General features: G+C 61.1%; 89 protein-coding genes, 2 tRNA genes and 1 riboswitch (2 of these 92 running past the window's edge). Of the genes, 64 read left to right on the top strand and 27 right to left on the bottom strand.

All coding sequences use genetic code 11. From position 1 onward, the window contains the following. Both JFU58_RS30565 and putA read right to left on the bottom strand, forming a co-directional pair. Window positions 1–573: the 5' portion of an acyl-CoA dehydrogenase gene (locus JFU58_RS30565; protein ID WP_177025885.1), read on the bottom strand. The gene continues 1,230 nt to the left of window position 1, outside the view; the window shows 573 of its 1,803 coding nt (coding positions 1–573); it begins with the start codon at window positions 571–573; its stop codon lies off the left edge, out of view. A 229-nt stretch (window positions 574–802) separates the two neighbouring features. Then, window positions 803–4,756, bottom strand: a complete 3,954-nt coding sequence (putA, locus tag JFU58_RS30560; RefSeq protein ID WP_201143025.1) for a trifunctional transcriptional regulator/proline dehydrogenase/L-glutamate gamma-semialdehyde dehydrogenase — start codon at window positions 4,754–4,756, stop codon at window positions 803–805. A gap of 29 nt (window positions 4,757–4,785) precedes the next feature. On the opposite strand from putA, the gene JFU58_RS30555 reads away from it, so the two are divergent. The 4 genes from JFU58_RS30555 (at window position 4,786) to JFU58_RS30540 (ending at window position 9,634) form a co-directional block, all read left to right on the top strand. Then, complete coding sequence (locus JFU58_RS30555; protein ID WP_177025886.1) at window positions 4,786–5,091, top strand: hypothetical protein; 306 nt, start codon at window positions 4,786–4,788, stop codon at window positions 5,089–5,091. A gap of 123 nt (window positions 5,092–5,214) precedes the next feature. Next, a complete protein-coding gene (putP, locus tag JFU58_RS30550) occupies window positions 5,215–6,699 on the top strand; it encodes a sodium/proline symporter PutP (protein ID WP_063033437.1) in 1,485 nt (494 codons plus the stop codon). A 203-nt stretch (window positions 6,700–6,902) separates the two neighbouring features. Next, complete coding sequence (locus JFU58_RS30545) at window positions 6,903–8,924, top strand: type VI secretion system Vgr family protein (RefSeq protein WP_201143024.1); 2,022 nt, start codon at window positions 6,903–6,905, stop codon at window positions 8,922–8,924. Continuing rightward, window positions 8,921–9,634 (top strand): DUF4123 domain-containing protein, encoded by a 714-nt coding sequence (locus JFU58_RS30540; RefSeq protein WP_201143023.1) that lies wholly within the window; start codon window positions 8,921–8,923, stop codon window positions 9,632–9,634. The genes JFU58_RS30545 and JFU58_RS30540 overlap by 4 nt, the downstream gene beginning before the upstream one ends. Here JFU58_RS30540 and JFU58_RS30535 read toward each other — a convergent pair. Then, window positions 9,620–10,897, bottom strand: coding sequence for an O-acetylhomoserine aminocarboxypropyltransferase/cysteine synthase family protein (locus JFU58_RS30535; protein ID WP_201143022.1), 1,278 nt, complete (start codon window positions 10,895–10,897; stop codon window positions 9,620–9,622). The genes JFU58_RS30540 and JFU58_RS30535 overlap by 15 nt on opposite strands. Before the next feature lie 174 nt (window positions 10,898–11,071). Here JFU58_RS30535 and JFU58_RS30530 point away from each other — a divergent pair, with 174 nt between their 5' ends. Beyond that, window positions 11,072–11,908, top strand: a complete 837-nt coding sequence (locus JFU58_RS30530) for a 23S rRNA (adenine(2030)-N(6))-methyltransferase RlmJ (protein WP_093202466.1) — start codon at window positions 11,072–11,074, stop codon at window positions 11,906–11,908. 123 nt (window positions 11,909–12,031) lie between these two features. Here the strand turns inward: JFU58_RS30530 and msrA are convergent, their stop codons facing one another. From msrA to aceE, 4 genes are all read right to left on the bottom strand, one after another. Then, on the bottom strand, window positions 12,032–12,679 hold the full coding sequence (msrA, locus tag JFU58_RS30525; protein ID WP_063033432.1) for a peptide-methionine (S)-S-oxide reductase MsrA: 648 nt from the start codon (window positions 12,677–12,679) through the stop codon (window positions 12,032–12,034). Between the two features lie 74 nt (window positions 12,680–12,753). After that, window positions 12,754–15,444 carry a putative bifunctional diguanylate cyclase/phosphodiesterase gene (locus tag JFU58_RS30520; protein WP_201143021.1) on the bottom strand — a complete coding sequence of 897 codons (2,691 nt, stop codon included), beginning with the start codon at window positions 15,442–15,444 and terminating at the stop codon, window positions 12,754–12,756. Between the two features lie 315 nt (window positions 15,445–15,759). Beyond that, window positions 15,760–17,409, bottom strand: coding sequence for a dihydrolipoyllysine-residue acetyltransferase (gene aceF / locus JFU58_RS30515; protein WP_063033430.1), 1,650 nt, complete (start codon window positions 17,407–17,409; stop codon window positions 15,760–15,762). An 11-nt stretch (window positions 17,410–17,420) separates the two neighbouring features. Further along, window positions 17,421–20,066, bottom strand: a complete 2,646-nt coding sequence (aceE, locus tag JFU58_RS30510) for a pyruvate dehydrogenase (acetyl-transferring), homodimeric type (protein ID WP_063033429.1) — start codon at window positions 20,064–20,066, stop codon at window positions 17,421–17,423. A 383-nt stretch (window positions 20,067–20,449) separates the two neighbouring features. Here aceE and glnE point away from each other — a divergent pair, with 383 nt between their 5' ends. The 8 genes from glnE to JFU58_RS30470 are packed head-to-tail and all read left to right on the top strand — an operon-like array spanning window position 20,450 to window position 30,389. Then, window positions 20,450–23,389, top strand: coding sequence for a bifunctional [glutamate--ammonia ligase]-adenylyl-L-tyrosine phosphorylase/[glutamate--ammonia-ligase] adenylyltransferase (gene glnE / locus JFU58_RS30505; protein WP_201143020.1), 2,940 nt, complete (start codon window positions 20,450–20,452; stop codon window positions 23,387–23,389). Window positions 23,390–23,442: 53 nt separating this feature from the next. After that, window positions 23,443–24,477 carry a lipopolysaccharide heptosyltransferase II gene (gene waaF / locus JFU58_RS30500; protein WP_093202457.1) on the top strand — a complete coding sequence of 345 codons (1,035 nt, stop codon included), beginning with the start codon at window positions 23,443–23,445 and terminating at the stop codon, window positions 24,475–24,477. 1 nt (window position 24,478) lies between these two features. Continuing rightward, complete coding sequence (gene waaC / locus JFU58_RS30495; protein WP_201143019.1) at window positions 24,479–25,537, top strand: lipopolysaccharide heptosyltransferase I; 1,059 nt, start codon at window positions 24,479–24,481, stop codon at window positions 25,535–25,537. Further along, the gene (locus JFU58_RS30490) at window positions 25,537–26,661 is read left to right on the top strand and encodes a glycosyltransferase family 4 protein (RefSeq protein WP_201143018.1); all 1,125 of its coding nucleotides are present in this window, start codon (window positions 25,537–25,539) and stop codon (window positions 26,659–26,661) included. Before waaC ends, JFU58_RS30490 begins: the two co-directional genes overlap by 1 nt. Then, window positions 26,658–27,464, top strand: coding sequence for a lipopolysaccharide core heptose(I) kinase RfaP (gene rfaP / locus JFU58_RS30485; protein WP_063033425.1), 807 nt, complete (start codon window positions 26,658–26,660; stop codon window positions 27,462–27,464). The genes JFU58_RS30490 and rfaP overlap by 4 nt, the downstream gene beginning before the upstream one ends. Further along, a complete protein-coding gene (locus JFU58_RS30480; protein WP_017478300.1) occupies window positions 27,464–28,198 on the top strand; it encodes a lipopolysaccharide kinase InaA family protein in 735 nt (244 codons plus the stop codon). The genes rfaP and JFU58_RS30480 overlap by 1 nt, the downstream gene beginning before the upstream one ends. Continuing rightward, the gene (locus JFU58_RS30475) at window positions 28,195–28,947 is read left to right on the top strand and encodes a lipopolysaccharide kinase InaA family protein (RefSeq protein WP_063033424.1); all 753 of its coding nucleotides are present in this window, start codon (window positions 28,195–28,197) and stop codon (window positions 28,945–28,947) included. The genes JFU58_RS30480 and JFU58_RS30475 overlap by 4 nt, the downstream gene beginning before the upstream one ends. Beyond that, window positions 28,947–30,389, top strand: a complete 1,443-nt coding sequence (locus tag JFU58_RS30470; protein ID WP_201143017.1) for a lipopolysaccharide kinase InaA family protein — start codon at window positions 28,947–28,949, stop codon at window positions 30,387–30,389. Before JFU58_RS30475 ends, JFU58_RS30470 begins: the two co-directional genes overlap by 1 nt. A 67-nt stretch (window positions 30,390–30,456) precedes the next feature. Here the strand turns inward: JFU58_RS30470 and JFU58_RS30465 are convergent, their stop codons facing one another. Further along, window positions 30,457–32,565: a TonB-dependent receptor family protein gene (locus JFU58_RS30465; protein WP_201143016.1), complete on the bottom strand. Its 2,109-nt coding sequence runs from the start codon at window positions 32,563–32,565 to the stop codon at window positions 30,457–30,459. A 157-nt stretch (window positions 32,566–32,722) separates the two neighbouring features. Here JFU58_RS30465 and JFU58_RS30460 point away from each other — a divergent pair, with 157 nt between their 5' ends. The 7 genes from JFU58_RS30460 to JFU58_RS30430 all read left to right on the top strand — a co-directional run bounded on the left by JFU58_RS30460 (window position 32,723) and on the right by JFU58_RS30430 (window position 39,790). Next, window positions 32,723–33,055 (top strand): YceK/YidQ family lipoprotein, encoded by a 333-nt coding sequence (locus JFU58_RS30460; RefSeq protein ID WP_201143015.1) that lies wholly within the window; start codon window positions 32,723–32,725, stop codon window positions 33,053–33,055. Between the two features lie 53 nt (window positions 33,056–33,108). Then, a complete protein-coding gene (locus JFU58_RS30455; RefSeq protein WP_063033421.1) occupies window positions 33,109–33,462 on the top strand; it encodes a YceK/YidQ family lipoprotein in 354 nt (117 codons plus the stop codon). A 154-nt stretch (window positions 33,463–33,616) separates the two neighbouring features. Then, window positions 33,617–35,374, top strand: coding sequence for a carbamoyltransferase C-terminal domain-containing protein (locus JFU58_RS30450; protein ID WP_201143014.1), 1,758 nt, complete (start codon window positions 33,617–33,619; stop codon window positions 35,372–35,374). Then, on the top strand, window positions 35,375–36,271 hold the full coding sequence (locus tag JFU58_RS30445; protein WP_201143013.1) for a GNAT family N-acetyltransferase: 897 nt from the start codon (window positions 35,375–35,377) through the stop codon (window positions 36,269–36,271). Then, window positions 36,268–37,674: a PIG-L deacetylase family protein gene (locus tag JFU58_RS30440; RefSeq protein ID WP_201143012.1), complete on the top strand. Its 1,407-nt coding sequence runs from the start codon at window positions 36,268–36,270 to the stop codon at window positions 37,672–37,674. The genes JFU58_RS30445 and JFU58_RS30440 overlap by 4 nt, the downstream gene beginning before the upstream one ends. 86 nt (window positions 37,675–37,760) lie before the next feature. Further along, window positions 37,761–38,909 carry a glycosyltransferase family 4 protein gene (locus JFU58_RS30435; protein ID WP_063033417.1) on the top strand — a complete coding sequence of 383 codons (1,149 nt, stop codon included), beginning with the start codon at window positions 37,761–37,763 and terminating at the stop codon, window positions 38,907–38,909. Continuing rightward, on the top strand, window positions 38,906–39,790 hold the full coding sequence (locus JFU58_RS30430; protein ID WP_201143011.1) for a glycosyltransferase: 885 nt from the start codon (window positions 38,906–38,908) through the stop codon (window positions 39,788–39,790). Before JFU58_RS30435 ends, JFU58_RS30430 begins: the two co-directional genes overlap by 4 nt. A gap of 66 nt (window positions 39,791–39,856) precedes the next feature. Here the strand turns inward: JFU58_RS30430 and JFU58_RS30425 are convergent, their stop codons facing one another. Then, on the bottom strand, window positions 39,857–41,734 hold the full coding sequence (locus tag JFU58_RS30425; RefSeq protein ID WP_201143010.1) for an O-antigen ligase family protein: 1,878 nt from the start codon (window positions 41,732–41,734) through the stop codon (window positions 39,857–39,859). A gap of 159 nt (window positions 41,735–41,893) precedes the next feature. Here JFU58_RS30425 and msbA point away from each other — a divergent pair, with 159 nt between their 5' ends. Then, on the top strand, window positions 41,894–43,699 hold the full coding sequence (gene msbA / locus JFU58_RS30420) for a lipid A export permease/ATP-binding protein MsbA (protein WP_201143009.1): 1,806 nt from the start codon (window positions 41,894–41,896) through the stop codon (window positions 43,697–43,699). A 129-nt stretch (window positions 43,700–43,828) separates the two neighbouring features. Next, window positions 43,829–45,250: a bifunctional D-glycero-beta-D-manno-heptose-7-phosphate kinase/D-glycero-beta-D-manno-heptose 1-phosphate adenylyltransferase HldE gene (gene hldE / locus JFU58_RS30415; protein ID WP_026078080.1), complete on the top strand. Its 1,422-nt coding sequence runs from the start codon at window positions 43,829–43,831 to the stop codon at window positions 45,248–45,250. 133 nt (window positions 45,251–45,383) lie between these two features. Here the strand turns inward: hldE and JFU58_RS30410 are convergent, their stop codons facing one another. The 4 genes from JFU58_RS30410 to JFU58_RS30395 all read right to left on the bottom strand — a co-directional run bounded on the left by JFU58_RS30410 (window position 45,384) and on the right by JFU58_RS30395 (window position 48,867). Next, window positions 45,384–46,352 carry a hypothetical protein gene (locus tag JFU58_RS30410; RefSeq protein WP_063033413.1) on the bottom strand — a complete coding sequence of 323 codons (969 nt, stop codon included), beginning with the start codon at window positions 46,350–46,352 and terminating at the stop codon, window positions 45,384–45,386. 41 nt (window positions 46,353–46,393) lie between these two features. Then, complete coding sequence (locus JFU58_RS30405; RefSeq protein WP_063033412.1) at window positions 46,394–47,206, bottom strand: aldo/keto reductase; 813 nt, start codon at window positions 47,204–47,206, stop codon at window positions 46,394–46,396. Then, entirely contained in the window at window positions 47,203–48,378 is a 1,176-nt protein-coding gene (locus tag JFU58_RS30400) for an NAD(P)/FAD-dependent oxidoreductase (protein WP_201143008.1), read from the bottom strand. The genes JFU58_RS30405 and JFU58_RS30400 overlap by 4 nt, the downstream gene beginning before the upstream one ends. Before the next feature lie 153 nt (window positions 48,379–48,531). Further along, the gene (locus tag JFU58_RS30395) at window positions 48,532–48,867 is read right to left on the bottom strand and encodes a DMT family transporter (protein WP_003209492.1); all 336 of its coding nucleotides are present in this window, start codon (window positions 48,865–48,867) and stop codon (window positions 48,532–48,534) included. Between the two features lie 102 nt (window positions 48,868–48,969). Between JFU58_RS30395 and JFU58_RS30390 the strand changes: the two genes are divergently transcribed. Together JFU58_RS30390 and waaA are read left to right on the top strand one after the other, a co-directional pair. Beyond that, the gene (locus JFU58_RS30390; RefSeq protein ID WP_201143007.1) at window positions 48,970–49,860 is read left to right on the top strand and encodes a LysR family transcriptional regulator; all 891 of its coding nucleotides are present in this window, start codon (window positions 48,970–48,972) and stop codon (window positions 49,858–49,860) included. Between the two features lie 23 nt (window positions 49,861–49,883). After that, window positions 49,884–51,161, top strand: a complete 1,278-nt coding sequence (gene waaA, locus JFU58_RS30385) for a lipid IV(A) 3-deoxy-D-manno-octulosonic acid transferase (RefSeq protein WP_201143006.1) — start codon at window positions 49,884–49,886, stop codon at window positions 51,159–51,161. Between the two features lie 119 nt (window positions 51,162–51,280). Here the strand turns inward: waaA and JFU58_RS30380 are convergent, their stop codons facing one another. Then, window positions 51,281–52,720: a TolC family outer membrane protein gene (locus JFU58_RS30380; protein WP_063033408.1), complete on the bottom strand. Its 1,440-nt coding sequence runs from the start codon at window positions 52,718–52,720 to the stop codon at window positions 51,281–51,283. Window positions 52,721–52,916: 196 nt separating this feature from the next. Beyond that, a riboswitch (TPP riboswitch) is annotated at window positions 52,917–53,022 on the top strand. A gap of 145 nt (window positions 53,023–53,167) precedes the next feature. On the opposite strand from JFU58_RS30380, the gene thiC reads away from it, so the two are divergent. Together thiC and cytX are read left to right on the top strand one after the other, a co-directional pair. Then, a complete protein-coding gene (thiC, locus tag JFU58_RS30375; protein WP_008439122.1) occupies window positions 53,168–55,072 on the top strand; it encodes a phosphomethylpyrimidine synthase ThiC in 1,905 nt (634 codons plus the stop codon). A gap of 136 nt (window positions 55,073–55,208) precedes the next feature. Further along, window positions 55,209–56,498 (top strand): putative hydroxymethylpyrimidine transporter CytX, encoded by a 1,290-nt coding sequence (gene cytX, locus JFU58_RS30370; protein WP_063033407.1) that lies wholly within the window; start codon window positions 55,209–55,211, stop codon window positions 56,496–56,498. Here cytX and JFU58_RS30365 read toward each other — a convergent pair. Next, window positions 56,467–57,213, bottom strand: coding sequence for an RsiV family protein (locus JFU58_RS30365; protein ID WP_063033406.1), 747 nt, complete (start codon window positions 57,211–57,213; stop codon window positions 56,467–56,469). The two genes, cytX and JFU58_RS30365, sit on opposite strands and share 32 nt — an antisense overlap. A 211-nt stretch (window positions 57,214–57,424) precedes the next feature. Here JFU58_RS30365 and JFU58_RS30360 point away from each other — a divergent pair, with 211 nt between their 5' ends. From JFU58_RS30360 to JFU58_RS30320, 9 genes are all read left to right on the top strand, one after another. Continuing rightward, window positions 57,425–58,042: an NUDIX domain-containing protein gene (locus tag JFU58_RS30360; protein WP_063033405.1), complete on the top strand. Its 618-nt coding sequence runs from the start codon at window positions 57,425–57,427 to the stop codon at window positions 58,040–58,042. Then, a complete protein-coding gene (locus JFU58_RS30355) occupies window positions 58,033–58,482 on the top strand; it encodes a DUF1249 domain-containing protein (protein WP_003209507.1) in 450 nt (149 codons plus the stop codon). Before JFU58_RS30360 ends, JFU58_RS30355 begins: the two co-directional genes overlap by 10 nt. Window positions 58,483–58,581: 99 nt before the next feature. Then, window positions 58,582–59,397 (top strand): 3',5'-cyclic-AMP phosphodiesterase, encoded by an 816-nt coding sequence (cpdA, locus tag JFU58_RS30350; protein ID WP_177025971.1) that lies wholly within the window; start codon window positions 58,582–58,584, stop codon window positions 59,395–59,397. Window positions 59,398–59,446: 49 nt separating this feature from the next. Continuing rightward, the gene (locus JFU58_RS30345) at window positions 59,447–60,055 is read left to right on the top strand and encodes a YqiA/YcfP family alpha/beta fold hydrolase (RefSeq protein ID WP_063033404.1); all 609 of its coding nucleotides are present in this window, start codon (window positions 59,447–59,449) and stop codon (window positions 60,053–60,055) included. A 44-nt stretch (window positions 60,056–60,099) separates the two neighbouring features. Beyond that, on the top strand, window positions 60,100–62,004 hold the full coding sequence (gene parE / locus JFU58_RS30340; protein WP_003209518.1) for a DNA topoisomerase IV subunit B: 1,905 nt from the start codon (window positions 60,100–60,102) through the stop codon (window positions 62,002–62,004). Further along, window positions 62,004–62,999 (top strand): esterase-like activity of phytase family protein, encoded by a 996-nt coding sequence (locus JFU58_RS30335; RefSeq protein WP_017478324.1) that lies wholly within the window; start codon window positions 62,004–62,006, stop codon window positions 62,997–62,999. The genes parE and JFU58_RS30335 overlap by 1 nt, the downstream gene beginning before the upstream one ends. After that, window positions 62,996–63,517, top strand: coding sequence for a retropepsin-like aspartic protease family protein (locus JFU58_RS30330; protein WP_063033402.1), 522 nt, complete (start codon window positions 62,996–62,998; stop codon window positions 63,515–63,517). Before JFU58_RS30335 ends, JFU58_RS30330 begins: the two co-directional genes overlap by 4 nt. 10 nt (window positions 63,518–63,527) lie before the next feature. Continuing rightward, window positions 63,528–65,792: a DNA topoisomerase IV subunit A gene (gene parC, locus JFU58_RS30325; protein ID WP_003217539.1), complete on the top strand. Its 2,265-nt coding sequence runs from the start codon at window positions 63,528–63,530 to the stop codon at window positions 65,790–65,792. Between the two features lie 177 nt (window positions 65,793–65,969). Continuing rightward, window positions 65,970–66,677: a PqiC family protein gene (locus JFU58_RS30320; protein ID WP_026078082.1), complete on the top strand. Its 708-nt coding sequence runs from the start codon at window positions 65,970–65,972 to the stop codon at window positions 66,675–66,677. Between the two features lie 47 nt (window positions 66,678–66,724). On the opposite strand, the gene JFU58_RS30315 is transcribed toward JFU58_RS30320, so the two are convergent. Both JFU58_RS30315 and JFU58_RS30310 read right to left on the bottom strand, forming a co-directional pair. Next, window positions 66,725–68,056, bottom strand: coding sequence for an IS4 family transposase (locus JFU58_RS30315; protein WP_201139679.1), 1,332 nt, complete (start codon window positions 68,054–68,056; stop codon window positions 66,725–66,727). 243 nt (window positions 68,057–68,299) lie between these two features. After that, window positions 68,300–69,832, bottom strand: coding sequence for an AhpA/YtjB family protein (locus JFU58_RS30310; RefSeq protein ID WP_063033400.1), 1,533 nt, complete (start codon window positions 69,830–69,832; stop codon window positions 68,300–68,302). A gap of 134 nt (window positions 69,833–69,966) precedes the next feature. Here JFU58_RS30310 and serB point away from each other — a divergent pair, with 134 nt between their 5' ends. After that, entirely contained in the window at window positions 69,967–71,181 is a 1,215-nt protein-coding gene (serB, locus tag JFU58_RS30305) for a phosphoserine phosphatase SerB (RefSeq protein WP_003217536.1), read from the top strand. A 144-nt stretch (window positions 71,182–71,325) separates the two neighbouring features. Here the strand turns inward: serB and asd are convergent, their stop codons facing one another. Genes asd through JFU58_RS30290 form a run of 3 tightly spaced genes read right to left on the bottom strand, consistent with a single transcriptional unit; the run spans window position 71,326 to window position 74,612 of the window. Continuing rightward, on the bottom strand, window positions 71,326–72,186 hold the full coding sequence (gene asd, locus JFU58_RS30300; protein WP_063033398.1) for an archaetidylserine decarboxylase: 861 nt from the start codon (window positions 72,184–72,186) through the stop codon (window positions 71,326–71,328). A gap of 16 nt (window positions 72,187–72,202) precedes the next feature. After that, entirely contained in the window at window positions 72,203–73,018 is an 816-nt protein-coding gene (gene rhdA, locus JFU58_RS30295; protein ID WP_093202375.1) for a thiosulfate sulfurtransferase, read from the bottom strand. Window positions 73,019–73,076: 58 nt separating this feature from the next. Then, window positions 73,077–74,612, bottom strand: a complete 1,536-nt coding sequence (locus JFU58_RS30290) for an HDOD domain-containing protein (protein WP_201143005.1) — start codon at window positions 74,610–74,612, stop codon at window positions 73,077–73,079. Window positions 74,613–74,778: 166 nt separating this feature from the next. Between JFU58_RS30290 and motA the strand changes: the two genes are divergently transcribed. Beyond that, on the top strand, window positions 74,779–75,630 hold the full coding sequence (motA, locus tag JFU58_RS30285) for a flagellar motor stator protein MotA (protein WP_003217532.1): 852 nt from the start codon (window positions 74,779–74,781) through the stop codon (window positions 75,628–75,630). Between the two features lie 3 nt (window positions 75,631–75,633). After that, entirely contained in the window at window positions 75,634–76,656 is a 1,023-nt protein-coding gene (gene motB, locus JFU58_RS30280; protein WP_063033395.1) for a flagellar motor protein MotB, read from the top strand. Window positions 76,657–76,716: 60 nt separating this feature from the next. Here the strand turns inward: motB and JFU58_RS30275 are convergent, their stop codons facing one another. Beyond that, window positions 76,717–77,112, bottom strand: a complete 396-nt coding sequence (locus JFU58_RS30275; protein WP_026078084.1) for a type II toxin-antitoxin system PemK/MazF family toxin — start codon at window positions 77,110–77,112, stop codon at window positions 76,717–76,719. 300 nt (window positions 77,113–77,412) lie between these two features. Next, on the bottom strand, window positions 77,413–78,444 hold the full coding sequence (gene rsgA / locus JFU58_RS30270; protein WP_093202366.1) for a small ribosomal subunit biogenesis GTPase RsgA: 1,032 nt from the start codon (window positions 78,442–78,444) through the stop codon (window positions 77,413–77,415). A gap of 106 nt (window positions 78,445–78,550) precedes the next feature. Here rsgA and orn point away from each other — a divergent pair, with 106 nt between their 5' ends. Both orn and JFU58_RS30260 read left to right on the top strand, forming a co-directional pair. Continuing rightward, window positions 78,551–79,093 (top strand): oligoribonuclease, encoded by a 543-nt coding sequence (gene orn, locus JFU58_RS30265; RefSeq protein WP_063033393.1) that lies wholly within the window; start codon window positions 78,551–78,553, stop codon window positions 79,091–79,093. Between the two features lie 206 nt (window positions 79,094–79,299). Beyond that, the gene (locus JFU58_RS30260) at window positions 79,300–79,917 is read left to right on the top strand and encodes a trimeric intracellular cation channel family protein (RefSeq protein WP_172834585.1); all 618 of its coding nucleotides are present in this window, start codon (window positions 79,300–79,302) and stop codon (window positions 79,915–79,917) included. Here the strand turns inward: JFU58_RS30260 and queG are convergent. Further along, entirely contained in the window at window positions 79,896–80,978 is a 1,083-nt protein-coding gene (queG, locus tag JFU58_RS30255; RefSeq protein ID WP_063033392.1) for a tRNA epoxyqueuosine(34) reductase QueG, read from the bottom strand. The two genes, JFU58_RS30260 and queG, sit on opposite strands and share 22 nt — an antisense overlap. A gap of 62 nt (window positions 80,979–81,040) precedes the next feature. On the opposite strand from queG, the gene JFU58_RS30250 reads away from it, so the two are divergent. The 12 genes from JFU58_RS30250 (at window position 81,041) to JFU58_RS30195 (ending at window position 95,400) form a co-directional block, all read left to right on the top strand. Continuing rightward, complete coding sequence (locus tag JFU58_RS30250) at window positions 81,041–81,901, top strand: NAD(P)H-hydrate dehydratase (RefSeq protein WP_017478336.1); 861 nt, start codon at window positions 81,041–81,043, stop codon at window positions 81,899–81,901. Beyond that, window positions 81,889–82,359, top strand: a complete 471-nt coding sequence (gene tsaE / locus JFU58_RS30245) for a tRNA (adenosine(37)-N6)-threonylcarbamoyltransferase complex ATPase subunit type 1 TsaE (protein WP_093202362.1) — start codon at window positions 81,889–81,891, stop codon at window positions 82,357–82,359. Before JFU58_RS30250 ends, tsaE begins: the two co-directional genes overlap by 13 nt. A gap of 3 nt (window positions 82,360–82,362) precedes the next feature. Further along, entirely contained in the window at window positions 82,363–83,796 is a 1,434-nt protein-coding gene (locus tag JFU58_RS30240) for an N-acetylmuramoyl-L-alanine amidase (protein WP_197680881.1), read from the top strand. Between the two features lie 14 nt (window positions 83,797–83,810). After that, complete coding sequence (mutL, locus tag JFU58_RS30235) at window positions 83,811–85,709, top strand: DNA mismatch repair endonuclease MutL (RefSeq protein WP_167410191.1); 1,899 nt, start codon at window positions 83,811–83,813, stop codon at window positions 85,707–85,709. After that, window positions 85,709–86,680 carry a tRNA (adenosine(37)-N6)-dimethylallyltransferase MiaA gene (miaA, locus tag JFU58_RS30230; RefSeq protein WP_093202357.1) on the top strand — a complete coding sequence of 324 codons (972 nt, stop codon included), beginning with the start codon at window positions 85,709–85,711 and terminating at the stop codon, window positions 86,678–86,680. The genes mutL and miaA overlap by 1 nt, the downstream gene beginning before the upstream one ends. A 94-nt stretch (window positions 86,681–86,774) precedes the next feature. Then, the gene (gene hfq, locus JFU58_RS30225; protein WP_003217515.1) at window positions 86,775–87,038 is read left to right on the top strand and encodes an RNA chaperone Hfq; all 264 of its coding nucleotides are present in this window, start codon (window positions 86,775–86,777) and stop codon (window positions 87,036–87,038) included. A gap of 12 nt (window positions 87,039–87,050) precedes the next feature. Next, window positions 87,051–88,352 carry a ribosome rescue GTPase HflX gene (gene hflX / locus JFU58_RS30220; protein ID WP_003217514.1) on the top strand — a complete coding sequence of 434 codons (1,302 nt, stop codon included), beginning with the start codon at window positions 87,051–87,053 and terminating at the stop codon, window positions 88,350–88,352. 96 nt (window positions 88,353–88,448) lie between these two features. After that, window positions 88,449–89,627: an FtsH protease activity modulator HflK gene (gene hflK, locus JFU58_RS30215; RefSeq protein ID WP_017478341.1), complete on the top strand. Its 1,179-nt coding sequence runs from the start codon at window positions 88,449–88,451 to the stop codon at window positions 89,625–89,627. Continuing rightward, complete coding sequence (gene hflC, locus JFU58_RS30210; RefSeq protein WP_017478342.1) at window positions 89,627–90,493, top strand: protease modulator HflC; 867 nt, start codon at window positions 89,627–89,629, stop codon at window positions 90,491–90,493. The genes hflK and hflC overlap by 1 nt, the downstream gene beginning before the upstream one ends. A 301-nt stretch (window positions 90,494–90,794) precedes the next feature. Further along, window positions 90,795–91,982 carry an ATP phosphoribosyltransferase regulatory subunit gene (locus tag JFU58_RS30205; protein WP_093202353.1) on the top strand — a complete coding sequence of 396 codons (1,188 nt, stop codon included), beginning with the start codon at window positions 90,795–90,797 and terminating at the stop codon, window positions 91,980–91,982. Window positions 91,983–92,036: 54 nt separating this feature from the next. Next, the gene (locus tag JFU58_RS30200; RefSeq protein ID WP_003217505.1) at window positions 92,037–93,326 is read left to right on the top strand and encodes an adenylosuccinate synthase; all 1,290 of its coding nucleotides are present in this window, start codon (window positions 92,037–92,039) and stop codon (window positions 93,324–93,326) included. Between the two features lie 139 nt (window positions 93,327–93,465). Then, window positions 93,466–95,400 (top strand): methyl-accepting chemotaxis protein, encoded by a 1,935-nt coding sequence (locus tag JFU58_RS30195; RefSeq protein WP_201143004.1) that lies wholly within the window; start codon window positions 93,466–93,468, stop codon window positions 95,398–95,400. Between the two features lie 108 nt (window positions 95,401–95,508). On the opposite strand, the gene JFU58_RS30190 is transcribed toward JFU58_RS30195, so the two are convergent. The 4 genes from JFU58_RS30190 to JFU58_RS30175 form a co-directional block, all read right to left on the bottom strand. After that, window positions 95,509–97,074, bottom strand: coding sequence for an ABC transporter permease (locus JFU58_RS30190; protein ID WP_177069970.1), 1,566 nt, complete (start codon window positions 97,072–97,074; stop codon window positions 95,509–95,511). Further along, window positions 97,074–98,099: an extracellular solute-binding protein gene (locus JFU58_RS30185; protein WP_063033383.1), complete on the bottom strand. Its 1,026-nt coding sequence runs from the start codon at window positions 98,097–98,099 to the stop codon at window positions 97,074–97,076. Before JFU58_RS30185 ends, JFU58_RS30190 begins: the two co-directional genes overlap by 1 nt. A gap of 170 nt (window positions 98,100–98,269) precedes the next feature. Continuing rightward, window positions 98,270–98,356, bottom strand: a tRNA-Leu gene (locus JFU58_RS30180). 178 nt (window positions 98,357–98,534) lie between these two features. Then, a tRNA-Leu gene (locus JFU58_RS30175) sits at window positions 98,535–98,621 on the bottom strand. A gap of 224 nt (window positions 98,622–98,845) precedes the next feature. On the opposite strand from JFU58_RS30175, the gene rnr reads away from it, so the two are divergent. From rnr to JFU58_RS30115, 12 genes are all read left to right on the top strand, one after another. After that, a complete protein-coding gene (gene rnr / locus JFU58_RS30170) occupies window positions 98,846–101,479 on the top strand; it encodes a ribonuclease R (RefSeq protein WP_093202344.1) in 2,634 nt (877 codons plus the stop codon). Beyond that, the gene (gene rlmB / locus JFU58_RS30165; RefSeq protein WP_003217493.1) at window positions 101,476–102,231 is read left to right on the top strand and encodes a 23S rRNA (guanosine(2251)-2'-O)-methyltransferase RlmB; all 756 of its coding nucleotides are present in this window, start codon (window positions 101,476–101,478) and stop codon (window positions 102,229–102,231) included. The genes rnr and rlmB overlap by 4 nt, the downstream gene beginning before the upstream one ends. A gap of 321 nt (window positions 102,232–102,552) precedes the next feature. Next, complete coding sequence (gene rpsF / locus JFU58_RS30160) at window positions 102,553–102,975, top strand: 30S ribosomal protein S6 (protein ID WP_003217491.1); 423 nt, start codon at window positions 102,553–102,555, stop codon at window positions 102,973–102,975. 28 nt (window positions 102,976–103,003) lie between these two features. After that, on the top strand, window positions 103,004–103,234 hold the full coding sequence (gene rpsR, locus JFU58_RS30155; RefSeq protein ID WP_002551829.1) for a 30S ribosomal protein S18: 231 nt from the start codon (window positions 103,004–103,006) through the stop codon (window positions 103,232–103,234). Window positions 103,235–103,270: 36 nt separating this feature from the next. Continuing rightward, window positions 103,271–104,158, top strand: a complete 888-nt coding sequence (locus tag JFU58_RS30150) for a hypothetical protein (RefSeq protein ID WP_063033381.1) — start codon at window positions 103,271–103,273, stop codon at window positions 104,156–104,158. Window positions 104,159–104,176: 18 nt separating this feature from the next. Beyond that, complete coding sequence (gene rplI / locus JFU58_RS30145) at window positions 104,177–104,623, top strand: 50S ribosomal protein L9 (RefSeq protein ID WP_003171376.1); 447 nt, start codon at window positions 104,177–104,179, stop codon at window positions 104,621–104,623. Window positions 104,624–104,758: 135 nt separating this feature from the next. Further along, the gene (gene dnaB, locus JFU58_RS30140; RefSeq protein ID WP_003217484.1) at window positions 104,759–106,153 is read left to right on the top strand and encodes a replicative DNA helicase; all 1,395 of its coding nucleotides are present in this window, start codon (window positions 104,759–104,761) and stop codon (window positions 106,151–106,153) included. A gap of 99 nt (window positions 106,154–106,252) precedes the next feature. Further along, window positions 106,253–108,556 carry a YgiQ family radical SAM protein gene (locus JFU58_RS30135; protein ID WP_201143003.1) on the top strand — a complete coding sequence of 768 codons (2,304 nt, stop codon included), beginning with the start codon at window positions 106,253–106,255 and terminating at the stop codon, window positions 108,554–108,556. Window positions 108,557–108,778: 222 nt separating this feature from the next. Next, window positions 108,779–109,711 carry an NAD synthetase gene (locus tag JFU58_RS30130; RefSeq protein ID WP_003217480.1) on the top strand — a complete coding sequence of 311 codons (933 nt, stop codon included), beginning with the start codon at window positions 108,779–108,781 and terminating at the stop codon, window positions 109,709–109,711. Beyond that, the gene (locus tag JFU58_RS30125; RefSeq protein WP_177069974.1) at window positions 109,708–110,157 is read left to right on the top strand and encodes a hypothetical protein; all 450 of its coding nucleotides are present in this window, start codon (window positions 109,708–109,710) and stop codon (window positions 110,155–110,157) included. Before JFU58_RS30130 ends, JFU58_RS30125 begins: the two co-directional genes overlap by 4 nt. A gap of 187 nt (window positions 110,158–110,344) precedes the next feature. Further along, a complete protein-coding gene (locus JFU58_RS30120) occupies window positions 110,345–113,638 on the top strand; it encodes a transglutaminase family protein (RefSeq protein ID WP_201143002.1) in 3,294 nt (1,097 codons plus the stop codon). Window positions 113,639–113,791: 153 nt separating this feature from the next. Further along, on the top strand, window positions 113,792–115,343 hold the 5' portion of the coding sequence (locus JFU58_RS30115; protein WP_063033378.1) for a circularly permuted type 2 ATP-grasp protein. It continues 935 nt past the right edge of the window; 1,552 of the gene's 2,487 nt are visible here — the first part of the coding sequence; the start codon lies at window positions 113,792–113,794; its stop codon lies beyond the right edge, outside the window.

Here is a 115,343-nt window from a genome sequence, read left to right as displayed (position 1 = left end):
CTTGAGGTGATAGCTGCCGTCAGCCGCCGGCTCTGCGCGAGTACGAATGTCCGACAGCGACGAACCGGCGTGGGGCTCGGTCAAGGCCATGGTGCCGAAGAAACGGCCTTCGATCATCGGTTGCAGGAAGCGTTGTTTCTGCTCCTCGGTGCCGAAGCTCTCGATCAGGTTGGCGGCGCCCATGGTCAGGAACGGGTAGGACGTGGAAGCGGCGTTGGCCGACTGGAAGTGTGCAAAACAGGCCTGGGACAGCAGGGTAGGCAATTGCATGCCGCCGGCTTCGAAGCTGCGGGCCGCATTGAGAAAGCCGGCTTCGAGGAAGGCATCCACCGCCGGTTTCACTTCAGGAATCAGAATCGCCTGACCGTTCTCGTAGCGCGGTTCGTTCTCGTCACCCTTGCGGTTGTGGGGGGCGAAGAACTTCTCGGCAATGCTGCGGGCGGTGCCGATGGCGGCGTCGAAGGTCTCGCGGTTATGTTCGGCAAACCGCTCGCGCTGGGTCAGGCCCTCGGCATCGAGGACTTCGTACAGCTCGAAAGCCAGATTGCGGGAACTGAGCAGCGTCTCGGACATGGCGGCTTACCTGTGTGGGAATGGGCCTGAGTCTAAGTGCGCAAATAGAGGCTGGATAGCAAGATTGATCTGGGTGATGGAGGGGCCAAACAACAGCGGTGAGTTGCAAACACGGTCAGTGTGGGAGCGGGCTTGCTCGCGAATGCGGTGGATCAGTCAGTACATCTGGCGACTGACACTCCGCATTCGCGAGCAAGCCCGCTCCCACATTTTGACCGCGTTCCGTCAGTTAGCCGATGGTCATCAGGCTGGCGTTACCACCCGCCGCAGCGGTGTTGACGCTCAACGCCCGCTCGATCACCAGGCGCTCCAGGGCAATCCCGGTTTCGCCCGAAGACAGCCCGTGAACCCCGACAATCGCCCCGCCACGCTTGGCCACTTGCTGGCAAACCCCACGCAGCTGGTCGGAGTCACCGTGATGCAACACGGCATCAAATACGGTTTCATCCTTGGTCCAGTCAGCCACCAGCTTGAACTTCGCCTGAAGCTCCTTCGGCAAACGTGCGAACACGGCCTTGGTCAATTCAGTCTCCGGCCATACCGCCGAGCTGCCGACTGCGAGTACCGCTGCCAGTTGCGTGAGCAGGTCGCCTTCCACTTCCGCCAGGCACAACACGTGCTCGCGGGGCAGGATGGCGTAGCTGTTGCGCTCGCCGGTCGGGCCGGCCAATTGGCGGGTGATACCGCTTTGGGATTGCGCGGCGAACTGCACGCACAGGGCGCTCAAGTCGCTGAGCTTGTTGCTGTCGGCCCAGGCTCGCAGGGCGGTCAGCGGCTTGCTCATGGCATCCCGCAGGCGAACATCCGGTGCTGTCACGGCATCACCGCGAACGAAGGATTGCTCGATGGCATCCGTAGGACGGGTCGACAGCAGACGGTACAGGTACAGCGGACCGCCGGCTTTAGGACCGGTACCCGACAAACCTTCGCCGCCGAACGGCTGCACGCCGACCACGGCACCCACGATGTTGCGGTTAACGTAGACGTTACCGGCATGGACGTTGTCGATCACCTTGGCGATGGTCTCGTCGATGCGGGTGTGCACGCCCAGGGTCAGGCCGTAGCCGGAGGCATTGATCTGGCCGATAAGCTGGTCGATCTCTTTGCGCTTGTAGCGCACCACGTGCAGCACCGGGCCGAAGATCTCCCGTTGCAGCTCGTCGAAGCTTTCCAGTTCGATCAGGGTTGGCATCACGAAGGTGCCGCGCTTGATCTCTTCGCTATCGGCAATGGCGACCTGGTAAACGTTGCGACCTTTGTCGCGCATGGCCTGGATGTGTTTCTCGATGCCGGCCTTGGCTTCGGCGTCGATCACCGGGCCAATGTCCACCGACAGGCGCTCCGGGTTGCCGAGGCGGCATTCAGCCATGGCACCTTTAAGCATTTCGATGACGCGATCAGCAGAATCTTCCTGCAAGCAGAGCACGCGCAGGGCCGAGCAACGTTGGCCGGCACTGTCGAAGGCCGAGGACACTACGTCGATCACCACTTGTTCGGTGAGTGCCGAGGAGTCGACGATCATCGCGTTCTGGCCACCGGTTTCGGCGATCAGCGGGATCGGACGACCCTGTGCATCCAGGCGGCCGGCGACGTTGCGTTGCAGCAAACGCGCGACTTCGGTGGAACCGGTGAACATCACGCCCTTGACGCGCTCATCACCCACCAGGCGGGCACCGACGGTTTCGCCCTGGCCCGGCAGCAGTTGCAGCACGCCTTCCGGAATTCCGGCTTCCAGCAGCAGGCGCACGGCTTGTGCGGCCACCAATGGTGTTTGCTCGGCAGGCTTGGCCAGCACCGGGTTACCGGCGGCCAGTGCAGCAGCGACCTGGCCACTGAAGATCGCCAGCGGGAAGTTCCACGGGCTGATGCACACCACTGGGCCCAGTGGGCGGTGGGCGTCGTTGGTGAAATCGTTACGGGCCTGCACCGCGTAGTAACGCAGGAAGTCCACGGCTTCACGCACTTCGGCGATGGCGTTGGCGAAGGTCTTGCCGGCTTCACGGGCCAGCAGGCCCATCAGTGGCTGGATCTCGCCTTCCATCAGGTCAGCGGCGCGTTCGAGAATCGCGGCGCGTTCGGCGGGCGGGGTGGCCTGCCAGATGGGCCCGGCTTTCAGGGCGCACTGGATGGCGTTGTCGACGTCTTCAACAGTCGCTTCCTGTACGTGGCCGACCACGTCACGCAGATCCGACGGGTTCAACACCGGCGCAGCGGCTTCATTGCTGGAGGTGCAACCGAGCATCGGCGCGGCTTTCCAGTTGTTGTGGGCGGTGGCCAGCAAGGCGCAGGACAGCGACGCCAAACGGTGTTCGTTGGCCAGGTCGATACCGGCGGAGTTGGCGCGCTCGGCACCATACAGGTCGCGGGGCAGCGGGATACGCGGGTGCGGCAGGCCGAAGCCGCCTTCCAGCGTCGCCATCTGCTCGATGCTGGCCACTGGATCGGCCACCAACTCCTGGATCGAGATGGATTGGTCGGCGATGCGGTTGACGAACGAAGTGTTGGCGCCGTTTTCCAGCAGGCGACGCACCAGGTAAGCCAGCAATGTCTCGTGAGTGCCGACCGGTGCGTACACGCGGCACGGACGGTTCAGCTTGCCTTCGGAGACCTTGCCTACAACCTGCTCGTACAGTGGTTCGCCCATGCCGTGCAGGCATTGGAACTCGTACTGGCCGGGGTAATAGTTCTGGCCGGCGATGTGGTAGATCGCCGACAAGGTATGGGCGTTGTGGGTGGCGAACTGCGGGTAGATAACTTCCGGGACCGAGAGCAGTTTGCGTGCACAGGCAATGTAGGAAACGTCGGTGTACACCTTGCGGGTGTAGACCGGATAGCCTTCCAGGCCTTCGACCTGGGCGCGCTTGATTTCGCTGTCCCAGTACGCGCCTTTCACCAGGCGGATCATCAGGCGATGGCGGCTGCGGCGTGCCAGGTCGATCACGTAGTCGATCACATACGGGCAACGCTTCTGGTAAGCCTGGATCACGAAGCCGATACCGTTCCAGCCCGTCAGTTGCGGCTCGAAGCACAGGCGTTCCAGCAGATCGAGGGACAGCTCCAGGCGATCGGCTTCTTCGGCGTCGATGTTCAAACCGATGTCGTATTGCTTGGCCAGCAGGGTCAGCGACAGCAGGCGCGGGTACAGCTCGTCCATCACACGCTCGTACTGCGCACGGCTGTATCGCGGGTGCAGGGCCGAGAGTTTGATGGAGATGCCCGGGCCTTCATAAATCCCACGGCCGTGGGACGCTTTGCCGATCGAGTGGATGGCTTGTTCGTACGAGGCCAGGTATTTCTGGGCGTCGTGTTCGGTGAGTGCGGCTTCACCGAGCATGTCGTAGGAATAGCGGAAACCCTTGGCTTCGAACTTGCTCGCGTTGGCCAGGGCTTCAGCGATGGTTTCGCCGGTGACGAACTGCTCGCCCATCAGGCGCATCGCCATGTCGACGCCCTTGCGGATCATCGGCTCGCCGCTTTTGCCGATGATGCGGCTCAGGGACGACGTCAGGCCGGCTTCGTTGTGGGTGGCGACCAGTTTGCCGGTCAGCAGCAGGCCCCAGGTGGCGGCGTTGACGAACAGCGACGGGCTGTTGCCCAGGTGTGGGTGCCAGTTGCCGGTGCTGATCTTGTCGCGGATCAGCGCGTCGCGGGTGCCCTTGTCCGGGATGCGCAGCAGCGCTTCGGCGAGGCACATCAGCGCTACGCCTTCCTGGGACGACAGGGAAAATTCCTGCAGCAAGCCCTGGACGATGCCTGCACGGCCGCCGGCGCTTTTCTGATTGCGCAGTTTCTCGGCGATCGAAGAGGCGAGCTTGTTGGTGGCTTCGGCCATTGCCGCAGGCAGACGCGCCTGCTCAATCAGCATCGGTACCACTTCCGGTTCCGGGCGACGGTAAGCGGCGGTGATCGACGCGCGCAGCACCGATTGCGGCAGGATGCTCTCGGCGAACTCCAGGAAGCACTGGTGGGCGTGGTCGGTCTGGACCTCGCCGGCTTCTTCTGCGTCCTTGCTGGCCAGGCCGTTGAGCTCGGCCAGGGTTGCACCACCCTCGAGTTTCTCCAGGTAATTGAAAATCGCCTGCTTGATCAGCCAGTGCGGCGTGCGATCAATGGAGGTCGCGGCCGCCTTCAGGCGCTCGCGGGTCGGGTCGTCAAGTTTGACCCCAAGGGTGGTCGTAGCCATCTTTTTATCCTCATGGGTGCCACTACTGCGTGGCATCAGCTGGCGGCAAGATTAGCTTTGCGCCGAGAGAGGTGCAACCGGGTGCAACCCTTTTTATCCATGAAATTTTTGATGTTGATCGGGAAAAAATATCGGCGCAGCCGAATCGGCTGCGCCTTGGTGCATTTACTTCTGACTTTGGCTGCGCTTGCTCCGAAAAGGAGCAAAAACACGGTGTTTTCCGTAAAACACATCAAGGTGCAACTTATTCTCAAGAAACTGGTTGCACCTTATTTGCTTTGTTGAATAGCATTCGCGCCCAAGGTGCAACCTCTTACGGACGGTTCATCGGCTGATGGCTTTCCTGGGGAAACGTCAGTCATAAATGCGCGGCGTCAGGCTTCGTCTATCCACTAGCCAAGTGGGTGGCCGTCCGGACAGACCGCCGCTACATAAAAACAAAGCCAGGGCGTAACTCAATGAGCGTAAGTAATCCTACCCTGATCACATTTGTGATCTATATCGCTGCCATGGTGCTGATCGGCTTCATGGCCTATCGCTCCACCAACAACCTTTCCGACTACATCCTCGGCGGTCGCAGCCTCGGCAGCGTGGTCACCGCGCTCTCGGCCGGCGCCTCGGACATGAGCGGCTGGTTGCTGATGGGCCTGCCCGGCGCGATCTACATGTCTGGCCTGTCGGAAAGCTGGATCGCCATTGGCCTGATCGTCGGCGCCTACCTGAACTGGCTGTTTGTAGCCGGCCGCCTGCGGGTGCAGACCGAGCACAACGGCGACGCCCTGACCCTGCCGGATTATTTCTCCAGCCGTTTCGAAGATAAAAGCGGCCTGCTGCGGATCATCTCTGCGGTGGTGATCCTGGTGTTCTTCACCATCTACTGCGCTTCCGGCATCGTTGCCGGCGCCCGCCTGTTTGAAAGCACCTTCGGCATGTCCTACGAGACCGCGCTGTGGGCCGGTGCTGCGGCGACCATTGCCTACACCTTCGTGGGTGGTTTCCTGGCGGTGAGCTGGACTGACACCGTACAAGCCACGCTGATGATCTTCGCCCTGTTGCTCACGCCGATCATCGTGCTGCTGGCCACCGGTGGCGTCGACACCACCTTCCTGGCGATCGAAGCGCAGAACCCTGACAACTTCAACATGCTGAAAAACACCACCTTCATCGGCATCATCTCGCTGATGGGCTGGGGCCTGGGTTACTTCGGCCAGCCGCACATCCTCGCGCGCTTCATGGCGGCGGATTCGGTGAAGTCGATTGCCAAGGCGCGTCGCATCTCCATGACCTGGATGATCCTGTGCCTGGGCGGTACCGTGGCCGTGGGCTTCTTCGGTATCGCCTACTTCTCGGCGCACCCGGAAGTCGCTGGTCCCGTGACCGAGAACCACGAGCGTGTGTTCATCGAGCTGGCCAAGTTGCTGTTCAACCCATGGATTGCCGGTGTGCTGCTGTCGGCCATCCTGGCTGCCGTGATGAGCACCCTGAGCTGCCAGTTGCTGGTGTGCTCCAGCGCCCTGACCGAAGACTTCTACAAAACCTTCCTGCGCAAAAACGCCTCCCAGGTTGAGTTGGTGTGGGTCGGTCGCGCCATGGTGCTGCTGGTGGCGCTGATCGCCATCGCCATGGCCGCCAACCCGGAAAACCGCGTACTGGGCCTGGTGAGCTACGCCTGGGCTGGTTTCGGTGCTGCGTTCGGTCCCGTGGTGCTGATCTCCGTACTGTGGAAAGGCATGACGCGTAATGGCGCACTGGCCGGCATCCTGGTGGGTGCGATCACTGTGATCGTGTGGAAGCACTTCAGCCTGTTTGGCCTGTACGAAATCATCCCGGGCTTCATCTTCGCGAGCCTGGCGATCTACTTTGTGAGCAAGCTGGGTGCTCCGACGACTGGCATGCTTCAGCGGTTTGACGCGGCCGAGGCGGATTACAACCTCAACAAGTAATCGGCGGGGGCTTGAATGCCCGCCCATAAAAAGCGGCCCGCATCCCATGGATGACGGGCCGTTTTTTATGGGCGGGATTCAAGGGGAACGGATAGGACCAGGGTGCTCACGGCGTAGGGATTTACTGATTTGCCTGCAGCACACTCAGCTCGGCAAACGGCTGGTGCAGAATCGGCCACCCACTACTCGCAGAGAAACACCGGATGTTCGCTCCTGCCAATCAAAGTGCTTTTACCCTGACCCTCGACGGCGTGCCCAGTGATCTCAAGGTTTTTGAGTTCAAGGGCAACGAAGCCATCAGCGAGCCTTATCGCTTTGACCTTGAACTGGTCAGCGACCGGCCGGACCTTGACCTTGAAAGCCTGCTGCACCGCCAGGCCTTCTTGAGCTTTGATGCCCAGGGGCATGGCATTCACGGCCAAATCTACCGCGTTGCCCAGGGCGATTCCGGCAGGCGCCTGACCCGCTACCAGATCAGCCTGGTACCACGCCTGGCGTACCTGCAACACAGCAGCCACCAGCGTATTTTCCAGCACCAGAGCGTGCCGCAGATCATCAAGCAGGTGCTGGAGGGGCAGGGCATCCACGGTGATGCTTTCGAATTCAGATTGGGTGGTGTGTATCCCGAGCGTGAGTACTGCGTGCAGTTTGGTGAGAGCGATTTGGGGTTTATCCAGCGGCTGTGTGCCGAGTTGGGGATTCACTACCATTTCCATCACAACCCCGACGGGCACCTGTTGGTGTTTGGTGATGACCAGGCGGTATTCGCTCAGGACGAGCACCCAACCGACTATGCGCCCGGCACCGGGATGGTCGCCGATACGCCCGTAATCAAGCGCTTTTCGGTCCGCCTGGAGGCCCGGACGACGGGTGTCAACTTGCGGGATTACGACTTCCGCAAGCCGCGACTGCAGCTGGAAAGTGAAGTACTCGGCGAGCAGCTTCCGTCCCTGGAAGACCAGGAATACCCCGGACACTTTACTGATAGGGCTCACGGCAAGCACTTGGCACAACGTGCTCTTGAGCGACGGCGCGGCGACTATCGCCAGGCCCACGGCAGTGGTGATCAACCGTCGTTGGTCAGTGGTCAGTTTTTCAGGCTGGCAGCGCACCCGCGCGAGGAGTGGAATGATCTGTGGCTGGTGACTCGGGTCGTTCACTTCGGTAGTCAGCCTCAAGTACTTGAGGAGTCTGTGGGTAATGGGGCGCTCCAGGGATACAGCAACACCTTCGTCGCCACGCCATGGGACACGGCGTTTCGGCCCACGCTGCCGCCGCTACGTACTCGCATTTCCGGTTACCAGAACGCGGTGGTTACCGGCCCCGTCGACAGTGAAATCCATTGTGATGAATACGGCCGGGTCAAGGTGCAACTGGCCTGGGATCGCGTCGGAGAAAACAATGAGCATTCCAGCTGCTGGTTGCGAGTGGCCAGTGGCTGGGCCCATGAGCATTACGGCGCGGTGTTGATCCCGCGGGTAGGCATGGAGGTGCTGGTGGGCTTTGTCGATGGCGACGCCGACACGCCGCTGGTGGTCGGCTGCCTGGCCAATGCGGCGACGCCAGTGCCGTTGGACCTGCCGGCGGACAAGACCCGCAGCATCTTCCGCAGCCAGACCAGCCCCGGCGGCGGAGGCTACAACGAGCTGCGCATCGAGGACCGCAAGGGTGCCGAGGAAATCTACCTGCGTGCCCAGCGCAACTGGACCCAGCATGTGCTGCACGACCAGCACGTGCAGGTCGACAACCAGCGCAACGTAATCGTCAAAGGCCTGGATCGTCACGAGCTTCAGGGCGAAGAACTGCGCACCACCCACGGCAACCGACTGACCGAACTCAAGCAGGACGATCACCTCATGATCGCCGGCTCCCAGCAGGTGCGTGCCGGGTTCACCGTTCACATCGGCGCCGGGCAACGCATTGTTATCGATGCAGGCGCCAGCGTGACCCTTCAGGCTGGCGGGCACTGGATTAATGTTTCAGCGGACGGGATTTTCAGCAGCACAGAGGTCCAGCTTGGCGGTTCACCGGCATCGGCCGGAGCGCTGCTGACGCCGGGGCTGCAGGAAAAGGTGCTGGCTGTCATAGCGGCACCGCTGAGTGCTGTGCAGGTGTCCAGCCTGAAACGCAGTGCGCCCTTTTGCGAAGAGTGTGAGCGCTGCAGGAATGGGGTGTGTGATACGCCTCTACATCGCAGCGCATCACTCGCCGGAGGTGCGCCATGATTGCCCCCGGGCAGTGGCTTGAGGCTGCACCCTTGCAGGAGGGCGAGCAGTTGTTTGCAGTGTTGGGCAATGCCAGCGACTGCAAGCCGCTTGAAGCCTGGCGTCGTACCAGTGGTGGCTCGCTCAGTCCAATCTGGGCGGGAAGCGAATATGCGGCATGGGATGAAGTCATGCCCTACGTTGCGGTGGTTGCCGTTGAAAGTGCTTTTCTGAAATGGGCCGGCGAATGCGAAGGTACTGACTGGGGATGGTTGGCTGTATCGTCCTGTCCTGTGCAAACCGTCGTCGAGCATCTGCGCAGCCTGACCAAGGTAATGTTGCCGGAAGGGCAGGCGTTGTTCTTTCGCTTCTGGGACGGCGCCTATGTACTGCCTGTTTTGCAGGCACTGGGGCCGCAGGCAAAGGCGTTGCTCCCGGTGTTCAGTCGCTACTGGATGAATGGTCACCAGCTTGAGGTAGCAGTCACAACGGTGGGAGCGGCAAAGCCAAGCCCGTGGTGGCAAGTGCCGCCGCAGGTTCTCCAGCACTTGAGTGAGCAATCGAGCGTCACGCTGATGGACAATCTGCTGCAATGGCTGGAAGAACAACGCCCGGACCTGCACGGTGCCTTTGCGCCGGCGACCTTGAAGCACAAGGTCGCTCACTTCGTGCACCGGCCGGATGTCAGTCATCAGGCGCTGGCTGCCTGGCTCGGCTCAGAGTTGGGTTGAAGCCAAAGACTGTTGCAAGTCTTCGATGAGATCCTCAATCGCCTCGATTCCGACAGACAGGCGAATCATCTCCGGCTTCACGCCGGCTTTCGCCTGCTCTTGTTCATTCATCTGACGGTGGGTGGTGGACGCCGGATGGCAGGCCAGGGACTTGGCATCGCCGATGTTCACCAGGCGCTTGAAGATTTGCAGTGAGTCATAGAAGCGTACGCCAGCCTCATAACCGCCCTTCAGGCCGAAAGACAGAATCGCCGACGGCTTGCCCTGCATGTATTTCTGCGCCAGATGGTGGTGTGGGTGATCCGACAGGCCGGCGTAGCTGACCCACTCCACCAACTCGTGGTCTTGCAGGAAGTGGGCAATCTTCAAGGCGTTTTCGGTGTGGCGCTCCATGCGCAGGGCCAGGGTTTCCAGGCCTTGCAGCAGCAGGAATGCATTCATCGGAGCCAAGGCTGCGCCGGTGTTGCGCAGGGGGACGGTGCGGGCGCGGGCGATGAACGCCGCTGGGCCGAATTTTTCGGTGTAGACCACGCCGTGATACGCCGGCTCGGGCTGGTTGAGGCCGGGGAATTTCTCCGGGTATTGAGTCCAGGGAAAGGTGCCGCTGTCGACGATCACGCCACCCAGCGAGTTGCCGTGACCGCCCACGTACTTGGTCACCGAATGCACGACGATGTCCGCGCCGAACTGGATCGGCTTGCACAGGATCGGCGTGGCCACGGTGTTGTCCACCATCAGCGGCACACCTCGGGCGTGGGCGACGTCGGCGAGGGCTTCGATGTCGATGATATTGCCTGCCGGGTTGCCGATGCTTTCGCAGTACACCAGCTTGGTGTTGTCATCGATCAGCTCGGCGACGGCTGCGGCAGAGTCGTCACGGGCGAAGCGCACGTCGACGCCGAAACTCGGCAGCAAATGGGCGAACAGGGTGTAGGTGCCACCGTACAGCTGCGGGGTGGTGACGATGTTGTCACCGGCACGGGTCAAGGTCTGGATTGCATAGTGAATCGCCGCGCTGCCGGCCGACACCGCCAGGGCCGCGATGCCGCCTTCGAGTGCTGCGATGCGTTGCTCCAGCACGTCGTTGGTGGGGTTCATGATGCGCGTGTAGATATTGCCGGGCACGTCGAGGTTGAACAGGTCGGCGCCGTGCTGGGCGTTATCGAATTCGAAAGCGACGTTCTGGTAGATCGGCACGGCGACGGCCTTGGTGGTCGGGTCCGACTTGAAGCCGTGGTGCAGGGCGATGGTGGCGTCTTTCATGAGTTGTTATGACCTCCATGGATAATTGCTCGCCACAATAAATCCGCTTTCGTACCGGCAATTAGACTATTTTCGGCGGCGCCCCTGTGTTTGCGGCATAAGCACCACCTGACGCGCAGCCCTGCACCTTTGCCTGCGTAAAAGGTAAACTTCGCCCCCTGCGCAGGAGCAACCATGAATTATCGTCACGCCTTTCACGCCGGCAACCACGCCGATGTCTTCAAACACCTGACCCTGACCCGCCTCATCGCCCTGATGTCGCGCAAGGAACAGCCGTTTGCCTATCTCGACACCCACGCCGGTATTGGTCTGTACGACCTGCAGGGCGACCAGGCGAACCGTACCGGTGAATACCTGGAAGGCATCGCCCGCCTGTGGGGCCAGACCGACCTGCCGCCGCTGACCGCCGACTACATGCGTGTGCTGCACGAGATGAACCCGGATGGCGAGTTGCGCTACTACCCGGGCTCACCGGAGCTGGCGCGACGTCTGACTCGCCCTCAGGATCGCGTGTTGCTCAATGAGAAGCACCCGGAAGACGGCCTGCTGCTCAAGGACAACATGAAGGGCGACCGTCGGGTGAAAGTGCACCTTGGCGAAGGCTGGCACGTGCCACGGGCATTGCTGCCGGTGCCGGAAAAGCGTGCACTGATGCTGATTGATCCGCCGTTTGAAAAGCTCGACGAGATGCAGCGCTGCGCCGCGTCCCTCAAGGAAGCCGTGAGCCGGATGCGCCAGACAGTGGCTGCGATCTGGTACCCGGTGAAGGACCAGCGCATGTTGCGTCGTTTCTACCAGGACCTGGCCGGTACCGGTGCACCGAAGTTGCTGCGGGTGGAATTGTTGGTGCATCCGCTGGACACGCCGAACACCCTGACCGGTTCGGGTCTGGCGATTGCCAATCCGCCGTGGGGCTTGGAGGAAGAGTTGCGTGAGCTGCTGCCGTGGTTGTCCAAGCAGCTTGGGCAAACCCAGGGTGGGTGGCAGATGGATTGGCTTATCGCCGAGTAACTGATCGTTCCCACGCTCTGCGTGGGAATGCATCCTGTGACGCTCTGCGTCACGAATTTCAGAGCAGACGCGGAGCGTCCAGAGCGGCATTCCCACGCAGAGCGTGGGAACGATCTTGTGCAATCAGATCGGGCAGGTCACGCCAGTGCCGCCAATCCCGCAATAGCCCTGCGGATTCTTCGCCAGGTACTGCTGGTGATACGCCTCGGCGAAATACACCGTCGGCGCTTCTTCGATTTCAGTGGTGATGGTGCCCAGGCCGGCCTTGGTCAGTTCATTCTGATAAGCCTGCGCGCTGGCCTTCGCCGCCTCCAGGTGCTCCGGCTTGACCGCATAGATCACCGACCGGTACTGGCTGCCGATGTCATTGCCCTGGCGCATGCCCTGGGTTGGGTTGTGCAGTTCCCAGAACATCTTCAGCAGTTCTTCGTAGCTGATCTTGTCCTGGTCAAACACCACCAGCACCACTTCGCTGTGGCCGGTCAGGCCCGAGCAGACTTCTTCATAGGTCGGGTTCGGCGTGTAGCCACCGGCATAACCCACTACGGTACTGACGATGCCTTCGCGCTGCCAGAAGCGGCGCTCTGCGCCCCAGAAGCAACCCAGGCCGAAGATCGCAAACTCTACGTTGTCGACAAACGGGCCGAGCAGCGGGTTGCCGTTGACGAAGTGAGTCTCGGGCAGGGACATCGGGGTTTCACGGCCAGGCAAAGCTTGTTCTTGAGTAGGAAGCACGTTTTTGTTCACCAGAATTTCCGAGCGCAAGACCATGATCAGTCCTCTCAGTCAGATTGAGTTACAGGTAAGAATTCAGACTGCCAGTTTGCCCGAGTGTTACCGCGCTGTCAGGCGATTGGCCCGCGAGGATAGCGTTTAAGCTTCTCGATCAACTCGGAACCCGGGATTGGCCGGTCGAACAGGTAGCCCTGGCCGACGTCGCAACGGTGACGGCGCAGGAACGCCAGCTGTTCGGCGGTCTCGATGCCTTCGGCCACCACCTTGAGCTTGAGGTTGTGAGCCATGGCGATCACCGCCGAGGTGATTTCCATGTCGTCCTGGTTGTCCGGGATTTCATGAATAAAGCTGCGATCGATCTTGATGATGTCGATCGGGAATTTTTTCAGGTAGCTAAGTGACGAGTAACCCGTGCCGAAGTCATCCATGGCCAGGGTCAGGCCAAAACTCTTCAGTTGGTCGAGTTGCAGGCGGGTGTCTTCGGTGGCTTCCAGCAGCAGGCCTTCGGTCAGCTCCAGTTCCAGCAGGTTGGCGGGCAGCTGTTCTTCCTTGAGGATCGTGGCAATCGAGGCCACCAGGTCCGGGTCGGAAAACTGCTTGGGCGACAGGTTGATTGCCACTTGCAGTTTGCCCAGGCCCGCAGCGGTCAGCTGTCGGCTCATGCGGCAGGCCTGACGGGCGATCCATTTGCCGATAGGGATGATCAGCCCGGTCTCCTCAGCCACGCTGATGAATTGGTCGGGGCGGATCATGCCCTTTTCCGGATGGTTCCAGCGCAACAACGCTTCCATCCCCAGCAGGCGACCGCTGCGCAGGCACAGCTTGGGTTGGTAGAACACGTCGAGTTCGTTCTGGGTCAGGGCGCGGCGCAGGTTGTTTTCCACGAACAGCTTGTAGCTGGCCTCGGCGTTCAGCGCCTCGGTAAATACCTGTACCTGGTGTTTGCCGTTGGCCTTGGCCTTGTGCAGCGCCAGGCCTGCGTTGCGCATCAGGGTTTGCGGGTCGCGGCCATGCAGCGGCGCGCAGGCGAGGCCCACGGAGCCGGTGACGCTGATCAACTGGTTGTCGACGAACATCGGCTTGTCGAGGGTGGCCAGCAACTGGCTGGCGACCTGCTGGCCGGTTTCAAGGTCGGTATCGTCCAGCAGTACGGCAAACTCGTTACTGGCAAACCGCGCCAGGCTACCGCTGGCCGTCAGGCTGTTGCGCAGGCGCCGGGCCAGGCTGATCAGCAGTTTGTCGCCGGTCTGGTGGCCGAGGCTGTCGTTGATCCGCTTGAAGTTGTCGATGTCCACCAGCAACAGGCTGATAGGGCTGTCGCTGTCCCGGGCAAAGCGTTCGTCCAGGTTACGGATGAACGCCGGACGGTTGCCCAGGTTGGTAAGGTTGTCGGTATAGGCCAAGCGCTCGATGCGCTGCTGGGCCAGCTTGGTCTGGGTGATGTCTTCGTAGATGCCGATGTAGTGCGTCAGCTCACGGTTGTCGCCATAGACCTTGGAGATCGACAGCTGGCCCCAGTAGGGTTCGAGGTTCTTGCGTCGGCTCTTGAACTCGCCTTGCCAGCTGTTGCTCTTGGCCAGGCTCGACGGCGCGTCGAACAGCAGCTCGCTGAGGTTCTCCAGCGCCGGCAGTTCCGACAGCTGGTGGCCGTGGACTTCTTCGGTGCTGTACTGGGTGATCGCGGTAAAACTGGGGTTGACGTATTCCACCACGCCGTCGCAATTGACCAGCAGGAACGCGTTGGCGCTTTGCTCCACGGCCCGCTGGAACAAGTGCAGCGCGCTGGTGGCGGTACGGCGGTTGTGGTTGTTGATCACCTGGGCGAACTGGTCGGCCAGCTCGCCGGCAAAGGCGATCTCGTCGGACTGCCAGACGCGGGTGCTGCCACTTTGCTCCAGGCACAACACCCCGACCACATTGCCATCGACCCGGATGCTGGCGTCGAGCATGGCGTGGATGTCACGCGGGCGCAGGCTCTCGACCATTTCCCGGGTGCGTGGGTCGCGAAGGGCGTTGTTGGCATCGATGGCGCGGCTGGTTTGCAGGGCTTCCAGGTAGTCCGGGAAGCCACTGGCATCGATAGGCTCGGGCAGGTGGTGCTGCTGATCGGCGCGGTGATAGGCGGAAATCGGCACCAGGTGCTGGTTCTCGAGGTTCCAGATGCTGGCGCAGTCGATTTGGTAGATATCGCAGGCACTGCGGGTGATCAGTTCGGCGGCTTCTTGCAGCGAGTTGTTGGTGCTGTAGCGCTGGCGGGCCAGCAGCAGGATCAGTTCCTGCTGGGCGCGCACTCGCTCAAGGTGTTGCAGCTGTTCCTGCTGGGCGCGCTGGTTGAGTTCCAGGGCGATCTGCAATCGGCTGTTCTGGCTTTCGAGATCCTCGGCAGGGGCCAGTGAAATATCACTGAACAGGCCATCAACCACCATCAGGTAGCCACGCAGCAGGTGACGGTTGTGTTGTTTGTAGGCCTCACCCAGCTCCAGCAGGCTCAACGGACCGTCATGGGTGTGCAGGGTGTAGCGCACCAGATAATGGGGGCTGATGGTCAGCTGTTCCTGGATCGCGTCATGCAGCTGATAACGCGCCTGGGGTTCCATCAGGCTGGCGTAGGGCGAGCCGACCAGGGCGCACAGTTCGACGGCGGGCAGGCCGAATTGGCGTTCGCAATTGGGGTCGAGGTACAGCAGGGCCCAGCTTGCCTCATTAAGCCGCTCGAAACGCAGCATACCGAGGCGCGAGGGCACCGGTAATTGCGTCACTACCTCGGCCGCCGTACGGGCGACATCGGGTTGGCTTTTCATGGGGAAACTCGCTTGGAAAAATGCGCTTCGCGCCGGGCTCACGCCCTCTTTACTGTTGCCTGCGGCAAGGTTGCATCATGCGGCACGGGCTGACAAGAGAGGATGAAGGCTAAGTGCTATAAGTGGGTTATCGGCCAGCGAACGGTTTTCTACAACCGGGGTGATGGGCGGTGTACAACCTCGATTTCCGTGTCCAGGTTTTGCCTGGAAAGCAGGCAAAAAAAGCCCCGCCAATTGGCGGGGTTGAGGTACGAGCGTGGCGCTCGGAAATCGGTGAAGCCAGGTCTCCTGCATGGGCAGAAGACCTGTTGTGGCTTAAAGCAGGATGGTGCGGATGTCGTTCAGCAACTGGCTCAGGCGCTGGGTGAAGCGTGCGGCAGCCGCGCCGTTGATCACACGGTGATCGTAGGACAGCGACAGTGGCAGCATCAGCTTCGGCTGGAACGCTTTACCGTCCCATACAGGCTGGATAGTGGCCTTGGAAACACCCAGGATCGCCACTTCCGGCGCGTTGACGATTGGCGTGAAGCCAGTACCGCCAATGTGGCCGAGGCTGGAGATGGTGAAGCACGCGCCCTGCATATCGTCCGGGGTGAGCTTCTTGTCGCGCGCCTTGGCAGCCAGTGCAGCGGCCTCAGCGGCAAGCTGCAGCAGGCTCTTCTGGTCGACGTTCTTGATGACCGGTACCAGCAGGCCATCCGGAGTGTCGACTGCAAAGCCGATGTGCACGTACTTCTTGCGAATGATCGCCTTGCCGCTAGGTGCCAGCGAACTGTTGAAGTCCGGCAGTTCCTTGAGCAGGTGTGCGCAAGCCTTGAGCAGCAGGGGCAGCACGGTCAGCTTCACGCCGGCCTTCTCGGCCACGGCTTTCTGCGCAACGCGGAAAGCTTCCAGGTCGGTGATGTCGGCCTGGTCGAACTGGGTCACGTGCGGGATGTTCAGCCAGCTGGCGTGCAGGCCTGCCGCGCCGATTTGCATCAGGCGGGTCATCGGCACTTCTTCGATTTCACCAAAGCGGCTGAAGTCGACGGTGCGGATCGGCGGAATGCCCGAACCACCGGTAGCGCCACCGGCTGCCGGAGCTTCCTTGGCCTTCTGCATCATGGATTTGACGTAAACCTGCACGTCTTCCTTCAGCACGCGACCGTGTGGGCCAGTGGCCGACACAGCGCTCAGCTCGACGCCGAATTCACGGGCCAGTTGGCGCACGGCAGGGCCGGCATGAACCTTGGCACCGCTTGGCGCAGGTGCAGCCGCCGGAGCCGGTGCGGCCTCGGCTTTTGCAGCAGGCGCAGGGGCGGCAGCAGGTGCAGCTTCAGCCTTGGCGGCCGGAGCAGCGGCGGCTGGAGCGGCAGCAGCAGGAGCCGAAGCGCCCGCGACTTTCAGTTTGAGGATGAAGTCACCAGTGCCGACTTCGTCTTCCAGCTTCACGGCAATGCTTTCCACCACGCCGGCAGCCGGCGAAGGGATTTCCATGGAGGCTTTGTCGGACTCCAGGGTGATCAGCGACTGGTCGGCTTCGACGGTGTCGCCGACTTTAACCAGCAACTCGATGATCTTGGCCTTGCCCGACGAACCGATGTCCGGAACATGAATGTCCTGGACAGTAGCGGCGGCAGGCGCTGCCGGTGCAGCAGCCGGGGCCGCAGGGGCCTCGGCAGCAGCGGCAGGTTTTTCAGCGGCAGCAGGGGCCGCAGCAGGAGCGGCCGCCGCAGGGGCCGCATCAGCGGCACCTTCGATTTCCAGCTCAAGCAGTTCGTCGCCTTCTTTCAGGCGATCGCCCAGCTTCACTTTCAGGCTCTTGACCACGCCGGCCTTGGGAGCAGGAATTTCCATGCTCGCCTTGTCCGACTCCAGGGTCAGGATGCTCTGGTCGGCTTCGACGGTGTCGCCGACCTTCACAAACAGTTCAATTACTTCACCTTCACCGCTGCCGATGTCAGGTACGCGAATGAGTTCGCTCACAGAAAGTCTCCTCAGCAGTCCAGTGGGTTGCGTTTTTCCGGGTTGATCCCGAACTTGACGATAGCGTCAGCTACCACCTTAGGTTCGATTTCACCACGGTCAGCCAAGGCTTCCAGGGCTGCCAACACCACGAAGTGACGGTCGACTTCGAAGAAGTGACGCAGCTTCTTGCGGCTGTCACTACGGCCGAAACCGTCGGTGCCCAGGACTTTGAATTCCTTGGACGGTACCCACTGACGAATTTGTTCAGCAAACAGCTTCATGTAGTCGGTAGAGGCGATAACCGGACCCTTACGGCCAGCCAGGCACTCTTCAACGTAGGTGCGCGCAGGCTTCTGGCCCGGGTGCAGGCGGTTGCTGCGCTCTACGGCCAGGCCGTCGCGACGCAGTTCGTTGAAGCTGGTAACGCTCCATACGTCAGCGCCGACGTTGAACTCTTCACGCAGGATTTTTGCCGCTTCACGCACTTCGCGCAGGATGGTGCCGGAGCCCATCAGTTGCACGTGGTGAGCAGCTTCCTTGGTGTCTTCTTCGAGCAGGTACATGCCCTTGATGATGCCTTCCTCGACACCGGCCGGCATGGCTGGTTGCTGGTAGGACTCGTTCATCACGGTGATGTAGTAGAAAACGTCCTGCTGTTCTTCGGTCATCTTCTTCATGCCGTCCTGGATGATCACCGCCAGCTCATAGCCGTAGGTTGGATCAAAGGTGCGGCAGTTCGGGATGGTGCCCGCCAGGATGTGGCTGTGGCCGTCTTCGTGTTGCAGGCCTTCGCCGTTCAGCGTGGTCCGGCCGGCAGTACCGCCGATCAGGAAGCCACGGGTACGGCTGTCGCCTGCTGCCCAAGCCAGGTCGCCAATACGCTGGAAACCGAACATCGAGTAGAAGATGTAGAACGGCAGCATCGGCTGGTTGTGGCTGGAGTACGACGTACCGGCAGCGATGAAGGAGCTCATGGCGCCCGCTTCGTTGATGCCTTCTTCGAGGATCTGGCCCTTCTTGTCTTCCTTGTAGAACATCACCTGGTCTTTATCGACTGGCTCGTAGAGCTGGCCGACGGAGGAGTAGATGCCCAACTGACGGAACATGCCTTCCATACCGAAGGTACGGGCTTCGTCCGGGATGATCGGCACGATACGCGAGCCGATTTCCTTGTCCTTGACCAGCTGCGCGAGGATCCGCACGAAGGCCATGGTGGTGGAGATTTCACGGTCGCCCGAACCGTCCAGGATAGCCTTGAGGGTATCCAGTGGCGGAGTCGGGATGTTGAAGCTCTTGGCGCGGCGCTGTGGCACGAAACCGCCCAGTGCAGTGCGACGCTCGCTGAGGTAGCGGGCTTCGGCGCTGTTTGGTTCTGGCTTGAAGAACGGCAGGTTCTCCAGCTCTTCGTCCTTGACCGGGATGTCGAAGCGGTCGCGGAACAACTTCAGGCTGTCGACATCGACTTTCTTGGTGTTGTGCGCAGTGTTCTTCGCTTCGCCGGCACCGGTGCCATAACCTTTGATGGTCTTGGCCAGAATGACGGTTGGTTGCTCTTTGTGGTTGACCGCTTCGTGGTACGCCGCGTAGACCTTGTACGGGTCGTGGCCGCCACGGTTGAGTTTCCAGATCTCGTCGTCGGACAGATCAGCAACCATCGCCTTGAGCTCTGGCGAGTTGAAGAAGTGTTCACGTACGAACGCGCCGTCTTTGGCTTTGTAGTTCTGGTACTCGCCGTCGATGACTTCGTCCATGCGACGTTGCAGGATACCGTCGACGTCTTTGGCCAGCAGTGGGTCCCAGAAACGGCCCCAGATGACTTTGGTCACGTTCCATTGAGCACCGCGGAACACGCCTTCGAGTTCCTGGATGATCTTGCCGTTGCCGCGAACCGGGCCGTCGAGGCGCTGCAGGTTGCAGTTGATGACGAAGATCAGGTTGTCCAGCTTCTCGCGGCCAGCCAGGGAGATGGCGCCCAGGGATTCCGGCTCGTCACACTCGCCGTCGCCCAGGAAGCACCAGACTTTCTGCTTGCCTTCAGGGATGAAGCCACGGGCTTCCAGGTACTTCATGAAGCGTGCCTGGTAGATCGCCTGGATCGGGCCCAAGCCCATGGATACCGTCGGGAACTGCCAGAAATCAGGCATCAGCCAAGGGTGCGGATAGGACGAGAGGCCCTGGCCGTCGACTTCCTGGCGGAAGTTGTTCATTTGTTCTTCGGTGATGCGGCCTTCCATGAACGCACGGGCGTAGACGCCTGGCGAGGTGTGACCCTGGAAGTAGATCAGGTCGCCGCCGTGTTCTTCGGTCGGGGCCTGGAAGAAGTAGTTGAAGCCAATGTCATACAGGGTTGCGCTGGAAGCGAAGCTGGAGATGTGACCGCCCAGGTCAGAATCTTTCAAGTTCGTGCGCATTACCATCGCCATGGCGTTCCAGCGTACCAACGAGCGAATGCGGCGTTCCATGAACAGGTCGCCAGGCATGCGTGCTTCGTGGGTTACCGGGATGGTGTTGCGGTACGGCGTGGTGATGGCGTAGGGCAGTTGCGAGCCGCTGCGGGTCGCGAGTTCGCCCATACGGGTCATCAGGTAGTGAGCACGGTCTTCGCCTTCTTTGTCGAGAACCGATTCCAGGGCGTCCAGCCATTCCTGGGTTTCGACGGGATCGAGGTCTTGCATGGCTTGCTCCAGGGCGGAAAGGCTACCAGAATCGGTTGCCTGAAGTTTGCGACTGGCCTTGTGGGCAGACGACATAAATTCTTGGATGGCCGAAGGTTGCTTCGGCGTCCTGTAGTTTTACTACAAATCGTCGGCCATTTCAGCCTTTCGAATGTATATACGAGTAGTAAAACTACACAAGACTGAGCGGATTGCTCGGTCTAGCTGGCGAGCATAATCGTTATTGTTGATCTTTTGCGAACAGGAAAGGGTAGAGAATTGATGTTGACTGCCAAAAAAGAAAAATTTTCAGCTATTTCTAACCTTTGTTCGACAGTCCTTCACCGAGCGTGGTTCTTGCGTTCACAGCTACAAGCCCTTTACGCGCCGATCAAGGATAGACCATGAGCCTTCCAATGCAGGCCGAACTACCGGCCATCCTGCTTCCATTTGCCAAGCGGGCCGAGCAGTCATTTCGTGACGCCGTGGCCGGATTGGACGGCGATAATGGCCTTTCTGAGTGGACGCCGCAACGTTGGGCTGACTTCGCCCGTGTGTGCGCCGCCAGTGATTTCGTCATTGAACAGAGTGTTCGTGACCCTTTGATGTTGCTGGAACTGGTGGCCTGGGGCGAGCTGGACCGCGGCTTTGCCCCCGGCGAGCTGTGCGGGCAGATTGCGGTTGCCGTGCAGCAAGCCCAGACAGAAGACGAGCTGGGCCGCGTTCTGCGACGCCAGCGCACGCGCCAGCAAGTGCGGATCATCTGGCGCGACCTGACCCGACAGGCGGACCTGGTGCAAACCTGCCGTGATCTATCGGACATGGCCGACGCCAGCATCGACCAGGCGTATCAGTGGTTGTACCAGCGCCACTGCGCCTTGTTCGGCACCCCCACTGGTCGTCGCAGCGGTGAACCGCAGCATATGGTCATCCTCGGCATGGGCAAGCTCGGTGCCGTGGAGTTGAACCTGTCGTCCGATATCGACCTGATCTTTGCCTACCCCGAAGGCGGCGACACGGTCGGCGTGAAGCGCTCTCTGGATAACCAGGAATTCTTCATCCGTCTTGGTCAAAAACTGATCAAGGCCCTGGACCCGATGACCGTCGACGGCTTTGTGTTCCGCGTCGACATGCGCCTGCGGCCCTACGGTTCAGCCGGGGCGCTAGTGCTCAGCTTCAACGCGCTGGAGCAGTACTACCAGGATCAGGGCCGCGACTGGGAACGCTACGCCATGATCAAGGCGCGGGTGGTGGCGGGTGACCAGGTGGCTGGCGCGCAACTGCTCGACATGCTGCGACCGTTTGTCTACCGGCGTTACCTGGACTTCTCCGCCATCGAAGCGCTGCGCACCATGAAGCAGTTGATCCAGCAGGAAGTGCGGCGCAAGGGCATGGCCGAGAACATCAAGCTGGGCTCGGGCGGCATTCGTGAAGTCGAATTTATCGCCCAGGCGTTCCAACTGATCCACGGCGGCCGCGACCTGAGCCTGCAACAACGCCCGCTGTTAAAAGTGCTGGGCACCCTGGAAGGCCAGGGCTACCTGCCACCGGCGGTGATTGCTGAGCTGCGCGATGGCTATGAATTCCTGCGCTACACCGAGCACGCGATCCAGGCGATTGCCGATCGCCAGACGCAGATGCTCCCGGACGGCACCGAAGACCAGGCGCGGATTGCCTTCATGATGGGGTTCCCGGACTGGGCTGAGTTCCATGAGCGCCTGATGTACTGGCGTGGCCGGGTGGACTGGCATTTCCGCCAGGTGATTGCCGACCCGGATGAAGAAGAGGGCGAAGAGAGCGAGCTGGTGGTGGGCGGTGAGTGGTTGCCGTTGTGGGAGGAGTCCCAGGACGAAGAAGCGGCTTGCCGACAGTTGCAGGAGGGTGGTTTTGCCGACGCGCCCAAGGCCTTGAAAGCCTTGGCCGGCCTGCGCAGCAGTCCACAACTGCGTGCCATGCAGCGATTGGGTCGCGAGCGCCTGGATGCGTTTATCCCACGTCTGCTGGCCCAGGCTGTCGAGCACGCCAACCCGGATCTGGTGCTGGAGCGCGTCCTGCCCTTGGTCGAAGCCGTCGCCCGGCGTTCCGCTTATCTGGTGCTGCTGACGGAAAACCCCGACGCCCTGCGTCGCCTCCTGACCCTGTGCGCCGCCAGCCCGTGGATTGCCGAACAGATCACCCGCTTCCCGCTGCTGCTGGACGAATTGCTCAACGAAGGACGCCTGTTCAAGCCGCCGCTGGCGCCGGAACTGGCCGCCGAATTGCGCGAGCGCCTGACACGTATCCCCGAAGATGACCTTGAGCAGCAGATGGAAGCCCTGCGTCACTTCAAACTGGCCCACCGCCTGCGGGTGGCCGCTTCGGAAATCGCCGGCAGCCTGCCGCTGATGAAAGTCAGCGACTACCTGACCTGGCTCGCCGAAGCCATCCTCGAGCAAGTGCTGGCCCTGGCCTGGCGCCAGACCGTCGCCCGTCACGGCTCGCCGCAACGGGTGGACGGCACCTTGTGCGATCCTGGCTTCATCATTGTCGGTTATGGGAAAGTCGGCGGCATCGAATTGGGGCATGGTTCGGACCTGGACCTGGTATTTATCCATGACGGTGACCCGCAAGCCGAAACCGACGGCGCCAAGCCGATCGACGGCGCGCAGTTCTTTACCCGACTGGGCCAGCGGATCATTCACTTGCTGACCACCCAGACCAACTCCGGGCAATTGTATGAGGTGGACATGCGCCTGCGGCCTTCGGGCGCATCCGGTTTGCTGGTGAGTTCCCTGGGCGCATTTGCGCGTTATCAGGAAAACGAAGCCTGGACCTGGGAGCACCAGGCACTGGTACGTGCGCGGGTGCTGGTAGGCAGTCAGGATGTGGGGCGTGCTTTCGAGCAGGTGCGGGCGCAAGTGCTGGGCCGTGCACAGGACCTGGACAAGCTGCGCCAGGAGGTCAGCGAGATGCGCGCCAAGATGCGCGACAACCTGGGTACCAAGTCCACGGCGGCGGGAACGGCGGCGAATGCCTTCGAACCCACGGTGGCGTTCGACCTCAAGCAGGACGCCGGAGGTATCGTCGATATTGAATTTATGGTGCAATACGCGGCTTTGGCGTGGTCTGCGCAACATCCATCGTTGCTGCGCTACACCGACAATATCCGCATTCTGGAAGGGCTGGAGCAGGTCGGGCTGATGCCCGCTGCCGATGCCCATTTGCTGCGCGAGGTGTATAAAGCCTACCGTTCCGCCGCTCACCGCCAGGCCTTGCAGAACGAGGCCGGGACCGTTGCCGGGGATCAGTTCGCTGACGAACGGCGCCAGGTGCAGCGAATCTGGCATGAACTGGGGTTAAGCTGAAACTATATAAGGCGGGGAGGCATGAGCCTCCCCGTATCGTTTGTGGAAACTACATGAATATTCTGATCGTTGGGCCCAGTTGGGTCGGTGACATGGTGATGGCACAGACACTGTTCCAGTGCCTGAAACAACGCCATCCCGACTGCCAAATCGACGTGCTCGCCCCCGAGTGGAGCCGGCCGATTCTTGAGCGTATGCCCGAGGTGCGTCAGGCTTTGAGCTTCCCGCTCGGCCATGGCGCGCTGGAACTGGCGACCCGTCGACGTATCGGCAAGTCCCTGGCTGGCCAGTACGATCAGGCGATACTGTTGCCCAACTCGATGAAATCGGCGCTGGTGCCGTTCTTCGCCGGTATTCCCAAGCGCACCGGCTGGCGTGGCGAGTTTCGCTATGGCCTGCTCAATGATGTGCGCAAGCTCGACAAGGCCCGCTACCCGCTGATGATCGAGCGCTTCATGGCCCTGGCCTACGCGCCGGGTGCCGAGCTGCTTGCACCGTATCCGCGCCCGAGCCTGCAAATCGACCCGGTTACCCGCGACGCAGCCCTGGCCAAGTTCGGCCTGGAGCTGGACCGTCCGGTGCTGGCGCTGTGCCCTGGCGCCGAGTTTGGCGAGTCCAAGCGCTGGCCGTCGGAGCATTACGCCAAGGTCGCGGAGATGAAGATTCGCGAGGGCTGGCAAGTCTGGTTGTTTGGCTCGAAAAACGATCATTCGGTGGGCGAGGACATTCGCCAGCGTCTGATCCCGGGCCTGCGGGAAGAAGCCGTCAACCTCAGCGGCGACACGTCCCTGGCCGAGGCCATCGACTTGCTGTCCTGCGCCGATTCGGTGGTGTCCAACGACTCTGGCCTGATGCACGTGGCCGCGGCGCTGAACCGCCCGCTGGTAGCGGTGTACGGCTCTACATCTCCCGGGTTTACCCCACCGTTGGCCGACAAGGTCGAAGTGGTGCGCCTGGGCCTGGATTGCAGCCCGTGTTTTGATCGCACCTGCCGCTTCGGCCACTACAACTGCCTGCGCCAGTTGCTGCCGCAACCTGTCAGCGACGCGTTGCAGCGGTTGCAGGGCACTGTGGTCGAGGTCCGTTAAGTTGCGGGTTCTGGTAATCAAGACCTCATCCCTGGGCGACGTGATTCATGCCTTGCCGGCGTTGACCGACGCGGCGCGGGCGATCCCGGGCATCCGGTTTGACTGGGTGGTGGAAGAAGGCTTCGCCGAGATTCCCACCTGGCACCCGGCGGTGGACAAGGTGATCCCGGTGGCGATCCGCCGCTGGCGCAAGAACCTCTGGCAGACCTTCAAGAGTGGCGAGTGGCGGTGCTTCAAAAAGAGCGTGCAGTCGACCAAATACGACTTGGTGATCGATGCTCAGGGCCTGTTGAAAAGCGCCTGGCTGACCCGCTACGTACGTGCTCCCGTTGCCGGCTTCGACAAGCAGTCGGCTCGCGAACCGTTGGCGGCGCACTTCTATTCCCGGCGTTTGGCCGTGGCCCGTGGGCAGCATGCGGTGGAGCGTTTGCGCCAGCTGTTTGCCGTCGCACTGGGCTACGACCTTCCCAAGGGCTTGGGCGACTACGGCCTCAGCGTCGACAAGCTGCTGGGCCTGCCGCCGAAAAAACCGTTTGTACTGCTGCTGCACGGCACCACCTGGGACACCAAGCACTGGCCGGAAGCCTACTGGCGCGACCTGGCCGAACGCATGGACCGCTTCGGCGTGGACGTGAAGTTGCCGTGGGGCAATGCCGCCGAAAAGGCTCGGGCTGAACGCTTGGCCAGCGGCCTGAAGAACGCTGAAGTGCTGCCCAAGCTGAACCTGGCGGGCGTGGCGCGAGTGCTGGCGAGTGCCAAGGCGTGTGTCGCAGTCGACACCGGTCTTGGTCACTTGGCGGCCGCGCTGGATGTGCCGACGATTTCCCTGTTCGGCCCCACCAATCCAGGCCTGACCGGCGCCTACGGTAAGGCGCAGGTCCACCTGGCCAGCGATTTTCCGTGTGCGCCGTGCCTGCAAAAGAAATGCACTTATCAACCGACTGCCGAAGACCAGCGCCGGTTTGATCTCAAGCGCGAGTGGCCCCTGTGCTTCACTCGCCTGAACCCTGAGCGTGTCGCAACGCGATTAAGCACGTTGTTATTGGCTGAGGAACACTGATGCAACTGGCTTTTGTCCTCTACAAGTATTTCCCCTTTGGTGGCCTGCAGCGCGACTTCATGCGCATTGCCCTGGAGTGCCAGAAGCGCGGCCACAAGATCCGCGTCTACACGCTGATCTGGGAAGGTGACGTGCCGCCGGGCTTCGAAGTGCTGGTGGCGCCGGTCAAGGCGTTGGTCAACCATCGGCGCAATGAAAAGCTCTACGCCTGGATCCAGGCCGACCTGGCCAAGCGCCCGGTGGACCGCGTGGTGGGCTTCAACAAGATGCCGGGGTTGGACCTGTACTTCGCCGCCGACGGTGTGTTCGAAGACAAGGCGCAGACCCTGCGCAACCCGATGTACCGCTGGTTTGGCCGATACAAGCACTTTGCCGAATACGAGCGTGCGGTGTTCGACAAGGACGCCAAGACGCAGATCATGGTGCTGTCCGAGCACCAGCAGCAGCTGTTCACCCAGTATTACGGCACCCAGGCCGAGCGTTTTCACTTGTTGCCGCCGGGTATCGCCCGCGACCGCCGCGCGCCGCCCAACGCTGCCGAGATCCGCGCTGAGTTTCGTCGCGAATTCGGCCTGGCCGAAGATGATTTGCTGCTGGTGCAGATCGGCTCGGGCTTCAAGACCAAGGGCGTCGATCGCAGCCTCAAAGCCGTGGCCGCGCTGCCGTCGAACCTGAAGAAACGCACCCGGCTATTTGTAATCGGCCAGGACGACCCCAAAGTATTCCAATTGCAGAGTGCTGCGCTGGGCCTGGGCGATCAGGTGCAGTTCTTCAAGGGGCGCAGCGATATCCCGCGCTTTCTGCTGGGCGCGGACCTGTTGATCCACCCCGCGTACAACGAGGCGGCCGGCATGGTGCTGATCGAAGCGGTGGTCGCCGGCCTCCCGGTACTGGTGAGCAAGGTCTGCGGTTACGCGTTTTACATCGACAAGGCCCAGAATGGCCGGGTATTGGACGAGCCGTTCGAGCAGGCCCAACTCAACCAGTACCTGGTCGACATGCTCGACGATCCACAAGCGCGCGCGGCCTGGAGCCGCAATGGTCTGGCCTTCGCTGAGACGGCCGACCTCTATAGCATGCCGCAGTACGCTGCGGACCTGATTCTGGCGGAGCCAAACCGATGAAGTTGATTCTTGCCGAACCGTTCAAGACCCTGTGGGCCGGACGCGATGCGTTCGCCGAAGTCGAGAAGCTGGACGGTCAGGTGTACCGTGAACTGGACGCCCGCCGTACCTTGCGTACGGAAGTGGACGGCCACGGCTTTTTCGTGAAAATCCACCGGGGGATCGGCTGGGCCGAAATCCTCAAGAACCTGATCACCGCCAAGTTACCGGTATTGGGCGCGGGCCAGGAATGGCTGGCGATCCAGCGTTTGCAGGAAGTGGGCGTACCGACCATGACCGCCGTCGCTTACGGCGAAAAGGGCAGCAACCCGGCGGACCAGCACTCATTCATCGTCACCGAAGAACTGGCGCCGACCGTCAGCCTCGAAGACCTGAGCATGGACTGGGTCAAGCAGCCGCCGGCGCCTGTGATCAAGCATGCGCTGATCGCCGAAGTGGCGCGCATGACCGGCATGATGCACCGCGCCGGGGTCAACCACCGTGACTGCTACATCTGCCATTTCCTGCTGCACACCGACAAGCCGCTGGTAGCCGATGACTTCAAGCTGTCGGTGATCGACCTGCACCGTGCCCAGGTACGTTCGAAGATTCCGTTGCGCTGGCGCAACAAGGACCTGGCCGCGCTGTACTTCTCGGCCCTGGACATCGGCCTGACCCGCCGCGACAAACTGCGCTTCCTCAAGGGTTACTTCCAGCAGCCACTGCGCCAGATTCTCGCTGAAGAAGCCGCCTTGCTGGGATGGCTGGAACGCAAGGCGGCCAAGCTCTACGACCGCAAGCAACGCTACGGGGATGCGCTCTGATGGCGGGTTGGAACCTGGAACCCGCTTACGCCGCCCTGGCGGATGACTTTGGTAGCCTGGAAGCAGTGTTCGCCCTGCAAGGCGAGCGGCTGACCCGCGATCCACTATCCGAAGTGATTCGCGTGGAGCGCGGTGGGGTCAACTATTACGTCAAGCGCTACGTCGGCGCGGGCAAGGGGTTGCGCCGCTACCTGGGCAAGCCAAGGGTCAAGTCTGAATGGCAGAACCTCAAGCGCTTCGCCAAGTGGGGTATTCCCACCGCCGACGTGATCGCCTGGGGCCTGGAACGCAAAGGCCTGGCTTATCACCGTGGGGCGATGATCACGCGCGAGCTGCCCAAGACCGAAGACTTGTCGGCATTGGCCGAGCGCAATGACCCGCAACTGTCCGACCCGGTGTGGGTCAGCAAGGTCAGTCGGCAGCTCGCTGAATACACGCGGACCATGCACGACCACCGGTTTACCCATAACGATTTGAAGTGGCGCAACTTGTTGGTGGACGACCAGCAAACCCTGTACCTGATCGATTGCCCCAACGGCGATTTCTGGCGCGGGTTCTGGCTCAAGTACCGCATCACCAAGGACCTGGCCTGCCTGGACAAGGTCGCCAAGTATCACTTGTCGGCTACCCAGCGCCTGCGCTTCTACATGCAATACCGTCAGCGCAAACACCTGAGTGCGGCGGACAAACAGCGAATTCGCCACGTGGTGAAGTTTTTCGAGGGGCGAGAATGAGTGATTTCCTGGCGGCCGAAGATCGAGCATTGCTTGAGCGCAACGGCCTCGGCACTTTCGACGCGCTGTGGGCCAAGCAACTGGATGCCGTGGACGAGCCCAATACCAGCCGCGGCGGCTGGAGCAGCGTGTTTCGCCTCGAACTCGAAGGCCAGGGCTACTACCTCAAGCGCCAGAGCAACTACCTGACGCGCACCTTGCACCGCCCGTTTGGCGAGCCGAGTTTTGCCCGCGAGTTTCGTAACATCAGCCGCTATCGGCAGTTGGGTATTCCGGCGTTGCAGGCGGCGTTTTTCGGTGAGCGCAAAGTGGCCGGAGAGCATCGGGCGATGTTGCTGACCCGGGCGCTGGATGGTTGGAATGATCTGGATTCATTGCTGGAGCAATGGTCTGAGTTGAGCGACGTGCAGCAGCGGGCAATCCTGCTGGCCTGCGGTCAGCTTGCTCGTCAGTTGCACAGCGTGGGCCAGGTGCATGGCTGTTTTTATCCCAAGCATATTTTCCTGCAGGCCACCGGCGACGGGTATGCGGCACAATTGATCGACCTGGAGAAAACCCGCCCGCTGCTGTTTGGCTGGCGTGATCGGGTCAAGGACCTGGAACCGCTGTTGCGCCGTGCGCCGCAATGGTCGGACGATCAGGTGCGCCAGCTGTTGGCGGCGTATCTGGATCAGCCTGAGAGCAGCGCGTTGGTCGCCACTTGGCATCAGCGCCTGGCAGCCCGTCGTACTCACAAGGAGAAGCGCTGATGCGTTTGTCCGAACTGAAAAATGCCGGCCGTACACCCAGCCTGCCCTTGAACATCGAGCTGGCGGACGCTGCCGGGCCTGGGCAGTTGCAATTGCTCAGTTTGCTGCGGGTATTGCCGGGCCAGCGCTATGTCGGCGCAGCCGTGTGGCGCGGGCGCCCGGTGCTGGCCAAGCTGCTGGTGGGCAGCAAGGCGGCGCGGCATTTTCAGCGTGAACTCAGGGGCGTGCGGTTGTTGGCCGAGCAAGGCCTGACCACGCCGCTGTTGCTGGCCGATGGTCTGCAAGAAGGTGAGGGTGGTTGGCTGCTGTTCGAGTTTCTGGAAGGCGCCGACAGCCTGGCCGATGCCTGGCATGCCGTCGAAGCCTTGCCGCCTCTGGCTGACGAGCAGCAAGCGGTGCTCGCCGAAGCGCTGGGTGCGATTGCGCAGATGCACGCCAAAGGCTTGTGGCAGGAAGACCTGCACCTGGACAACCTGCTGCGCCAGGACGGCAAGCTGTATCTGATCGATGGTGCCGGGATCTGTGTCGAAGAGGCGGGCAAGCCGCTGTCGCGCAACCGGGTGCTGGAAAACCTCGGGGTGTTTTTCGCACAGTTGCCGAAAAACCTCGAGCCATTTACCGAAGAGCTGCTGGTGCATTATCTGCTGAGCAATGGCGAGCATGCCTTGCCGCTGGAAGCGCTGCAAAAGCAGGTACGTAAAGTCAGTGCCTGGCGCTTGAAGGATTTCCTGAGCAAGGTTGGCCGTGAGTGCACGTTGTTCAGTGTGGTGCGCGGGCCATTCGCGTTGCGCGCGACCCGTCGTGAGGAAGAAGCGTCGATGCTGCCGGTGCTGGAGCAGGCCGACGCGCTGCTGGATCAGGGCCACCTGTATAAGACCGGTGGTGCAGCCAGTGTCGCCAAGGTCGAGGTGGGCGGTCGGCCCCTCGTGATCAAACGCTACAACATCAAGGGTTTTGCCCATTGGCTCAAGCGTTTCTGGCGGCCGAGCCGGGCCTGGCATTCGTGGCGCGAAGGCAATCGCCTGGCGTTCCTCGGTATCGCCACGCCCAAGCCGCTGGCGTTGCTGGAAAAGCGTTTCCTGTGGCTGCGCAGCCGGGCGTACCTGGTGACCGAGTACCTGCCGGGGCCGGACATCATCGAGCGGTTTGCACCGTACGTTGAAAGTGGCGAGGCGCCCGAGGCCGAATTGCAGGCCCTGGATTACTTGTTTGCAGAGTTGATCCGCGAGCGCATCAGCCATGGGGATTTCAAGGGGCATAACCTGTTCTGGCACACGGATCGCTGGGCGCTTATCGACCTTGATTCGATGTGTCAGCACACGTCCTTGAGCAGCTTCGCTCCGGCATATGCCAGGGATCGGGCAAGGTTTATGCGTAACTGGCCTGAGAGCAGTGCGTTGTATCGGGTGATTGACCAGCGGTTGCCAAAGGCAGTGGGGTAGGGGGTTTGGGGCCGCTGCGCGGCCCAACGGGAGCAAGCTCCCTCGCCACAAGTTCGATGGTCAGTTTCTAAAATGTGTACTCGGCGCCTGCGCCGGCGTACCACGAGCGTCCCGGCGCTGCTTCGTAATAGCGGCCATTGCCGTCTCCGACAATCACCGACCCCACATATTGGCGATCCAGCAAGTTATCCAGGCGCAAGGTCTGGTGAAAGGTCCAGTGCTCCACCTTCTGCTCAAACCGCGCCCGCCAGTTGAATACGCTGTAGCCCGGTGCCGCGTGTTGCTGGTTGGTGTCTTCGACGTAGACCTTGCTGCGGTACATGCCTTCCAGGGCGGTGCTGACCCAGTCCCTGGGCTTCCAGTTGAGTTCGGCGAATAGTGTGGTTTGCGGTACGCCGGGGAGGTAGTTGCCTTTGTCCACCGGTTTGCCGCCGCCGATGAAGTCGCTGTCGTAGGTGGCTTGCAGGCGGGTGTAGGCGATGTTGGTGCTCCACTGTTCGCTGAGCTGGCTTTCGATGCCCAGCTCGAAGCCGCGACGCAGGGTGCGACCGGCGTTCTGGTAGCTGGTGCGGCCGCCGATCGATTGATCCACCACCAACTCGTCCTCGGTGGTGATCTGGAAGACAGCGGCGTTGATCCGGGTGTCGCTCAGCTGTGCCTTCAAGCCCACTTCATATTGTGTGCTTTCGGACGGCTTCAGGCCGAAGTTAAACCCTTCGATATTGCCTGGCGCATAGGCCAGTTCCGCCTGAGTCGGCGTCTCGAAACCCTTGCCGGCACTGATGTAGCCGTGCAGGTCGGGCGTGAAGGCGTACATCACGCTGACGGACGGCGTGTTCTTCTGGTAGGTCTTGTTGCCGCTGGAGTCGCCGTTACTCAGGAACTGGTCGTCGACGTCCAGTTCCATGGTGCTGTGGCGGACTCCGGCTTGCAGGGTCCAGCGGTCGATGGCCCAGTTGGCCTGGACGTAGGGGTCGAGGCTGCGGGCGGTGTCGATTTCATCCCGGCGTAGCTGGCCTTTTACGCCAAGGGTGTTGCCGCTGTAGTTCTGGTAGCCGTGGCGGCTGTCTTCGCTCTGGTCGAAATCCAGGCCGGTGATGATCATCAGCTCGCCAGGCACGCTGTCGATTGGCTGCATCCAGCGCACGGAGCCGCCGTAGAACTTGCGGTCGAACTGCACCACGCCGCCGCCGCGTTCGTTGGCTGGATTAAGGCCCCCCTTGTCAGTGAATTTTGGAATCGACAAATACTGAATCACGCTCCGCCGCCCGGTGTAGGCATTCACCTGCAGCGTTGCCTCACCAAAGTACCGCTCGTAGTTCATCCCCACTTGCTGGTGGTCGATGCTTTTGCGGGTGTTGTATAGCTCCGCTGCAGTGCTGACCGAGCGCGGGTCAGCCTTGTACGCCTCCCACGCCTGGCCCAGCGGATCCTGCGTGCCGTTCTGCTCCAGGCTGCTGTAGATCAGCGCCAGCTTGCTGTCTTCATCGGGCTCGAAATTCAGCTTGGCAAAGGTCTGGTCGCGGCGGGCGCTGCTGTGGTCGCGATAGCCATCGGTGTCCATGCGCGAGGCATCCAGCACGAAGCCTGCGCCGTCTGCCGCGCCTTCGGCGGTCAGATGGTTCTTGCTCAGGCCGTCACTGCCCACCAGCGTCTCGGCGCCGATGCGCGGTGGGCCTTCGCCGTTGCGGGAAAACATCTGGATTACGCCGCCCGCATTGCTGCCATAGAGCGTAGCGGCCGGGCCGCGCAGGACTTCGATGCGCTCGGCGGTGTCGAGGTTGAACGTGGCGGCCTGGCCCTGGCCGTCCGGGGTGCTGGCAGGGATGCCGTCGGCGATCAGCTTGATACCGCGCACCCCAAACGCCGAGCGGGCACCGAAGCCACGGGAGGAAATCTGCAAGTCCTGGGCGTAGTTCTGGCGGTTTTGAACCACCAGGCCAGGCACGCGGGACAAGGCTTCGGAGGCATTGATGCCCAGTTGGCCGTCGCTGATTTGCTCACGGCTGATGCTGTCCACGGAATAAGGCAGGTCAAACGAGGGGCTGGCGCTGCGCGAGCCGGTGACCACGCTGGGGTCGAGAATCAACGGAGCCTCGTCGGCCTGGGCGCCGTTACACAGCCCCAGAAGGCCGGGAAGCAACAGGGCGAAGCGTTTGGGGGCAACAACTTTCATGAGTAAACCAGCATCCATGACGCACAAAAGTGCGCGAGTTTAACGATTCAGCCAGCTTTTACCATTTCGGAATCCTCCTACATGGCGCGGCGGTGCACAGGGTCTGGGGCACGAACAGGGCCGATGTTAGCGTTGCTGACCATTCAGAGGGCTGGCCATGACACTAAAAATGACTGCTGCGCTAAGCATTGGAATCCTTGTGTTGAGCGGCTGTGGAACGGCCAATACGGTATTGCGCGAGGATGCGGCAGCGGCACGTGAACTCAGAAAGCAAAAAACCTATTGTCAGTCGATTCCTCGTGTCTACAGTGGCGTCGCCTTCGATTTCTGCCTGCTGCATGCCGTGCCGGACCCTACTGGAATACTGGTGCCGTTCGTTCTATTGGATATAACGGTCTCGGGCATTGTTGATACAGTAGCCCTGCCCTACACGGTTTATCGCCAAGGTACCGATGGCAACATCAGTATTTATTGGCGCCCGGGTTCATAAACGGATCCAGTAGGGTTATATGGGCCAGGGATGAACGCCCACACTTATGCCAAATGGAGTTGTCCGTGAGTCTTGCAACCAAATGTCTTCTCGCCGCTGTACTGGTATCCACCACCGGTTGCGGCACCATCAACACGGTGTTTCGCCCGGACGCCGTTGCCAGCCAGAACCTCAAGGAATCGCGCAGTTATTGTGAAAACGTGCCGCGTATCTACAGTGGGGTGATCTACGGTTTTTGCACACTGAACGGCGCCCCCGACACCACCAAAGAGCACACCCGCGATGCCTCCGGCTCCCTGCCGATCTTCGCCGCCGAGCTCGTGGGCTCCGGCTTGCTCGACACCCTCGTGCTGCCCTACACGGTTTACCGCCAGAACAGGGACGGCAGCATCGAGATATTCCGCTAGGTCTGCAGTGACAACCGGTCGCCACAATCCCTAGATCATCCCGCGCCGTGTTTACGCTATAATCCCGCCCTTTAGCTGTTTCTCGCCCAGGCGAGAAACACACTTTTTTCAGGCGTGACGCGCCTGCATGCAGACTAAAAGAGGCTAGACCCCTGTGGCATTGACGATTCTTGGCCTGTCCGGCGCCCTTAGCCATGATCCTTCCGCAGCCTTGTATATCGACGGCAAGCTGATCGCTGCCGCCGAAGAAGAGCGCTTCGTACGCGACAAACATGCAAAGAACCGCATGCCCTACGAGTCGGCGAAGTTCTGCCTGGAACAAGCCGGTATCAAGCCTTCCGACGTTGACGTGGTCGCGATTCCGTTCGCCCCCATCAGCCTGTTCGGCGAGGCCCGCTGGCACTATGCCAAGCGTTACTGGTACGCCCCGGACCGCGCCCTCGATGCGATCCTGATGGGCAACCGTCGCTACAAGCGCTATCGCAACAAGATCGTCTGGTGCCTGGAGCAACTGGGCTTCGATCCGAAGAAAATCAAGATCGAACCGGTTGAACACCACCTGGCCCACGCTTCCAGCGCCTACCACTGCTCGGGTTTCCAGGAGAAGACCGCGATTCTCGGGATCGACGGCAAGGGTGAGTACGCCACCACCTTCTTCGGCTACGGCGAAAACGGCAAGATCCACAAGATCAAGGAATTCTACGATCCGGACTCCCTCGGCGGCCTTTATGGTGCGATCACCGAGTTCCTCGGTTTCGAGATGCTCGACGGTGAGTTCAAGGTCATGGGCATGGCGCCGTATGGCGATGCCAGCAAGTACGACTTCTCGCGCCTGGCCTCCTTTGAAAACGGCGAGCTGGTGATCAACACCGACTACGCCAACGTCATCGGCCTGCGCCGCTACAAAGAGAAGGGCAAGGGGTTCTACTTCTCGCCGAAGCTGATTGAGTGGCTGGGTCCGAAGCGTGAAGGCGATATCGCCGACGAGCCGTACATCCACTACGCGGCCAGCATGCAGGCACTGTTCGAGAAGCTGGCGTTGCAGATGATCGACCATTACCTGGGCGACATCCTCAAAGACACCGGCAAGCTGGCCTTCGCTGGCGGCTGTGCACTGAACGTCAAGCTGAACCAGAAGATCATTGCCCGTGACGACGTCAAGGAGCTGTTTGTGCAGCCGGCGTCCGGCGATGCCGGCACTGCGGTCGGTGCGGCAGCCTACGTGTCCCATGCCCGTGGTGTACCGGTGGAGAAGATGGAACACGTCTATCTCGGCCCGTCCTACAGCAGCGAAGACGTGATCGCCGCGTGCGCCAAGCACGAGAGCAAGCCGGTCTGGCGCAAGATCGAAAACATGCCCAAGCGCATCGCCAAGATCATGGTCGACGGCAACCCGGTGGCCTGGTTCCAGGGCCGCATGGAGTTTGGCCCGCGTGCCTTGGGCGGTCGGTCGATCATCGGTTGCCCAAGCGCCACCGGCGTGGCTGACCGGATCAACCACCAGATCAAGTTCCGCGAGCGCTGGAGGCCTTTCTGCCCGTCGATGCTCGACACCGTCGCGCCGCAGATGATCAAGGTCGATCACCCTGCGCCGTTCATGACCTTCACCTTCGAGGTGTCGGAAGAGTGGAAAACCCGCGTGCCGGAAGTGGTCCATGAAGATGGTACCTCCCGTGCCCAGGTGCTCAAGCGCGAATACAACCCGCGCTACTACGACATGATGAAAGAGCTGGAAGTGCTGACCGGCAACGGTGTGTCGCTGAACACCTCGCTCAACCGTCGTGGTGAAGCGATGATCTGCTCGCCGACTGATGCGCTGAACATGTTCTTCGGTTCCGACCTGCAGTACTTGATCATGGAAGACATCCTCGTGGTCAAGGACGGCGTGGACCCTTATGACGCTGTGGTTTAAATGCTGAACCGCTTCCAGGGCTGGCGTGAACGTGGCTGGAAGCCTGTCGAGGCCGAGGTTTACGCCCAGGCCTGGCAGCGTTTTGGTGGCAGCGTGGCAACCCATCCGCAGATCGTCGAGCGGCTGGCGCACCTGGCGCAGATTCCGGTGCGTTACCTGGGCTGGGAGCAGGACGGCGAGCTCAAAGGTGCAATTGCTACCTGGGGGCGCGACTTGGCCCTGTCCAAGGACGTGCTCAAGCGCAAAGGCAAAAAAGGCCTGTTTGATCTGGGTAATGCCGAGATCATTCTGCCGATTGCCGCCGATGCGCAGGTGCCATTGCGCCATCGCGCGCGTTATCTCTCTGCACTGAATGAGGGGCGCGTAAGCACCCTCAAGCCCCAGGCCGAGCAGTTGGCCATGGCGCGCACACCGGAAGAGCTGTCGAAGAAGTTTCGCTACAACCAGCGCCGCGAACTGCGTTTGCTGGAAGAGGCGGGTGGCGTGGTGCGGGCGGTCGGCGAGTTTTCCAGCAGCGAACTGGCGGCGATTTACTGCGACCTGTTCCAGCGGCGCTGGGGTTTCCCGGCCGCAGGGGCCGAACGTCTGGCCGAAGTGCTGGAGCTGCTCAAGGAGTTCCTGTTCGGCTCGGTGCTGTTTCTCAATGACGCTGCGATTGCCGTGCAACTGGTGTATCAGGTGCAGGCCCCGGAGTGGGTCAGCGCCGAGTACGTCAACGGCGGTGTCGACCCGGAAACCAAGGCATTCAGCCCTGGCAGCGTGTTGAGCTTCCTGAATACCCAAAGTGCCTGGGAGCAAGCGCGAGCGAGCGACAAGCCGCTGCGTTTCTCCTTCGGGCGTTCCGATCGTGAATACAAGGAGCGCTGGTGTAATCCAGTGCCGGTGTTCAGCGTATGAGTCGCAAACAGCAACTGCTCAAGCAGCATCGGCGCAACAAGCGTATTGCGTTGTTGGTGGGACTTTTGCTGTTGGTGGCCGTCGGTGTGCTGGTGGCCTGGTGGTTGCCGCTGCTGCTGGCGGTGGTGCTGTGGGCCGCGCATGAAGCCTGGTTTGCCGACCATCTGTTCTACTCGCCTAAAGACGACTATGAGTACGCGTTTCCTGAAGGGAGCGAGTGCGCGGGTCTGCGTCTTGAAGCAGGGCGCCTGCTGTTGGACACGCCCTTGGTGGGCGATGAAACCCTGATCGTTGGGGTTGAGCTCAATAGCTCGTGGCTTGGGCGTTTTTTCGATCCTGCGGTAGAGGTATCGGGCCTGGATGCACCAGACCGGCAAGTCTTCGAGCGAGGTGTCGCAGGGCGGCGCTATCTCAACCTGACAGGCATGGGCGAAGCGCTGTCCGGAGGTAAGCTGCGCTTGCGCGGGCGTTTCTGCCGGATCAAGGGGCAGCCGACGCTGTGGTTGTTCCGCCAGCCGGATTACCGTCACCAGCGCGTGATGGTCATTGCGCCCCATGCCGACGATGCCGAGCTGGCCGCCTTCAGCCTCTACAGCCAAGCCGATGAGAGCTGGATCGTCACCCTTACAGCGGGCGAAATCGAAGCCGATCACTATCAGCAAATGGGCATGCCCAAGGCCGATGCCGCACGCCTAAAAGGCCGCCTGCGTGCCTGGGATAGCGTCACCGTGCCGCGTTGGGCGGGCGTACCCGAGGCGCAGTGCGTGCAGTTGGGCTACTTCTGCATGCAACTGCCGGCGATGCAGGCCGCGCCGGATCAGCCCCAGGCTTCCCGGGAAGCCCAGTTGGACGATACGCGGCTGTTTCGCCAGTTCAATGTCCTGGCCTTGCCCGGGGATGTGGACGGTGCCCCAACCTGGAAAAACCTGATTGCCGACCTCCGGGCGTTGCTGCTCAAGGCGCGCCCTCAGGTCATCGTGTTGCCAACGCCGCTGCTGGATCCGCACCCGGATCACATCTGCGCCCACGCCGCGATCCTCGAAGCCTTGCAAGGCCTGGAGTGGCAGCCGGGTACATTGCTCGGCTACGCCAACCACCTGCATGATAATGATCGTTGGCCCATGGGCGACTCGGGCGCTGGCGTGGCCTTGCCGCCGCGTTTTGATGCTGCGCTTGAACTGGTGCCTTGCAGCTTGCCGCTGACGTTGAGCCAGCAGCAGGACAAGGCCATGGCCCTGGGCATGATGCACGACTTGCAGCCGCGGGCGCCGTTCAAGCGACGCGTGCGCAGGTGGTTGCAGCAATTATTGGCGGGCCGTAGTCCATCGCCTTACGGAGAGAATGAATTCTTCCGCAAGGCGGTGCGCCGCCATGAATTGCTCTGGGTTTTAAAGCAGGATTGAGACCTTATTGAAGGCAGGCTTGCAGGGCCTGCCGCCCCTTTTTCGCCGGGCTGCGTGCCCGCAGCCAGATTGCAGCATGGAGAGTTATGAAACCTCGTTTCAAGGTTTTGCAGTTACAGCCGGACTACAACGTCAAGACCCACGACTTCGCCGACCTCGGCGAGCAGATCGTCAAGGCTTTGCCGGCTGAACGTTTCGAGGTCACATCCGGGTTCCTCAGCGGCCGTCCGCTGCCCGGCCAGCCCTTGAGCGTGGCTGAACACTCCCATTACTTCGAGTTGCCGGAAAAATCCCTCAAGGGCATCCGTTTCGGCGCTATGTGGCAGATCTACAAATATTGCCGCGAGCAGAAATTCGATGTGGTCATCTGTAACCGCTTCAAGTCAGTCAACATGATGCTGTCCCTCAACCGCTGGTTGAAGATTCCCCTGTGCATCGGCATCTCCCACGGTTTTGGCGAGTACGCCCGTGGCTACCGTCGGCGCCAGACCCAGAAGTGGGTCAGCCCGGCGTGGCGATTTGTCGGGGTGTCGGCCGCGGTCAGGGATTACCTGGTGGACCTCAACTGTGGGTTCACCCGTGAAAACACGACCTTTGTCACCAATGCTATCGACATCCCCCAGGCCGAGGCCTTGCAGTTGCCGCGGGATGAAGCGCGCAAGGCCCTGGGCCTGCCGCTGGATGCGCGGATGATTGGCGCCTTGGGCCGGCTGGTGCCGATCAAGGGCCACACTCATTTGCTGCAAGCCTTCGCCACCCTCAAGGACAAATACCCTGAGGCTCAGGTGGGCATCATCGGCTCTGGCCGCGCCGAAGCAGACCTGCGCGCCGACATCGAGCGCCTGGGCCTGACCGGCCGTGCGCACCTGCTGGGCTTTCGTGAAGATGGCATGAAGTACGTGCGCGGTTTCGACATCTGGACCATGCCCTCGCTGTTCGAAGGCCTGGGCCTGGCGCTGCTGGAAGGCATGAGCGGCCATTTGCCGGTCATCGCCTCCAACGGCCCGGCGATGTTGCCGTTGGTGGAAGGCGCAGGCGGGCTGTCCCATGACCCGGGCAACATCGAGCAACTGGCGGCGGCGCTGGACACTTACCTGGCGTTGAGCGACGAGCAGTTGCGTGCCAAGGGCGAGCAAGTGTTCCGCTACCTGGAAGAAAACCACACCCTGGACGAGTTCCGGCACAAGTATTTGAACCTGATCGAAACCGGTCTGCGTGAAGTAGGTAAAGCATGAGTCTGCAGCAACCCCTGGTCACTGTGATCATCGCCTCCTACAACCATGGCCCGTATATCGAGCAGAGTATCCTCAGTGTGCTCGGCCAGACCTATCCCAACATCGAGTTGCTGGTGGTGGACGATGGCTCCAAGGACGACAGTGTGGAGCGCATCCAGCGCTTGCAGGCCGAACACGGGTTTGATTTCCAGGTTCAGCAGAACCAGGGCCTGACCAACACTCTGAACGGCGCCATCGCCCGCGCCAAAGGCAGCCTGATCGTGCCATTCGGTTCCGATGACATCATGCTGCCCGAGCGTATTGCCACTCAGGTTGCCTACATGGAAGGCAAGCCGAAGGTGGGCATCTGTGCTGGCAATATCGAGTTGATTGATGGTGACGGCAAGCCGTACCCGGAGAAGAAGCAGCGCCGCGATTTGCCGTTTCGCAGTCTGGCCTTCGATGACCTGTTCCTGGACCGCAAGCCTTTTCCGCCGGCACCGACCCTGATGATCCGTCGGCAGCCGCTGGAAGAAGTCGGCGGATTCGATCCACTGATTCCGCTGGAAGACTTGTTGATCGAGTTGAAGATCACCCACGCCGGCTACACCATCGACGTGTTGAGCGTGGTGATGGCGCGCTATCGGCAGCACGCGACCAATACGTACAAGAATCATCGCTACATGATCCAGAACATCCTCAAGACTTACGGGTTGTTCAGCGATCATCCGGCCTACGATCAGGTTCGCTACAACTTCCTGAACTCGATGTTCCTCAAGACCGCCGACCGCGACCGCCCGCTGGCGCGGGAGATCCTCAAGCAGATTCCTTTGAAGTTCTGGGGTCGCAAGACCTTGCGTGGGTTGGTGCGGCTGTATCTGGCGCCGCAGCGCAGCTCATAGGGCTTCGGCCTGGCCATTGCGTACACCGCAATGGCCAGGGACTTGGAACCTCAGCGGTTCACACCATCACTTGGCCGGGCTAGCGACCTGCGCGACCGGATTATTGAGCTTCAGCACCTGTTCACGGATCTTCGCCGTGGCGCTTGGCGAAGCAACCGAGGCATAGCCCTTGGCCAATTGCTCGAAATGGGTTTCGAACAGCCAGTTGCGATCCTGGGGATAACGCTGCATATGCCGCAGGTTGCGCTGGCGCAGGGCGTTACGCAGGGCTGACGGGTAGATGCGCATGTCGGCCACGTCAATCAGGCCGAACTCGCCGTCATCCATCAACAGCACGTTACCCAGATGCAGGGAACGGAAGTACACGCCGCGCTCGTGGAGCTGGGCCATGAACCGGCCGAAACGCTCAATCAATGATTCCCGCAGGCTGCTGTCCAGGCTTTGCAGGGCCTGGCGCAGGGTCAGGCCTGGCAGCGGCTGATAACGTACGGCGCTGCTGGCATCCTTTAACTGATAGAGATTGAGGATGACCGGTGATGGAATCCCCAATGCACGCAGTTGCTCACTGTTGCTGGCAAAGCGTTCCGAATAGGGATTGAAGCTGCCCGAGGTGTACCAGCGACGAGGGCGGAACAGCTTGAGGAAGCTGCCATCCTCCAGGCGCAGGACCTTGGGCCCCAGGCCATCGGCTTCAATCACGTGGGCGTTGGCGCACAGCTGTTCGAAGTCTTGAGGTTTCAGGCGTTGAACCGGCATGCGCAGCAGGCTGCGACGACGCTGGGCGATGCTCAGGCCGGCGATCAGCGCCAGCGGGATCCATAGCAGGAACCAGTGTTCTTTTGGCCGCGAGAGAATGCCGCCGCCTTCGGTCAGGCCGGCACCGATGCCGTAGGCCAGCAGGGAGGAGGCCAGGATGAACAACGGCTGCGCACGTTCCTTGAGGCTTTTGTACAGGCCCCAGCCGAGCATGAAGGCCCATGGGATGAAGCCGATGATGCCGACGTAATACAGCACGCCCAGAGCAAAGCTGTGGGGCTCGCGCAGTTCGGTATCGCCTGCGATGGTCAGGTACAGTTCTGAGTCGTAGCTGTGGCCGATCCAGGGGTGTTCGGCGATACGCTCAAGCGACATGCCCCAGATTTCGAAGCGGAACGAGCTGCCACGATTGGTGATCAGTTCGGGATAGAGCAGCAACAGCGCCGCAGCCCCCAGCGTCATACAGGTGATCAGCAGGGCCGCGCGCCGATTGCGAGTGGTGAAACTCATCCAGAGTACGGCGAGGACCAGGGCAACCAGCGGCGTTCTCGAACCGGTGGCCAACACTGCAGCGGCCATGATTGCCAGTGCCGGAACGCTGAACCAGAGTACGTGCGCACGCTGGGTGGTCATGCAAACGTACAGCCAGTAGACGCAGAAGAATCCGAATACGTGAGAGCTCAGTAGCGCATTATCAAGAGCCCCGCGCCCGCCGATCATTCGCGCGCCCTCCGCGAAGTGGGGGGCAAAAGCCACCAGGCTGCAGGCACTGGAGATCAGTGCAATCAGCGCGGCGCAGAAGAAGATCGGCTTGAACAGCTCGTTGCGGTAATGCAGCAACAGTCCCAAACCGGCAAACAACGTGAAGGTATTCGGTGGCCGCTTGAACAAGTCGGAGTCTATCGTGGGCTCAGGGCTCCAGAACAGGCTGATGAGCGCCCAGCCCGAGAAAACCAGGAAGGCAATCGCCAGGGGCTCGCGCAATACCTGCTTAAGTTCCGTCGGGCGCAGGCACAGCAGCAACAGTGTCGGCGCGGCGAACAGCAGGTAGTAAAACCTGTGCAGCACATTTCGATTGGTAACGAAGAACAGCGCACTCAGGAGCAGCAACAAGCCAATGGGCAGAATCCACAGACAGAGGAAGTCGAAAACGCGGTTTGAGCCATATGTAAGGCGCTTGGATTGCATACAGAAAAGCCGTTCCAGAATAAAGAAAGCCGACCATACTAAAGTAGTGGCTATACAATGTCGCCCGTTGGGTCCAACGGGGCCGCGGTTGTGCTGCGTGCAAGTACAACAGAGAAGCTGTGCTAAAGTCAGCCTCCTTTTTCAAAACCGCCGCGTGATATGACCGACTCCAGTCCGAGCGCAAGCCCTTCGAGCTTGAAAATATACTTCCGTCTGCTCAGCTACGTTAAGCCTTATGCCGGCTTGTTCGCGCTGAGTATCGTCGGCTTTCTGATTTTCGCGTCGACCCAGCCGATGCTGGGCTACATCCTCAAGTACTTTGTCGATGGCCTGTCCAACCCTGAAGCGGTGTTGTTCCCCACGGTACCTGGCCTGCGGGACCTGCAACTGCTGCAGGCCGTGCCGCTGCTGATCATCCTGATCGCCGCGTGGCAGGGCCTCGGCTCGTTCCTGGGCAACTACCTGCTGGCCAAGGTTTCCCTGGGCCTGGTGCATGACCTGCGGGTGCAACTGTTCAATAACTTGCTGACCTTGCCGAATCGCTATTTCGACAATCACAACTCCGGGCACCTGATTTCCCGCATCACCTTCAACGTGACCATGGTCACCGGTGCGGCGACCGATGCCATCAAGGTGGTGATTCGCGAAGGCATGACGGTGATCTTCCTGTTCGCCTCGCTGCTGTATATGAACTGGCGCCTGACCTTGGTGATGATTGCCATCCTGCCGTTGATTGCAGTGATGGTCAGCACCGCGAGCAAGAAATTCCGCAAGCAGAGCAAGAAGATCCAGGTTGCAATGGGTGACGTCACCCACGTTGCCTCGGAAACCATCCAGGGCTACCGCGTGGTGCGCAGCTTCGGTGGTGAGGTGTATGAGCAGAAGCGCTTCCTCAAGGCCAGCCTGAGCAACACCAACAAGCAACTGCGCATGACCCGTACCGGCGCGATCTACACGCCGGCGCTGCAACTGGTGATCTACAGCGCCATGGCGGTGCTGATGTTCCTGGTTCTGTACCTTCGCGGCGATGCTTCCGCAGGTGACATGGTGGCCTACATCACCTTGGCCGGCCTGTTGCCCAAGCCGATTCGTCAGCTCTCTGAAGTCAGCTCGACCATCCAGAAAGGCGTAGCCGGTGCCGAAAGCATTTTCGAGCAGTTGGACGAGGATGTAGAAATCGATCGCGGTACCATCGAGCGCGACAAGGTCAGCGGCCGCCTGGAAGTGCGCAACCTGAACTTCACCTACCCGGGCACCGAGCGCCATGTCCTCAAGGACATCACCTTTACCGCAGAGCCCGGGCAGATGGTTGCCCTGGTGGGCCGTTCGGGCAGCGGCAAGTCGACCCTGGCCAGCCTGATCCCGCGTTTCTACCACCACGAGAGCGGTGAGATCCTGCTGGATGGCGTGGAAATCGAAGACTATCGCCTGCTCAACCTGCGTCGGCACATCGCCCAGGTGACCCAGCACGTGACCCTGTTCAGCGACACCGTGACCAACAACATCGCCTACGGTGACCTGGCCGGTGCACCGCGGGCCGATGTCGAGGCGGCGGCGGCCGATGCCTATGCCAAGGACTTCATCGACCAGTTGCCCAAAGGCTTCGATACCCAGGTCGGCGAAAACGGCGTGCTGCTGTCCGGTGGCCAACGCCAGCGCCTGGCCATTGCTCGGGCCCTGCTCAAGAACGCGCCATTGCTGATCCTCGACGAGGCGACCTCGGCGCTGGATACCGAGTCGGAGCGCCATATCCAGGCGGCCCTGGACAAGGTCATGCAAGGCCGCACGACCCTGGTGATCGCCCACCGCCTGTCGACCATCGAGAAAGCCGACCTGATCCTGGTGATGGACGATGGCCGGATTGTCGAGCGCGGTACCCACGGCGAACTGCTGGCGCAAAACGGTTATTACGCCCGCCTGCACGCCATGGGCCTGGACGCGCCGATCCCGGCCGACATCACCTGAAGTGCCGGAGTGAGGGGCCTGGCCCCTCACTCCATTACCCTCGCAACATCTTCTCTGCACACCCCGACAAGCCTTTGACAACCCTGTGGTAATATCGCGCCCCTGTTCATTTTGTATGTGGGTTGCTCCATGAAGTTGTCCATGCCGCGATTCGATCAAGCCCCTGTCTTGGTGGTCGGCGATGTCATGCTCGACCGTTACTGGCATGGCGGTACCTCACGGATTTCCCCTGAGGCACCGGTACCGGTAGTCAAGGTCGAGCAAATCGAAGACCGTCCAGGTGGCGCTGCCAACGTTGCCCTCAATATTGCCGCTCTCGGCGCCCCGGCCTCCCTGGTGGGTGTGACCGGCGACGACGAAGCCGCCGACAGCCTGGCCAACAGCCTGCGGGGGGCTGGTGTGCGTGCGTTGTTCCAGCGTATTCCCCACCAGCCGACCATCGTCAAGCTGCGGGTCATGAGCCGGCACCAGCAATTGCTGCGTATCGATTTTGAAGAACCCTTCGCCACCGACGCCCTGGCCCTCAGTGCCCAGGTCGACGAGTTGCTCGAAGGCATCAAGGTGCTGGTGCTGTCCGATTACGGCAAAGGCGCCTTGAGAAACCACCAGATGCTGATCCAGGCCGCCAAGGCCCGAGGCATTCCGGTGCTGGCGGATCCCAAGGGCAAGGACTTCTCGATTTATCGGGGCGCGAGCCTGATCACGCCGAACCTCAGCGAATTTGAAACCATCGTCGGCGGTTGCGTCGATGAGCACGAGCTGGTGACCAAGGGTGCCAAACTCATGGCCGACCTCGACCTGGGCGCCCTGCTGGTGACCCGTGGCGAACACGGCATGACCTTGCTGCGCCCTGATCACCCTGCGATGCACCTGCCAGCGCGCGCCCGTGAAGTGTTCGACGTGACCGGTGCCGGCGACACAGTGATTTCTACCCTGGCGGCCTCCATTGCCGCCGGTGAAGAGTTGCCCCACGCAGTGGCCCTGGCCAATCTTGCAGCGGGCATTGTGGTTGGCAAACTGGGTACGGCTGCCATCAGCGCACCTGAGCTGCGCCGCGCCATCCAGCGTTCCGAGGGTTCGGAGCGTGGTGTGTTGAGTATCGAACAACTGCTGTTGGCAATTGACGATGCCCGTGCCCATAAAGAGAGCATTGTCTTCACCAATGGTTGCTTCGACATCCTTCACGCCGGTCACGTCACCTACCTGGAGCAGGCGCGGGCCCAAGGCGATCGCTTGATCGTGGCGGTCAACGACGATGCGTCAGTCAGCCGCCTGAAAGGGCCTGGTCGCCCGATCAACAGTGTTGACCGTCGCATGGCGGTACTGGCGGGCTTGGGGGCGGTGGACTGGGTGATCAGCTTTGCCGAGGGGACACCGGAAAACCTGTTGGCTCAGGTCAAGCCGGACGTACTGGTCAAGGGCGGTGATTATTCGGTCGACCAGGTGGTCGGTGCCGATATCGTCAGTGCCTACGGTGGCAAGGTCAAAGTGCTGGGGCTGGTGGAAAACAGCTCGACCACCGCGATTGTGGAAAAAATCCGCAGTAACTGATTGTGGGGGCGGGCTTGTGTGGGAGCGGGCTTGCTCGCGAAAGCGGTGGATCAGCGGGCAGATGCGGTGACTGACACACCGCATTCGCGAGCAAGCCCGCTCCCACATTTGACTGCCGCGACCTGGCGTCCGGTTACGGGTTGGCTTTTTTCTTCGGCACGATCTTGCGCAAGATCTGCCGCGCCTTACCCGTCAACCGCTTCAATTTCGACTCTTTCTCTGGCGCACTCAGCCCTTGCTGGCGTAGCCAATCCTTCCAGCGGATCCGCTCATCACGCACCACCCAGCCTTCCTGTTGGGCAAAGCTCTCTGCCAGATACAACCCTCGCGTACTCGCCGGATACAGCTGATCCTTCTTCAAGGTATACAGCTCTGCACACGGCTGTCCGTCCTTGAGCGGCATCAGGTACAGGTCCGGGCGTTGCCGGTCCAGGCGGGCCACCAGTTGGTCACCCTCCAGGCGCTCGTCCACATGAAACAGGCTCAGGGACTTTGCTTCCTTGGGCACTTCCAGGCGCAAGTCATAAATCAACTGCAGCGAAGCCGTCGGCAGGTGCACGTAAGCCCGTGGCCGTTCAATCAACTGCATGGTGGCGCAGCGCACCGGGCGCGCGGCCCCGGACAGCGGTGAGAGGCGAAACGGCAACGCTTCGCGGTAGTGCAGGGCGGAGGAGTAGGGGGCGGGCAGCCACGTGTCGTTGAAGCGCCCGCCCAGCCAGCCTTCCGGGGTTTCCAGCAGGCATTCCTCGGCGATTTCCTGGATGGCGGTGTGCAGTGGCAGGTTCAGTTCGTGGGCCGGCACATAACCGGAGATCAGCTTGAGCACAACGTCGCCACGGTCTTGCCGACGCTGGCGCACCAGCACCCAGTAATCACGGTTCTGCCAATGCAGCGTCAGGCGCACCGAGACACCAAGGTTGGCCAGCTCCAGCACGAAACGCTCAGTGTCTTTCACCTCCACCGGCTTGCGCCGTTGCAGGGTCTGGGCGAAGTTGAGCGGCATGCCGACGCTCTGGTAACTCAAGCCTTCGGGCGTGGCTTCGACATGCAGCGGCAGTGTTTTAAAGTTACTCGGGTTTTTTCTAATGAGCGTTCGCGCCATGTCGGCTCCTTCTTGCGTCGGGGTCGGCCGCGTCGGCGGCATCAGAGTTGGCGAATGACCTTGGCAGCGGTCGCTACGTTATGGGCGAGGTGCAGCGGATTAATGGTCCCGACAATAGCACTGGCGACGCCGGTTTGCGCAAACAACAACATGAAACTGGCGTAAATTGGATCCACTCCTGATTCCAGGCAGACATGGCCACTGGCTAGTGCCTTTTTCACCAGGATGCCTTTGCCGTGGGCGGCCGCATAATCAATGACGGCTTTTTCGGCCTGTTCGTTCAGATTGTAGGTGACCATGGCGCAATCGCCTTGTTCCAGAGCCTTTACGCCGCCCTCGACGGTTTTGCCGGAGAAGCCGAAACCACGGATCTTGCCCTCACGCTTGAGGTCCGCCAGGGTCTGGTAAACCTCGCAGTCGTTGAGGATGTGCAGGTCGTTGCCGTCGGAGTGCACCAGCACCAGGTCGATAAAATCCGTTTCAAGTCGTTTCAGGCTGCGCTCCACTGAAAGCCGGGTGTGGGCCGCGCTGAAATCGTGATGGGACACGCCCTCGGCGAACTCCTCACCCACCTTGCTGACGATCACCCATTCCTGGCGCTGGCCGCGCAACAGCGGGCCCAGGCGTTCTTCGCTGCGGCCATAGGCAGGGGCGGTGTCGATCAGGTTGATGCCCAATTGCCGGGCCTGGCGCAGCAGCATCCGCGCGGCATCGTCATCGGGAATCTGGAAGCCGCTGGGGTATTTCACCCCTTGGTCGCGGCCCAGCTTGACGGTGCCCAAACCCAGCGGCGAAACCAGCAGGCCGGTACTGCCCAACGGGCGATGAAGGTCATGCAGGGTCGGCAGGGTCATGGCAGCAGTTGCTCCCAGGCAGGTTGGGCGATGGCGGGTTTTGGCAGTTCGGGGAGCGTTTCCGTGGCACTTGGCTTGATGCCGTCACGTTCCAGTGCGTTGATCACCCGATCAGCGAAGTCCGGCGCCAATGCCAGCTTGGTCGGCCATCCCACCAACAGGCGATCCTGCTCGGCGAGGAAGGCGTTGTCCGGGCGGGTCAGGCCAGATTGCAACGGTTCGGCGCGGTCTACGCGCAGGGTTGCCCACTGTGTTTGGCTCATGTCGATCCAGGGCAGCAGCTGCGCCAACTCCTTTTGTGCGTTGGCGATCTGCTGTTCCGGGGTACGGGCGACACCTTCGGCCTCGGCGATATCACCGCCCAGGTACCACACCCAATTGCCATCGGCGGCGGGGTGCGTGGTCACGGTGATGCGTGGCTTGGTGCCGCCACCCAGGCAATGGGCATAGAGCGGCTTCAGGCCGGGGCCCTTGGCGATGATCATGTGCAGCGGTCGGCGTTGCATGGCGGGTTGGCTCAGGCCCAGGGCGCTGAGCAAATCCGCGGTGCCGCCACCGGCGCTAAGCACGATACGCTGGGCGCGGATCTCGCGGCCATCGACCTTCAAGCCTGCCAGCGTGCCGTCTTCCATTAACGGCTCGATCTTCTCCCCGGCGAGCAAGCCGTCACCGGCCAGTTGCGCCAGGCGTTCGATCAGGCTCGGGACATCGATCACCAGTTCGGCCAGGCGGTAGACCTTGCCCTTGAAGCGGCGGTCTTGCAGGGCCGGTGGCAGGTCATCGCCCTTCACTTGATCCACGCGGCCGCGCACGGCCTTGCTCGCGAAGAAGCTGGTGAGGTTGCCGGCGATGGTGCCCGGCGACCACAAATAGTGGGCTTCGGACAGCAAGCGAACACCGGAAAGATCCAGCTCGCCGTTGCCCGCCAAGGCTTCGCGCCAGCGGCGGGGCATGTCGGCGATGGCTTCGGAGGCGCCGGTCAGGGCACCATGCAATGCGTATTTCGCACCGCCGTGGATGATCCCCTGGGACTTCACGCTTTGCCCGCCACCGAGGGTGGCGCTTTCCACCAGTATTGTGGAAAACCCCTGGCGGCGCAGGCGCGCATTGAGCCAGAGGCCGGCAACTCCGGCGCCGACAATCAGAACGTCGGTGGAAATAACGGATGGCATGCAGCGACCTCAGTGTTCAAGACAGGCTGCGCAGTATACAGGCTCATGAAGTGAATCTTCGCCCCAACGCTCCCTAATGACAGGCGCACCGTAGGAGCTGTCGAGTGAAACGAGGCTGCGAGTTTCAGCCTCAGTTGAGCCTCATGTGAACGCTCAGTGCCCGGCCGTTTTCGAGAACAACTGAATCACCACCACCCCAAGCACAATCAGGCCCATTCCCAGCATCGCCGGGATATCCAGTTTCTGCCCATAGATAAACAATGCAGCGATGCTAACCATGACAATGCCCATCCCGGCCCACACCGCATATGCCACGCCCACCGGTACGGTGCGCACCACCAGCGTGAGCATCCAGAAGGCCACGCCGTAGCCGACGATCACCAGCAATAGCGGGATCGGCGTGCTGAACCCCTTGATCGCTTTCATGGAAACGGTAGCGATCACTTCCGAGCAGATGGCAATGGCCAGGTAATAGTAGGCGGCGTTCATGGGTAAATCCTCGGTACAGGGTCGCTTGATTAGGTCGGCATTCTAGAGATTTACCAGATGCGGTAAAGTCATTACCTATCCGATTTAAAGATGGGTTGGGCCATGAGCGTGCAGTGGAATCTTGAGCAAATGCGCCTGTTTGTCAGTGTCGCCGAGCAGCGTTCGTTTTCGGCGGCGGCGCGAGACCAGCGCAGGGCGCAGTCGGCGGTCAGCAATGGGATTGCGCTGTTGGAGGCAGACCTGGGCGTGTGTCTGTTCGATCGCAGCAGTGGCCGCCAACCCCGATTGACCGAGGCCGGCACGGTATTGCTCGAAGAGGCGCGGGAGGTCTTGCGCCAGTGCGAGCGCCTGAATGGCCGCGCCTTGTCGTTGATGCGTGGGGAGGAAGCCTGCCTGCGCCTGGCCCAGGATGAAGCCATGCTCTATCAGCCGGTGCTTAATAGCCTGGAAAGATTGGCGGGAAAATTTCCGAATCTGGAGGTGCAGCTTTCCAGCAGTGCTCAAGGCGATGTCGCGCGCAAGCTGGTGGAGCGCAAGGCGGACTTGGGGATGTTGTTCTATCACGATCAAATCCCCGAAGCTCTGGAGCGTCGGGTGGTGGGCAGCGTTGAAATGGTCACCGTGTGCGGCGTCGGGCATCCCATGGCCAAGGAAGCGTTCGTCGATTGCCAGCGGCTGGCGCAGTATCGCCAACTGTTGATGTCCACGCAGACCAGCGTTTACCCCGGCAGCGAGGCCGCGAGCCCGCAAGTATGGCGCGCCGACAGTTTCTACGTGTTGGCGGAATGGCTGGTCCGCGGCCTGGGTTGGGCGTGGTTGCCGCGACATGTGGTGCAGTACCCAACCTACCAGAACCAGATGGTTGAACTGAACAGCGAGTGGACCCCGCCGGCGCTGGTGGTGGAACTGGTGTGGCGCCGCGATGAGCCCCTCGGCCCGGCCGCGCGTTTCTTCGCCGAACGTTTTGCCGAGTGCTTGCAGGCGATCGACTGAAAAAGCCGATAAACTCCGCCGCCATGAATAGAACTCTCTACAGCTGTCTGTTTTACCTGGCGCTGCCGTTGGTGGCTTTACGTCTGTGGCTGCGCTCACGCAAGGCGCCGGCTTATGCCAAGCGCGTGGGTGAGCGCTTTTCCTACGGCTTGCCGGTGATGCAGCCTGGCGGGATCTGGGTGCACGCCGTGTCAGTCGGCGAAAGCATCGCCGCCGCACCGATGATTCGTGGCCTGCTGGAGCGTTATCCACAGCTGCCGATCACCGTCACCTGCATGACGCCCACCGGTTCCGAGCGCATCCAGGCGTTGTTCGCCAACGAACCGCGCATCCAGCACTGCTACCTGCCGTACGATTTGCCCTGTGCAGCCCAGCGTTTTCTCGATCGCGTGCAGCCGAAACTGGCGGTGATCATTGAGACCGAGCTGTGGCCCAACCATATACACCAATGCGCCAAGCGCGGGATCCCCGTGGCATTGGCCAATGCGCGCTTGTCGGCCCGTTCGGCCAAGGGTTACGGACGTTTCGCCAAGCTGACGGCGCCGATGCTGGCGGAAATGAGCCTGTTCGCCGTCCAGACCGAAACCGAGGCCGAGCGTTTTCGCAGCCTGGGTGCACGGCCCGAGACGGTCGAGGTCACCGGCTCGATAAAGTTCGACCTGACCATCGACCCGCAACTGCTGGAGCGCGCCGCCGCCTTGCGTGAGCAATGGCACGCCAGCGAACGCCCGGTATGGATAGCCGCCAGCACCCACGAAGGCGAAGATGAAGTGGTGCTCGCCGCCCATCGCCAGTTGCTCGCCAGCTATCCCAATGCCTTGCTGATTCTGGTGCCGCGCCATCAAGAGCGCTTCAACCCGATGTTCGAGCTGTGCCAGCAGCAGGGTTTCGCCACGGTGCGTCGCTCCAGTGGCGAGGCGGTAACGGCGCAGACTTCCGTGTTGCTGGGCGACACCATGGGCGAGTTGCTGTTCCTGTATGCCTTGGCCGACAGCGCCTTTGTCGGCGGCAGCCTGGTCGCCACGGGCGGGCATAACCCGCTGGAGCCGGCGGCGCTGGCCAAACCGGTGATTTGCGGGCCCCACGTGTTCAACTTCCTGGAAATCAGCGCAATGATGCGCGACGCCGGCGCGTTGCAGGAAGTGGACGATGCCGAGGGGTTGGCGGTGGCGGTGCAGCGCTTGTTCGAGCTGCCGCAGGATGCGCAGAAGATGGGGCAGGCGGGGCTGGCGGTGATGCGCGCCAATCAGGGGGCGTTGAAGCGTTTGCTGGATGGGTTGGGCAGACTGCTTAACCCCTGACAACACAAAATCAAATGTGGGAGCTGGCTTGCCTGCGATACAGCCACCTCGGTACATCAGTCAAACCGAGGTGATGCAATCGCAGGCAAGCCAGCTCCCACATGGGCTATGTGTTGTCGTTAATAACCCGGGTTAGCCTTCAACTGCTCCGCAGCCGCCTTGGCCAGGTCCGGTGGCAGGAAGTCCTTGTCCGGGTTGTAGTCTGCCTTCAAATACCGCGCCAAATCCTGCAAGTCCCCGGGGTTCAATGTGCCCGCCGCCTGCTTCAACCGCAGGTTGTCGAGGATGTAGTCGTAGCGGCTGTTGTTGTAGTTGCGCACCGAGGTGTACAGCTGGCGCTGGGCGTCCAGCACATCGACGATGTTGCGCGTACCCACCTGGTAACCGATTTCCGTGGCTTCCACCGCGCTCTGGTTGGAGATGATCGACTGACGGCGCGCCTGCACCTGCTCCACATCGGTGTTCACCGCGCGGTGCAGGTTACGGGTGTTTTCCACCACTTGGCGACGCAGGCCTTCGCGCTGCTGCTCGGTCTGCCCCAGGCGGGAATAGGATTCGCGCACTTGCGAGCTGGTCAGGCCGCCGCTGTACAGCGGGATCCTCAACTGCAAGCCTACAGTGCGTTGCGACACGTCACCGTGATACGGCTGGCCGAAGGCGCTCGGGTTGCTGAAGCCCAGGGCGTCATTGTCACCTTTTTCATATTGCGCCACGGCATCCAGGGTCGGCGCGTGGCCGGCCTTGCGTTGCTTGAGGGTTTCTTCGGCGGCGGTGACCGCATAGTTGCTGGCCAGCAGGTTCAGGTTCTGGCGGCCGGCGGTTTCGACCCAGGCTTTGGCGTCGTTCGGCGACGGCGGCAGCACCGGCAGCGTGTGCACGATGCCCTGGATTGAGTTGTACTGGCGGTTGGTCAGGGTGATCAGCGCTTCGAAGGCGTCGTCCACCTGGCGCTGGGCCAGGATCCGGTTGGCGCGGGCGGTGTCGTAGCTGGCCTGGGATTGCAGCACGTCGGTCTTGTCCGACAGGCCAACGTCAAAGCGTTCATTGGACTGGTCCAGTTGGCGCTTGAATGCGGCTTCTTCGGCCTTGGTCGAGGCCAGGTTGTCCTGGGCACGGAGTACGGCAAAGTAGTTTTCGGCGCTTTGCAGGATCAGGTTCTGTTCGGTGGCCGAGAGTTGCAGTGCAGCCTGTTCATTGACTGCTTCGGCGGCTTGCAGCTGGAACCACCGATCAGCGCGGAACAGCGGCTGGCTCAAGGTCGCACGCCAGGAATGGGCGTCGCGGTTGACCGTGGCGGCGGGTTGGTCCAGCTGGGTGCGCACATTATTGATGTCGGCACCGGCCGACAGGTTCGGCAGCAAACCGGCGCGGGCCTGGGGCACCACTTCTTTCTGCGCGCCGTATTGGGCGCGGGCGGCGGCCAGGTCGGCGTTGTTGTCCACCGCTTCCTGGTAGACGCTGACCAGGTCGGTTTTGGTCGTCAGGGGCGCTTCAGCTGCCCAGACCAGTCCGTTGGTCGCACAAGACACGGCGAGAGCCAGTGAAAGTTTGCGCAGCATGAGGCGATCCCTAGAGTAAATATTACGGCGATAATTTGGAGCCCAAGGCTAAGGCGGCCCATTCCTGGCGTCAAGACCTTGAGCAGTCACCGAGTGTAGTGGCGCTATCACGGCACAACAATCCTGTAATTACGCCATTCATCACGATGAATGCACCGTCATTGGCAATTTGCCTGCTCCATGGTCTAGACTGGCCGCGTTCTTGTCGGGGTGCCTTGTTGGAAGGCTGAGATCGGTAAATACCGGATCCCGTTGAACCTGATCAGGTTAGCGCCTGCGTAGGGAACAAGATTTCTCGTCACCCGGCGAGTCCTCTTGTGCTTCGTCCGGGATGTTGTTCGACAATCGAACAGCCCGTGCGCCAAGCACAGCACTGTCACAGTGCGTCCATCCGTCACAGGTTCGCTCCGACAAAAATCCACCACCTGGATAGTTGGAGAGCCCGTGATGAGCATCGAATTAAAAAGCCAAAAATCAAAAAACACCGTGCACTTGAGCGAATCGGCCAAGGTTGACTCCGGTTCCGTGCAGCCGTTTACCCGCTCGCAAAAAATCTACGTCCAGGGCACCCGTCCGGATATCCGCGTGCCGATGCGTGAAGTCAGCCTTGATGTGACCCCCACCGACTTCGGCGGCGAAATCAACGCGCCCGTGGTGGTCTACGACACCTCAGGCCCCTACACCGACCCGAATGTGATCATCGACGTGCGCAAGGGCCTGGGCGATGTGCGTTCGCCGTGGATCGAATCCCGTGGCGACACCGAGCGTCTGTCGGGCTTGAGCTCGCACTTCGGCCAACAGCGCCTGAGCGATGCCGAACTGACCGCGCTGCGTTTCGCCCACGTGAAAAACCCGCGCCGCGCCAAGGCCGGGGCCAACGTCACCCAGATGCACTACGCCCGCAAAGGCATCATCACCGCCGAGATGGAATACGTTGCCATCCGCGAAAACATGAAGCTGGAAGAAGCCCGTGCCGCCGGCCTGCTGGATCAGCAACACGCCGGCCACAGCTTCGGCGCCAGCGTGCCGAAAATCATCACCCCGGAATTTGTGCGCGAAGAAATCGCCCGTGGCCGCGCGATCATCCCGGCCAACATCAACCACACCGAACTGGAACCGATGATCATCGGCCGTAACTTCCTGGTGAAGATCAACGGCAACATCGGCAACAGCGCCCTGGGTTCGTCCATCGAAGAAGAAGTGGCGAAACTGACGTGGGGCATTCGCTGGGGTTCGGACACGGTGATGGACCTGTCCACCGGCAAGCACATCCATGAAACCCGCGAGTGGATCATCCGCAACTCGCCGGTGCCGATCGGTACCGTGCCGATCTATCAGGCTCTGGAAAAAGTCGGCGGCGCCGCTGAAGACCTGACCTGGGAGCTGTTCCGCGACACCCTGATCGAACAGGCCGAGCAGGGCGTCGATTACTTCACCATCCACGCCGGCGTGTTGCTGCGCTACGTGCCGCTGACCGCCAAGCGCGTCACCGGCATCGTTTCTCGTGGCGGTTCGATCATGGCCAAGTGGTGCCTGGCGCACCACAAAGAGAACTTCACCTACACCCATTTCGACGAAATCTGCGAAATCATGAAGGCCTACGACGTCAGCTTCTCCCTGGGAGACGGCCTGCGGCCGGGTTCGATTGCCGACGCCAACGACGCCGCACAATTCGGTGAACTGGAAACCCTCGGCGAACTGACCAAGATCGCCTGGAAGCACGACGTGCAAACCATGATCGAAGGCCCGGGCCACGTGCCGATGCAGCTGATCAAGGAGAACATGGACAAGCAGCTGGAGTGCTGCGACGAGGCGCCGTTCTACACCCTCGGCCCGCTGACCACCGACATCGCGCCGGGTTATGACCACATCACCTCGGGCATCGGGGCGGCGATGATCGGCTGGTTCGGTTGCGCCATGCTCTGCTACGTCACGCCGAAGGAACACTTGGGCCTGCCGAACAAGGATGACGTAAAGACCGGGATCATCACCTACAAGATCGCAGCGCATGCGGCGGACTTGGCCAAGGGGCATCCGGGGGCGCAGATTCGTGACAACGCATTGAGCAAGGCGCGCTTCGAATTCCGCTGGGAGGACCAGTTCAACCTGGGCCTGGACCCGGACACGGCGCGTTCGTACCACGACGAAACCTTGCCGAAGGACTCGGCCAAGGTCGCGCATTTCTGCTCGATGTGCGGGCCGAAATTCTGCTCGATGAAAATCACCCAGGAAGTGCGTGAGTACGCGGCCAACCAGCGCATTGAAGCGGTGGATGTGGACGTGGCCAAGGGACTGGCAGAGCAGGCGGAGCGGTTCAAGCAGGAAGGTAGTCAGCTGTACAAAAAGGTCTGAACCCGATGATCGTTCCCACGCTCCGCGTGGGAATGCATCCCGTGACGCTGCGCGTCACAAAAGCGGACGCAGAGCGTCCAAAGCGGCATTCCCACGCAGAGCGTGGGAACGATCATGTCCCTCTGAGATAACACCCTTGAGCATTCAACCCAGCACCTATTCCCCAGACATCGCGGTGCCCGCCGACAAACGCGTCTTCGGCGCCCGCGATCTCTTCTCCTTGTGGTTTTCCCTGGGCATCGGCCTGATGGTCCTGCAAACCGGCGCGCTGTTGGCGCCGGGCCTGGGCCTGTCCGGCTCGTTGCTGGCGATCTTCCTCGGCACCCTGGTCGGCGTCCTGCTGCTGGCCGCCGTCGGCGTGATCGGCAGCGACACCGGCCTGTCCTCCATGGCTGCCCTCAAACTCAGCCTCGGCACCAAGGGCGCAAGCCTGCCGGCGCTGCTGAACCTGCTGCAACTGATCGGCTGGGGCTCGTTCGAAATCATCGTGATGCGCGACGCCGCCAGCCTGTTGGGCGCCCGCGCGTTCAGCGAAGGCAGCCTGCTGACCAGCCCATTGTTCTGGACCCTGGTATTCGGCGCCCTCGCGACCTTGCTCGCCGTCAGCGGTCCGCTGACTTTTGTGCGGCAGATCCTGCGCAAGTGGGGCATCTGGCTGTTGCTGGCCGCCTGCCTGTGGCTGACCTGGAACCTGTTCGCCAAAGCCGACCTGGCTGTACTCTGGGCTCAGGCCGGTGACGGTTCGATGCCATTCGCCGTGGGCTTCGATATCGCCATCGCCATGCCGCTGTCCTGGCTGCCACTGATTGCCGACTACTCACGCTTCGGCAAACGCGCGAAAAACGTGTTCGGCGGCACGGCGCTGGGTTTCTTTATCGGTAACTTCTGGCTGATGAGCCTGGGCGTGGCCTACACCCTGGCGTTTGCGCCGAGCGGTGAAGTGAATGCGTTACTGCTGGCATTGGCCGGGGCTGGCCTGGGGATTCCGCTGCTGCTGATCCTGCTGGATGAATCAGAAAACGCCTTCGCCGATATTCACTCGGCGGCGGTGTCCAGCGGGATTCTGTTGCGCTTGAAAGTCGAGCACCTAGCGTTGGCCATCGGCGTTATCTGCACGCTGATCGCCTGCTTCGCGCCGTTGGCGCAGTACCAGAACTTCCTGCTGCTGATCGGCTCGGTGTTCGCGCCGCTGTTTGGCGTGGTGCTGGTGGATCACTTCATCCTGCGCCGCCGTGGCCTTGGCGTCGCTGCCAACCTGCGCTGGCCGGCGCTGTTGGCCTGGCTCGGTGGCGTCAGTACTTATCACTTGCTGGCGAATCTGTACCCGGATGTCGGCGCGACCCTGCCGGCGCTGGTGCTGGCAGGGCTGTTGCACTTCATCCTGGGCCGGGCCTTCAGTGGCGTGCGGGCACCAGCTCAGGCTTGATCACGCCGGTCAGGCGCGCATAGGGGATGGTCATCTCGATCAGCCCCAATGCGTAGGGCGCGATGGTGGTCACGTTGTACTTGAGCACCACGCCATTGCTGGTCAGCGCCACATTCGGGGTTTTCTGGAACGGCCAGTTCTTCACGAACTCCGGGTCGCGGTCCATCTGCGAGTTGATCAGCCAGTTGTTGTGGGCGACTTTCGCGGTCTTCCAGAACGCATCTTCCTGGCCCGGCAACAGCATGTCGGTCAGGCTCAGCTCTTTGTGCAGCAGGCGTGAATAGTTGATGAAGCCGCGGCCCGGCTCGCCGTGGGCGGTGCCGGTGTCCAGATAGCTGGACACTTCGATGATCACCAGTCCGTCATGCTGCTCACGTACCTTGGCCTGCAAGTACATGCTGTTGCGGTCAGGGGACTCACGCAAGAACTTGTCGCGGTAGGCGTTCAGGGTTGCGGGCATGCTCTGGCCTGGCGAGGTGCGGGCCATCTGCAGCAGGCGCTGCTCGATGATCTGGTCCAGCTGCGGCTCGGACGGGAAGTGTACGGTGTCGATATTGACCAGCGGGCAATCCGGGCTGCTGCAGCCGGGTTTGATCTGCTCGGAGGCGTCGGCGGTGGTGTCCAGCGGCTTGAGATAGCTCGGTTGGAACAGGCTCTGGCAAGCACCCAGGGTCAAGGCGATACAGGCCACGGAGGCGATTTTTAAAAGCGACATGTGTGTCCTTCATAAATCGAGGAAAGGTGAAAATGTGGAGCTTCGACTCCCGACAAGGCAGTCAGTTCGCCACTAAGCTGATTAGAGTGAGTTTGACGCCCGCCGTCTATCCCGGCAACCGGAAAGGGGCTGCATCAAGGGGCTCGAGCGCGTTAGGATGGCGCGATGTCGAGGCCGCCTCGATACCGCAAGGCAATAAACGAGGGTTGATATGACGGACACAGCGAAATCGACGCCGAGCAAGGTCGAGATTGTTCAGCGCGACAATGCCTACAAGGGCTTCTACAAACTGGATCGGCTGAAGCTGCGGCACGAGAAGTTTGATGGTGGCATGAGTCGTGAGCTCAATCGCGAAGTCTTTGTTCGTCATGACGCCGTGTGTGTGCTGCCCTACGACCCGCAGCGCGATGAAGTGGTGCTGATCGAGCAGTTTCGCATAGGCGCCATGGGCCGTACCGACAACCCGTGGCTGATCGAAATGGTTGCCGGCCTGATCGACAAGGATGAGCAACCGGAGGAGGTTGCACACCGCGAAGCCGAAGAGGAAGCTGGCCTTACATTCTCCGCACTCTGGCCGATCACGAAGTACTTTCCGTCGCCGGGTGGCAGCACCGAATTTGTCCACTTGTTCCTGGGCCGTTGCGAAAGCGCCGGGGCCGGTGGCGTCCATGGACTGGAAGAGGAAGCTGAAGATATCCGCGTCACCGTCTGGGCCTTTGAAGACGCCCTGCAAGCGGTACGTGACGGTAAAATTTCCAACGCAGCGAGCATTATTGCCCTGCAATGGCTTGCGCTTAATCGCGCGGAAGTGAGGGGGTTATGGCAGTAAAGGCACGGGAGCGATATCGGGTTGACCTGATCGGGCTGCAAGCAGCCTGCGAGGCCAACTATGCACGGCTCATGCGGCTGCTACCGGATATGCGCCACACCCCCGAGGCGCGGCGTATTGCCGTGACCCACGGCGATCAGATGCTCGGCGTGCTGACCCTGGAAGTGATCGTGAACTGCCCGTACACCACCACCCTGCGGGTGCGCCAGGAGCACAGCCTGCCGTGGCTGCCGGTGCCGCAGCTGGAAGTGCAGGTGTACCACGACGCGCGCATGGCCGAAGTGATCAGCGCCGAACATGCACGACGCTTTCGCAGCATCTATCCTTACCCCAATGTGTTCATGCACCAGCCCGATGAGAAAGCACAGCTCAATGTGTTCCTCGGTGAATGGTTGAGCCACTGCCTGGCCCTGGGCCACGAGTTCGAAGTCGTTCGATAGATGTGAACTGCGTCCGCTTCACGGGTTTCCTCTTTGTGTCCTGCCCCAGCATAATCGCCTCAAATGTCCATTCCTGTGATCACGCCCTGGGAGAACGCCTTGCCGAGCGTATCCGCCTTGAACCCTGACGCTTCGGCGTTGCTGGTGCAGTTGTCCGATAGCCACCTGTTTGCCGAGGCGGAGGGCGGGCTGCTGGGCATGAAAACCCGCGAGAGCCTGCAACGGGTGATCGAGTTGGTGCTGGCGCAGCAGCCGCAGATTGATCTGGTGCTGGCCACCGGGGATTTGTCCCAGGACGGCACGCTGGAGTCCTACCAGGCGTTTCGTGACATGACCCGACAGATTGAAGCGCCGGCGCGCTGGATTCCGGGGAATCACGATGAGCCGCAGGTGATGCTGCAAGCGGCGATCAACAGTGCGTTGCTGGAGCCGGTGGTGGATGTGGGTAACTGGCGAATCACCCTGCTGGACTCGGCGGTGCCGGGCTCGGTGCCGGGGTATTTGCAGGACCAGCAACTGCAACTGTTGGCGCAATCGTTGAGTGAGGCGCCGACTCGGCATCATCTGGTGTGTTTTCACCATCATCCGGTGTCGATTGGGTGTGCTTGGATGGAGCCCATCGGTTTGCGTAATCCTGAGGCGCTGTTTGCGGTACTGGATCGGTTCCCGCAGGTGCGTGCGGTGCTTTGGGGGCATGTGCATCAGGAAATCGACCGCGAACGCAACGGCGTGCGTCTGCTGGCTTCGCCATCCACCTGCATCCAGTTCGCCCCCGGCAGCGAGGACTTCAAGGTGAGCGAGGAAGCGCCCGGTTATCGCTGGCTGCGCCTGCATGCCGACGGACGGTTGGAAACCGGCGTGGAGCGGGTGCAGGGCTTTGCGTTTCAGGTGGATTACGGTAGCAACGGCTACTGAGATTTCCCTGTAAACTGCGCCTCTTTGGCTGACCCACAGAGGACCCGGAATGTCCGCATCGATCTTGTATATCCACGGCTTCAACAGCGCTCCAGCCTCCAACAAGGCCAGCCAGTTGATCACCGTAATGGACAGCCTCGGTCTGGCCGACCAGTTGCGCGTGCCGGCACTGCATCACCACCCCCGCCAGGCGATCCCCCAGTTGGAGGCGGCTATCCGTGACCTCGGAAGGCCACTGCTGGTAGGCAGCTCCCTCGGCGGCTACTATGCAACCCATCTTGCCGAACGCCATGGCCTCAACGCCTTGCTGGTCAACCCGGCAGTCAGCCCTCATCGGATGTTCGACGGATACCTGGGCACCCAGAAGAATCTCTACACCGATGAGACCTGGGAATTGACCCATGATCACGTTGCAGCCCTGGCCGAGCTGGAAGTACCGGCGCCTCAGGACCCCCAGCGTTATCAGGTGTGGTTGCAGACCGGCGATGAAACACTGGATTATCGGCTCGCCCAGCAGTATTACCGGGCCTGTGCCTTGCGCATCCAGGCCGGTGGCGACCACGGTTACCAAGGCTTTGCCCAGCAGTTACCGGCGCTGTTGAGTTTTGCCGGCATTGGCGCAGATCAGTACCAATCCTTCGATTTCACCGCATTGTGAAACCGCAGGTTACTTTTTAATCGAACGACTCACGACGAGACCCCATGGCCACTCCCAGCGCTAGCTCTTATAACGCCGACGCCATCGAAGTCCTCTCGGGCCTCGACCCGGTGCGCAAACGCCCCGGCATGTACACCGACACCAGTCGGCCGAACCACCTTGCCCAGGAAGTCATCGACAACAGTGTCGACGAAGCCTTGGCCGGGCACGCCAAGTCGGTACAAGTCATCCTTCACGCCGACCATTCCCTGGAAGTGTCCGACGACGGTCGCGGCATGCCGGTGGACATTCACCCGGAAGAGGGGGTGTCGGGCGTCGAGCTGATCCTCACCAAGCTGCACGCCGGCGGCAAGTTCTCCAACAAGAACTACCAGTTCTCCGGTGGCTTGCACGGTGTGGGTATCTCCGTGGTCAACGCCCTGTCGAACCATGTGCGGGTCAAGGTCAAGCGGGACGGCAACGAGTACCAGATGACCTTCGCCGATGGCTACAAAGCCACCGACCTGGAAGTGATCGGCACCGTCGGCAAGCGCAACACCGGCACCAGCGTGTACTTCGCGCCGGACCCGAAATACTTCGATTCCCCCAAATTCTCCATCAGCCGCCTCAAGCACGTGCTCAAGGCCAAGGCTGTCCTGTGCCCGGGCCTGCTGGTCAGCTTTGAAGACAAAGGCACCGGCGAAAAGGTCGAGTGGCATTACGAAGACGGACTGCGCTCCTACCTGGAAGACTCCGTCAGCGAATTCGAACGCCTGCCCAACGAGCCGTTCTGCGGCAGCCTCGCCGGTAATAAAGAAGCGGTGGACTGGGCCTTGCTGTGGCTGCCGGAAGGCGGAGACAGCGTTCAGGAAAGCTACGTCAACCTGATCCCGACCGCCCAAGGCGGTACCCACGTCAACGGTTTGCGCCAGGGCTTGCTGGATGCCATGCGCGAATTCTGCGAATACCGCAGCCTGCTGCCCCGCGGCGTGAAGCTGGCACCGGAAGACGTCTGGGAGCGAATCGCGTTCGTCCTGTCGATGAAGATGCAGGAGCCGCAATTCTCCGGCCAGACCAAGGAACGCCTGTCGTCCCGTGAGGCTGCGGCGTTTGTTTCCGGTGTGGTCAAGGACGCTTTCAGCCTGTGGCTCAACGAACACCCTGAATTGGGCCTGGCCCTGGCAGAGCTGGCGATCAACAACGCCGGCCGCCGCTTGAAGGCCAGCAAGAAAGTCGAACGCAAGCGCATCACCCAGGGCCCGGCACTGCCGGGCAAGCTGGCGGACTGCGCCGGGCAAGACCCGATGCGTTCTGAACTGTTCCTGGTGGAAGGTGATTCCGCCGGTGGCTCCGCCAAGCAAGCGCGGGACAAGGAATTCCAGGCGATCCTGCCCCTGCGCGGCAAGATCCTCAACACCTGGGAAGTCGACGGCAGCGAAGTGCTGGCCAGCCAGGAAGTGCACAACATCGCCGTGGCCATCGGTGTCGACCCGGGTGCGGCAGACATGAGCCAGTTGCGCTACGGCAAAATCTGCATCCTCGCCGACGCCGACTCGGACGGTTTGCACATTGCGACCTTGCTCTGTGCGCTGTTCGTCCAGCACTTCCGCCCGTTGGTGGATGCCGGTCACGTCTATGTCGCCATGCCGCCGCTGTACCGTATTGACCTGGGCAAAGAGATTTTCTACGCCCTGGACGAAGCCGAGCGCGATGGCATCCTCGATCGCCTGGTGGCCGAGAAGAAACGCGGCAAGCCTCAGGTCACCCGATTCAAAGGCCTGGGTGAGATGAACCCGCCGCAATTGCGGGAAACCACCATGGACCCGAACACCCGGCGCCTGGTGCAATTGACCCTGGAAGATTTCGCCGCTACCTCGGAAATGATGGACATGTTGCTGGCGAAGAAACGCGCGCCGGATCGCAAGAACTGGCTGGAGTCCAAGGGCAACCTGGCCGAGGTTCTGGGCTGATGCGCAGCGGTTTCGCCCTGGCGATACTGTTGTTGAGCGGGTTGGCGGCCACCTCGGTGGCCGCAGCGCCTGCGGCTGAGCTGAAGCTGTTGTCGGAACACCCGGTGGAAGGCATGCGCGGCGGTAACCTGTCGGGCCTGGCTGTATGCGGTAAGGCGTTGTGGACGGTATCCGACCGCGACGACGACCAGATCTACCGGCTCGATATCAGTGCCGATACCTGGCAGGCCGAAACGGTGAAGATCAATGTGCCGCCGGTGCCGGAATCCGGCTTGCCCTTTGGCTTGCGCTCACGCACCAAGGCGGCGTCGTTGATTCGCGGTGGCGACCTGGATTTTGAAGGTATCAGCTGCGATGCGGCGGGCAACCGTTACATCGTCAGCGAAGCCCACGCGGCGGTGCTGCAAGTGCCGGTGACCGGTGAGCCTGAGTGGCTGAAGATCGCCCCGGGCATGGTGCGAGAGGCTCGGGCCAGTGGCATGTTGCTGCACTTCAATGCGTTGTTCGAAGGCTTGGCGGTGAATCCTGAAGGCAATCAAATCTGGCTTGCGGCCGAACGTGAGCGGCGCGGGCTGATTTCCATCAAGCGCCCGCAAACCCTCTGGGATTGCGACGGCCCTTGTGTATTGCTGAGTGAGGCCGGCCAGGAAATGCAGCCGGCTCAATTCCCGGGGGCCAAGGCGGTGTCCAAGGACTTTGCCGACCTGGCACTGTTCAATGGCAAGCTGTTTACCCTGGAGCGCAATGCGTTTCAGGTGTGTCGCCGGGACGCGGTCACGGCCAAGGTGGAGTTGTGCTGGTCGTTTGCTGATGAAGCGCTGACGCCGAATCGGCGTTACGCCCAGGCGTATGGCTTGGCTGAAGCCCTGGTGGTAGACGCAGACGGTGCCTGGATCGGCATCGACAATAATTTCAAGCCGCGCGCCGATGGTGAAAAACGGCCGATGGTCTATCGTTTCGCCGCCCCTGCCGGTGGCTGGAGCGCCAAGCCATGAGCGCCCAGCCACCCGGCAAGCGCGCCGGACGGGTGTTGATGTTCGTGGCCTGGGGCGCCGGCCTGTTTTTGGCCACACGATTTTTTGGGCAGTGGGAAGCACGTCAGGAAAATCCCAATGCCGTAGTCACCTCGGAGCAACACGAGGGTTACATCGAAGTAAAACTGCTGGGCAACGGCCAAGGGCATTTCGTCGCCACTGGCCAGATCAACGGTCAGCCGGTGCAGTTCATGCTCGACACCGGGGCGACCGACGTGGCGGTTCCGGCCGAAGTGGCCGACCGTCTCGGGCTTAAACGCGGCATGCCGGTTGGCGTGAGTACGGCCAACGGGCGAACCCAAGGCTTCCGGACCGAGCTGGGCCGTCTGCAACTGGGCGATATCGTCCTTCAGGACGTGCGCGCCATAGTGGTACCGGGATTGGGCGACGAACAGGTATTGCTGGGCATGAGTGCTTTGAAACAACTTGAATTTACCCAGCGCAGCGGCACCTTGCTGCTGCGCCAGACCAAACAATGATGAGGCCCGCATGAGTGACATCCTTGCAGACAGCTTAGACGGCGTTGAACGCCGGTCGCTGGCTGACTTCACCGAAAATGCCTACCTCAACTACTCCATGTACGTGATCATGGACCGTGCCTTGCCGCATATCGGCGACGGCCTGAAGCCCGTACAGCGGCGCATTATCTATGCGATGAGTGAGTTGGGCCTGGACGCTGACTCCAAGCACAAGAAGTCGGCGCGTACCGTCGGTGACGTGCTCGGTAAATTCCACCCCCATGGCGACTCGGCGTGCTACGAAGCCATGGTGCTGATGGCCCAGCCGTTCAGCTATCGCTACACGCTGGTGGATGGCCAGGGTAACTGGGGGGCGCCGGATGATCCCAAGTCCTTTGCCGCCATGCGTTATACCGAGGCGCGCTTGTCGCGGTATTCGGAAGTGCTGCTCAGCGAACTGGGCCAGGGCACGGCCAACTGGGGCCCGAACTTTGACGGCACCCTCGACGAGCCGTTGGTGTTGCCGGCACGTTTGCCGAATATCCTGCTCAATGGCACCACCGGCATCGCCGTGGGCATGGCCACTGACGTACCGCCCCACAACCTGCGGGAAGTGGCCAGCGCGTGCGTGCGCTTGCTGGATGAGCCGAAGGCTACGGTCGAGCAGTTGTGCGAGCACATTCAGGGCCCGGACTATCCGACCGAAGCGGAAATCATCACGCCTCGCGCCGATCTGCTGAAAATCTACCAGACCGGTAAAGGCTCGGTGCGCATGCGCGCCGTGTACCACATCGAAGACGGCGACATCATCGTCACCGCGCTGCCGCACCAGGTGTCCGGCGCCAAGGTGCTGGAGCAGATTGCCGCGTTGATGCAGGCCAAGCCGTCGAAGCTGCCGCAAGTCGCCGACTTGCGTGACGAGTCCGACCACGAGAACCCGTGCCGCATCGTGATCATCCCGACCAACAGCCGGGTCGACCACGAAGTGCTGATGCAGCATCTGTTCGCCAGCACCGAGCTGGAGTCCAGCTACCGGGTCAACATCAACATCATTGGCCTGGACGGCAAGCCGCAGCTGAAGAACCTGCGGGCATTGCTGGTGGAGTGGCTGGAGTTCCGGGTACAGACCGTGCGTCGCCGCCTGCAATTCCGCCTGGACAAGGTCGAGCGCCGCCTGCACCTGTTGGACGGTTTGTTGATCGCCTACCTCAACCTGGATGAAGTGATCCACATCATCCGTACCGCCGAGCACCCGAAGGCCGAGCTGATCGCGCGCTTCGAGCTCAGCGAAATCCAGGCTGACTACATCCTCGACACCCGTCTGCGTCAGTTGGCGCGTCTGGAAGAGATGAAGCTGCGGGACGAGCAGGACGCGCTGCTCAAAGAGCAAGCCAAGCTCCAGGCCCTGCTGGGCAGCGAAGCCAAGCTGAAGAAGCTGGTGCGCACGGAGCTGATCAAAGATGCCGAAACCTATGGCGATGATCGCCGTTCGCCGATTGTCGAGCGTGCCGAAGCCAAGGCCCTGACCGAAACCGAGCTGCTGCCCAACGAGAAAATTACCGTCGTTCTGTCGGAAAAGGGTTGGGTTCGCTCGGCCAAGGGGCATGATATTGACGCCACCGGCCTGTCGTACAAGGCTGGTGACGGTTTCAAAACCGCTGCGGCGGGGCGTTCCAACCAGTTTGCGGTGTTTATCGACTCCACCGGTCGCAGTTATTCAGTGCCGGCGCATACGTTGCCGTCGGCGCGGGGGCAGGGCGAGCCGTTGACCGGGCGCCTGACACCGCCACCGGGTGCGAATTTTGAATGCGTGCTGCTGCCGGACGATGATTCGCTGTACGTCATCGCCTCCGATGCGGGCTACGGGTTCGTGGTCAAGGGTGAAGACCTGCAGGCCAAGAACAAGGCGGGCAAGGCGTTGTTGAGCCTGCCGAACAACGCCAAGGTGATCCTGCCGCGTCCGGTGGAAGACCGTGAAGGCAATTGGCTGGCATCGGTGACCACCGAAGGGCGCCTGCTGGTGTTCAAGATCAGCGATTTGCCGCAGTTGGGCAAAGGCAAGGGCAACAAGATCATTGGTATCCCCGGGGAGCGGGTGGCCAGTCGCGAAGAGTACGTGACCGACATCGCCGTGATCCCGGAAGGCTCGACCCTAGTGTTGCAGGCCGGCAAGCGCACGTTGTCACTGCGCCCTGACGACCTTGAGCACTACAAGGGTGAGCGGGGGCGTCGCGGCAATAAACTGCCGCGCGGCTTCCAGCGGGTGGACGCTTTACTGGTGGAAACGCCGGTTTAACGCGATATAGAGCGCCCGATCTACGATTTAACCCGTAGATCGACGCTTTCGCGCTGGAGTCATGGCGCATATTCACGGATGATATGGCCTTTCCAGCGCCGGCGTGGCTGAGCGCGTTTAGGTTATTTTTGAGTATTACATTGTGGTTCGCCTTGTGGCAGCCACCTGGATGGGATGATGACTGCTCCGCGCCTTCCTTTATTTTTGTTGCTCGCTGGCGTTTTGGGCCTGGCGGGTTGCAGCACACATCAACCTGTGTCGCTGTATCAGCTGGACAGTGGAAGTCCGGCTCAGCCTGCACAAAGTGCCGGCATGGCAGTATTGCTTGGCCCGGTTGTGGTGGCCGACTACCTGCAACGTGAAACCCTGCTGCAACGTCAGAACGACGGCAGCCTGCAAGGTTCCACCGATGGTCGCTGGGCCGGTAGCCTGTCGTCCGACATCAATCAGTTGATGTTGCGCCAGGTGGCGGGCCATCTGGACAGCCAACGTGTGGTATTGGCCCCGGCGCCGTTGGGTTTTGCCCCGGACGTACAGGTGCTGCTGACCATTACGCGGCTGGACTCGGGCGTTTCGCAACCCGCGATCCTCGACGCGCAGTGGCGCTTGATCGACCGCCGTGGCCAAGTGCGGGATAACCGCATCGTGCACCTGCAGGAAGAACACGCCGGCAGCACCGCGTCCCAGGTCCAGGCCCAGGGTGTGTTGTTGCAACGTTTGGCTGAGCAGCTGTCCGTCGCTCTCAAGCCACTGGCCAATCAGCCGGCGGTTGCAGAGGCACCACGCAAACAGGCCCCGGCGCAGCCCAAGGCTGCGGCACCGGAAAAGCCGAAGATGCCGATGGCCGTGCCAATTCGTACGGATATGGAAGTGTTCAGGTTCTGACCTGAATACAGACCAACAAAAAGGCCCGCTGATGAGCGTAATGCTGTTCACTTAAGCGGAGCAGCCTTACGGTCTACTGGAAATCGGGTTTTTGAGATCTTCACCGTCCTTGGCCTCGAAGGCCTTGGACGGTGATCCAGAAACAATCCTCCGATACCTGCCCTTAACTCTGCCAATCGTCTCCCTGTCGCTGAAATCGGGTTGGCCGCAGCCATCACAATCAATTGCACCGCGATGTACTGACAAGCCGGTTTGAAACGGATGTCCGAGGGCGCTCGGCCAAACGCCACCGCTGCCTGACTGGCTTCCCGACGAATTACGTTGTAAGCCAGCAAAAGTCCCCACACCTCCTGATAAATCAGCTCGACTTTTTTGCTGCGCAAGGTCATAGCGTTCTGTTGCATCGAACTCTTGATGTCCCTGAAGCCCAGCTCGATCTCCCAGCGTTCCTGATAAAGCTTGGCAACGGCCTTGGTGTTGTAGGTCTCGGCCGGCAAGGACGTCATGACGGTCTTCACTTTGCCTTGCATTTCATAGCTGACTTCACGTACCTCCCAGTGCGATGGAAGGACCGGATTTCGCTTTCTGGCCTGCGGTGAGACTTTCATGCGCACCAAACGGTCATGCATGCTGTAACGGGCCACTTCCTCACAGACCAGTCCTTTTTTTGCCGGGATCAACCAATGACGGTGGGTGCCCGAACGGCTCAAACTCGACAGTAGCTCGGCGCCCCAGAACCCTTTGTCGAACAGCGTCACTGAGTGGTCGGGAATCTGCTGCAAAAACTCGTCGGCCAAGCGCATTTCACTGCGTCGGTAAGGGCTCAATTGAGCATCCAGGATCACATGCGAACGCACATTCATCAGCGCCACCAGGCGCAGCATGGGAAACGGTGTCTGGCGCTCACTCGGGGTGTTTCCCGATCCAAAGTGATCTCGCAGCTCGGGCGTATCCGGAGTGCGTAAAAGTGCACCGTCCACCGCGAATACCTGCAGGTCGTGCCAGGCATCATCGTCGTAGCGCTCCGCCCCCCATTGAGTACCGGTCTTGCGAAACAGCCACTCAACAGGATCGGCACCGAGCCGCTTTCGCGCCTCGGTCACACCGCTGCGGGCCAACAAGTGGTCAGAAGCCAGGCCTTGGGCGCAGATGTTCAAACGTCTGGCCACTTCGTGAACCGGCTCATCTCGAAATAGCGCCATCCCCAGTACCAACCAAAGCACTTGATCAGCGGGCAGGCGACGCCGGCGAATGGTGGCCTGACTGGAAAGATCCAGCGCAGACGCTACCCACTCAATGGGAATATTTTGGGTAAAGGTGCTCAGGTCGCAGAAGTTGAAAAGGTCGCCGAGGTCAAGCAGGTCCTGTTGAACAGACATAAAAAATCCGATGCCAGAGGTCTGGTATCGGATTTTCTAGGAAGCCCGGCGTGGGCTCAAATGCTTAAGTGAACAGCATTACGCTGATGAGCGGGCCTTTTTGTTTATGCGGGATCTGAGTCGTTCGCAGATCAAGTGTGGGAGCGGGCTTGCTCGCGAAAGCGGAGTGTCAGTCACCAAATGTGTTTCTGATACACCGCTTTCGCGAGCAAGCCCGCTCCCACAGGGGTTCAGCGTTGTTCTTTAGTTCTTCGCCCGCGTCTCATGCATCCGCGCCAGCTGGCGCTCAAGCATCGACGGGTAAGGCTCCATCAACCGCTCCACACAGCACGCACCTTCAGGGCTGGCAATCGGACGGATCCGCGCACGCTGGCGAATCAGCACGTCGTCACTGATTTTGCGTTCCACCAGCAGCAGGTTGCGGCTGTGTTGCGACAAGGCCAGGGCGTCCTGGGCTATCTCGGTCAGCAGCAGATCAATCTGGCTCATGCCATACAGATCGTCGCCTACCGTAAGGCCCAATTGCAGCTGCAAGGTGATGCCGCTGTCGGCCACTTCGATCTGCAGCGCATGGCCCAGGGCCCGCAGCAGCTCACCGCAGCAGATGGCGTTGGTCAGGTAGTCTTCGCCGCTGTCTTCGCTGTGGAACAGCATCAGCGTGCTGCCATCGTTCAGCGTGTGCAGCTCGCTCTGATACAGCGAGGCCGCCTGGTCGAGGCAATCACGATAGCGCTCCAGCAACTCGGTCAGGCGTGCCCGCGGCAAGCGGCGCAGCTGGTCCTGTGCACCCAACTGCACGGCCAATACGGCGCTGTGCTGGGGCTGGGTGCTGCGCACAGGAGCCGGCTGCGGCACGGTGGTCGTTGGGGCTGAGTTGTCGCGAAGATCGGCGAATGGGTCTTCTTCGTCCAGTTCGTCTTCTTCGGCCTTGATCACATGACGGGCTGCCGGCTTGAGACCCGCCACCGGTGCGGACTCGTCGAAGCTCGGGTCGCGCAGGTTGCGCACTTCAAACTCGGGCTCATCGTCTTCGTACTCGGTGTCGTCGAACTCGGGCTCGGGTTCAACCTCGGGCACCACGGGCTCCGGCGCGAAGCTGGTGTGCAGCTGGCGGGCGAGGTCGCCGATTTCGTCCTGGCGGTCGGTGGCCGGGGTATGTTCGTCGATGTCCCGCAGCCAGATGCGCAGTTGCATCAGTGGCGTGGAGATATGCCGGCCCAGGCGCAGGCTCAAGGCCAGGGACAGTGCCAGCAGGATCGCACTCAAGATACCCATGCTTTGCAGGCTGATGGTCATCGGCTGCTGGAACTGTTGCATGTCCAGGCTGATGCGCAGTTGGCCGGCCTTCACGTCCTGAAACGTGATATTGCTCTGGTACAGACCCTCGGCTTCACCCAGCAGGCCGTTTTTCGGGCGTTGCCCGGCTTCGGCCATGATCCGGTTGTCCACGCTATAGATAGCGGCGTGGGCCACCAGCGGGTTCTTGGTCAGGTTGTTGAGCAGCACGTTGAGGCTGAGGATGTCGTTGGACACCAACAACTCAGTCGCCGAGGTGGCGGTCTGGGTGGTCAGGCTCTCGCCCAGGGCGTCGGCTTGCTCGTGCATGGCCTGCTTGAACTGCAAACCCATCACGCAGGCGTAGATGACCAGGGCCAGGGCGACCAGGATCACGTTATGGCTGGCAATGCGTAATGCGATCGGTACACGGCGGTGGCGCAGTGCCCGGAAGATCAGCAGGAAGAAGTTATCGGTTTTTACTGGCGTGGGCCGGTTCACTTAAGCTCGGCTCTTTAGTCCGTGAAGTTGACGCGCAGTATAGCGACAGGCCCAAGACCGGCAAAGCGCTGGCTGTGCCCGATGGTCACTGAAAGTGGGTAGAATGCGGTTTTTTTCCAGCTCGGGGGTGCGCTTTGCGCGAAATTGTCCTGATTAACATCACAGGTGAAGACCGTCCGGGTCTCACCGCAGCCATTACCGGTGTTCTGGCCCAGGGTGGTGTGAACATTCTCGACATCGGCCAGGCGGTGATTCACGACACGCTGTCGTTCGGCATCCTGGTGGAAATTCCCAGCACCGAGCAAGCCTCGTCCGTGCTCAAGGACATCCTGTTTACGGCGTATAAGCTCGATCAACAGGTGCGTTTCACCCCGGTGTCCGAAGAGGATTACCAGAGCTGGGTGGCCGGCCAGGGCAAGAAACGCCATATCGTGACGCTGTTGACCCGCAAGGTGACGGCCGAGCAATTGCAGCGCGTCAGTTCGATCACGGCTCAGTACGGTTTGAATATCGACCATATTGACCGTCTGTCGGGTCGCATGCCATTGGACACGCCAGCGGACAAGGGCAAGGGCTGCATCGAGTTCTCCGTACGCGGTGAGCCGGCAGATCCTCAGGCCCTGCGTGCCGAATTCCTGAGTGTTGCACAGGAACTGAACGTCGATATCGCCTTCCAGGAAGACTCGCTGTTCCGCCGCAATCGCCGGCTGGCGGTGTTCGACATGGACTCGACGCTGATCGAAGCCGAAGTCATCGACGAATTGGCCAAGGCTGCGGGTGTGGGCGAGCAAGTCTCGGAAATCACCGAGCGCGCCATGGCCGGTGAGCTGGATTTCCGTGCCAGCTTCAAGGAGCGCCTGGCGCTGCTCAAGGGCCTGGATGTGAGCGTGCTGGACTCCATCGGTGCGTCCCTGCGCCTGACCGAAGGCGCCGAAACCCTGTTCGCCGAACTCAAACGCCTGGGCTACAAGACTGCGATCCTGTCAGGCGGCTTCACCTACTTTGCCAAGCAATTGCAGGCCAAGCTGGGCATCGACTATGTGTTCGCCAACGAGCTGGAAGTGGTGGACGGCAAGGTGACGGGCGTGGCGGTAGAGCCGATTGTCGACGCACAGCGTAAGGCTGATCTGCTGCGGGAATTGGCACACAAGGAAGGGTTGCGCCTGGAGCAGACCATTGCGGTCGGCGACGGGGCGAATGACTTGCCGATGCTGGCGATTGCCGGGTTGGGTGTGGCGTTTCGCGCCAAGCCGCTGGTCAAGCAATCGGCCAAGCAGGCGATTTCGACCCTGGGGCTGGATGGGGTGTTGTACCTGTTGGGCTTCCGCGACCGCGACGGTCAGCTGTAAACGACACAAAGCTTAAGGTCTGAACCGGATCAATGTGGGAGTCGGGCTTGCCCGCGATGCAGGCGCCTCGTTCTTTCAGAGGGGCCGCGCCGATGCTATCGCAGGCAAGCCAGCTCCCACATTTTGATCTTCAATCGCCTTGAATCAGGCTTTCGGCAAACCCATGCCCTGGCCCATCTGCACCGGCGTTCCCGCCTGCAGTTCTTCCGACCAGTTCACCTGGTTCGGCCCAAACAGCACGATCGCCGTCGAACCCAGCTTGAAGCGTCCCAGCTCCGCGCCTTTTTCCAGGTGGATCGGCCCGCGGGCAGCCTCGTCGTAACGGAAGGTTTTCAGCTCGCGCTTCGGCGGCGTAACCAAGCCGGCCCATACCGTCTCGATCGACGCTACGATCATCGCGCCCACCAGCACCACGGCCATCGGGCCGCGTTCGGTGTCGAAAATGCAGGCAACACGCTCGTTACGTGCAAACAGCTCCGGCACGTTTTCGGCGGTGGTCTGGTTTACCGAGAAGATGCGGCCGGGGATGTAGACCATCTCCCGCAGGGTACCGGCCAGTGGCATGTGCACCCGGTGGTAGTCCTTCGGCGACAGGTAGACCGTGGCGAAATCACCGCCCATGAACGGCGCAGCCACGGCCGAATCGCCACCGAGCAATTCCAGCACACTGAAACTGTGGCCCTTGGCTTGGAACACCCGGCCATGTTCAATCGGGCCCAACTGGCTGACAGCACCGTCGGCCGGGCTCAGCACCGCGCCTGGCGTTTGATCCAGCGGGCGGGCACCGTCTTTCAGGGCGCGGGTGAAGAAGGCGTTGAAGTGCTCGTAAGCGGTCACGTCTTCAACCAGGGCCTGGGACATGTCCACTTGATAGCGCTTGGCGAACCAGGTGGTGAACGCATTCTTGAACCAGCGCACGCGGCATTCGGCAATGCAGCCGGCCAGACGCGACAGCAGGTGGTGGGGCAGCAAGTACTGGCTGAGGATGAACAACTGCTTTTTCATTAACTGTCCTTAAACCTTAAATCTCAACGGGGGTGTCGGGGTGGTTGCCCCATTCGCCCCAGGAACCGGCATAACCTTTGACTCGCGGATAACCGAGCGCCTTGGCCACCAGGTAGGTGAAGCCAGAACGGTGGTGAGTCTGGCAGTGGGTGATGATTTCTTTGTCGCGGGTCAGCCCGAGGTCTTCGAGGATCTGCGGCATGTCGCGGCGGATGCGCAGCTGGCGCGCCTTGTCCATGCCGGCGGTCCATTCGAAGTTCACCGCGCCCGGGATGTGTCCGCCCTTGGCCGCGAGGACTTTCTCCCCGGAGTATTCCAGCGGGCCGCGGGCATCCCAGATGCCCAGGTCGGCAGCGCCGAGGCGGCTTTGCAGGTACTCGCGGGTGGCGGTGGGTTCTTCATGCAACGTCAGGCTGACCGGGCCGCCGGCGCTGGCCGGTACCTCGGTGGACAGCGGGTATTTTTCATCCAGCCACGCCAGCAGGCCGCCGTCGAGGTAGTGGTATTTCTTGTGGCCGATGACGTCGAGCATCCAGATGAATCGCCCGGCCCAGCCACCGCCTTCGTCGTCGTACACCACGTAGGTGGCATCCGGGGTGTGGCCCAGTTCACCGAACAGTTTTTCAAGATCAGCCTTGCCTGGCAGCAGGCCCGGCGCCGGTGGCTGGCCCAGTTGGGTGCGCTTGGGGTCGACAAAGCGTGCGCCGGGGATATGCCCTTCGGCGTAACGCGCGGCGCTGGTGAGGTCCACCAGGATCAGGTGTTCGGCATCAAGGCGACCGAGCAGGTCACTGGGCTCGATGACCAGCGGCAAGCCAGAGAAGTCAGGCATGTGAGGTCTCCTGGGCATAAAAGTTGGGCGCTAAAGGAGGGCGATTGTAGCGCAAGCTTCAGGCGCTGCGGTTGGTAAAGCTGTGCAGGGCCTTTTCGATGCATTGGGCGGTTTTGCCGAAGGCTTGCACGGTGGTTTCCGAGAACGGCCCGCCACCCTGGTCGGCCACCATCAGCATCACCACCCGGCCATTGCAGCTCAGGGAGCGCAGCAGCAGGTGTTCGCCTTTGAACAGGCGGCGCAGTTCCGGCGGCAAGAGTGCCGAGAACTGGGCGTGATTTTCAGGGTTGAGGCGCACCTGGGCGGACTTGGCCAGCAGGCGTTGCAGCAGGGTGCTGTGTGTCGTGTCGAGGCTCAGGTGGTCGGCGTCCTTGGGCAGGCCGTGGACTTGATGCACGCGCAAGGTGCTCAGGGTTTTGTCCGCCATCAGCAGCATCACCCGTTGCATGCCGCAGGCCACCAGGGCCTCCTTGGCGCAGGTGGTCAGGTGCATGGCGTTGGCAAAGCGGCTCGGCTCCACCAGCAATTCGGTGCAGCGCTTGCGCCAGATCGCCAGGGATTCGGCGGTGGGCGGCGGTGCCGGCAGCAAGCCGTGGTGAACACGCTGCACATCCCAGGGCCAGATCAGCGACAGCGCCGGGTGCCAAAGATCGCGCATCAGGGTAGTGCGGGCGCTGATCGCTGCGTGTTGGTGAGACTGCTGCTGCACTTCGGCCAACGGTTGCTGTAGATAAAGCGCAGTGAGGTATTGCCAGCGTTGGGTGTGCGGGCAGGTCCACGACTCCTGTGCCGCCAACGCCAGGCCGTTGGCCAACAGCACGGTGTTGGCCGGCTGGTTCAGCCAGCGGCGCAGGTTCGGGTCGGCATCCAGCAACTGCTGTTGGCGCAACGGCTCGTCTTCGCGGGCAATGCGCAGCGCCTTGGCCAGCAACCGCTGTTCCGTCAGCAGCAACGTATAACCCTGGGACACCCAGATCGGCAGGCGCCAGGCTTCGGTCAACCCCAGGCACAGGTCCAGCAGGCGCACGCCGAACAGTTCCTGTTCGACTATGCGGGCCGATTCACCCTTGTGGATCACCCGCAGTTCCCATGCTTCCAGCAGTTTGGGATAGGCAATCGCCATCGGCCACAGCGGCGAAAGGAACAGCAGGCTGCCCCAATGAATGTCTTGCCACAGGCGCGCCAGGCGGCTGGCGAACAGGCCGCTGGCTTGTTGCGAGGCGTGCTGGCTGATCATCTGCAATTGGCGCAGGGCCACGGGGATTTCATTCAGCGGCACGGAAGGCAGGCGCCGCAGCAGTTCTTCGGTGCGCTTGAGGCCGAGGCGATTGATCGCCACTTCGAGGTTTTCTGCGGGCTCCGCGAGGCTGCCGTGGGCCTGGTTGTTGGCCTCGCGCATCACGCTGAGCACCAGCGCGGGGCTGTTCTGCATCAACTCTGCAATATCGCGCAACGAACTGCGGTTGTCGCCGATGGCCTTGCAGACCCGGTCGTGACTCGCCTGTGGAACAGGCAAGAGCACATCGTCCAGACGCTTTATCCAAGCGGCCAGGGTCGTGGGTTTTTGAGTTGGGACTGTCGTTTCATTTGCCATGATTGGGGCGCGATCATCACTTACGGTCAACACGCCCGGGACGGGCCGAACTGGTTTTTCGCCATAACGGGCTATAGTCTGGCGCAGATTTGCCGATAAGTAGAACAAGAGTTTTCAACTCTGGCGAATATGACCCTGAACCCGACGGCGCAAGTACTCATCCCCTATGGCTAAAATTATCGGCATCATCGTCGTCATCGCGAGCGTGCTCGGCGGATACGTCCTTTCCCACGGCAAGATTGCGGCGCTGATCCAGCCCTTCGAAGTGCTGATTATCGGTGGTGCGGCGTTCGGCGCATTCCTGCAGGCCAACCCTGGCTACATGACCATGCACGTGATCAAGAAGTCGCTGGGCATGTTCAGCTCGCGCTTCTCCCACACCTTCTACCTGGAAGTGCTGGGGCTGATCTACGAGATCCTCAACAAGAGCCGCCGCGAAGGCATGATGGCCATTGAAGGTGACATCGAGGACGCCGCGGCGAGCCCGATTTTTGCCAAGTACCCGGCAGTGCTCAAAGACGAGCGCATGACCGCCTACATCTGCGATTACCTGCGCATCATGTCGTCCGGCAACATGGCGCCACATGAGCTGGAAGGCCTGTTCGACATGGAACTGTTCAGCCTCAAGGAAGAGCTGGAGCACCCATCCCACGCCGTGACCGGCATCGCCGACGGCATGCCCGGTTTCGGTATTGTTGCTGCGGTGCTCGGGATCGTGGTCACCATGGCCTCCCTCGGTGAAGGCGACCAGAAAGCCATCGGCATGCACGTAGGTGCGGCACTTGTGGGTACCTTCTTCGGTATTCTCGCGGCCTACGGCTTCTTCGGCCCGCTGGCCACGTCCCTGGCCCACGATGCCAAGGAAGAAGTGAATCTGTACGAAGCCATCAAGGCGTGCCTGGTGGCATCGGCTTCCGGCATGCCGCCATCGCTGGCGGTAGAGTTCGGGCGCAAGGTGCTGTATCCGAAGCACCGTCCAAGCTTCGCTGAGCTCGAACAAGCGGTTCGCGGTCGCTAAGCCATGGAAAACAACCAGCCGATCATCATCAAGCGCGTCAAGCGCTTCGCTGCGGGGCACCATGGCGGCGCCTGGAAAATTGCCTTCGCCGACTTTGCGACGGCGATGATGGCGTTCTTCCTGGTGCTGTGGCTGATGTCCACCGCCACGCCGGAACAGAAGATCGCCATCGCCGGGTACTTCAAGGACCCCATCGGTTTCTCCGAGAGTGGCACGCCTTTTGTGATCGACCTCGGTGGTTCGCCGCAACTGGCGCCCGAGCGCACCATCAACCCGGAAATCAAGACCGACTCGCCTCAGGAAAAAATCCCGATCGAGCGCGATACCGTCGAGAGCATGGCCGAACAGGTCGAGCAGGAGCGCCTGGAATTGCTGCTGCAAGAGCTGCAAACCAAGGTTGAGGAAAACCCGCAACTGCTGAAGTTCAAGGATCAGATTTCCTTCGAGATCACGCCCGATGGCTTGCGCATCCAGATCACGGACGCCGCCAACCGGCCGATGTTCGACTCTGGCAGCGCGCGGTTGAAGCCGTACTTTGAAGACATCCTGCTGGCCATGGCCGACACCATCAAGGCCGTGCCGAACAAGATCAGCATCAGCGGCCACACCGACGCCAAGCCGTATGCCGGGCAGGGCGACTTTGGCAACTGGGAGCTCTCGGCCAACCGGGCCAATGCCGCGCGACGTGCACTGGTCGCAGGTAGCTATCCGGACCCACAAGTGGCACGGGTGGTGGGGTTTGCTTCCTCGCAGCTGTTTGATCCCAAGGACCCGTTCAACCCGATCAACCGACGCATCGATATCGTCGTGCTGACCAAAAAAGCCCAGCGTGCGATTGAAGGTGACCGGCCTGCGACGCCACCGGTACCGACCCAGGGTGAGGGCGCGCCGGGCGAAGTGCCGGCAGACCCGAACGCACTGCCGCCCGAGCAGGAGCCGCTGCCAGCCCATGAGCTGCGGCAGAAGCTGAACCTGTTTGATGACGGTGGAATGAAGGACCCGACTCAGCCAGCCACTGGTTCATGAGTGTTGTTTCGACAATTAAAAAATGCCCCGAACTCTCGGGGCATTTTTTTGATCGATGTATCAGAGGGGGAGATAAGCTTTCACACCGTCAATCACGCCTCGCATATCCTCTGCGCCCAGACGCGGTACAAAATACTCTCGCCCTGTGGTCCGGGTCTTTCTGTGCAGCTTGTCCAGTCGTTCGAAACTGACGGTGTAGATCATGTCGCATTTCACCCATAGCGCTTTATAGCCATCGGTGTGCAGTGGATTGATCCGCAATAAATGGTGCCAGTCGTACTGAATGTCGGGAGCAGTGGAGGAGATCGGGACCACTGTGCACAGTTTGCGCTTGTGTGTGGCAGTAGGCGATATGACGACGACTTTGCGGATCTTCAGCATTTCAGGAGCCACAAAGCCCCGTGTGAAGTCGCATAGAAGAACATCGCCTTGTTTAGGATGGTAGTAGAGAGGCAATCGTCGATTCCCCGGAAAAAGCAAAGCCGCCCGAAGGCGGCTTCATTCGACACGCAGTGGAGCTTGCTTCGCCCCTTCTGCGCCGCTGGATCAACCCCGAGAAGGATCCAGACTCCTGCCAGCTTGCGCTGGTGACGGAGCGAGTATGAGCATTGGGAAAATCGAATTCAAGCTGGCTTGCATCATGGGCCGCCCAGTTGCAGCGGATTCTTGATGGCTGACTTGATTTAATCAATGGGGACGGGGGGGCCGTGCCATGCTTTATGTGTGTCAAGGCATGGCACGACCCCGATTCGCAGCTTAGTAAGTGGTCTCAGGCAAGCTGGCGATGATCGAGCGATAGCTGTTCATTCGCTGCTGCTGCACGCGGCCGTCTTCCAGGGCCTTGAGCAGGGCGCAACCTGGCTCGCGGTCATGTTTGCAGTCGCGGAAGCGGCAGGTGCCGATCAAGTCGTTGAACTCGATAAAGCCCGCTTCCACATCGGCACGGCTCACATGGCCCAGGCCGAATTCACGAATGCCCGGGGAGTCGATCAGCTCGCCGCCGCCCGGGAAGTGGAACAACCGTGCAGTGGTGGTGGTGTGCGTGCCTTGACCGGACAATTCCGACAACGGGCCCACACGGGTTTCGACTTCCGGCAACAGGCTGTTGACCAGGGACGACTTGCCCACGCCCGACTGGCCGACGAACACGCTGATGCGTCCATCCAGTTCAGTCTGCAATTGTTCCATGCCATTGCCGTGATGCGCCGAGACTTCCAGCACCGGGTAGCCGAGGGTGCGGTACACCGCCAGCAGCGCGTTGAGCGCCGGGGCGTTCTGCTCGTCGATCAGGTCGAACTTGTTCAGCAGCAACAGCGGGCGAATGCCGGCGTGCTCGGCGGCTACCAGGTAGCGGTCGATCAGGTTGGCATGGGGCTCGGGCAGTGGCGCGAAGACGATGACGATCATGTCGACGTTGGCCGCCACCGGCTTGAGCTGGCCACGGCTGTCGGGGCGACGCAGTTCGGTGGTACGCGGCAACTGGGCGACGATGACGCCGATGCCCTGGTTGCCGGCACGCCATACCACTCGGTCGCCGGTCACCAGCGCAGGCAGGTTGGCGCGCAGGTGGCAACGGAACACCTGGCCGGCGTGATCGCCTTCTGTGGCCTCGACTTCGACCTGCACACCGAAGTGCGCGATCACCAGGCCCGTTTGCTCGGGGCCCAGGTCGCCGCCCTCAAGCGCTTCTACGGCGGAGGATTCACGTTTGGCGGCGCGGGCAGCGCGTTCACCCTGAATCTTTTCGATGCGCCAGTTTTGGCGACGGTTAAGCTGGCGTTTGGCCATTGGTGTTCCGTGTCGATAATGCAAAGGTTAGGTAAAACGGTCGCGAGTCTAGCACGCCCTGCCTGCTAAACTGCGCAGCTACGCCAAGGTGCCAAGGAACCACGACATGCAAAACCCACAGAACCTGATTTGGATCGATCTGGAAATGACCGGTCTGAACCCTGACACCGACGTCATCATCGAGATGGCGACCATTGTCACCGACAGCAACCTCAACACCTTGGCCGAAGGTCCGGTGATTGCCATTCACCACAGCGATGCGGTGTTGGCCACCATGGACGAGTGGAACACCCGCACCCACGGCAACTCGGGCCTGACCCAGCGTGTGCGCGACAGCCGGGTGAGCATGGTCGAGGCTGAAGCTGAAACCATCGCCTTCCTGGAAAAGTGGGTGCCCAAGGGCAAGTCGCCGATCTGCGGCAACAGCATCTGCCAGGACCGCCGCTTTCTCTATACCCACATGAAAGCGCTGGAAAGCTACTTCCACTACCGCAACCTGGATGTGTCGACCTTGAAGGAGTTGGCCGCGCGCTGGGCGCCGGAAGTCAAAGACAGCTTCCACAAGGGCAGCACCCACCTGGCGCTGGACGATATCCGCGAGTCGATTGCCGAGCTGCAGCATTACCGCAAGCATTTCATCAAGTTCTGACTTGAGTCTTGGTGAAGAGCTGTTGTGGCGAGGGAGCTTGCTCCCGCTGGGCTGCGAAGCGGCCCTGAAAAAATGGGATTGCTGCGCAGTCCAACGGGAGCAAGCTCCCTCGCCACATTAGGAAGAGCTTTAAGCTCTTAACGGCTCGCCCCCTTTTGGTGCCATCACCAAATGATTAGACTGCGCGCCTCTTTGCAAGGATCGCCATCATGCTGTTGATGCTCTACCTCATCGCCATCACCGCCGAAGCCATGACCGGCGCCTTGTCAGCCGGGCGGCGCGGGATGGATTGGTTTGGTGTGGTGCTGATCGCCTGCGTGACGGCGCTGGGCGGCGGTTCGGTGCGTGACGTGTTGCTCGGCCACTACCCGCTGACCTGGGTCAAACACCCGGAATACCTGGTGCTGACCTCTGTGGCGGCCCTGGTGACGATCTTCATCGCTCCATTGATGCGCCACCTTCGCTCGCTGTTCCTGGCGCTGGACGCCGTGGGCCTGGTGGCCTTCACCCTGATCGGCAGCATGACCGCCCTGGAAATGGGCCACGGTATGCTGGTGGCTTCAGTCAGCGGGGTGATCACCGGAGTATTCGGCGGCATCCTGCGGGACATCTTCTGCAACGACATTCCGCTGATTTTCCGCCGCGAGCTGTACGCCAGCGTGTCGTTCCTCGCCGCCTGGTTCTACATGCTGTGCATCTATCTGGAACTGCCCAGCGAGCAATCGATCCTGCTGACACTGTTCAGCGGCTTTCTATTGCGCCTGTTGGCGATCCGCTTCCATTGGGAAATGCCCAAGTTCGTTTACAACGACGACGTGCACTGACGTTCGGCGTGCTGGTTCAGCGCCCATTCCACGTGTTCGCGCACCAGTTCCGACGGATATTCCCGACGTGCCTTCAACGCTTCCAACACCGGAATGCTTGATGGCGCATTGCCCAGGCCTACCGCCAGGTTGCGCAGCCAGCGCTCATAGCCGGCGCGGCGCAGGGGCGAGCCTTCGGTGTTGCTGAGGAATTTGTCCTCGTCCCACATGAACAATTCGGCCAGTTCTGCGTTATCCAGATTGTGCCGTGGCTTGAAATCGCCTTCGTCGGTAGGCCGGGCGAAACGATTCCACGGGCAAACGATCTGACAGTCATCGCAACCGAATACCCGATTGCCAATCAGGGGGCGCAGTTCTTCGGGGATCGCGCTTTTCAGCTCGATGGTCAGGTAGGAAATACAGCGCCGGGCGTCCAGTACGTAGGGCCCGACGAAGGCGTTGGTAGGGCAGATGTCGAGGCAGGCGGTGCAGCGGCCACAGTGTTCGGTGGTGTGCGGTGGGTCGACCGGCAATGGCAGGTCGACAAACAGCTCGCTCAGGAAAAAGTAACTGCCCGCTTTGCGGTTGAGCACCAGGGTGTTTTTGCCGATCCAGCCCAGCCCGGCTTGTTCGGCGATAGCTTTTTCCAGCACCGGGGCGCTGTCGACAAACGCGCGGAAGCCGAACGGGCCGATCTGTGCCTGAATCCGGTCGGCCAGTTGCTGCACGCGCTTGCGGATCAGCTTGTGATAGTCGCGGCCGAGGGCATAACGGGAGATGTAGGCTTTTTCGGGTTTGGCCAGCAATTGGGCCATTTGTGTGTCGCCGGGCAGGTAGTCCATGCGAAGGGAGACCACGCGCAAAGTACCGGGTACCAGTTCTTCCGGGTGTGAACGCTTGCTGCCGTGGGCGCCCATGTAGTCCATTTCGCCGTGGTAGCCGGCGTCGAGCCAGCGTTGCAGGTGCTGCTCATGCTCGGCGAGGTCCAGGCCGCTGATGCCCACTTGTTGAAAGCCCAGCTCGCGGCCCCAGTCTTTGATCGATTGGGCGAGGGCGGGCAGGTCGTAGGTAATAGCAGGCATGAACAAGAGAAACCGCAGGTTAGATGCGTATAATTCTGCCAGACATCGGAGCTTGAAGACGCATGCCGCAGACAAAACACGAAATACCCGACGTTCAGCACCTGTTGCCCGGCCAATTGCCGCAACTCGCTGCGCGTTCTCCGGACGCCCATAAAGGCCAGTTCGGCCATCTATTGCTGATCGGTGGCGACCGTGGTTTTGGCGGCGCCGCCTTGCTCAGCGCCGAAAGTGCCCTGCGCAGCGGCGCCGGCATGGTTTCCCTGGCGACCCGCAGTGAGCATGTTGCAGCGGCGCTGGCGCGGCTGCCGGAAGTCATGACCGTGGGCGTACACTCGGCCAATCAGTTGATGGGCTTGCTGGAAAAGATCTCCGTGATCGTCATCGGTCCGGGCCTGGGCGAGGCGTCCTGGGGCAAAAGCCTGCTGTCGGTAGCGGCCAGCGCCAAGCAGCCGCAAGTCTGGGACGCCGATGCCTTGAACCTGCTGGCGACGGGCAGCGTCAGCTTGCCGGCCAACTGCGTGATCACTCCGCATCCTGGCGAAGCGGCCCGCTTGATGGGTATTTCGACAGCCGAGGTTCAGGCCGACCGCCTTAACGTGGCGCGCGCCTTGAGTCAGAAATTCAATGCAGTAGCGATCCTCAAGGGCGCGGGCAGCTTGATCGCCCGCCCGGACGGTCGCGTTGCCCGTTGTGATCAGGGTCATCCTGCGATGGCAACCGCTGGCCTGGGTGACGTGTTGGCCGGCCTGGTTGGTGCTTTACTGGCGCAAGGCATGTCGGCATTTGATGCCGCTTGCCTGGCGGTCTGGCTGCATGCCACTGCCGGTGATCGCCAAGGTACCTACGGTCGCGGGCTGGCCGCCAGTGATCTGATTCCTGCCATTCGTCAGTTGCTGGAGGAGCAATCGCCGTGTCTGAAGTAATCCTTTTCCTGGCCGATGAAGTTGCAATGGTCGCCCTCGGCAACCGTATTGCCCAGGTAACGAAAGGCTCGGGCCTGATCTTTCTGGAAGGTGATCTGGGGGCCGGGAAAACCACCCTGTCACGGGGCATCATTCGCGGGTTGGGGCATGCAGGTGCTGTGAAAAGCCCGACGTTTACCTTGGTTGAGCCCTACGAAATCGGCGAGCTGCGCGCCTTCCATTTCGACTTGTATCGCCTGGTGGATCCAGAAGAGTTGGAATTCATGGGCATCCGCGATTACTTCGATGAGGACGCTCTGTGCCTGATCGAGTGGCCAGATAAAGGCACAGGCTTTTTGCCAAAGCCGGACCTGACCATTACCATTACCCCGCATAAGCACGGACGTCAGCTGAAGTTGTTGTCCCAGAGCGCGCGCGGCGAGTCGTGGTGCGCCGCCTTGGCATTGGAATTCAAATAATTGATGGGGTTAGGTATGCGCTTTCGCGCGTTGGTTACTGTCGTAGGGGTGTTGCTTGCGGCAATGACTTTCAATGCACTGGCGGCCTCACAGGTGAAAAGTGTTCGCCTGTGGCGGGCTCCGGATAACACGCGACTGGTATTCGACCTGTCTGGCCCGGTTCAGCACAGCGTCTTCACCCTTACGGCGCCCGATCGCCTGGTGATTGATATCAACGGTGCGACCCTGGCCGCGCCGTTGAAAGTCGCCATGGCCAATACCCCGATTACCGCGATGCGTTCGGCCCAACGTACGCCGACCGATCTGCGGGTGGTCATCGACCTGAAAAAGGCCGTGACCCCGAAAAGCTTCGTGCTGGCGCCCAACGCACAGTATGGCAACCGGCTGGTAGTCGACCTGTTCGACAACGCCGCCGATGCCGCGCCGCCGCCTGCGCCAACCCCAAGCGTCGCGACGATACCGGCGGTGCCGGTCAACCAGTCGCAACCTCAGGTCAAATTGCCGCCACCACCACCTGCACCCGCGGGCAAGCGTGACATTATTGTGGTTATCGATGCCGGGCACGGCGGCGAAGACCCGGGAGCCTCCGGTTCGCGCGGCCAGCATGAAAAAGACGTGGTACTGGCCATCGCTCGCGAACTGCAGCGCCAGATCAATGGCATGAAAGGCTATCGCGCCGAGCTGACCCGTACCGGCGATTACTTTATTCCGCTGCGTGGCCGTACCGAAATCGCCCGCAAGAAGGGCGCCGACCTGTTCGTCTCGATCCACGCCGACGCCGCCCCTTCGGCGGCTGCGTTTGGTGCTTCGGTGTTTGCCCTGTCTGATCGGGGTGCCACTTCCGAGACCGCTCGCTGGTTGGCGGACAGTGAAAACCGTTCTGACTTGATCGGTGGGGCTGGCAACGTGTCCCTCGACGACAAGGACAAGATGCTCGCCGGCGTATTGCTCGACCTGTCGATGACCGCCTCGCTGACCTCCAGCCTGAACGTCGGGCAGAAAGTCCTGAGCAATATCGGTCGCGTCACCTCGCTGCACAAACAGCGGGTGGAACAGGCCGGGTTCATGGTGCTCAAGTCGCCGGATATTCCATCGATTCTGGTGGAAACCGGGTTTATCTCCAACTCCAACGAAGCCTCGAAACTGGCCTCTTCCAGCCACCAGCAGGCGCTGGCGCGTTCCATCAGCGCCGGTGTTCGCCAGTTCTTCCAGCAGAACCCGCCGCCGGGCACCTACATCGCCTGGCTGCGTGATTCCGGGAAGATCGCCCAAGGCCCGCGTGACCATCGCGTCCAGCCGGGCGACACCCTGGCGATGCTGGCGGTGCGCTTCCAGGTATCGGCGGCAACCTTGCGCAGCGCCAATAACCTGAAGACCGATGAATTGAAGGTCGGCCAGGTGTTGACCATCCCGGGCACTGAACTGGCGGCGCAATAATGAGCGAAACAGTCTTGAGCAACACCTCGCGCATTGAGCTGCTAAGTCCGCGCCTCGCCAACCAGATCGCGGCGGGTGAGGTGGTCGAGCGGCCAGCGTCGGTGATCAAGGAGTTGCTGGAAAACAGCATCGACTCCGGCGCCAGGCGCATCGACGTCGATGTTGAGCAGGGCGGCGTCAAGCTGCTGCGGGTACGCGACGACGGCAGCGGGATTTCCTCCGATGACCTGCCGCTGGCCCTGGCCCGTCACGCCACCAGCAAGATTCGTGACCTGGAAGACCTTGAACGGGTGATGAGCCTCGGGTTTCGCGGTGAGGCCTTGGCTTCCATCAGCTCCGTGGCCCGCCTGACCCTGACGTCCCGCACCCGCGATGCTGACCAGGCCTGGCAGGTGGAAACCGAAGGCCGCGACATGGCGCCTCGGGTCCAGCCGGCCGCACATCCGGTGGGCACCTCGGTGGAAGTGCGCGACCTGTTCTTCAACACCCCGGCCCGGCGCAAATTTCTCAAGGCCGAAAAAACCGAATTCGACCACCTGCAGGAAGTCATCAAGCGCTTGGCACTGGCCCGGTTTGATGTGGCTTTCCACCTGCGCCACAACGGCAAGACCATCCTCAGCCTGCACGAGGCCCATGATGATGCGGCCCGTGCCCGGCGCGTCTCGGCTATCTGCGGCGCGGGGTTCCTGGAGCAGGCGCTGCCGATCGAGATCGAGCGCAATGGCTTGCGGTTGTGGGGTTGGGTGGGGTTGCCGACGTTCTCTCGCAGCCAGGCTGACTTGCAGTACTTCTTTGTGAACGGCCGGGCGGTGCGCGACAAACTGGTGGCCCATGCGGTGCGCCAGGCGTATCGCGACGTGCTGTTCAACGGGCGGCATCCGACGTTCGTGCTGTTTTTTGAGGTCGACCCGTCGGTGGTGGACGTTAACGTGCACCCGACCAAGCACGAAGTGCGCTTCCGTGACGGTCGCATGGTCCACGATTTCCTCTATGGCACCTTGCACCGCGCCCTGGGCGATGTGCGCCCGGATGATCAACTGGCGGCGCCGATCGTCACGGCCATCGTCCGTCCTACGGGGCCGGAAGCCGGTGAGTTCGGACCCCAGGGCGAAATGAGCCTGGCCGCCAACCTGCTGCAATCGCCGCAAGCCCAGCCGAGCTATACCGCGCCTGGCTCAGGCGCTGGCGCCGGTTATCAATACCAATACACGCCGCGCCCGCAATCAGCGTTGCCGGTGGCCGAAGCCCAGGCAGCCTATCGCGAGTTTTTCGCGCCGCTGCCCGGTGCCGAGTCGGGTGCTGCCGCCTTGCCGGAAGGCCAGGGTGACGTGCCGCCGCTGGGTTACGCACTGGCTCAGCTCAAGGGCATCTACATCCTTGCGGAAAACGCACATGGCCTGGTGCTGGTGGACATGCACGCTGCTCACGAGCGGATCATGTACGAGCGTTTGAAGATCGCCATGGCCAGCGAAGGCCTCAGCGGCCAGCCGCTGCTGGTGCCGGAATCCCTGGCGGTCAGCCAGCGCGAGGCCGATTGTGCCGAAGAGCACGTCAGCGTGTTCCAGAAACTGGGCTTTGAGTTGCAACGCCTGGGCCCGGAAACCCTGGCTATCCGCCAGATCCCGGCTTTGCTCAAGCAGGCCGAGGCTAATCGGCTAGTGGCCGACGTACTGGCAGACCTGATGGAGTACGGCACCAGCGATCGTATCCAGGCCCATATCAATGAACTGCTCGGCACCATGGCCTGCCACGGCGCCATCCGCGCTAATCGGCGCCTGGCCCTGCCGGAAATGAACGGTTTGCTGCGGGACATGGAAAACACCGAGCGCAGCGGCCAGTGCAACCATGGCCGACCGACCTGGACCCAGATGGGCCTGGACGACCTCGATAAACTGTTCTTGCGCGGTCGTTGATGAGTGCCTTGCCCCCCGCAATCTTCCTGATGGGCCCGACGGCGGCCGGCAAGACTGACCTGGCCATCGAACTGACCAAGGTCTTGCCATGCGAGTTGATCAGTGTCGACTCTGCACTGGTTTACCGGGACATGGACATCGGCACCGCCAAACCCTCAAAAGAGCTGCTGGCCCAGTACCCGCACCGGTTGATCAACATTATCGATCCCAGCGAGAGCTATTCGGCGGCTGATTTTCGTAATGATGCCCTGGCGGCCATGGCCGATATCACTGCGCGGGGCAAAATTCCGCTGCTGGTGGGTGGCACGATGCTCTATTACAAGGCTTTGCAGGAAGGCCTGGCAGACATGCCACCTGCCGATGCCCAGGTGCGCGCCGAACTTGAAGAAGAGGCTGCGCGCCTTGGCTGGCAAGCCCTGCACGACCAGTTGGCTGCGGTGGATCCAGTTTCCGCCGCGCGGATTCATCCCAATGACCCCCAGCGGCTGACGCGGGCGTTGGAAGTCTGGCGGGTCAGTGGCCAGACCATGACTGAACACAGGCTGAAACAAACTGCGCAAAGTGCTGAAGCAGGCGCCTCGGGGCACTCACAATTGCCCTATACTGTGGCGAATCTGGCCATCGCTCCGACGGATCGCCAGGTGTTGCATGAACGAATTGCACAAAGATTCACAATTATGTTGGAACAGGGGTTTGTGGAGGAGGTCGTAGCACTGCGTTCAAGAGGTGACCTGCATCCCGGGCTGCCTTCGATACGTGCTGTAGGCTACCGCCAAGTCTGGGATCATCTGGATGGCAAGCTGACGTCAGCCGAAATGCAGGAGCGCGGCATCATTGCCACGCGCCAATTGGCGAAGCGCCAGTTCACATGGCTGCGCAGCTGGACTGATTTACACTGGTTGGACAGTCTGGATTGCGACAATCTGTCACGCGCCTTGAAATACTTGGGAACGGTCTCCATATTGAGCTGAGTCCTTGCAATTGCCGTCTATCCTTGGGGGTGTGACGGCCATAAGCTATCTATTTTCCGATTTTTTATTATTGATCCTTAAAGGAGTGCGGCACATGTCAAAAGGGCATTCGCTACAAGACCCTTACTTGAATACTTTACGTAAAGAGAAAGTTGGGGTTTCCATCTATCTGGTCAACGGTATCAAGCTGCAGGGCACGATTGAGTCGTTCGACCAGTTCGTGATTCTGCTGAAAAACACCGTAAGCCAAATGGTTTACAAACACGCTATCTCGACCGTAGTGCCGGTTCGTCCGATTCGTCTGCCTAGCGCAACCGAAGAACAGGGTGACGCCGAGCCTGCACCGGGTAACGCCTGATAGGAGTCTCCTTTGTTCTTTGAGCGCCACGGTGGTGGTGAGCGAGTAATCCTCGTTCACTTGGATGGACAGGACCCTGAGGCGCGCGAAGATCCGCAGGAGTTTCAGGAGTTGGCAAATTCGGCCGGCGCCGAGACCGTCGCGTTTTTTAACGTGCCGCGTCATCGGCCAACCGCCAAATTCCTGATTGGCAGCGGCAAGGTCGAGGAGCTGCGCGACCTGGTCCATGCCGAAAAGGCCGATCTGGTGATTTTTAATCACATCCTCACGCCCAGTCAGGAACGTAACCTCGAACGAGTTTTCGAGTGTCGCGTGATCGACCGCACGGGTCTGATTCTCGATATTTTCGCCCAGCGCGCCCGTACCCATGAAGGCAAGCTCCAGGTAGAACTGGCCCAGCTTGACCACATGAGCACCCGGCTGGTTCGTGGCTGGACTCACCTTGAGCGTCAGGGTGGCGGTATCGGCATGCGTGGCCCGGGTGAAACCCAGCTGGAAACCGACCGGCGTCTGCTGCGGGTGCGCCTGCGACAGATCAAGGGCCGCCTGGAGAAGGTGCGCAGCCAGCGCGAACAATCGCGACGTGGCCGTATGCGTGCGGATATCCCGACCGTTTCCCTGGTGGGCTATACCAACGCCGGCAAATCCACGCTCTTCAATAACGTGACGAAATCGGACGTGTACGCGGCCGACCAACTGTTCGCGACCCTTGACCCGACCTTGCGCCGTCTGGAACTGGACGACCTGGGGCCGATTGTCCTGGCCGATACCGTGGGTTTCATTCGTCACTTGCCCCACAAGCTGGTCGAGGCATTTCGGTCTACGCTCGAAGAGTCGAGCAATTCCGACCTGCTGCTGCACGTGATCGATGCGGCCGAACCGGATCGCATGTTGCAGATTGAACAGGTCATGGTGGTACTGGGCGAGATTGGTGCCCAGGACTTGCCGATCCTCGAGGTCTATAACAAACTCGATTTGCTTGAAGGCGTTGAGCCACAAATCCAGCGCGACGAAAACGGCAAGCCCCAGCGGGTCTGGCTGTCGGCGCGTGATGGCAGTGGTCTGGAATTGCTTGAACAAGCCATTGCCGAGTTGTTGGGCAGCGATTTGTTTGTTGGCACCTTGCGCTTGCCTCAGCGTTTTGCTCGACTGCGTGCACAGTTTTTCGAGCTGGGCGCGGTACAGAAAGAAGAACACGACGAAGAAGGTGTCAGCTTGCTGGCCGTTCGATTGCCGCGCTCGGAGCTGAATCGGCTGGTCAGTCGGGAAGGTGTTGTGCCGACGGAGTTCATCGAACAACACACTTTGCAATAAAAGCCTGAGAAAGCGGTTGTGCCGCTGTGACAGGCATTCTGTAGCATTGGTCGGCGCGCCGTGGGTGCGTCTTTGCTTTATCAGATGGAGAGCGCTATGGCTTGGAATGAGCCGGGTGGCAACTCGAATAATCAGGATCCTTGGGGTGGTAAACGCCGCAATAATGGCGACCGCAAGGGGCCACCAGATCTCGACGAGGCCTTCCGAAAGCTGCAGGAAAGCCTGAATGGGTTGTTCGGTGGTGGAAAAAAACGTGGTGGTGGTGACGAAGGCGGTCGTACGAGCAAGGGCGGTGGTTACGGCCTGCTCGGCATCGGCCTCGTTGTGCTGGCGGCCGTCTGGCTGTACAGCGCCGTCTATGTGGTGGACGAGCAGGAGCAAGCCGTGGTGCTGCGCTTCGGCAAGTACTACGAGACCGTCGGCCCTGGCCTGAACATCTATTTCCCGCCGATCGACAAGAAGTACATGGAAAACGTCACGCGTGAGCGTGCCTACACCAAGCAGGGCCAGATGCTGACTGAAGACGAGAACATCGTCGAAGTGCCGCTGACCGTGCAGTACAAGATCAGCAACCTGCAGGACTTCGTGCTGAACGTCGATCAGCCGGAAATCAGCCTGCAACAAGCGACCGAAAGTGCCCTGCGCCACGTGGTGGGTTCCACCGCAATGGATCAGGTGCTGACCGAAGGTCGTGAATTGATGGCCAGCGAGATCAAGGAGCGCCTGCAACGGTTCCTCGATACCTATCGCACCGGTATCACCGTAACCCAGGTCAACATACAGAGCGCAGCTGCACCGCGCGAAGTACAGGAAGCCTTCGATGACGTGATCCGTGCCCGTGAAGACGAGCAGCGTTCGCGCAACCAGGCTGAAACCTACGCCAACGGCGTCGTGCCGGAAGCCCGTGGTCAGGCCCAGCGCATCCTTGAGGATGCCAACGGTTACCGCGACGAAGTGGTCTCCCGTGCCAAGGGTGAGGCAGATCGTTTCACCAAGCTGGTGGCCGAGTACCGCAAGGCACCGGAAGTCACTCGTGAGCGTCTGTACCTGGACACCATGCAGGAAGTCTTCAGCAACACCAGCAAGGTTCTCGTGACCGGCAGCAAGGGCGGGCAGAACAATCTGCTGTACCTGCCGCTGGACAAGATGATCGAAGGTGGTCGTAGCAGCACCAGCGCACCGGCTACCGGTTCAACTGCCGCTGCCAACGAAGCGAGCGCCCGTGCGGCCGCTGACTTGCTGCAACAGCAAACACGTACCAGGGAGAGTCGTTGATGAGCAATAAATCGCTGACCGCCCTGATTGTGGGCGTCGTCGTGGTCATCGCTGCCTGGAACTGCTTCTATATCGTGTCTCAGACCGAGCGCGCGGTGTTGCTGCAATTCGGTCGCGTGGTCCAGGCAGATGTCCAGCCGGGCCTGCATGTGAAAGTCCCCTACGTCAACCAGGTGCGCAAGTTCGACGGCCGCCTGATGACCCTGGATGCACCGACACAGCGCTTCCTGACCCTGGAAAAGAAAGCCGTGATGGTTGACGCCTACGCCAAGTGGCGCGTCAAGGATGCCGAGCGTTTCTACACCGCGACCTCCGGCCTCAAGCAGATTGCCGACGAGCGTTTGTCGCGCCGTCTGGAATCGGGCCTGCGTGACCAGTTTGGTAAGCGCACCCTGCACGAGGTGGTATCCGGTGAACGTGATGCGCTGATGGCTGACATCACGCGTTCGTTGAACACGATGGCGGAAAAAGAACTGGGCATCGAAGTGATCGATGTTCGGGTCAAGGCTATCGACCTTCCGAAGGAAGTGAACCGCAGCGTGTTCGAGCGTATGAGCACCGAGCGTGAGCGCGAGGCTCGTGAGCACCGTGCCAAGGGTAACGAACTGGCAGAAGGGATCCGTGCGGATGCCGACCGTCAGCGTCGCGTACTGTTGGCAGAAGCCTATCGCGAGTCTGAAGAGGCTCGTGGTGATGGTGATGCTCAAGCCGCCTCGATCTACGCCAAGGCCTATGGCCAGGACCAGGAGTTCTACGCGTTCTACCGTAGCCTGCGTGCCTACCGTGAAAGCTTCGCGAACAAAACCGACGTCATGGTGCTGGACCCAAGTAGCGATTTCTTCCGCTACCTGGAAAAGTCCAAGTAACCCGCATGTAGTCTGAGAATCACTCCGTCGGGCGGCTAAAATGCCGGGCGGGGTGATCCTTTCAGAAAACGGGTGTATGATGCGGCAGCCGGGAAATTCCCGGCTTTTTTGCGTCTGCATGTTTGATTGTGGCTTTGCTCCGCAGGCGCCACAGGTTTTTCGAGGAAAGTGCCCGACGAGGCCGATTGTTGGTCGTTCGTCACGTCGCTCTTGCGCGTGGTTTATGCAGGGGCCGGGTATTTTCTGCTTCACTCAAGGCTCGCCCGAGGGCTGGCCGCCCGGATCATAGGGGAATGGCGTAATGGCAACGGTAGACCGCTGGCTGCTGCCAGATGGCATCGAAGAAGTACTGCCACCAGAAGCTGCACGCATTGAAATCGCGCGCCGCCAGGTGTTGGATCTGTTCCAGAGCTGGGGTTACGAGTTTGTCGTGACCCCCCATATCGAGTACCTGGAATCCCTGCTGACCGGCGCGGGCCAGGACCTGGATCTGCGCACCTTCAAGGTCATCGACCCGCAATCGGGCCGGCAAATGGGCTTTCGTGCCGACATCACGCCGCAAGTCGCGCGCATTGATGCGCACACCCTGCGTCGCGAAGGGCCGAGCCGCCTGTGCTACGCCGGCAGCGTGCTGCATGCTCAACCGCGTGCGTTGTCGTCGTCCCGCAGCCCGATCCAGTTGGGGGCCGAGTTGTACGGCGATGCCAGCCCGAGCAGCGACGTGGAAGTCATCAGCTTGATGCTGGCCATGCTGCAACTGGCCGATGTGCCGGATGTGCACATGGACCTCGGGCATGTCGGCATCTACCGCGGCCTGGCCCGTGCGGCCGGTTTGTCGGGTGAAGTGGAACAACAGTTGTTCGATGCCCTGCAACGCAAGGCCATCGATGAAGTGATCGCCTTGACGGCGGGCGTGCCTGCTGACCTGGCCGGCATGCTGCGTGCGCTGGTGGATCTGTGTGGCGGCCGTGAAGTGCTGACCGCCGCCCGTGATCGTCTGGCGAATGCGCCAGCTGATGTATTGGCGGCCCTGGATGACGTGCTGGCGATTGCCGAGCAGTTGTCTGCGCGCTTCCCGCAGTTGCCGCTGTATTTTGATTTGGGTGAGTTGCGCGGCTACCACTACCACACCGGTGTGGTGTTCGCGGTGTTTGTCCCGGGTGTTGGCCAAGCCATTGCCCAGGGCGGCCGTTATGACGATATCGGCGCCGACTTCGGTCGTGCCCGTCCGGCGACCGGCTTTTCCACTGATTTGAAAACCCTGGTGACCCTGGGGCGTGCTGAGGTCGAGCTGCCGTCTGGCGGTATCTGGATGCCCGACAGTACGGACGCAGCACTCTGGCAGCAGGTTTGCCAGTTGCGCAGTGAGGGTCAACGTGTAGTCCAGGCCTTGCCTGGGCAGCCATTGGCCGCCGCCCGTGATGCGGACTGCGACCGGCAATTGATTCAGCAGAATGGGCTTTGGCAAGTATCGCCACTGGCTTCTTGAGTTTTCCTGCCGGCCGCTGCCGGCACCAAGTTTGCGCGAATGAGGACAAGTGTTATGGGTAAGAATGTCGTAGTCCTGGGCACCCAATGGGGTGATGAGGGCAAAGGCAAGATCGTTGATCTGCTGACCGAACATGCTGCCGCCGTAGTGCGCTACCAAGGTGGCCACAACGCTGGCCACACCCTGGTCATCGATGGCGAAAAAACCGTCTTGCACCTGATCCCGTCGGGTGTACTGCGCGAAGGCGTGCAGTGCCTGATCGGCAACGGCGTGGTGGTTGCACCTGACGCCTTGCTGCGCGAGATCACCAAGCTGGAAGAGAAAGGTGTGCCAGTGCGCGAGCGCCTGCGTATCAGCCCTTCCTGCCCGCTGATCCTGTCCTTCCACGTTGCGCTGGACCAGGCCCGTGAAAAGGCCCGTGGCGAGCTGAAGATCGGTACGACCGGTCGCGGCATCGGCCCGGCCTACGAAGACAAGGTTGCACGTCGTGGCCTGCGTGTAGGCGACCTGCTCAACATGCCGCGCTTTGAAGACAAGCTGCGTGAACTGGTGGATTACCACAACTTCATGCTGGTGGGTTACTACAAAGAGCCAGCCATCGAGTTTGAAAAGACCCTGGCTGAGTGCAAGGAATACGCTGAGCTGCTCAAGCCGCTGATGCTGGACGTGACTGCCGAGCTGCACGACCTGCGTCGCGCTGGCAAAGACATCATGTTCGAAGGCGCCCAGGGTTCGTTGCTGGACATCGACCACGGCACCTACCCGTACGTCACCAGCTCCAACACCACCGCTGGCGGCGTTGCGACCGGTTCGGGCGTTGGCCCGATGTTCCTGGACTACATCCTCGGCATCACCAAGGCGTACACCACACGTGTAGGTTCGGGTCCGTTCCCGACTGAACTGTTCGACGACGTCGGTGCGCACCTGGCCAAGCAAGGTCACGAATTCGGCGCAACTACTGGCCGTGCCCGTCGTTGTGGCTGGTTCGACGCCGTTATCCTGCGTCGTGCTATCGATGTGAACAGCATCTCGGGCATCTGCCTGACCAAGCTGGACGTACTTGACGGCCTGGAAACCATCAACATCTGCATCGGCTACAAAGATGCGGAAGGTAAGGACGTTGCCCCGACTGATGCTGACAGCTACGTAGGCCTGCAGCCTGTGTACGAAGAAGTGCCGGGCTGGACCGAATCGACCGTGGGTGCCAAGACCCTGGAAGAGCTGCCAGCCAACGCTCGCGCTTACATCAAGCGCGTCGAAGAGCTGATCGGTGCGCCAATCGACATTATTTCGACGGGCCCGGACCGCAACGAGACCATCGTTCTGCGTCACCCGTTCGCTTAATAAGCTGTTGATGTAAAAAGCAAAGGGCTCCTTCGGGAGCCCTTTGTCGTTTCCGGCTGGTAAACGGCACGGCCCTTGCTATGGTTCTTTCTTTCGCGGTGCTATCAAATTAATGGCACCCGTGGTGGAGGGATTCCCAGTGTCTGCCGTTCTCTCATTGTTACAAAGCCGGCTATTGCGGCCGGTGTTCGTTACCCTAGGTATCGCTCTTTTGGTGCAAGTACTGGTGGCCGTCGCCCTGACGCGAAGCACCGTCACTGCATTGGAAGCGGATTTGGGCAATCGCCTGGGCGTCGACAGCCAGAAACTGTCCGGCGAGTTGGCTCAGGCCGGAAAGGAAGTCACCTCCAGTCTGGACAGTCTGTCTTCCAGTACTCGCCAGCGTCTGACGGCAGGGCTTTCCACGCGCCTGCAGGAAGAGCAGAAGCAACTGCGTGCGACCTTGGAAAAAGACCTGCAGGACTCTGCCAGCGACATGGCGCAACTGCTCGCCTCGGTGGCGCCGCGCGCCATGTGGGACAGCGACGTGCCGACGCTGTCTGAGTTTGCCCGCAGAGCCCAGCGCAATCCCAACGTGTTGTTTGTGGTGTATGACGACGCGGCTGGCGAACATCTGACCCGTTACCTCAACCGTGAAAACCCGATTAACCAGGCGCTGCTGGAAAAGGGCAAAGGCGAACGAGCCCTGGATAAAGTGCTGGACGCGGCGAAAAATGATCCCTCGGTGTTCTACGTCGAAGCGTCCATCAGCCCCAATGGCGTAGAGATCGGCAAGGTCCGCATGGGGGTTTCGACCGCCGCAGTAGAGACTGACCTGGCCGCGCTGGATAAGCGTTTTGCTGCACTGATTGCCAGCGGTGACCAGTTAGTGGGCGACAGTCTAAAAGGGGCCGCTGCGGACAGCGCTGCAGCCATGGGAGCGCGCTTGCAGTCGGCACAAGCAACGGCCACCCAGATGACCGCCAATACCACCAATGCCGTGCAAGAGGCGGCAGGTACCTTGCGCTGGCGCATCGGCATGGGCCTGGCGATTGTAGGCTTTGGCGTGCTGTTGCTGATTGCCGTGGTGCTCGGGCGTCGGGTGGTCAATCGCCTGAAGCTGCTGATTGCAGCGATGGACGACCTGGCGGCAGGCGAGGGCGATCTGACCAAGCGCGTGCAGATCAACAGCAGGGACGAAATCGGCGACATGGCTTCGGCGGTCAATCGCTTTGTGGATAAGTTGCAGCCCATCGTGCGCGAAGCGGGTGACGTGGCCCAGCGTACGGGCGTGGAAATCGGTGCTATGACCCTGCGCAATGCGGGTGCCGATGCAGCTGCCGGCTTGCAGCGTGATGAGGTTGCCGAAAGCCTGCGGGCGCTATCGCAAATGGCCGACGAGGCCCAGGCAGAAAGCCATGCGATGCAGGCGGCGTTGCAGCAGGTGGTGGATATTCGCCAGGCCACTGATGAGAACTCACGTACTTCAGCCGAAGTCGGCAGCCTGATCGAGGCGTTGGCGGGGCAAGTGCAGGCGGGGTCCAAGGTGATCGAGCGTCTGGCGCAGCAGAGCGAGCAGATTGAGGTGGTGTTGACGGTGATCCACGGGATTGCCGAGCAAACCAACTTGCTGGCACTCAACGCGGCGATTGAAGCGGCGAGAGCCGGCGAGACCGGTCGCGGTTTTGCGGTGGTGGCGGACGAGGTTCGTGCCCTGGCCAGCAAAACCCAGAGCTCTACCGGCGACATCCAGGCCCACATCGTGGCCTTGCAGCAAGGCGCCCGTGAGGCGGTAGAGACCATCGGCAAGGCCGGGCGCCAGGCCAGCGAAGGTTTGTTGGTATTGCGCGATAGCGTGCGCCTGCAGCAGTCGGTGCAGGCCTCGGTGGAGCAGGTGCATGCAGCGATTGGCCTGGCGACACGTGCAGCTGAGCATCAGGCGCAAGGTGCGCATGCGGTGCGTGGGCGGGTGGAGATCATTCATGCCCAGGCCGAGCGCGCGGCTCAGGCAGTGGTGGAGACCACCGCCAGTGGCAAAGTGCTTGATGGGTTGGCAGCGCAGTTGAAGGCGAGCCTGGGGCAGTTCAGGGCTTGATGTCGCCTGGTGCGGCCCTTTCGCGAGCAAGCCCGCTCCCACATTCGACCGAGTTCCACTTCTGGAATACGAGCAAATGTGGGAGCGGGCTTGCTCGCGAAAGCTATTTCAGCGGCTCAGATACATCCGCGTCGTAAGCAGATACACCGGCAGCCCCGACACTAGAATCAGCAGTGCGGCATAAGGCGCCGCTGCCGCGAATTCCACATTTGAGGTATGCGCCCACACGGCAGTCGCCAGTGTGTTCAATCCAGTAGGACTAAGCAGCAACGTCGCCGTCAATTCCTTCATCGCATCCAGGAACACCAGCGCAAATGCCGCGCCCAATGCCGGGAAAATAATCGGTAATGTCACCCGGCAAAACGCACTGAACGACGACGCCCCCAGTGTTCTCGCCGCTTCTTCCAGTTGGGGTGCCGCCTTGTTCAGTGCCGTGCGGATCGGCGCCTGGGCCAGGGGCAAAAACAGCAACGCATAAGCGATCAGCAACAACGCCGACGTCTGATACAGCGCCGGCACGTAATGCAGCGCGAAGTACACCAGCGTCAGCGCAATCACCAGGCCGGGCAGGGCGTGCAGCAGGTATGGCAGGCGTTCGGCCCACAGTGCGAGCTGGCCTTTATAGCGCACCACCAGCAAGCCCACAGGCACTGCAAACAACAGGCAAAGCGCGGCGCCGCCCAAGGACAATGCCAAGGAAGAAAGCAGCGCCTCGCTGATCTCTGCAACCGGAAATGCCGCTGAACTGCCCACGGCCAGCCAGTAACCCAGCATGCCCAGTGGAATGCCGCTGCCAATGATCGCCAGGAGCAGGCAATACAGTTGCCCCACTGCCGCCCATTTGCCGAGTCGAACCTGTTCGGCATGTCGCGCCGCGCCCTGGCCGGTGCGCACATGCCGGCCTTTGCCGCGTACCCGCAATTCCAGCCAGAGCAGTGTCAGGCACATCACCAGCAGCACCGCCGAGAGCATTGCCGCATTGGCGTTACTGAATTCCAGCTCGAATTGCTGATAGATCGCGGTGGTAAACGTCTGCAGGCCGATGATCGACAGCGCGCCGAACTCCACCAGCATATGCAGGGCAATCAGCAGCGCCCCCGCCAGTAGCGATGGCCACAGCAGCGGCAAGGTGATGCGAAAGAACACGCCCCAGCGATTCAGTCCCAGGGTGCGGGCCGATTCTTCCAGGGATGGGTCAAGATTGCGCAGGGTCGCCGCCACCGGCAGAAACACCAGCGGGTATTTGGACAGGGTCATCACCAGGATCGCCCCGCCCAGCCCCTCGAAATTGGCGCTCAACGAAACCCAGGTGAAGCTGCTGACAAATGCGGGCACCGCAAACGGCAGGCACAGGATCACTCCCCAGATTCGCCGTCCCGGCAAGTTGCTGCGTTCCAGCAGCCAGGCCAGGGACAAGCCAATCACGCCGCAGGCCACGGTCACACCGACCATCAGCGCCAGGGTGTTGCGCAGCAGTCCGAACACATAAGGCCGCCACAGCAAATGCACCGCCTCGGCCCATCCTGCTTGCCAGGCCTTGAGGCCGACATACGCCAGCGGCAACAGGCTCAGGCCTACCAGCAGTAGGACTGGCAGCAGCAACCAGATCGAAGGGCGTTTGCGTCTCGGCGTAAAACCCCCGCGCAAGGCGGGGGCGGGGAGCGATGGGTTCATCAGTTCAAGCCAACGTCACGTTCCAGTTCCAGGGCTTCTTCGGCGTTGCCCAGGTCGGCAGGGGTGACTTTCGGCGGTTGCAGCTCGCTGAAAGGCTTGAGGCCGCGGTTGGATTCCATGCCCTTGCGCAACGGGTATTCGGCGGACGTGTTGGTGATCACCCGCTGGCCTTCTTCGCTGGCCATGAAGGCCAACAATTGCTGGGCTTCCTTTGGATGCTTGCTGGATTTCAGCGCCGCAGCGGCAGACACGGTGATCAGGCCGCCGGCATCACCGTCGGTGAAGTAATGCAACTGCGAATCCAGGTTGGTTTTTTCTTTCTTCAGGGCGAACCAGTAGTAGTTGTTCACCAGGACGGTGGCGACTTCGCCATTTTCCACGGCCTTGAGCGCAACCATGTTGTTGCTGTAGACCTTGCCGAAGGCGCGCAGGCCGGTCAGCCATTCTTCAGCCGCTTCGCGACCGTGCAGCTTGATGATCGCCACGGCCTGTTCCTGGAATGCGCCGCTGGTGGGTACGAAACCGACCTTGCCTTGCCATTCAGGTCCGGCGAAATCCAGTACTGACTTGGGCAGGTCTTTCTCGGCGATCAGTTTCGGGTTGAACGCTACGACGCGGGTGCGTGCGGTCACGCCCATCCAGGCACCGTTGGCGGCCACGTATTCCTTGGGCAGAACGTCGAGGGTGCTGGCGTCGATGGTCGCCAGCAGGCCTTGCTCGCCGAGTTTATTCAGCGGCGGTGATTCTTCGGTGTAGATCACGTCGGCAGGGGAGCGGTCACCTTCTTCGACGACCTGGCTGGCCAGCTGGTTGCTGCTGCCCTTGCGCACATTGACGTGGATGCCGGTCTTGGCTTCGAAGGCCTTGGCAAGTTCATCGCCGACCTCCTTGTGTTGGCCGTTGTACAAGGTCAGTGCAACCTTGTCGGCAGAATAGGCGGCGGGCGAGAGCAGGGTCAGGCCGAGCAGAGTGATGGTCAGGCCACGCAGAAGGGATGTCTTGAGACGGGTATCGCGGATCATCATCCGGGGTGTTCCTCACTTGAGTGCAACAAATCGTTGCTAGGATAAACGATAAAGTTTCTCAGGTGCGGTCATGGGGCAAATCGGTCTGGAAGTTTTCAGACCCCGGAAACGCAAAAACCCGCTTTCGCGGGTTTTTGTGAGACTCAAGGTTAAAACCTTGAGTTTAGAATTGGTGCCCAGAAGAAGACTCGAACTTCCACGACCTTGCGGTCACCAGCACCTGAAGCTGGCGTGTCTACCAATTTCACCATCTGGGCAGCATCAGCAACGTTGCCGCTGTTGATGGAGCGAACTATACGGAGGGCTTTTTGATCTGTAAACCCCTGATTTGATTTTATAAATCAACTTTATGGTTAAAAATCAAAGACCTGAAACGCAAAAACCCGCTTTCGCGGGTTTTTGTGAGACTCAAGGTTGAAACCTCAAGTTTGGAATTGGTGCCCAGAAGAAGACTCGAACTTCCACGACCTTGCGGTCACCAGCACCTGAAGCTGGCGTGTCTACCAATTTCACCATCTGGGCAGCATCGTCAACGTTGCCGTCGTCGATGGCGCGCACTATACGGACCACTTTTTGCGCTGTAAAGCCCAGTTATCAAAAAAGCCTGGAAAATTTCGCGGGCGGTCGCGCAAGGTGCATTCCGAGGGCTACAAAGTGCTTTTACGGGCTTGTTGACACCTGAAATTTCCCGTTTCAATACGCGTATGCCAAACTAACCCTCATATAGACAAGGTGAAAACTCTCTAATGGCCGATTGGCAGTCCCTCGATCCCGAGGCCGCTCGTGAAGCGGAAAAATATGAAAACCCTATTCCTAGCCGTGAACTGATCCTGGCGCATCTCGCCGATCGGGGTTCGCCTGCTAGCCGCGAGCAGTTGGTTGAAGAATTCGGTCTGACCACCGAAGACCAACTCGAAGCCCTGCGTCGCCGCCTGCGCGCCATGGAGCGCGATGCCCAGTTGATCTACACCCGCCGGGGCACCTACGCGCCGGTGGACAAGCTCGACCTGATCCTCGGTCGTATTGCCGGCCACCGTGACGGTTTCGGCTTCCTGATCCCGGATGATGGCAGCGACGACCTGTTCATGAGCCCGGCGCAAATGCGCCTGGTGTTCGATGGCGACCGTGCCCTGGCGCGCGTTTCCGGCCTCGACCGTCGCGGTCGCCGCGAAGGCGTGATCGTCGAAGTGGTGTCCCGTGCCCACGAGTCCATTGTTGGCCGTTACTTCGAAGAAGGCGGCATCGGCTTTGTCGTGCCGGATAACCCGAAGGTCCAGCAGGAAGTGCTGATCACCCCGGGGCGCAATGGCGCCGCCAAGGTCGGCCAGTTCGTCGAGGTGAAAATCACCCACTGGCCAACTGCGCGCTTCCAGCCGCAGGGCGATATCGTCGAAGTGGTCGGCAACTACATGGCGCCGGGCATGGAAATCGATGTTGCGCTGCGCACCTACGATATCCCTCACGTCTGGCCTGAGGCTGTGCTCAAAGAAGCCGCCAAGCTCAAGCCGGAAGTTGAAGAAAAAGACAAAGAAAAACGCATCGACCTGCGCCATCTGCCGTTCGTCACCATTGACGGCGAAGATGCCCGCGACTTCGACGATGCGGTCTACTGCGAAGCTAAGCCTGGCAAACTGCGCCTGTTCTCCGGCGGCTGGAAGTTGTTCGTCGCGATTGCCGACGTGTCCAGCTACGTGAAGATTGGTTCGGCCCTGGACAACGAAGCCCAGGTGCGCGGCAACTCGGTGTACTTCCCCGAGCGCGTCATCCCGATGCTGCCTGAGCAGCTGTCCAACGGCCTGTGCTCCCTGAACCCGAAAGTCGACCGTTTGGCCATGGTGTGCGAGATGACCATCTCGAAAACCGGCGAAATGACCGACTACCAGTTCTACGAAGCGGTGATCCACTCCCAGGCGCGCCTGACCTACAACAAGGTCAGCACCATCCTGGAACAGCCGAAAACCAGCGAAGCCAAAGCCCTGCGCGGTGAGTACGGCCATGTCGTGCCGCACCTCAAGCAGCTCTATGCGCTGTACAAAGTGCTGCTGGGCGCTCGTCACGTGCGTGGCGCGATCGACTTTGAAACTCAGGAAACCCGGATTGTCTTCGGTTCCGAGCGCAAGATCGCCGCGATCACCCCGACCACCCGTAATGATGCTCACAAGCTGATCGAGGAATGCATGCTGGCGGCCAACGTGGCCACTGCAGAATTCCTGAAAAAGCACGAGATTCCGGCCTTGTACCGGGTGCACGACGGCCCGCCGCCGGAGCGTCTGGAGAAGCTGCGCGCGTTCCTCGGTGAGCTCGGCCTGTCCCTGCACAAAGGCAAGGACGGCCCGACGCCGAAGGACTACCAGGCTCTGCTCGCGAGCATCAAGGACCGTCCGGATTACCACGTGATCCAGACCGTCATGCTGCGCTCCCTGAGCCAGGCGGTGTACAGCGCCGATAACCAGGGCCACTTCGGCCTGAATTACGAGGCGTACACCCACTTCACCTCGCCGATTCGCCGTTACCCGGACTTGCTCACGCACCGGGCGATCCGCAGCGTGATCCATTCCAAGCAGAACACCCCGCACGTCAAGCGCGCCGGTGCCATGACCATTCCGAAAGCACGGATCTATCCGTACGACGAAGCGGCCCTGGAACAGTTGGGCGAGCAGTGCTCCATGAGCGAGCGCCGTGCCGACGAAGCCACCCGCGACGTAGTGAACTGGCTCAAGTGCGAGTTCATGAAAGACCGCGTGGGCGAGTCGTTCCCGGGTGTGATCACCGCCGTGACGGGTTTTGGCCTGTTCGTCGAGTTGACCGACATCTACGTCGAGGGCCTGGTGCACGTCACCGCCTTGCCGGGTGACTACTACCACTTCGACCCTGTGCATCACCGCTTGGCGGGCGAGCGCACCGGTCGCAGCTTCCGTCTGGGCGACACCGTGGAAGTGCAGGTCATGCGCGTCGACCTCGACGAGCGCAAGATCGACTTCGGTATGCCCGACAAGCCAGCGGAGCCGACTGGCCGTAAAAAACGTGGCGGCGAAACGACTGCGCCGGCCAGCAAAGGCAAAGGTGCTCCTGCGAAAGCAGCGGTCGCCGAGCCTGCGCCAGCCAAGCCTGCTCGTCGTTCGTCTGCCAAGGACAAGGCCCCCGAAGCCTACCGCCCAAGCGATGCTGCGGCGAAAAACGCCGAGCTGCGCAAGAGCCGCGAGTTGAAGCAGCAGTTGCTCAACGAAGCCAAAAGCGGTGGTAAAGCGGCGTCTGGGGGAAAGTCCCGCGAGGCGGAAAAGCCGTCGAGCAAGCCGAGTAAACACCGTAAAGGCCCGCCAAAAGCGGGTTCGGCCCCCGCGAAGAGCGGCGGGTCGCGCAAACCTAAGGCCAAGTCATGAGTCTGGAAAAAATCTACGGCGTACACGCTGTAGAAGCATTGCTGCGTCACCACCCGAAACGCGTCAAGCAGGTGTGGTTGGCTGAAGGCCGCAGTGAGCCGCGCGTTCAAGCGCTGGTCGAGCTGGCCAATCAGAACAAAGTTGCCATCGGCCAGGCCGAGCGTCGTGAGATGGACGTCTGGGTCGAAGGCGTTCACCAAGGCGTGGTAGCGGACGTAAGCCCGAGCCAGGTATGGGGCGAAGCGATGCTCGACGAGCTGCTCGATCGCACCGAAGGCGCGCCGCTGTTGCTGGTGCTCGACGGCGTGACCGATCCGCACAACCTCGGCGCCTGCCTGCGTTCGGCGGATGCTGCCGGTGCGTTGGCGGTGATTGTGCCCAAAGACAAGTCGGCAACCTTGACGCCTGTGGTGCGTAAAGTCGCCTGCGGTGCGGCGGAAGTGATTCCGTTGGTGGCCGTGACCAACCTGGCGCGCACCCTGGAGAAACTCCAGCAGCGTGGCCTGTGGGTTGTGGGGACGGCGGGGGAGGCCGAGGTCAGCATTTATGACCAGGACCTCACCGGCCCGACCATCCTGATCATGGGTGCCGAAGGCAAGGGCATGCGCCGCCTGACCCGCGAGCATTGCGACTACCTGGTGCACCTGCCGATGGCCGGCAGCGTCAGCAGCCTCAACGTTTCAGTCGCAACGGGCGTCTGCCTGTTCGAAGCCCAGCGCCAGCGCGGCGCCAAGGCTAAAGCCAAGAAATAAGGCATAAGAGCGACGCAAGACCCTGTGGGAGCCGGGCTTGCCCGCGATGGCGGTGTGTCAGTCAGCAGAGATGTTGCCTGTGCCATTGTCATCGCAGGCAAGCCAGCTCCCACATTTGTTTTGTGTTTGCCTTGATTCTGCGTTGTTCAAATAATCACCAATCACCAATCACCTTGCGCCCTTTCTCCCCCTTCTCTACAATTGCGCCCCTTGCCTTCATGGCAGGCACGCATGTGCCTCCCTTCGGCAAGATCCATAAGTGTCATTCACTCCTTGTCTGACCGTTTTTGAGCGGCAGGCTACAACCCGTAAGGAGCATTCATGCGTCATTACGAAATCATCTTTTTGGTCCACCCGGATCAAAGCGAGCAAGTCGGCGGCATGGTAGAGCGTTACACCAAGCTGATCGAAGAAGACGGCGGCAAAATCCACCGTCTGGAAGATTGGGGCCGTCGTCAACTGGCCTACGCAATCAACAATGTTCACAAGGCTCACTACGTGATGCTGAACGTTGAATGCACTGGCAAGGCCCTGGCCGAGCTGGAAGACAACTTCCGCTACAACGATGCAGTGATCCGTAACCTGGTCATCCGTCGCGAAGAAGCCGTTACCGGCCAATCCGAGATGCTCAAGGCTGAAGAAAACCGCAGTGAGCGCCGTGAGCGTCGCGACCGTCCTGAGCACGAAGGCGCTGAAAGCGCTGATAGTGATGACAGCGACAACAGCGATAACGCTGACGAGTAATCCACGGACCTTTTAAGGAGCCTATCAAATGGCACGTTTCTTCCGTCGTCGTAAATTCTGCCGCTTCACCGCTGAAGACGTGAAGGAGATCGATTACAAAGATCTCAACACTCTGAAAGCCTACGTATCCGAGACCGGCAAAATTGTTCCAAGCCGCATCACCGGTACCAAAGCTCGTTATCAGCGTCAGCTGGCCACCGCTATCAAGCGCGCCCGCTTCCTGGCCCTGCTGGCCTACACCGACAGCCACGGCCGCTGAGACCGGGCAGTCGACAAGTAGTAAGGGATTGAATGCATGCGCGCCTTAGCTGAGTTCATCATGCGCGGTCGTGTGCAGGCCACTCTGGTAGTGGCTGGATGTGCAGCATTGCCGTTGTTGTATTGGTTGGGTGCTGCCGCAGGTTGCCTTGTGCTCCTGCGGCGCGGTTTGAAGGACGCCCTTGGCGTTCTTGCCCTGGGAATACTGCCGGCCTTGGTCTGGTGGTTGAAATTCGATGATCCACGGGTACTTCTGGTACTGCTCGGTTCATCGACCCTTGCGTTGGTTTTACGCGCAAGTGAGTCCTGGGTCCGTACGCTGCTGGTCAGCGTGGCATTGGGGTTGGTGTATTCACTGGCGCTTGGCGCGGCTTTCCGCCCGCAAATCGAGGCGCTGGCGCAGGAGATCATAAAGATCCTGCCGCTGGCCCTCGGGGATCTCTACCAGCAGTTATCGGTAGAGGAGCGAGCGCGCTTCGCGTCAGTGGTTGCACCGATGCTGACCGGCCTGATAGCGGCACTGTTGCAGATTGTCAGCGTGCTGAGCCTGATTCTTGGGCGTTACTGGCAGGCGTTGTTGTATAACCCGGGTGGTTTTGGTCGCGAATTTCGCAGTATCAGAATCCCCGCTGGACCGGCGATGTTGCTGCTGGCGTTCATGGTGGTCGGGCCGACGTTTGGCCTGGCGCTGTTGGTGCCGTTGTGCAGCGTACCGCTGGTATTCGCCGGGCTATCCCTGATTCATGGGCTGGTGGCGCAAAAGCGACTGGGCAGATTCTGGCTGGTGGGGTTGTACGTGACGCTGTTGCTGTTCATGCAGCTGATCTATCCGTTACTCGTGGTCTTGGCCATTGTCGACGGCCTGATTGATTTTCGCGGTCGTCTGGCGCCGAAAGACGCCGATAACGCGAACGGTGAAGGTTAAAAGTTAGAGGATTTTCACATGCAACTGATCCTTCTGGAAAAAGTCGCCAACCTGGGCAACCTGGGCGACAAAGTGAACGTTAAGGCCGGCTACGGTCGTAACTACCTGCTGCCATACGGCAAAGCCACCGCTGCAACCGCTGCCAACCTGGCTGCGTTTGAAGAGCGTCGTGCTGAGCTGGAAAAAGCAGCAGCAGACAAAAAAGCTTCGGCCGAAACTCGCGCTGCCCAACTGGCTGAGCTGGAAGTGACTATCACTGCCACCGCCGGTGACGAAGGCAAGCTGTTCGGTTCGATCGGCACCCACGACATCGCTGATGCACTGACCGCCTCCGGCGTTGAAGTGCAGAAGAGCGAAGTTCGTCTGCCGAACGGCACCATCCGCAACGTTGGCGAATTCGATGTAGCCGTGCACCTGCACGCTGAAGTCGAAGCAACCGTACGCGTTGTTGTGGTAGCAGCTTAAGCAGCACCTAACTGACTGGCACCTCGCGTGCCGGGCGGTTAACATCGGGCACGATCCTGTTCACAGGTCGTGCCTTTTGTTTTTCTGGCTTTTGTTTTTCTGTAGCCCCTGATTCTCCAACTATTCCAAGTGGCCATGAACGATATCTCCGCACCTGAGCAATATGACCTGCAAACCGCCGCCCTGAAGGTGCCGCCACATTCCATCGAGGCCGAACAGGCCGTGCTCGGTGGTTTGATGCTGGACAACAACGCCTGGGAACGCGTGCTGGATCAAGTCTCGGACGGCGATTTCTACCGTCATGACCACCGCCTGATCTTCCGCGCCATTGCCAAGCTGGCCGACCAGAACTCACCGATCGACGTGGTGACCCTGGCCGAGCAATTGGACAAGGAAGGTCAGACGTCCCAAGTGGGCGGCCTGGGTTACCTGGGCGAGCTGGCGAAAAACACGCCATCGGTCGCCAACATCAAGGCCTATGCGCAGATCGTCCGTGCGCGGGCCACGTTGCGCCAACTGATCGGCATCGCCACCGAGATCGCCGACAGCGCGTTCAACCCGGAAGGCCGTACCGCTGAAGAGATCCTCGACGAAGCCGAGCGGCAGATCTTCCAGATCGCCGAAGCCCGTCCGAAAACCGGCGGCCCGGTCAGCGTCAACGACCTGCTGACCAAGGCCATCGACCGTATCGATACCCTGTTCAACACCGACAACGCCATCACCGGCCTGTCCACCGGCTACACCGACCTCGACGGCATGACCAGCGGCCTGCAGCCCGCCGACTTGATCATCGTCGCCGGCCGTCCGTCCATGGGTAAAACCACCTTCGCCATGAACCTGGTGGAAAACGCCGTGTTGCGCAGCGACAAGGCCGTCCTGGTTTACTCCCTGGAGATGCCAGGTGAATCGCTGATCATGCGTATGTTGTCGTCCCTGGGCCGCATTGATCAGACCAAGGTGCGTGCCGGTCGCCTGGAAGACGACGATTGGCCGCGCCTGACCTCGGCGGTCAACCTGCTCAATGACCGCAAGCTGTTTATCGATGACACTGCGGGCATCAGCCCCTCGGAAATGCGCGCGCGTACCCGACGCCTGGTGCGTGAGCATGGCGACATTGCCCTGATCATGATCGACTACCTGCAGTTGATGCAGATCCCGGGTTCCAGCGGCGACAGCCGGACCAACGAGATTTCCGAGATTTCCCGCTCGTTGAAAGCCCTGGCCAAGGAATTCAACTGCCCGGTGGTTGCCCTGTCGCAGCTCAACCGATCTCTTGAGCAGCGTCCGAACAAACGCCCGATCAACTCCGACTTGCGGGAATCCGGAGCGATCGAGCAGGATGCTGACGTGATCATGTTCGTATACCGGGACGAGGTGTATCACCCGGAGACCGAGCATAAAGGCATCGCAGAAATCATTATCGGTAAGCAGCGTAACGGGCCAATTGGCACCACGCGCCTGGCCTTTATCGGTAAATACACCCGCTTCGAAAACCTGGCGCCGGGCAGCTACAACTTCGAAGACGAGTAAAAAGCCGTCTCGCCAATTCCGACTGCAAAGGTCGGAATTGGTCAAAATTTGTGCTATATTCCGCGCCCGCGATTTTTCATCTCAACACCGGTCACCGTCATGCAAACAGCCAAGCCGTTATTTGACTATCCCAAGTACTGGGCCGAATGTTTCGGTCCTGCGCCATTCCTGCCGATGAGCAGGGAGGAGATGGATCAGCTTGGCTGGGATTCATGCGACATCATCATCGTCACCGGTGACGCGTACGTGGACCATCCGTCGTTCGGCATGGCAATCATCGGCCGGCTGCTGGAGTCCCAGGGCTTTCGCGTCGGGATCATTGCCCAGCCCAACTGGCAGTCCAAAGACGACTTCATGAAGCTCGGCGAGCCGAACCTGTTCTTCGGCGTCGCGGCCGGCAACATGGACTCGATGATCAACCGCTACACCGCCGACAAGAAAATCCGTTCCGATGACGCCTACACCCCCGGTGGCATGGCCGGCAAACGTCCGGACCGCGCGAGCCTGGTTTACAGCCAGCGCTGCAAGGAAGCCTACAAGCACGTGCCGATTGTGCTCGGCGGCATCGAAGCGTCCCTGCGCCGCATCGCCCACTACGACTACTGGCAGGATCGCGTTCGTAACTCGATCCTGATCGACGCCTGCGCCGATATCCTGCTGTACGGCAACGCCGAGCGGGCCATTGTCGAAGTCGCCCAGCGCCTGTCGTGGGGCCACAAGATCGAAGACATCACCGACGTGCGCGGCACTGCGTTCATTCGCCGTGACACGCCTGAAGGCTGGTACGAGGTGGACTCCACCCGTATCGACCGTCCGGGCAAGATCGACAAGATCATCAACCCGTACGTGAACACCCAGGACACCCAGGCCTGCGCCATCGAGCAGGAAAAAGGCCCGGTTGAAGACCCGGATGAGGCCAAGGTCGTACAGATCCTGGCCAGCCCGCGCATGACCCGTGACAAGACGGTCATTCGTCTGCCGTCCGTGGAAAAAGTCCGTGGCGACTCAGTGCTGTATGCCCACGCCAACCGCGTGCTCCACCTGGAAACCAACCCGGGTAACGCCCGCGCGCTGGTCCAGAAGCACGGCGAAGTGGACGTGTGGTTCAACCCGCCGCCCATTCCCATGACCACCGAAGAAATGGACTACGTGTTCGGCATGCCTTACGCCCGTGTTCCACACCCGGCGTACGGCAAGGAAAAGATCCCGGCCTACGACATGATCCGTTTCTCGGTGAACATCATGCGTGGCTGCTTCGGCGGCTGCACCTTCTGCTCGATCACCGAGCACGAAGGCCGGATCATCCAGAACCGTTCCGAAGAGTCGATCATTCGCGAAATCGAAGAGATCCGCGACAAGGTGCCAGGCTTCACCGGCGTCATCTCCGACCTCGGCGGCCCGACCGCGAACATGTACCGCATCGCCTGCAAGAGCCCGGAAATCGAATCCGCGTGCCGCAAGCCATCCTGCGTGTTCCCGGGCATCTGCCCGAACCTGAACACCGACCACTCGTCGTTGATCCAGTTGTACCGCAGCGCCCGTGCGTTGCCGGGTGTGAAGAAGATCCTGATCGCTTCTGGCCTGCGCTACGACCTCGCGGTCGAGTCGCCGGAATACGTGAAGGAGCTGGTGACCCACCACGTTGGTGGCTACCTGAAGATCGCCCCGGAACACACCGAGGAAGGTCCGCTCAACCAGATGATGAAACCGGGCATTGGCAGCTATGACAAGTTCAAGCGCATGTTCGAGAAGTACACCAAGGAAGCGGGCAAGGAGCAGTACCTGATTCCTTACTTCATCGCCGCCCACCCGGGCACCACCGATGAAGACATGATGAACCTGGCCCTGTGGCTCAAGGGCAACGGCTTCCGCGCCGACCAGGTGCAGGCGTTCTACCCGTCGCCAATGGCCACCGCCACGGCGATGTACCACTCGGGCAAGAACCCGCTGCGCAAGGTCACCTACAAGAGCGACGCGGTGACCATCGTCAAGAGCGAAGAACAGCGCCGTCTGCACAAGGCCTTCCTGCGCTACCACGACCCGAAAGGCTGGCCGATGCTGCGTGAAGCCTTGACCCGCATGGGTCGTGCCGACCTGATCGGGCCGGGCAAGGAGCAACTGATCCCGTTGCATCAGCCGTCCACCGACAGCTACCAGAGCGCTCGTCGCAAGAACTCGACGCCGGCTGGCAGCCACAAGGTTGCGAAGGAAACCACCACCAGGATCCTCACCCAGCATACCGGCTTGCCGCCCCGTGGCAGTGACGGCAGCAACCCGTGGGACAAGCGTGAGCAAGCCAAGGCCGCGGCCATGGCGCGCAACAAGCAGGCCGCCAAGGAACGCACCGACGCCGCCAAGGGCAAAGGCAAGAAGCCAGCCCGCAAGCCGGTCGTGCCGCGTTGATCGCAGCCTGAAACGCAAAACGCCAGCCTCGTGCTGGCGTTTTGCTTTCTAGCGGGTGGGTAGCCTGTTTGTTAAGGTGGCGCCCATTCGAGCGCCATCCCAGGCAAGCCAGCTCCCACATGTGACCGCGTCCGCCATTTTGAATGCGGTCAAATGTGGGAGCCGGGCTTGCCCGCGATGAGGCCAGTCAGGTCACCATCATTTTCAAGGAAGAACACCCCCATGAGCAGCCCCCTGCTTGGCATCGGCATGGACTCCAACCGCTCCCAGTTCATGGCGCGCCAGCGCATCGAAAGCCAGATCAACCTGCCACGCCTGTTTGCTGCCATCGACGCCGATCCCGGCATTGTGGGGGCGGGTGTGGTGTATATCGATGCTGACTTCAATGTCGTCACCCTGCGCGAATTCAAACCGATTTGCAGCATCAGGCCCAAGCGCATCATTTTGCGTGAGGCGCAAAAATACATAGCCCCGGCACAGTTTGTGGAGCAGGTGAAGACCAACCCTCGGGAAGGGCGCCTCATGAGCGAGACGTTCGATATGGGGTTGTCATGCTCCGCTGCGGTGATCGGCTGGATCGTTGTCTTCAGCGGCAGCGTTGCCGTACCGTTTACGGCGGGTGCCAGTGCATTTGTGGTCGGCATTGGTGTTACGGCGGCGCTGGCCAGCAGCGCGCAATGTGGGTTTGGCGTAGCGCGTACCTACAACGAAATCCTTGACCCCGATGCCAATGACCGTATGGATGACGCCGAATGGTACGGCGCTGTTTCCCCCATCCTTGATGCCGCTTCTTTGGTGGGTATCGGCACCGGCGCACTGACGACGGTGAGATTGCTCAAGGCCAACAAGGCCGCCGCGTTGGGCAAGAGTTGGTACGAACTGCTCAAGGGCTTGAGCCGCCAGGAACGCAAGAAGTTGACCAAGGAACTGCTAAGCCTGAGGGACCCGAGCCTGACGCCCAAGTTGCTGAAGTTGCAGCAGCGCACAGGCAAACTGACGAAGAGTTTCAGCTCCACCGAAATTCGCCACGCAACCCTGACCCAAATGAAAGATGCACTGGGTGGCATATTAGGCCTCACCGGCAGCTACCGTACCGGTAATGTTGGCGCCGCCAGCACCCTTGCAATTGGCTTGTACGAGGACCTGACGGAATGAACGGCTTTCCCGACATGGGCAGTTTTCTCGCACGCTATTTCCCGGTGTTCATGGGCACGATCTTCATGGCGATCTTTTCCGGGGCGTCTGCTGTATCCCTGGCGGGCGTGACTTACTTCCGTGGCGTTGATCCGGGGCTCAAATCCAGCTACTCCGGGATTGCCATTCTGGTGTTGGTCACGGTGATAGTGTTTGGCAACGTAATGATCGCGCGCGGACGCTCGTGGGCCACCGGCTTGATGGCGGGTTACCTGGGATGTTGCCTGCTGTTCGTATTGCCGATGATTCAATACACCTCTCACGTGCTGGTCTATGGCTCGGCTGTCCTCTTCCCGTTGTTGGGGTTATTGCTGCTCAACAGCAAGCGCCACCGCGAAATGCGCCAGAAACTGCGCGAAGTGCGCCACCTGCGCGAAGCCGTGATCGCCAAGCACAAAGCACGGTGACTGGGTAGATTCACCACCCACCCTCACACTCCCGCCACAAATATGTGCAACCCTCGCACCACGACGGCAGCCATCGCGCCGTTTTGGTGCTGTACTGCACCGGGTCCCACGATAAAGCGCAATGACCACTGCTCTGGCATAAGTCTTGCGCGCTTTGTTTTCATGCCCTGGCTCGCAGGAGGCCGCCGTGTCGATTCATGTCGCGTTGCACCACGTTACGCATTACCGCTACGACCGCGCGGTCGAGCTCGGCCCACAGATTGTTCGTCTGCGTCCGGCGGCTCATAGCCGCACTCGGATTCTGTCCTACGCGTTGAAGGTGCTGCCGGAACAGCACTTCATCAATTGGCAGCAAGACCCCCAGGGCAATTACCTGGCGCGTCTGGTGTTTCCGGAAAAAACTGACGAATTGCGCATCGAAGTCGACCTGGTCGCCGAGATGGCGGTATTCAATCCGTTCGATTTCTTCCTGGAACCCTACGCCGAAAAAATCCCTTTCAGCTACGCCGCCGATGAGCAGCGCGAGCTGGCGCCGTACCTGGAAACATTACCGCTGACCCCGCGATTCGCCGCGTATCTGGCGGGTATCGACCGCACGCCGTTGCCGGCGGTGGATTTTCTGGTAGGCCTGAATCAGCGCCTGGCTGCCGACATCGGTTACCTGATCCGCATGGAGCCGGGCGTACAAACTCCGGAATTCACCCTGGAAAACGCCTCCGGTTCCTGCCGGGATTCGGCGTGGTTGCTGGTGCAACTGCTGCGTAACCTGGGCCTGGCGGCGCGATTTGTGTCTGGCTATCTGATCCAGCTGACCGCCGACGTCAAAGCTCTCGACGGCCCGTCCGGCACCGAAGTGGATTTCACCGACCTGCATGCCTGGTGCGAAGTGTATTTGCCCGGCGCCGGCTGGATCGGTCTAGATGCCACCTCCGGCTTGTTCGCCGGTGAAGGGCATATCCCGTTGGCTTGTAGTCCTGATCCATCCTCAGCAGCGCCCATCAGTGGCCTGGTGGAACCCTGCGAGTGCGAATTTACCCACGAGATGTCCGTGGAGCGCATTTGGGAGGCCCCACGGGTTACCAAGCCCTACACCGAAGAGCAGTGGCTGGCGATCCAGGCCCTGGGCCGGCAGATCGACGGTGACCTGCTCAAGGACGACGTGCGCCTGACCATGGGCGGCGAACCCACCTTCGTCTCCATCGACGACCCCGACGGGGCGGAATGGAACACCGCCGCTTTGGGCCCGGACAAACGCCGCCTGTCTGCCGAGCTGTTCCAGCGCATGCGCAAGCACTACGCGCCCAAGGGCCTGGTGCATTTCGGCCAGGGCAAGTGGTACCCCGGCGAGCAACTGCCGCGCTGGTCCCTCAACTGTTACTGGCGCCGCGACGGCGTGCCGATCTGGCATAACAGCGCGCTGATCGCCGATGAGCAGCAAAGCTACGGCGCCGACGGCGTGATGGCCGGGCGTTTTCTGGCCAGCGTCGCCGAGCGCTTGAAACTGCCTGCGCAGTTTGTATTCCCGGCCTACGAAGACAATTTCTATTACCTTTGGCGCGAAGGCGCCTTGCCGCAGAACGTCACCGCCGAAGATCCGCGTCTGGAGGACAAGCTCGAGCGCGAACGCCTGCGCAAAGTCTTCAGCCAGGGCCTGGATAAAGTCATCGGCCAGGTGCTGCCGCTGGCGCGAACGGCGGCCAATGACCGCTGGCAGAGCGGCCGCTGGTACCTGCGGGACAACCATTGCCGCCTGGTGCCGGGTGATTCGCCCTTGGGTTATCGCCTGCCACTGGCCTCGCAGCCGTGGGTGACGGCGGCGGACTATCCGTTCGTACATCCCACCGATCCCAACCAGGACCTGCCCGACCTGCCGACCCCCTCACAGTTGCAAAGCCACGGTGAGTCGGCCGCCAGCAAAGACCGTATTCCTAAGATCGACGAGTCCGCGGACTGGCTGACCCGCACCGCCCTGTGTGCCGAAGCGCGGGAAGGCCGACTGTACCTGTTCATGCCGCCGCTGGAGCGGGTCGAGGATTATCTGGAGTTGGTGGCGGCCATCGAAGCCACCGCTGAAGAGCTGCATTGCCCGGTGCTGCTGGAAGGTTACGAGCCGCCGAGCGACCCGCGCCTGAGCAACTTCCGGGTGACACCGGACCCGGGCGTGATCGAGGTCAACGTGCAGCCGTCCGCCACCTGGGACGAGTTGGTGGAGCGCACCGAGTTTCTCTACGAGGAAGCCCGGCAAACCCGCCTCACCACAGAAAAATTCATGATCGACGGCCGCCACACCGGCACCGGCGGCGGTAACCATTTTGTGCTCGGTGGCGCCACGCCGAAGGATTCGCCGTTCCTGCGGCGTCCCGATCTGCTGCGCAGCCTGATCAGCTATTGGCATAACCATCCGTCATTGTCCTACCTGTTTTCCGGCCTGTTCATCGGCCCGACTTCCCAGGCGCCACGGGTCGACGAAGCGCGCAACGATGCGTTGTATGAGCTGGAAATCGCCTTCGCACAGATGCCCGAAGCGGGCGAAGAATGCCCGCCATGGTTGGTGGACCGCCTGCTGCGCAACCTGCTGATCGACGTCACTGGCAATACCCACCGCGCCGAGTTCTGCATCGACAAGCTCTACTCGCCCGACGGTGCCACCGGCCGCCTGGGCCTGCTGGAACTGCGCGCCTTTGAAATGCCGCCCCACGCCCGCATGAGCCTGACCCAGCAGTTGCTGCTGCGGGCACTGGTCGCGCGGTTCTGGCGTGAACCCTATGCGCCGCCGAAGCTGGCGCGCTGGGGCACGGAATTGCACGACCGCTTCCTGCTGCCGCACTTTATCGAGCAGGATTTTGCCGACGTGATCGTCGAGCTGAACGCTGCCGGTTATCCGCTGCGGGCTGAATGGTTTGCTGCGCACCTGGAATTCCGTTTTCCCAAGGTCGGCGACTATGCCGTCAGTGGTATCGAACTGGAACTGCGCCAGGCCCTGGAACCCTGGCATGTGCTGGGCGAGGAGGGCGCGGTGGGCGGCACGGTGCGTTACGTGGACTCGTCCCTGGAGCGCTTGCAGGTCAAGTTGAGCGGGCTGCCGCCCCAGCGTTACTTGCTGACCTGCAACGGCATCCCGGTGCCGTTGCAACCCACCGGGCGCGTTGGAGAGTTTGTGGCTGGCGTGCGCTATCGCGCGTGGCAGCCGGCCAACTGTTTGCAGCCGACCATCCCGGTGCATGCGCCGCTGGTGTTCGATCTTTTGGACACGTGGATGCAGCGCTCGCTGGGGGGTTGCCAGTACCATGTCGCCCATCCGGGCGGACGCAATTACGACAGCCTGCCGGTGAATGCCAATGAAGCTGAAAGCCGGCGAATGGCGCGGTTTTTCCGCTTGGGGCACAGTCCCGGGAAATTGCCGGTGCCGAGTGTGGTGATCAATGATGAATTGCCGATGACCCTGGATTTACGGCGCTTTGCAAAAAAGACAGAGGATTGAATGTACATAATCCCGAAAGCGACAAATCTCTAATGTGGGAGCTGGCTTGCCTGCGATAGCATCACCTCGGTACACCAGATACACCGAGGTGCCTGCATCGCGGGCAAGCCCGGCTCCCACATACTGACTTCCCTTGCCCCTGCCGAGCGTTCCATGCCCGATTTGCTCGACCGTTACCCGCTGACCGCGGGCACTTATCACGAACTGCTGGACGACAGCGGCGCGGTTCGTGCCCATTGGCAGCGCCTGCTCGATCACCTGCAACGCAGCACCCCGGCGCAACTCGCCCAGCGTCAGGCCCTGCTGACCCGGCAGATCCAGGAAAACGGCGTGACCTACAACGTCTACGCCGACCCCAAGGGCGCCGATCGCCCTTGGGAACTGGACCTGTTGCCCCACGTGCTGGCCGCCGATGAGTGGAAGCAACTCTCCGCCGGCATCGCCCAGCGTGCGCGCCTGTTGAATGCGGTACTGGCCGATCTCTATGGCCCGCAACGCTTGATCGCCGAAGGATTGCTGCCGGCAGAACTGGTGTTCGGCCATAACAATTTCCTGTGGCCGTGCCAGGGCATCCAGCCGCCCGACGGCGCGTTTCTGCACCTGTACGCCGTGGACCTGGCGCGTACGCCGGATGGCCGCTGGTGGGTGACCGCCGACCGTACCCAGGCCCCGTCCGGCGCCGGTTATGCTTTGGAAAACCGCACCATCGTGTCCCGCGCCTTCCCGGACCTGTACCGCGACTTGCAGGTGCAGCACCTCACTGGTTTCTTCCGCACCTTGCAGGAAACCCTGGCTCGCCAGGCGCCGAGCGACGACCAGCCACCGTTGATCGTGCTGCTGACACCGGGCCGTTTCAACGAAAGCTATTTCGAGCATTTGTACCTCGCCCGCCAACTCGGCTACCCGCTGGTGGAAGGCGGCGACCTGACGGTGCGCGACGCCACGGTGTACCTGAAAACCCTCAGCGGCCTGCGCCGGGTGCACGCGATCATGCGTCGCCTGGACGACGACTTCTGCGACCCGCTGGAACTGCGCACCGACTCGGCCCTCGGCGTGCCTGGCCTGTTGGACGCTGTGCGCCAAGGCAATGTGCTGGTGGCCAACGCCCTGGGCAGTGGCGTGCTGGAATCCCCTGGCCTGCTGGGCTTTTTGCCGAAGATCAATCAATTCCTGTTTGGCGAAGAACTGATCCTGCCGTCCATCGCCACCTGGTGGTGCGGTGAAGCGCCGGTGCTGGCCGAAGCCCTGGAAAAACTGCCGGAGCTGCTGATCAAGCCGGCGTTCCCGTCGCAAAGTTTCGCCCCGGTGTTTGGTCGCGACTTGAACGACGAACAGCGCGAGGCCCTGGCCGAACGCATGCGCGCACGACCTTACGCCTATGTCGCCCAGGAACTCGCGCAGTTGTCACAGGCGCCGGTCTGGCACACCGTCGACGATCACCTTCAACACCGCGCCATCGGCATGCGCGTGTACGCCGTGGCCAGCGCCGACGGTTACCGGGTTTTGCCCGGTGGCTTGACCCGCGTGGCAGCGGAAGCCGATGCCGAAGTGGTGTCGATGCAGCGCGGCGGTGCAAGCAAGGACACCTGGGTGCTCGGCGAACGCGCCCTCGGTACCGAACAATGGCGCGCCCAGCGGGCCATCGGCGCCCATGACCTGGTGCGGCGTGATCCGTACCTGCCGTCGCGGGTGGTGGAAAACCTGT

It is taken from the genome of Pseudomonas sp. TH34, from assembly GCF_016650865.1.
Classification (GTDB): Bacteria; Pseudomonadota; Gammaproteobacteria; order Pseudomonadales; family Pseudomonadaceae; genus Aquipseudomonas; species Aquipseudomonas yamanorum.
Note: the sequence above shows the minus strand (reverse complement) of the source record. Positions and strands in the feature narration are given on the sequence as shown.

Bases quoted from the DNA above. Each gene is read 5' to 3' on its own strand.
- putA (WP_201143025.1), bottom strand. From the start codon at position 4,756: ATGGCTACGACCACCCTTGGGGTCAAACTTGACGACCCGACCCGCGAG.
- putP (WP_063033437.1), top strand. From the start codon at position 5,215: ATGAGCGTAAGTAATCCTACCCTGATCACATTTGTGATCTATATCGCT.
- JFU58_RS30545 (WP_201143024.1), top strand. From the start codon at position 6,903: ATGTTCGCTCCTGCCAATCAAAGTGCTTTTACCCTGACCCTCGACGGC.
- JFU58_RS30540 (WP_201143023.1), top strand. From the start codon at position 8,921: ATGATTGCCCCCGGGCAGTGGCTTGAGGCTGCACCCTTGCAGGAGGGC.
- JFU58_RS30535 (WP_201143022.1), bottom strand. From the start codon at position 10,897: ATGAAAGACGCCACCATCGCCCTGCACCACGGCTTCAAGTCGGACCCG.
- JFU58_RS30530 (WP_093202466.1), top strand. From the start codon at position 11,072: ATGAATTATCGTCACGCCTTTCACGCCGGCAACCACGCCGATGTCTTC.
- msrA (WP_063033432.1), bottom strand. From the start codon at position 12,679: ATGGTCTTGCGCTCGGAAATTCTGGTGAACAAAAACGTGCTTCCTACT.
- JFU58_RS30520 (WP_201143021.1), bottom strand. From the start codon at position 15,444: ATGAAAAGCCAACCCGATGTCGCCCGTACGGCGGCCGAGGTAGTGACG.
- aceE (WP_063033429.1), bottom strand. From the start codon at position 20,066: ATGCAAGACCTCGATCCCGTCGAAACCCAGGAATGGCTGGACGCCCTG.
- glnE (WP_201143020.1), top strand. From the start codon at position 20,450: ATGAGCCTTCCAATGCAGGCCGAACTACCGGCCATCCTGCTTCCATTT.
- waaF (WP_093202457.1), top strand. From the start codon at position 23,443: ATGAATATTCTGATCGTTGGGCCCAGTTGGGTCGGTGACATGGTGATG.
- JFU58_RS30490 (WP_201143018.1), top strand. From the start codon at position 25,537: ATGCAACTGGCTTTTGTCCTCTACAAGTATTTCCCCTTTGGTGGCCTG.
- rfaP (WP_063033425.1), top strand. From the start codon at position 26,658: ATGAAGTTGATTCTTGCCGAACCGTTCAAGACCCTGTGGGCCGGACGC.
- JFU58_RS30480 (WP_017478300.1), top strand. From the start codon at position 27,464: ATGGCGGGTTGGAACCTGGAACCCGCTTACGCCGCCCTGGCGGATGAC.
- JFU58_RS30475 (WP_063033424.1), top strand. From the start codon at position 28,195: ATGAGTGATTTCCTGGCGGCCGAAGATCGAGCATTGCTTGAGCGCAAC.
- JFU58_RS30470 (WP_201143017.1), top strand. From the start codon at position 28,947: ATGCGTTTGTCCGAACTGAAAAATGCCGGCCGTACACCCAGCCTGCCC.
- JFU58_RS30465 (WP_201143016.1), bottom strand. From the start codon at position 32,565: ATGAAAGTTGTTGCCCCCAAACGCTTCGCCCTGTTGCTTCCCGGCCTT.
- JFU58_RS30460 (WP_201143015.1), top strand. From the start codon at position 32,723: ATGACACTAAAAATGACTGCTGCGCTAAGCATTGGAATCCTTGTGTTG.
- JFU58_RS30455 (WP_063033421.1), top strand. From the start codon at position 33,109: ATGGAGTTGTCCGTGAGTCTTGCAACCAAATGTCTTCTCGCCGCTGTA.
- JFU58_RS30445 (WP_201143013.1), top strand. From the start codon at position 35,375: ATGCTGAACCGCTTCCAGGGCTGGCGTGAACGTGGCTGGAAGCCTGTC.
- JFU58_RS30440 (WP_201143012.1), top strand. From the start codon at position 36,268: ATGAGTCGCAAACAGCAACTGCTCAAGCAGCATCGGCGCAACAAGCGT.
- JFU58_RS30435 (WP_063033417.1), top strand. From the start codon at position 37,761: ATGAAACCTCGTTTCAAGGTTTTGCAGTTACAGCCGGACTACAACGTC.
- JFU58_RS30430 (WP_201143011.1), top strand. From the start codon at position 38,906: ATGAGTCTGCAGCAACCCCTGGTCACTGTGATCATCGCCTCCTACAAC.
- JFU58_RS30425 (WP_201143010.1), bottom strand. From the start codon at position 41,734: ATGCAATCCAAGCGCCTTACATATGGCTCAAACCGCGTTTTCGACTTC.
- msbA (WP_201143009.1), top strand. From the start codon at position 41,894: ATGACCGACTCCAGTCCGAGCGCAAGCCCTTCGAGCTTGAAAATATAC.
- hldE (WP_026078080.1), top strand. From the start codon at position 43,829: ATGAAGTTGTCCATGCCGCGATTCGATCAAGCCCCTGTCTTGGTGGTC.
- JFU58_RS30410 (WP_063033413.1), bottom strand. From the start codon at position 46,352: ATGGCGCGAACGCTCATTAGAAAAAACCCGAGTAACTTTAAAACACTG.
- JFU58_RS30405 (WP_063033412.1), bottom strand. From the start codon at position 47,206: ATGACCCTGCCGACCCTGCATGACCTTCATCGCCCGTTGGGCAGTACC.
- JFU58_RS30400 (WP_201143008.1), bottom strand. From the start codon at position 48,378: ATGCCATCCGTTATTTCCACCGACGTTCTGATTGTCGGCGCCGGAGTT.
- JFU58_RS30395 (WP_003209492.1), bottom strand. From the start codon at position 48,867: ATGAACGCCGCCTACTATTACCTGGCCATTGCCATCTGCTCGGAAGTG.
- JFU58_RS30390 (WP_201143007.1), top strand. From the start codon at position 48,970: ATGAGCGTGCAGTGGAATCTTGAGCAAATGCGCCTGTTTGTCAGTGTC.
- waaA (WP_201143006.1), top strand. From the start codon at position 49,884: ATGAATAGAACTCTCTACAGCTGTCTGTTTTACCTGGCGCTGCCGTTG.
- JFU58_RS30380 (WP_063033408.1), bottom strand. From the start codon at position 52,720: ATGCTGCGCAAACTTTCACTGGCTCTCGCCGTGTCTTGTGCGACCAAC.
- thiC (WP_008439122.1), top strand. From the start codon at position 53,168: ATGAGCATCGAATTAAAAAGCCAAAAATCAAAAAACACCGTGCACTTG.
- JFU58_RS30365 (WP_063033406.1), bottom strand. From the start codon at position 57,213: ATGTCGCTTTTAAAAATCGCCTCCGTGGCCTGTATCGCCTTGACCCTG.
- JFU58_RS30360 (WP_063033405.1), top strand. From the start codon at position 57,425: ATGACGGACACAGCGAAATCGACGCCGAGCAAGGTCGAGATTGTTCAG.
- JFU58_RS30355 (WP_003209507.1), top strand. From the start codon at position 58,033: ATGGCAGTAAAGGCACGGGAGCGATATCGGGTTGACCTGATCGGGCTG.
- JFU58_RS30345 (WP_063033404.1), top strand. From the start codon at position 59,447: ATGTCCGCATCGATCTTGTATATCCACGGCTTCAACAGCGCTCCAGCC.
- parE (WP_003209518.1), top strand. From the start codon at position 60,100: ATGGCCACTCCCAGCGCTAGCTCTTATAACGCCGACGCCATCGAAGTC.
- JFU58_RS30335 (WP_017478324.1), top strand. From the start codon at position 62,004: ATGCGCAGCGGTTTCGCCCTGGCGATACTGTTGTTGAGCGGGTTGGCG.
- JFU58_RS30330 (WP_063033402.1), top strand. From the start codon at position 62,996: ATGAGCGCCCAGCCACCCGGCAAGCGCGCCGGACGGGTGTTGATGTTC.
- parC (WP_003217539.1), top strand. From the start codon at position 63,528: ATGAGTGACATCCTTGCAGACAGCTTAGACGGCGTTGAACGCCGGTCG.
- JFU58_RS30320 (WP_026078082.1), top strand. From the start codon at position 65,970: ATGACTGCTCCGCGCCTTCCTTTATTTTTGTTGCTCGCTGGCGTTTTG.
- JFU58_RS30315 (WP_201139679.1), bottom strand. From the start codon at position 68,056: ATGTCTGTTCAACAGGACCTGCTTGACCTCGGCGACCTTTTCAACTTC.
- asd (WP_063033398.1), bottom strand. From the start codon at position 72,186: ATGAAAAAGCAGTTGTTCATCCTCAGCCAGTACTTGCTGCCCCACCAC.
- rhdA (WP_093202375.1), bottom strand. From the start codon at position 73,018: ATGCCTGACTTCTCTGGCTTGCCGCTGGTCATCGAGCCCAGTGACCTG.
- JFU58_RS30290 (WP_201143005.1), bottom strand. From the start codon at position 74,612: ATGGCAAATGAAACGACAGTCCCAACTCAAAAACCCACGACCCTGGCC.
- motA (WP_003217532.1), top strand. From the start codon at position 74,779: ATGGCTAAAATTATCGGCATCATCGTCGTCATCGCGAGCGTGCTCGGC.
- motB (WP_063033395.1), top strand. From the start codon at position 75,634: ATGGAAAACAACCAGCCGATCATCATCAAGCGCGTCAAGCGCTTCGCT.
- rsgA (WP_093202366.1), bottom strand. From the start codon at position 78,444: ATGGCCAAACGCCAGCTTAACCGTCGCCAAAACTGGCGCATCGAAAAG.
- orn (WP_063033393.1), top strand. From the start codon at position 78,551: ATGCAAAACCCACAGAACCTGATTTGGATCGATCTGGAAATGACCGGT.
- queG (WP_063033392.1), bottom strand. From the start codon at position 80,978: ATGCCTGCTATTACCTACGACCTGCCCGCCCTCGCCCAATCGATCAAA.
- JFU58_RS30250 (WP_017478336.1), top strand. From the start codon at position 81,041: ATGCCGCAGACAAAACACGAAATACCCGACGTTCAGCACCTGTTGCCC.
- JFU58_RS30240 (WP_197680881.1), top strand. From the start codon at position 82,363: ATGGGGTTAGGTATGCGCTTTCGCGCGTTGGTTACTGTCGTAGGGGTG.
- miaA (WP_093202357.1), top strand. From the start codon at position 85,709: ATGAGTGCCTTGCCCCCCGCAATCTTCCTGATGGGCCCGACGGCGGCC.
- hfq (WP_003217515.1), top strand. From the start codon at position 86,775: ATGTCAAAAGGGCATTCGCTACAAGACCCTTACTTGAATACTTTACGT.
- hflK (WP_017478341.1), top strand. From the start codon at position 88,449: ATGGCTTGGAATGAGCCGGGTGGCAACTCGAATAATCAGGATCCTTGG.
- hflC (WP_017478342.1), top strand. From the start codon at position 89,627: ATGAGCAATAAATCGCTGACCGCCCTGATTGTGGGCGTCGTCGTGGTC.
- JFU58_RS30205 (WP_093202353.1), top strand. From the start codon at position 90,795: ATGGCAACGGTAGACCGCTGGCTGCTGCCAGATGGCATCGAAGAAGTA.
- JFU58_RS30200 (WP_003217505.1), top strand. From the start codon at position 92,037: ATGGGTAAGAATGTCGTAGTCCTGGGCACCCAATGGGGTGATGAGGGC.
- JFU58_RS30190 (WP_177069970.1), bottom strand. From the start codon at position 97,074: ATGAACCCATCGCTCCCCGCCCCCGCCTTGCGCGGGGGTTTTACGCCG.
- JFU58_RS30185 (WP_063033383.1), bottom strand. From the start codon at position 98,099: ATGATGATCCGCGATACCCGTCTCAAGACATCCCTTCTGCGTGGCCTG.
- rnr (WP_093202344.1), top strand. From the start codon at position 98,846: ATGGCCGATTGGCAGTCCCTCGATCCCGAGGCCGCTCGTGAAGCGGAA.
- rlmB (WP_003217493.1), top strand. From the start codon at position 101,476: ATGAGTCTGGAAAAAATCTACGGCGTACACGCTGTAGAAGCATTGCTG.
- rpsF (WP_003217491.1), top strand. From the start codon at position 102,553: ATGCGTCATTACGAAATCATCTTTTTGGTCCACCCGGATCAAAGCGAG.
- rpsR (WP_002551829.1), top strand. From the start codon at position 103,004: ATGGCACGTTTCTTCCGTCGTCGTAAATTCTGCCGCTTCACCGCTGAA.
- JFU58_RS30150 (WP_063033381.1), top strand. From the start codon at position 103,271: ATGCGCGCCTTAGCTGAGTTCATCATGCGCGGTCGTGTGCAGGCCACT.
- rplI (WP_003171376.1), top strand. From the start codon at position 104,177: ATGCAACTGATCCTTCTGGAAAAAGTCGCCAACCTGGGCAACCTGGGC.
- dnaB (WP_003217484.1), top strand. From the start codon at position 104,759: ATGAACGATATCTCCGCACCTGAGCAATATGACCTGCAAACCGCCGCC.
- JFU58_RS30135 (WP_201143003.1), top strand. From the start codon at position 106,253: ATGCAAACAGCCAAGCCGTTATTTGACTATCCCAAGTACTGGGCCGAA.
- JFU58_RS30130 (WP_003217480.1), top strand. From the start codon at position 108,779: ATGAGCAGCCCCCTGCTTGGCATCGGCATGGACTCCAACCGCTCCCAG.
- JFU58_RS30125 (WP_177069974.1), top strand. From the start codon at position 109,708: ATGAACGGCTTTCCCGACATGGGCAGTTTTCTCGCACGCTATTTCCCG.